Source organism: Moraxella tarda (assembly GCF_035181405.1).
Lineage (GTDB): Bacteria > Pseudomonadota > Gammaproteobacteria > Pseudomonadales > Moraxellaceae > Moraxella.
Genome location: NZ_JAYGGV010000002.1, coordinates 288,358 through 403,700, shown reverse-complemented (window position 1 = coordinate 403,700; position 115,343 = coordinate 288,358). Strand labels below are relative to the sequence as shown.

Genomic DNA, 115,343 nt, shown 5'->3' with positions numbered 1-115,343 from the left:
GACGAAAAAAGAGCCAGTTTAACGGCTTTGGAGGGGTTGATGATAACTTTGGCATCTGTAAGCCTAAGCCTACAAACGCCTTTTGACAACAAGCGTGCTGTCATGCTGGCTAATGCTTGGCTAAAACAGCACAGGCTGGTTGAGTTTGATGATGTGCCTGATGATGTCTTGATGGCAGGAGCACTCATTGCAGAGGCGGTGGCTGATGGTGATATGTATCAAGGACGCTCTGAGGGCGTGGTGGTCTCCAAGTCTGTCAAGGCAGGTGAGGTGTCCACTGCTAAGACTTATGCCAGTGGTGCAGATGGTATGGCAATCAGTGCTAATGAACAAATGGCATTGGCATTGATTAAGCCATACCTTCAAAAATTTGAAACACAGGTCATGGTAAGGCGGTACTGATGCGACAAGAAATCACTGACGAAATTAAAGTCGCTTTTGATACCGACTTAAAAGATGCGGTCAAAGACTTTACAGGCATTCGCAGGCAAATATCAGACGATGATTGGCTGATGAATGGCGAAGGTAGCACCAGCCAAATCAAATATGGCGGTCGTGGTGTGTTCACAGGTTATCATGCTCATGAGATTGATGGCAACACGATTTTACAAAATGATGTGAAGCTCATTTGCTTACAATCAGAAATAGACCGCACGCCCATGCTTGATGATGTCATTAATGATATGCGCGTGATGGCGTTATCTGCCGACCCTGCTGGCGTGTCGTGGGTGATTCAGCTAAGGGGTGTGTCATGAAATGGGATAAAAGCCCAGATGCCATCATAGGTGAGCTAGAAAAGCAACTCAACGAAACATTAAACACGCTGATTGCCACCACCTACAATAATATTGTCGCCCTATCGCCAGTAGATACAGGGCGATACAAAAACGCCCACCACTTCTCGCACGGCAGTCCAAGCCATGCAAAAAGTGGAGCGACAGTGCTACAAATACCTGTGGGGGATTACCGCCCTATTTACATTCAAAACAACCTACCGTATGCCTTACGCATTGAAAATGGCTGGTCAAAACAAGCCCCAAGCGGTGTGTATGGCAATGCGGTGAATAGTGCGTTGGCAAGTTTGGGCTAATCCTTAAAGACAGCATCAAAGACAACATGGGCGATTATGAACAGCTTAGAAATTGAACGGCTCATCATGAGCCATTTTGTCAAGTGGGAACACTTTAACCAAGCACACACAGCAAGGGCAAACCGCAATTTTACACCGCCTAAAAGCGGTATTTGGTATCGCATCAGTATCTTAGGCGGTATCAACCACATTGCCAGTCTGTCTGATACGCCTTGTGTGCGTGAAGTGGGCACGGTCATTGTGCAAATCTTTGATAATGACGGAGGCGGTACAAAGAACATCAAGCAAATGGCGGACAGCTTAGCCAAACATCTAGGCTGTATCATGCTTGATGATTTGGAGCTGTTAGCCCCAAGCATTGTCAATGTGGGGGCGAGCGGTGGATTTTATCAGATGAATGTTAGCGTGCCGTATCGGTATGGTTAAAAAAGATTGGCATTTACTGCCACTTCATAGTCGCTTTGTGGCAACTTACCTTGCTTGTAAAGCCAGCTCGCCACTTCTGCCCACGCATACAACGCTGAACCTGACAAAATGCCATAAACAGGCTTGGGGAAATTGCCAGCACCTCGTTTATTATTGGCATAATTGGTCAGCGTGGTGCGTGATACATTTAGGCGTTTTGCTATTTCTGCCAGAGATGACACCCCTCTTTCTTGTAGGATTAAGTCGCTAAACCCTGCTTGGCGTAGATTATCAAGGGCGGTAGAAATTGCTGTTTTGGCATCTATGGCTTGTCGGTCAAATTCCAAATAAACCATATCATCAAAAGTGCATAGCAAGGCATCATCTAGCCCTGCATTAAACAGCTTATCCTCTAAGTCGTCATCAAAAACAGCGTCTCGTACAACAATGGTAAAGTGATAAGTATTCATTGGTTTACTCCTGTGCATTCGTTTACTTTGCGTATGATTTGCTTGGCGTGATTTTGTGGGTTTCTTGGGGTACTCCACACACTCATTTGGTGGGTGCTATGTCCAAAATTACAACGCAAGCGACAGTAGGCGTGGCTAGATTTACCGCTATCAACTAAATGCCAACCATTGTCTAGGGCATACTGTATGGCATTGCTAATTTCTTTATTGGGGTGGTGTTTTATCATTAGCCCTTGATTTTATTTGTTATAATAATACAGATGATAACATTTGTAAACACTTTTTAACCGCCCAAATGGGCTTTTTTATGGAGTAAATGTTTATGTCTCGTGGTTCAAGAGTTCAAGTTAATTATGCACCGCAAACGACCGATGAAGTGCCAAAAACAGGTTGGAAAGTCCTGCCGTATAAATCCAACGGTTTATCGGTATCTTTTGAAAATACACAAAGCGAAACCATTACCGATGGTCGCATCAGCTCGGCAGGATTGGTAACATCAGGGTCATTATCTGGTGATGTTGAGGTGGAGTTTTCTAAAGATGTTTACGATGAGTTATTGTCGGCGGCAGCTTGTAACAATTGGTCTGACAAGACCCTAAGCTTTGGCGGAGATGTTGTCAAAAAATATGCCATAGAAGTTGCTTTTAAAGATGTTGGTATTTTTCACTATTATGGCGGTGTGCGTGTCAATACTTTTGAGCTGTCGTTATCAGACAGTGGCTATGCAACAGCAAAATTCGGCTTAATGGGTTCTGATTATAAAAACCAAAATGATACAGCATATAGCAAAACGCCAACACCAGCAGGTCAGCTACAGAAAGTTATTTCGCTGTCTGTTGAAGACATCAAGATTGATGGTGTTACTACTAAGGGCGTAGCGTGTGCGACGGCATTTGATTTTAAGCTGGATAACAATATCCAAGAACAACGCTGCCTAGGCGGTGGCATCTTTGCAGGCAATTTGCTTGAAATGATGGCAAAAATGGACGGCAGTTTGACCCTAGCCTATGGTAAAAAAGCCCAAGAAATTGTCAATAAGCAGGTAACAGGTGCGACAGTCGCCATTGAACTTACCTTAAAATTTTCTGATAACTCAAAGTATGTGCTAACCATTCCAAAGGCACAAGTATCAGGCGAGACACCAAGCGGTGGCATGAACGACATCATCAATCAGTCTGTGACTTATACTGTTGTTGAGCAAGCACCAACCATGACAAAAGTTTTGGCAGACTGATGGAGAAAATACGATGAAAATTACAAAACGAGAAAAACAACAATTAAAAACACCCCTTGTGAATGGGTGGATTATGGCAATGGCGTTGCATTTGAGATTTATGGTGCGTCGCATCCGCTTTATCAGCAAGCCAACACCAAGCACCGTGTGCGTGAATTCACCGAAGACCTGTTAAATCTGTCTGATGAAGATGGCTTGGAGACATTCCCAAAAATCGTCGGTCAGTATTTGATTAAAGACTGGCGTGGTGTTACTGATGAAGATGGTGAGGAGTTGCCTTGCAATTGTGATAATTTTGTAGACATGGTGCTTTGTGTTGATGGGCTGTTAAATTTGGTGGTTGGCCAATCTTATGACATTCAGAACAAGCACGCACAGCAGGTAGAAACCACCAAAAAAAAGCCGTCCAAAGGTGGCAATACCAAAGGTTAGAGCTGTCTGACTTTGACATACAAGTCAGGCAGTATTTGGGGCTTGAAGTGCCAAAAGAGCCTGAAAATAGCCATGCCATCAGCATGATTATTCATGTTTTTTATATGGCAAGCCGTGCTAGGCGATATATTGGCATGACAGGCACGCCCCTGCCCTTGACGGTAAAAGACATCAGTGATGTGGTGGATGCACACCCTGCTATGATAGACAGAGAAACCTTAGATGCTGGTGTATTTGCCATTGACGATGCTCGGCTTGTGGCGTGAGTGAAAAAATAGCCAGATAAGTAAAAACCCTTGATATTGGTTGTATCAAGGGTTTTTAAATGAAAGGCGGTCAAAAGACCTTTTTTATTAAATCGCAATCTTATGCCAAATCCGCCATAGCAAGCTGTGCTAAATAGTTAGAACGGCTTTTGTATAAAGACTTATGGGCATTTACCTTATCATCAATTTTGGTGATAAGTAGGCTTGGCAAGGTTACATTGATTTTCTCTGCCTTGCCCATAAAGGCGGATATATCCACTTCTACCACTGCCCATAGCATACCGTCATAGTCGCTATTGCCTTGGTGGTAAAAAATGGGCTTGGCGGTAGGTAGTGTATCGCCGTCTTCTGCCATGCTTTCTAGGTGTAGGCTGATGGCTTCATGGGCATTTTTAATTGCTTCTTCTGGTGTATCACCTGCACTAAAACACCCTGCAATATCAGGCACAATCACGCCATAGCATTCATGTTCATTGGCAGGTTTTTCAATGGCAATGGGAAATAACATAATCTTTACTCCGTTAATGTGGGTTAAAATGCCTGTAAGGGGGTTGGGTTATTCCAACCCTGCTTGTTTGATGATGCTTTTTAGTGTACCTATTGGCAAATGCTCACGGCCGTTTGGAATGGTTACTTTGCCTGCTTTGGTTGGGTGCTTGTAGTGCTTATGAGAGCCTTTTTGTGCCACAAGATACCAACCATCATCGGTCATTCGTTTTATCATCTCATCGCTACTTGGTGGCATTTTTAAACTCCGATTTGCTGAATATAGAGTTATTATAACTCTAAATATAAATTAAGTCAAGAGTTATTGGGGTTATTTTTATAAAATACTTTTGCTTAATAAGACAAATAAATCAGAATGATACAAATGGCAAAAGCCAATAAACCAAGATTTGACTTCAAAACCCTCTAAGTTTGAGCTTGTGGGTTTTTTATTGGGGATTAACATGACTAATTATGGTGTTCGCCTAGAAATTAGCACAGGCAATACAGAACAGCGACTGCAAACCCTAAGACGAGAGCTGGCAAAAGTTGAACAAAGTGGCTTAAAAATGACCAGCAGTCTAAATGGGATGGTCATTAGCCAAAGTGTAAAAATGCTGACCGATACGATTACCAAAATGGGGCGTGGGTCAAGTAGTGCCAGTTTAGATGTGGAAAAATTACAGCGGCAGTCTCGGTAAAGCGTAATAGCTCTTTTTCAGCGATGCCTGCTTGCCGACTTTGCTGATGTTTTTGGTGAATTGAGCGGTGTTTGCCGCCACATGAATCTCAATACCCAATGACATGAATTTCTCCAATGAAAAAGCACTCATTACGAGTGCCTTGTGTTGGTTGTTAAGCGTCATTCGCTCAACGACAAATAGCTGGTGCTTTTGGCGTGGCGTTTGAGTTTTTCGCTGTTCTTGGTGCTGGCTTTGACAAACAAACTGCGTCCATCATCAAAAATAAGCTGCAATAAGTGCATTTTGTTGACACCCAACAGCGAACCCATCATAGCCCCTGCCATGCCAACGACCACACTGTCGGTAGCAACAGCCAACGCACCACCAAGCAACGCACCATCTACAAAAGAAGGTCGGTAATCGCCATCTTGAGTGATGATTTCATTGACTTGGGCAAGGTTTTCTTGACGCAGTACGATATTTTTGCCAGTGTGCAGGCACTTCAAGGAAAAGCCACCCAGCATATAATATAAAGGTTGTTTTTTGTCAAAATCATCAGAAGCAATAAATTGTAGCCGCATGAGAACTCCACATCACAAACGCTCATCTCATCATACCCTAATCCCTACGCCTTTTCAAGCCGATCAAACATACGCATTAAGGCTTCACTTTGCCTTTGTAGCTCCTGCTCTTTTTTGAACTGCTCGTATTCTTCTCGCATCTCATCTATCATCGGATTGGGATCAACGGGCAAAAAGTCAGCAACCGTGCAATTTGTACCGCCCGCTTTGGCATAGAGTAAATAGGCGGTTTGCAAATCCTGCCTAAACCCACCGAACGGATCGATGCGGTCGTAGGCTTGCCATTCGATAAGCTCATCATAAGACAAACCTCTTTCAAGCTCGCTCACCGTCCGCCCCAGAGCAAGAGCGAGTTTAAACAAAAACCGACGCTTAGGGTCGGTTATGAGTTTTTTTCGTATTCGTCCACTTCTTTACCGAAGTTCACACGGCTCACTGCTTCGATGATTTGACCGACCACTTTGGCGTCTAGTGCTAGGATTGTCTTGTCGTCTTTGTCGTCAAAGATTCGCTCGCCATCTTCATCGCACACGCCATATTTGACCATCGCCACAGACAGCTGATCAGGCTGGTCAGCAAGTTTGGCAAAATGTGCCTGCTCGCCAACATTGATACGGCGGACGAATAGGGGCGTGTCAACACCATCAAGGGCTAGGGCGACAGGTTGATTGACCGCTTGGATTTGGCGGATTAGGGTGTCTTTTAAAGAGTTTTTCATAAGGGTTTCCTTTTTAATATTCACTTGATTTAAAATTTCTGCTATAATTTCAAGCATATTCAATCCTTTTCTACGCCAAAAGGATTGAATAAAAACCCCAAAAGTTAGCCGCTTTTGGGGTTTTGTTTTAGGTAGAATCAGCCACCAATCACCGTCACATCGCCTGTGATAGAAATCGTGCCTGTTTTACGCAGTTTTTTCTTGGTGTCTTCGTTATCCAAGGCAAGCTTTGAGATGATCCCCTTAAACTGACGAGATTCGCTTGTGGCTTTAACAAATTCCAGCTTAAAGGTCAGCTCCGCCCCTGATTTAAAGGCGGTGTTGATGATGGTTTGACCTTCGTCTTGGGGTTCATGCACCAGCTCAAACTCAATCTCAGACTCTTCTTTAAAATCAACAACTGCCTTGACCGTGCGTTTATCATCAGTGGCGGTTACCTCGTCCATGACCTTTTCTTCGGTGGGAACACCGCATTTTGTAAATGCTCTACCTTTTTAAATGCCTGCCCATCAGCGGATACAGACAAGGTGTAATAACTGTCTAGCAGGTTTGCAACATTTTTCGCCATAAAAGATTCTCCTATTTGGCTTGGTGGTTAAAAAATACATCAATGCTGGCACGATATAAGCCCTCATCAATACTAAAATGAGTGCCGTCATGCTCACTCATGGGCAGCTCATCAAATCTATCTAAAATCTCGCCATACAAGGCAAGCAGCTCATCATAATCGCTGTGATAAGCGTCCAATTGCACTCGCACCCGTTCGTGTCCTGTGATGCCGTCCAGCGTGGTAATGGGCATTGTGCTGATGATCTGATAAATCACATAAGGTGGCGTGTCGTCTGCCGTCTTTGGGATCAGGTGCGGATAAACACGACCTGCGACCAAAGGCGATAGGGCGGTGTAAAGTAGGGTGCTTGCGTTCATGGGTCTTCCTTGGATAATTTTAGGTAATAAAAAACCCACCAATAAGGGTGGGTTTTGGATTTGGGTGACAATGATCAATCTGCCTTAATTTTGTCCAACTCCGCCAAAAACGGCTTGATGACTTCTGGGGATATTTCGATAACCTTTTCTTGTTTGCCGTACAGTTTTAGTTTAAATCCCTCTGGTTTTTGCGTAGTAGCTCTTCGCTAATGTTAATGCCGACAGTTTCGATGCTGGTACAAGGCAAGCCCATACTTGACAAGCTACAATCTGCATCTGAGTCAATTTTGCTAATGTCGTAAGAGTTTCCATTCGTGTCTCTTGCTGCACTAAAATGCATCCAGCCAGTGACTGACTTATTGATCAGATAAATCTGCAATACTACAAGTTTGCCAGTTCTCTTGCTGTAGTTACCTCTTAGCAAATAGTAATCATTAAATAAATCTGTCGATAAGCTGTACATACCATCAAATTCATCATATTTCGATCTTGCTTTGATGGTAATCGGTGTGAGCGATTTGCCAAAGATATGTAGCACATCTTGGTCTGTCAGCTTACTACCATCAGCTTTGCGAAAATCGACAGACGGCAAGTTGTCTTTATAATAAATGGTTTTACACGATGGCGTGACAAATTCGGTCGTGCCTGCAAGGTTTCTCTTGTACGGCTTGCCACCAATTGCAATGTTCCTAGTTTTCAACTTGTAAAAATCTTGAGTGTATTTTGTTGGTACATTGGTTTTTAATACTTTTAAATCAGTATTAACAAAATCTAAATAATTTTTGTTGCTTAAAGAGTGCGTAAACGTACTTGTTTTCTCAGACAGAACAAAAGAATTGCTCATGTATTTTCCTGTGGTTTCAGTAACTCTATATGCATCTCCAGCAATTTGATCATAATTGCAATTTGCATAGGTGGTGGCGCTCAAACACGCCAAAACGCTGGTTAATAACAGTTTTTTCATCTTGCACTCCTTAAAAATAAGCAAATATACAACATAAAATAACCAATACTCACCCAAAAATCAAGCCTAGTCAGTGTACTTTTTGATGTTTTTGGCAAGTTGAGCCTTAAATCGCTCAACTGCCTCGTCTTTGTTATTGTCAAAGGCAGGGCGGAGAAAGGGTGTGGCTGGCATTTTGGCTGTGCCTTTTTCCAAAAAATGCCAATATCTGGGGTAGATTTTTTGTTTGCTGCCACGCCCCACAAAAATCATCACCGCCGCTCCATGCTGATAATAACGAGCCTTGACACGCTTTCGGCGAATGGCGGATTTTAACAAGCCAGGCATGACGGTGATGGTTTTGCCTTGATATTGCATTTGGTGCGGTTCTTTTGCTTTGGTGGTGTCAGTCAGCCTGCCTAGCAAGTTAAATACATTCCGCAAAAACAAGTTTAATGAGGCCATCAAAGACAAAAGACCAAAACTCTAATAATATTCAAAACAAAACCTCAGTCGTCAAACTGGGGTTTTGGCTATCAAAGTAGCTCTGTGCACATAATAGCACGATATTTGGTTTTGAAGGTGTTGATAAGATTTATGCCGATTTAATCGGTATGACCACTGGCACAGCTGATAATACTGTCTTTTAACTCGCCCGTATCGGCCAAGTTTTGTTCCACCAAAAGTCTTACGCCCCTATATTCGCCCGCCAAAGCCGTTGCAGTTCAAATATGTGCGTGATAGACTAAACTATGCAACTACAGCATACCCACATGAACTGGTTGCTATATCTACCAGTGAGAGTGTAATAAGGCGGGCACTTAAACAACTCAACAAAGAGCTATTGGGGCAAATAGATAGCTTTGCTAAATCAATAATGGAGGTCAAAACCAATGAGCAACATAAGCAGAGCACAAATACTGGAGTTAGCAAAACAAACGATGATGGGCGTATACCATCAAGCACCCAAGCAGCTGCAACAAAAATACCGTCATCTGCCCAAACAAATCAAACAGACTCAAACGACCACAGAGGTCAGTATGGCAGTCAAACCGCTGTGGGAGGAACTAAAACAGCTCAAAGAGCAAAAGGCTTCAAAGATTTAGAAATTGAGCAACAAGAAAATTCTAAGTCAGTTCAGACCACCAAAATCTTTAACACCAAAGACATCAAAAAAGCCATTGATGCTCGTCAAAAAAATTGCACCTGTCAAAGCATTGTTTGATGCTTATATGGGTGTGGTAGAAAAGCACTATCCAAATCTGACATTAAACTTTGTCAAAGAGGGTGGATTTAATGCTTATTATCAAAACAGCCAAATCACTGTCAATGAACAAGTGTGGGAGAGCTTGGCGGATAATGATAAGGTGCGATCTTTGTCTTGGTGATTAATTGTAACCGTTGAGACAACAAAAAACCCCTGAATAATCAGGGGTTTAAAGCAGAATAATGGTGCCCGGAGCCGGACTCGAACCGGCACGCTCGTAAGAGCGAGGGATTTTAAATCCCTTGTGTCTACCAATTTCACCACCCGGGCAGATGGTCTTAAAAAATTATGGAGGCTGGAGTCGGAATCGAACCGGCGTACACGGAGTTGCAGTCCGCTGCATGACCACTCTGCCATCCAGCCTGTTTAATAAGGCGATATTCTAGCATTTTTTTTCAAAAATGCAAGTAGTTTTATTAAAAAAAATTAAAATTCGATACAAATTGCCAAATTTTACCTAAAGCCAATCAAAAAATATCTGTTTTGTACACATTTTGGCTAAAAATACAACATGGATTTTTGGCCAAAAACTAAATAAAATTCAAATTTTGTGTATTTTTTAAAGTATAATAACTAAGGGTTTTGCGTGGTTTTAGGGTTTTGCTTTTCTGCTTACTTACTTGCGGTGATCATTTTGCAACCAATTAAAAACCAAAGTCGTAAAACTATATTAATAAAATTAAAACCAGTTAATTAAGCTTTTTATTAATAAATGTGATGAATGAACTAAAAAATAAGGTGTTTATGAAACAAAACTTGCGTGTAGTAACGATTGTTGCAATATTTGCTGGTATGGCGTTGATGACAGCTTGTGGTCAGTCTGACCAAGCAAAACAGGAGGTGGCTCATCAGCAAATGCCATCAGTGGTTGTTGATGTACAAAAAGTAGCTTTGGGTGTTATTCCTGTTAATAAGACATTTTCTGGTCGAGTGACTGCTGTTGAGACTTCTGAAGTACGCCCGCAGGTTACGGGTATTATTGATGAAGTGTTATTTCATGAAGGCAGTTTTGTGCGTGCAGGCCAGCCACTTTACCGCATCAATACAGACAGTTATGTCAGTGCCATTGAGTCGGGCAGGGCATCGGTTGCCAGTGCTCAGGCAGCCGCTCAAAATGCTCGTGCTGTGTATTCACAAGCACAAGCAACCTTGATGGCACAACAAGCGGTTTTAGCTCAGGCAAAAGCTGATTTGGCAAGGCTTCAAGGGTTGGTGGAGGTGAATGCGATTTCTCAGCAATCTTACGACCAAGCCATAACCTCGTTGCGTACCGCGGAAGCTAATGTTGAGGCGGCAAAAGCGACCGTCGCTCAGGCTAACGCAAGTATTAACAGTGCAGATGCTGCCATTAACAGTGCAAGAGCCAGCCTAGGTGCAAGCGAATTGGATTATAGTCGTACCATTGTTAAGGCACCAATCAGTGGTCGGATTGGCATTTCTGCGGTAACTGGTGGTGCATTAGTTTCTGCCAATCAGAGTAATGCATTGGCAACCATCTCTCGCACCGATTATGTTTATGTGGACATCAGTCAATCATCTTCTGAGTTGCTTCGCCTACGCCAGCAAATCACCGAAGGTAGGGCGGTTGAGGGTGGTCCTGAGGTTCAAATCATCTTAGAAGATGGTCAGGCTTATCCAATCATCGGTCATCTCATACTGTCTGATGTCAGTATTGATGAGGCTACAGGTACGGTTAAAATTCGTGCAGTATTTCCAAATCCAGATGGCGTGCTCATTCCAGGAATGTATGTCAATGCTAACTTAGCACAGTCTGCTGTCAGTAATGCTGCACTATTACCACAAAGTGCCATCATTCGTACGCCAAAAGGCGAAATGCAAGCGTATGTTGTTAATGCCCAAAAGAAAATTGAAGTCCGTGCGATAACAACAGCGGGTACATTTAATGGACAATGGGTTGTTACTGATGGCTTGCAAGACGGAGATACGGTTGTGATTGTTGGTGGGGCAAAAGTTCGTCCAGATCAAGTGGTTGAGACTCGTCCATACCTACCATCTGGACAAAATGCCAACACCCCAACTGCTTTACAAAGTACAATGATGCAAGCAAACCCTCAAGGTCAAAATAGTGTGATGGCACCTACCTTGGATCAAAAAAGACAAACTGACGAACCGATGAAAGACGCTGTTGATGCGCCTAAGAAAAAATAGGAGCATTTATGTCTAAATATTTTATCAAACGACCAATTTTTGCATGGGTGATTGCTATCTTAATCATGCTTGTTGGCGTGCTTACGGTGTTAAAACTGCCAATCTCCCAGTATCCTCAAATTGCACCACCAACTGTAACTGTCAGTGCCATATATCCAGGTGCAGATGCCCAAACAGTAGAAAACTCAGTAACGCAGGTCATCGAACAACAAATGACAGGCTTAGATGGCATGATGTATATGTCATCAAGCTCATCATCACAAGGCTTGGCCTCGGTTCAAATTACTTTTGAAAGCGGTACAGATCCAGATGTTGCTCAGATACAAGTACAAAACAAACTGCAATCAGCGACCGCATCATTACCAGAAGTGGTACAGCGACAGGGTTTGACGGTTAATAAATCGTCGTCATCATTTTTGATGGTTGTGGCGTATGTTTCTGAAGATGGAAGCATGGATAAAACGGACATTGCTGACTATCTTAACTCAAACATTGTTGAGCAAATCAGCCGTGTCAATGGTGTGGGTGGCGTTAATGTTTTTGGTTCTAAGTACGCAATGCGTATCTGGCTTGATCCAGAAAAATTGCGTGCTTATTCATTAATGCCATCTGACATCATTGCTGCTGTTTCTGCGCAAAATGCCCAAGTCTCAGCAGGGCAGTTGGCGACAGTACCATCTGATGAAAAAAGACAGGTGATCAATGCGACAATTACGGTGCAAAGCTATCTGCAAAGTGCCGAGGAGTTTGCAGAAATTCTCATCAAAACTGATGCTGGCGGTGCTCAGGTTCGCCTAAAAGATGTTGCCAATGTTGAATTGGGTTCACAAAGCTACGGCTTTAACTCACTGTATAATGGCAAACAGGCGGCAGGTCTGGCGATCATGCTTGCCTCAGGTGCTAATGCCTTGGAGGTACGCCAAGCGGTGCAAGACAGGCTTGACCAGCTTGCCAAAAACTACCCAAAAGGGCTGACGGCTGTTGTGCCATACGATACCACGCCTTTTGTGCATTTGTCTATCAATCAGGTTGTCAAGACATTGGCAGAGGCGATCATCTTGGTGTTTTTGGTAATGTTCTTATTTTTGCAAAATTGGCGTGCGACCATCATTCCAACACTTGCTGTGCCTGTGGTTATTTTGGGAACATTTGCGGTGCTTTATGCGACGGGTTTTAGCATTAATATTTTAACCATGTTTGCACTTGTGCTTGCTATCGGTCTGTTGGTGGATGATGCGATTGTTGTTGTAGAGAATGTTGAGCGTATTTTAGCACAGAATCCTAACTTGTCGGTCAAGGACGCCACCATTCAATCAATGGGCGAGATCAGCAAAGTATTGATTGGTATTGCCTTGATTTTGTCAGCAGTCTTTGTACCCATGGTGTTTATGGGTGGTTCAACGGGCGTGATTTATCGTCAGTTTGCCGTTACTTTGATTGCAGCGATGAGTTTGTCGGCGATTGTCGCACTCATATTTACCCCTGCGTTATGCGTTACCATTTTAAAACGCCAACCACCCAAAAGCATCAATCAACAAACTGGATTTTTTGGTTGGTTTAATCGTATGTTTGGTATGATGAGTGCTAGGTATGAAAATTTTATTGGCAAAACTTTTAAGGCGAAATGGCTTTTTGGGGTTATTTATGCACTGATCATCGTGGTGCTTGGTTTGTTGTTCATGCGTTTGCCAACATCGTTTGTTCCAGATGAAGACCAAGGCGTGTTATTTACTGTGGTACAAACCCCCGTGGGTTCAACCATCAAAGACACCCAAGCGGTGCTTGATGATGTTGAGGCTTATTTTAACAGTCAAGAAAAAGATAATATTGAGTCTGTGTTTACCATTACTGGATTTAGCTTTATGGGGCAGGGTCAAAATACTGGCATGGCGTTCATTCGTTTAAAAGACTGGGGTGAGCGTAAAGCACCTAACTCTGATGCAAAGAGCGTGGCTGGTAGAGCGATGGGGTATTTTATGACTCAGTACAACAAAGCCAATGTTTATACACTGGCACCCCCATCTATTCAAGGTTTGGGTAATTCTAGCGGTTTTGATTTTCAGCTTCAAGATACAGGGGGTGTGGGTCATGTTGCACTGTTGGAAGCTCGCAATATGCTACTTGGCATGGCATCACAAAAGCCAGAGATTTTGGCGGGCGTGCGTCCAAGTGGTCAAGAAGATGCACCGCAATTAAAAGTGAATGTCAATCATGCCCAAGCGTTGGCTTATGGCTTGTCCATTGGCGATATCAACCGCACCATCTCAACAGCATGGGGTTCGGCCAAGATTGGCGATTTTGTGGATCGTGGCCGTATAAAATCTGTGTATATGCAAGGTGAGCCAAGCTCACGCACCACACCTGAGGACATTGGTAAATGGTATGTGCGTAATAGTAGCGGCAATATGATTGGTTTTGATGCCTTCTCAACAAGTGAATGGACTTATGGTCCGCCAACTTTGAATCGATATAATGGCTTGCCAAGTATGGGCATTCAGGGGTCGTCAGCGATAGGCAAATCTAATGGTGAGGCGGTGGCTGCAATGGAGGAAATTGCCAGTCAGTTGCCTGATGGTATTGGTTTTGAATGGACAGGTTTGACCTTGCAAGAGCAACAATCAGGCTCGCAAGCACTGCTATTGTACGCCATTTCTATTTTTGTGGTGTTCTTGTGTTTGGCAGCATTGTATGAAAGCTGGCTGATTCCGTTTTCGGTGATGCTTGTTGTGCCATTGGGTGTGCTGGGGGCGATTGTCTTTACATGGCTTCGTGGTCTTGATAATGATGTGTATTTACAAGTCGGTCTATTGACGGTGATTGGACTGTCGGCCAAAAACGCCATCTTGATTGTTGAAGTTGCCAAAGAACTGCAAGAAGCAGGGCATGGTTTAAAGCAGGCTGTCATGCAGGCTGCTCGTCAGCGTTTACGCCCAATCATCATGACATCACTTGCCTTTGGTATGGGTGTTGTGCCACTAGCCATCGCTACGGGTGCAGGCTCTGGCAGTCAAAATGCTGTTGGTACAAGCGTACTTGGTGGCGTGATTGCGGCAACTTTCTTGGGTGTGCTATTTATTCCAATGTTTTATATTTGGGTGCGTTCTTTATTCCCAATCAAAACCACCAAAGTTGATGGTCAATAAATAAAGACAAGGAGATTTTATGAAAAAAACTAACACAATTCGCTTATTGGCATTCTCATCGCTGGCATTGGCAGTTTCAGCGTGCAGTACAATGTCTAAGTCAAATCAAATCATGGTTGCCAAGCCAAATGTGGCAATGGATACGGCCTATCGGGTTTTGGATAATGACACTGTCAGTAGCATTGAGACGTCAAGTCTGGCAGCAATGCGTTGGCAAGATTTTTATGTTGATGATAAATTAAAGTCGCTGATTGAGATTGGTCTAAATAACAATAAAGACCTGCAAAAAGCTGTGCTTGCTATCCAAAATGCTCAGGCACAGTACCAAATCAAATCTGCTGACACTATGCCAAGATTGGGAGTGTCTGGCCGAGCAAGTCTTCCTAATCAGGTAAACCGTAATCCAAGTGCTGGTTATAGCGTGGGTCTGGCCATGGCAAGTTATGAGCTGGATTTATGGGGCAAAATTGCTAATGCCAAAGAGGCAGCTTTGCATCAGTATTTGGCGAGCAATGCTGCCAAAGACACGGTACAAATTTCACTCATCGCCAGCATTGCTCAAAGCTATGTTAATCTAAGCTACGCTTTGGCTCAGCGACAGCTTGCCATTGAGACGCTAAAAACTCGTGAACATTCACTTGGCATTACAAAAAAGCGTTTTGAGGCTGGTATTGATGCTATTTTGCCAAGCCTACAAGCCGAAGCGTCATTAGAGGCAACAAAATTGGTGATTTATCAAGCCGATACAGGCATCTTGAAAGCACGCAATGCTTTGCAAGTGCTGTTAGGCATGCCAATTCCCAATGAATTAATGCCAGACATGGCGGTGCATCACATCACCACGCAGGCATTATTTAGTACAGGTCTGCCAAGTGAGCTTTTGTATTACCGACCTGACATCATGCAAGCTGAGCATACTTTAAAAGCAGCAGGGGCAAACATCAATGTCGCTCGTGCTGCCTATTTTCCGTCAATTAGCCTGTCTGGCAATTTAGGTTTTAGCTCATCTAGTCTGACCAATTTACTACAATCTACTGCCTTTGGTTGGTCGGTGGGACCTGCAATTAATTTACCAATTTTTGATGCAGGTGTACGCCGTTCTAACCATGAGATGGCACAAATTGCACAAAAAAATGCACTTGTTTCTTATGAAAAAGCCATTCAAACCGCCTTTAAAGAAGTCAATGATGTGTTGGCATCTCGTGCTACGCTTGGTCAGCAACTAGAATCGCAGTATAAGCTACAACAAAATTATCAGCAAAGCTACCAGATTGCCCATGCACGATTTCGTTCGGGTTTGGACGATTATCTGAATGTGCTTGATGCCGAGCGTTCTTTATTTACCAATCAACAAAGCATTTTGGATTTACAATTGCAAAAAATACTCAGTCAAATTGAGCTGTATCGAGCATTGGGTGGCGGTGCAACTTTGACCACCGAACAAATTGCCAACATCAATCAGCAACGCCAAGCCATGCTTGTTAACAAATTGGCAACCAATGAGCAAAAACAGGCACAAGCGGTTAATGAGACATCATTACCAAAGAATCAAGAGGTACAGCCTGTGCCGAATGTTACTAAGTCTGCCAATCACCCTTAATCATCTCATCATCAAAAAAACGCCCATATTTGTTGGGCGTTTTTTTTATGTTTTTATCATATGTCTTGTTTAAGATAAGTTGGGTGTTTATGGGATTAGACAATGGGTCTTTTGCGATAAAATAAAATCCCTGGAATGGATAAGCCCAGCACCAGTGCAGAAATGACAAAAGTTGCATCAAAAAAATAAGACATCATGGTGGTGAATAGCGTCATATTAAAACCAAAATAACCAATCTGCACCATACTGACCATCGCCTTGTAGGCGGCAATGCCAGGCATGAGACAAATCACGCTAGGTACGATGAGTGCTTTTGGGGGCAAACGAAATCTTTGGGCAAACCATACGCCCAAAAAGCTTGCTAGCATGGCACCAAAAAAAGTCGCCACCGCCAAATGTACGCCATGATTAACCATGAGGGTTTTTGTGCCAAAACCCAGTGATGTCATGATAAGGCAATATATGATATAGCGACTTGGTAGGGCAAACATTAAGCACCAACCAAGCGTAATGACAGAGGATAACAAAACATCGTAAATCAACCACATCACAACCCCCAATGTGGAATTTGTAGTAAAATAAGTGCGGTAACAATGCCTACGCAAGCAGACAGGGTCAGCATGGTGGCAAATACCCAGCGACCCAAACCCATATTGATATACCCTTTAAGAATGTCAGATAAGGCATTGATGATTGGAAAGCTGGGTACAAGTAGTAGCACGCTTGATGCTACTGCAATGTCGGCGGTATCACCCAATGTTACCAGACCATTTAAATCCAAAAAATATGCAGATGCCCCCAAGACTGTTGCGACAAATGCGGTAATAATCACTACCACAAATGGATTAAAATGATGTGTTGATAGATATAAGCGTGTTCGCATGGCACAAAACCCTGCAATCAGCGTAATGATGGCGATGATGAAGTTGCCACCATTTAAGTAGGCAAAACACGCACAAGATAAACCAACAAACAAAGACATCAGATGATTGGAATAAGTGGTACGATTAATGTTGTCAAATTGAATTTCAACTTCATCAATCAGTTGCTCGTTTTTGGCGGTGGTTTCGGCGTGCATGACAATCTGCTGAATCTGCACTAAAATGCTCACATTAATGCCTTGATGAATGGTGTTTCTTACGGTTGTGATGCAGCGTCCATTGTACAGTGTTGTCAAGGTGATGGCATTAAAGGATAAGGCGCATTCAACACCGCTCACACCAAGTGATCTGCCAAGTCGTTTGGTCAAATCAACTACCACCGCTGATTCGCCACCATATTGCATGAACAATAACGCACAACGCACGCACACTCTGGTGATGCGTTGTTGTTCTTCATAAGAAATATAGGGTAAGCGGCGTGTCTTCGCCTGATTTAAGCTTGACATAAAAATGGTCATTCATTTTTGGTTTGGGATAAAGGGAATATTGTAAGGGTAAATCTTGAAAAAGTCATGATAAAAAGTTGAATTTTTTCTAAAAATCATTGCAAAACCTATTAAGGGTAGCTATAATCATCTGACAATATTTTATTTCTTTTATTTTTCTATTTTTGTTTATAATAAACTTTAAGGAATAGCTATGAATATGGCAACCAATCCTGGTAAATTATGGCTAGATGGTACAATCATTGAGCAATCACAAGCCAAAGTTCATGTCTTGACGCACAGCTTGCACTATGGTTTGGCGGTATTTGAGGGGGTGCGTGCTTATGAGACGCCAGATGGTCGCACGGCAATTTTTCGTCTGCATGAGCATACCGAACGCTTATTAAATTCGGCAAAAATTTTTCAATTAAATGTACCTTATGATCACAAGACACTGGTGCAAGCCCAAAAAGATGTGGTGCGTGAAAGTGGCTTGGCATCTGCCTACATTCGTCCGCTCATTTGGGTGGGTTCTGAAAAGCTTGGTATAGCCGCCAAGGATAACACCATTCATGCAGCAGTAGCAGCGTGGCATTGGGGTGCGTATCTTGGCGAAGATGGCATTAAAAATGGTATCCGTGCAAAAACTTCCAGCTATACGCACCACCACCCAAATGTAACGATGTGTAAAGCAAAAGCAGCCGCCAATTACCCTGTATCTATTTTGGCCAATCAAGAGGCCATCAAGGCAGGCTATGATGAAGCCATCTTGATGGACCCGTTGGGCTATGTCTGTCAAGGTTCTGGAGAAAATCTGTTTTTGGTCAAAAATGGTGAATTGCATACCCCAGATTTGGCAGGTGGTGCACTTGATGGCATTACACGCCGTACGATGATTGAGTTTGCCCATGACTTGGGCATTAAGGTGGTTGAGCGTCGCATTACTCGTGATGAATTTTATCTTGCTGACGAGATTTTTATGACAGGTACGGCGGCGGAAGTGACGCCAATCCGTGAATATGATGACCGTGTGATTGGTAATGGCTCTCGTGGTGAAATTACCGAACAGCTTCAAAGTCTTTATTTTGATGTGGTACAAGGTCGTAATGACAAGTATAAGCACTGGTTGTCATTCATTGATGACTGATGAATGGCGGTGTTCAAAAAAAGACGGTAAAAGTGCCGTCTTTTTTGTTGTATGTATGATGCTTTTATGTCAATTAGAAAAACCTCATGATTGAATTTATGATATCATAAGAGATGGTCTAAAACGCAATTAGACAAAATAAATCAACGCAACTTAAGTGTCATTAGATATGATTAAGGTAAAAAATATGAGCAACTTTGACCACAAATTGGATTTAAACTGGCAATCTGACTGCCTAGACCCAAGCCTTGACTTTGCGATGCAAACGCTTGCCGTGCGTGGCGGTTATCATCGCACGGACGAGGGCGAACACAACGAGGCGATTTTTGCCACCAGTAGCTATGTCTATCAAAACGCACAGGACGCTGCCGACCATTTTAATGGCAACAAAAAAGGCAATGTGTACAGTCGTCATACCAACCCCACTGTGCGTGCCTTTGAAAGACGGCTTGCACTGCTTGAACAAGGCGAACGCTGTGTGGCGACCGCAAGCGGTATGGGGGCGATTTTGACGATGTGCTTGGCGTATCTCAAAGCAGGCGACCATATGCTGTGTGCCAAGCAGTTGTTTGGTTCATCGGTGGCGTTGTTTGACACTTACTTTCGTGCGTTTGGCGTGGAAGTCAGCTATGTGGACTGCTTTGACAATACCGCTTGGGCAAATGCGATGACGGACAACACCAAAGTGTGCTACCTAGAAACGCCGTCTAATCCTTTGGCACAAATTGCCGATATTACAGCGATTGCCAAAATCGCCCACGACAAAGGGGCGTTATTGATTGTGGACAACTGTTTTGCCACCCCTGCCATTCAAAAGCCTTTGACGCTTGGGGCGGATATTGTCATTCATTCAGCTTCCAAATACATTGACGGTCAAGGGCGTGTGCTGGGCGGGGCGTTGGTTGGCTCTGACCCCCTTATGGAAAAAGCCTTTGGCGTGGTGCGAACAGGGGGGATTAGCTTGTCGCCCTTTAATGCGTGGGTGCTGTTAAAGGGGCTTGAAACCTTGTCTTTAAGAATGAAAGCCCATTGTGAGAATGCCAATCAAGTTGCCGAGTTTTTACAAAATCACTCAAAAGTCAAAAAAGTGCATTTTTCAGGGCTAACAGAGCACAGAAGCCACGAACTTGCCAAACGCCAGCACAGTCATTTGCCAGTGGCAGGCGGAGCATTTGGGGCGATTATTGGCTTTGAAGTTGCCGACCAAAATAGTGCGTGGCATATTATTGACAATACCAAAATGATTAGTATTACCAATAATTTGGGCGATGCCAAAACCACCATCACCCACCCTGCCACCACCACGCATTTTAGAATGACGCCACAGCAACGAGCAGATGCAGGCGTGAATGACGGACTGATTCGCTTGTCGGTGGGGCTTGAAAATGTGGACGATATTATCAAGGATTTACAGCGTGGTTTGGATAGTTTATAGTTGCTTGATGGTTGTTTTTGGTTTTTGATGAATTATTTTTTATCAATTGTCCAATCAATTTTTCAAGTATAATGATGTCTTTTGAGTGCAAAGCAGAACTAACCCATGGGCTTTTTAGATAAATTATTCAAAACAAAACAAAATGATTCCATTGCAGACATCATCAAACCAACCAAGCATGATGATACCGACTTGCAAAAAGCAAATGCACTGTATGAGCAGGCCACACAACGACACCAAGACGGTGAGCATGAAGCGGCAGTAGCATTATTACTTGAAGCGGCGGTGCTTGGTCTGGCAGATGCACAGCGTAGTTTGGCGGTCATGCACTGCAATGGGCTTGGAGTGCGACAAGACCATCAAAAAGGGCATGAGCTTTTTTTAAAAGCCGCCAATCAAGGCGATGTTAAGGCCTGCCACAACTTGGGTGTCATGTACTATCATGGCTTTGGGGTTATCCAAAACCATCAAGTGGCGTTTGACTGGTACAAAAAAGCCGCTGATCAGGATTATGCTGAATCTTGCCATAACATTGCTTTGATGTATGAACACGGTGTGGGTGTGCCAGCAGATGATCGTTTGGCGGTCGATTGGTATGAGAGAGCGGCTGGTCAGGGTTTTGTTTTGTCGTATTTGAATTTGGGCAATCTTTACCGTATGGGGCGTGGCGTATCTCAAGATGATGCTAAGGCGATGGCTTATTTTGAAAAAGCGGCAACAAGTGGTATTTTGGAAGCTAAGTATCAATTGGCGGTGTGTTATCAGCATGGTGATGGTGTGGCACAGGATTTGGTGAGGGCGTTTTCTTATTTTAAAGAAGCTGCCGATTTGGGCTTTGAGCCTGCCATATACCAATTGGCACTTTGTTATCTAAAAGGTGAGGGGGTTGCAAAGGATGAGAATTTGGCAAAAGATTGGTTGCGACAATCTGCCAAGAACCACGAACCTGCTTTTAAGCTTTTAAATCAGATGGAAGGCGGACATCACTAAAAAACTTACTGAATCCAAAAAGTAGGAAATATGGCTAACAAGGACTGGTTAATTGCAATTGCGGTGATATTGATATGGGGCATTAATTTTATTTTTATGAAGATTGCTCTGTTTGATGTGTCGCCGATGGTGCTGGGCATGCTTAGATTTGCCTTTTTACTTTTGCCTGCCATTTTCTTTTTGGCTCGTCCCCCTTTGCTGTGGCGATGGCTGATACTGTATGGATTGATGATTAGCTTTGGGCAATTTGCTTTTATGTTTTTGGCATTGTCTATGGGTGTGCCAACAGGGCTTGCTGCCCTTGTGCATCAAAGTCAGGTGTTCTTTACGGTGATTTTGGCGGCATTGGTTTTTAAAGAAGGGGTGCGTCGCCATCATTTTTTTGCCATGATGATTGCGGCAGTGGGCCTGTTTTTGATTGGTGTGGGGCAATTTCAAGGCGAAATGGCGGTTATTGGGCTTTTTGTCGTGATGGCAGGGTCGTTTTCGTGGGCACTGGGTAATATTGTCGTCAAGAAATTGGGTAATGTCAATCCAATATCGCTTGTTGTTTGGGGCAATCTATCGACATTTGTGGCGTTTACTGCTGGCTCATTGTGTCTGTATGGTGCTGATGGCGTGGGCGTGCAGATTGCCAATTTAAAACCACTGGGTTGGCTAAGCATACTGTATTTAGCTTATGTTGCAAGCCTTTTGGGTTATGGTGGCTGGGGCTACTTACTGCTACGCTATCCTGCCAGTCAGGTAACGCCCCTTGCACTTTTTGTGCCTGTGGTGGCACTATTGGCGGGTATGTTGTTTATGGCTGAGCAATTAACCGCTTGGCACTGGCTGGGGATTGTGGTGGTCATGGCTTCTTTGCTGATTCATGTCTTTGGTGCAAAGAAAATCCGCTCATGAGTTTATTGAGATTTATTATTAAAAAAACCATGCGAAATTAAAAAAAATATGCTAAAATTATCCGAAATTTAACACTATATAATGTGTAATTAATAAAATAATATACCATATGTTGTTATATTAATTTGCTTCGTCTGAAATCATTTTAAAGTCATTTGGAAACCACTCATGCATTATTCAATTTTTTGCCAAACCAAAAACGATGTTTTAAAAGAACCCATGTTCTTTGGGCAACCTGTCAATGTGTCTCGTTATGACCAACAAAAACACCCAATTTTTGAGCAGTTGATTGAAAAGCAGTTGTCATTTTTTTGGCGACCAGAGGAAATTGATGTGAGTCGTGATCGTATTGACTTTGCTGAATTGTCTGTTCATGAACAGCATATTTTTTTATCAAATCTAAAATATCAAACCCTGCTTGATAGCATTCAAGGTCGTAGCCCAAATGTGGTGCTATTACCCCTAGTTTCTATCCCTGAGCTTGAAACTTGGATTGAAACTTGGAGCTTTTCTGAAACCATTCACTCTCGTAGCTATACGCACATTATCCGTAATGTCGTCAACGACCCTGCTAAGATTTTTGATGACATTATTGATAATGAGCATATCTTAGAGCGTGCCAGCGACATTGCACGCTATTATGATGAGCTACACTGTGCGGCACAGTTGTACGATTTGCATGGAGAAGGGCTTTATACGGTGTGTGGTGAGAGCATACATGTATCGCTAAAAGATTTGAAGAAAAAGTTGTATTTGTGCATTGTGGCGGTCAATGTGTTAGAGGCGATTCGCTTTTATGTGTCTTTTGCTTGTTCATTCGCTTTTGCTGAACGCAAAGTCATGGAGGGTAATGCCAAAATCATAAAGATGATTGCTCGTGATGAGGCACTGCATCTTAATGGCACACAGCACATGATTAATCTGATGCGTACAGGTCGTGATGATCCTGAAATGCTTGAGATTGCCAAAGAGTGTGAGGCAGAGGCGATAGAGATTTTTAAAAGTGCCGCTGACCAAGAAAAGGCATGGGCAGAATATCTATTTAAAGATGGTTCGATGATTGGGTTGAATAAAGACATCTTATGCCAATATGTTGAGTTCATTACCAATACACGCATGGCAGCGATTGGTTTGCCGACAATTTTTGATACCAAATCCAATCCGATTCCTTGGATTAATGCGTGGTTGTCGTCAGATAATGTGCAAGTTGCCCCACAAGAGACAGAAATTACTACCTATTTGGTTGGTCAAATTGACTCCGATTTAGATGATGTGGATTTAGATGATTTTGAGCTATAAAGTGATTGTTAACAATCGCTGTGTATGAATGGTAATGCAACTATCAAATCATTGAACATTGTGCAAAAAGCAGGGTTGATATGGGTTGGGTATTCACTGATGAAATGCGTTTTTATTTGCATGATAATGAGACGCTATTGGAAGGTATGAGGCGTACAGAGCATGAGCTGGTGCGTTTTGAATGTCAGCAGGGGTATTGTGGCTCATGCAAGATGCGAGTTACTGCTAAAACTGGTGCCTTAAAAATGGTGCGTACGCCGATTGCCATGCTTGATGATGATGAGGTGTTGGCGTGTTGTTGTTGCCCTATGGGTACGGTGTGTGTGACTTATGCGTCTAAGACCGATGCCGAGCAACTGGCTTTATTTGAGGATAAAAGCGCAGAGTCATGGCTGACCATTTAAAGTATGGCAAATGTACCATCTGCTAAATACAAGTGATCTAATGCCATCAAAAGAGTGTGTTCATAAATCAAAGTTGATGTGATATGTGATGACTTATTGGGGCTGACCTTTTAAGTATCAAAAAATACCGCCATGAAGCGGTATTTTTGTTAATCATCTGTCTAGATTTGTTGATCTTAGTTGTTTTTGGTTGCCAAGGTGATTCTGGCGGAAGTTACTGACAAATCGGTGCGTTCATCTTTTTCGTACAATGCACCAGCACGACCAACGATCAGAGGGTCAATATTGCCGATTTGACGAGTGTCTTTGTTTTCATAATTGATTTTATTGAGCACATAACGCATGGCATTAAGACGAGCGCGTTTTTTGCAATCGGACTTGATGACAATCCAAGGTGATTCAGCAGTGTCGGTATTAAAAAACATGGCTTCTTTGGCAAGTGTATAATCGTCCCATTTGTTTAATGAGGCCTTATCAACAGGTGAAAGTTTCCACTGTTTGAGTGGGTCGTTCTCACGACTTGCAAAGCGTGCTTTTTGCTCATCTCGTGATACCGAAAACCAAAATTTTACCAGCTGAATGCCAGACTCAATGAGGTGCTTTTCAAACTCAGGAACCTGATGCATGAAAGTTTGATATTCTATATCGGTGCAAAATCCCATGACTCGCTCAACCACTGCACGGTTATACCAAGAGCGGTCAAATAAAACAATCTCGCCTGCGGTAGGTAGGTGCTGTACATAACGCTGAAAATACCACTGTCCTTTTTCCTGTTCTGTTGGTTTTTCTAAGGCAACAACCCTTGCTCCACGAGGATTGAGATGTTCCATAAAACGCTTAATGGTGCCACCTTTGCCCGCCGCATCACGACCTTCAAAGATAATGACCAATCGTTGACCTGTGGTCTTGATGTGATGTTGTAGCTTTAACAGCTCAATTTGTAGCTTATACTTTTGTGCTTCATAATTTTTACGGCTTAGGCGATGCTTGTAAGGATAACCACCTTCACGCCAATTGTCTGAAAGCTGTGTGTCTTTGGATTTATTATTGCGAATTTGGTTGGTGATTTGATGCGTGGCAGTTGTCGGTAGGTATTTGCTCAATAGTTGTTCTACTTCTATCAAATCATCAGGTGTTGCGTGTATTAATAAGTTTTCAAGCTGACTGGCAGTGTCTGGCGTCACTGATTTTTTGGTTTTTGGCTCAGTTTTGGTGGTGCGTTGAGCCTTTGTGGTTTTAATGGTGATATTGCTGTCAGCTGACATGGCATACTCCTGATGAAAATGAAAAAAGTTAAAATTTTATTTCTTTTTCATTTTCATATTATCATTTTCTATGCGGTCTGACAAGGCATTTCATTTGATACATACATCTAAAATTTTGATGAATGATGAAGATTGCTACAAATATTTTTTCAATAGTGTGTTTTATGTAGTGTGTCTATGGTTGATTGAGATAAGGTTTGATTAATGTATTGCTATCGGTGCGTGCATCTAAGGCGACAAGTAAGGCGTATGCACCAATGAACTTGCGGCTGATGAACATCATTTCTTTGGGGGGTAGGCTAAATTCTATTGATGTCATGCCATTTTTGGCACTTGCCATAACACGACCATAAAGCTGGCTATTTGCCCACAAATATAGGTCATTTTCATCAATAAACTGCTTATCAATCAGGGATTTATCAGAAAATGGCTCGCAAGCAAGCAAGAATACATCCGCCATGTCATCTTTAGGTTTACCTGTCAATCTATCAAAAAAATCATAGCCTGTCATGGCGATTTTCATCATTGATTTATCTTGATGATACCCTGCGGTAAGTAAGTTTTTGGCGATGGTTAATAGGTGATTGTCAAAGCGTTTTACCGCACCAAAATCCAGTAGGATAAGCTTGTCTATGCCGTCATCATCAATGCGTACCAAATAATTGCCAAAATTTGGGTCGGTTTGCATCTCTCCCCATTCAAACAACTCACGAATGACAATCTCAATTGCCGCTTGGCCTAGGGCGTTTCGGCGGTTTTGGGGAAGTTGTAGTAGGCGTGCATCATTTAAAGGGGTGCCTTGTTCAAAACTCATACAAATTAGGCGGTCGGTGCTGTAATTATCATAGATGGTCGGCACGATGTAACGCTCATCATTCGCCAAATATTGAGCAAATCGTTTGGTGGTGTCGGCTTCTTTTTGATAGTCTACCTCGGTATGTAACAGCTCCTTTATTTCCAAAAACCAGTCGTCTAGGGCCTTAGTCTGTGGCACGGCATTGGTGATTTTAAGCAGTTGTCTAAAAATCGCAAGATCAGAATCTATGGCGTTGGCAACATTGGGGTATTGCACTTTTAATACCACCGTGCGTCCGCTGAATTTATGCACCGCTTTATGCACTTGGGCTAAACTTGCCGTACCGATTGGTGTACGCTCAATCTCAAAGTCATGCACCTGCTCACCAAGCTCGTTTTTTAAGGTCTCGTAGATGATGTGCCATGACAAAGGAGTGGTGTTGGCATCTAAGGTGTGCAAAGCATTAACAACCTCTTTGGGTAAAAAATGCTCGCCATATAGTGCCAACATTTGTCCGATTTTTACCACCGAACCTTTTAATTTGCCCAACTCACGCACCAGATAATCAGCTTGTTCTTGTAATAAAATGTGTTTTTGAGCTTCTTTTTCTTCTTTACTCAAAAACAAGCCAGACACACCGCTTTTTGCCCAATTTGCCCCCAGATTGAAAGAGGTTTTTGCAATAGAAAGTCGGCGTTGCAAGGGTGAGGTTTTTAGGCTGTTTATTGGCTTGTTCATTGTTTTTGGCTGATTATCGTTGGCGTTTAAAAAGAGCGATAAAATTTATGTTGTGAAAATTTGTGTCATTAGTTTTGGCGGTCAATGGCACGCCAGCCAATATCACGGCGATATTGCTTGCCAGCAAAGTCTATCGTATTACAGACCTGCAACGCCTTGCTTTGGGCATCTTTGATGGTATCTGCCAGAGCGGTTACACATAGCACACGCCCGCCATCGGTGACGATTTGCCCATCTTGAATTTTGACACCTGCATAAAATACTTTGACATCGTCAAAACTTTGGTCAAGACCTGTGATGACATCGCCTTTTGAGCTGCTTTCTGGGTAACCACGGCTTGCCAGCACTATGCCTAGGGCGACTTGCTCATGCCAGTCAGCTTGGCTTGGTAGCTTGCCTTCAAGGCCTGCACAAATCAAATCCACCAAAGAGCTTTTGAGACGCATCATGATTGGCTGAGTTTCAGGGTCGCCAAATCGGCAGTTAAACTCAATCACATAAGGGTCATTTTGCTCATCAATCATTAAGCCTGCATACAAAAAGCCCGTATAAGGCGTGCCATTATCTTTCATGGCGTCTACAACAGGGCGAATGATACGCTCAATGACTTTATCGTGTACTTCTTGGGTAACGACAGGAGCAGGGCTGTATGCCCCCATGCCACCTGTGTTTGCTCCCGTATCACCTTCAAAAATGCGTTTGTGATCTTGGCTGGTCGCCATTGGTAGAATATTGTCGCCATCAATCATGCAGATGAAAGATGCTTCTTCGCCTTGTAAAAATTCCTCAATCACCACACGACTGCCTGCTTCGCCAAACTTATTGTCTGACAACATATCATCAATGGCTGCAAATGCTTCATGTTCGTTCATGGCGACAATCACGCCTTTGCCTGCTGCCAGCCCATCTGCTTTGATGACAATCGGCGTACCTTTTTTCTTGATAAAATCTTTGGCAGAATCTGTGTCGCTAAAAACCGCATAAAAAGCGGTAGGAATACCAACTTTTTGCATAAAGTCTTTGGCAAATGCTTTTGAGCCTTCAAGCTGGGCACAATATTGATTTGGCCCCCATGCTCTGATTCCTGCTTTTTGTAAGTCGTCCACAATACCTGCTACCAATGGTGCTTCTGGACCAATGAGTACAAAGGCAATGTGATTATTTTGGCAAAATTCAATCACGGCCTGATGGTCGGTGATATCCAGATTGATGTTTTGTAATTTTGGTTCGCCTGCTGTACCTGCATTGCCCTTGGCAACAAACACGGTATTTACTTTACTGTCTTTGGCACACGCCCATGCAAGTGCGTGTTCACGACCGCCCGTGCCGAGTACAAGAATGTTCATAAAACTTTCCTAAACTGATCAACTTAAATGAATAAAAGTTTTGAGTGTGAATATTGGATATAAATATAAAAGTCGATGGTGTAAAAACTTTAACAAAACTGATGTAATGTCTATAAAATCATCACTCATATTTTGCAGAATTTAACATAAAATACATCAACAATCAAATAAATAATCAGCCAAATCAAAAACGGGCAAATAAAAAAATAATAATGTGTTTTGGTATTGTTGTCATTATTTGATTATTCTATATTTGATTTATTCTATCAATACTTCAAATGCCTCATCATCAAGACCAATGACAACTTTGTCCCCTTTTTGTAGCTTATCTACGCCTTTGGGTGTGCCTGTCATGATGATATCTCCTGCCGTCAGCCCATATAAATTATCCAAATAATCAATCAGATAGTCAAAAGAATACATCATTTTGTCGGTACTGTCGTCTTGGCGAATATCACCATTAACAGTGAGTGATAGATGGTAGGTTTTATTGATGAATGGCTTAAAATCGCCAAGCCAACACGCACCTTTAAAACCTTTGGCTTTTAGCCACGGCAGTCCTTTTTCTTTGCAAACGCTTTGTACATCACGAGCGGTTAAATCAAGCCCAACTGTCACCCCTATGATGGTTTTATTTTCGCCAATAAGTAATACAAGTTCGGTTTCGTGATGCACATCATTTGAAAAATCTGGCAAAGTGATGGTGTTGCTGGTTGTAATACTGCTATTGGGCTTTAAAAAAACCAATGGCTCTTCAGGCATGGCATTGCCAAGCTCGTTGATATGCTCAACATAGCTACGGCCGATACAATAGATGGTGTTGACAGCATGAAAAGTGTTATTAAATGTGATGGCAGTCATGCAGTTTTCCTTAAAATGAGCTAAAATGAGATGGTGGTATTAAGCTGTTTAAATATAAACTTAAAAACACTGATGGCTGTGCCAGTCCTAACCGTTATGGTGGTCATCATGACAATGTTGGCTGATCACACTCACCAAGTATGGATGGTAGTAAGCTGGAATGTCATGACCCATGCCATCAATGAGTTTGAATGTGGCATTGGTAATGACTTTTGCCAAAAATTTGCCATGACTGGGGGTGAGTAGTCCATCTTTGCTGCCATGCAATATTAAAGTTTTGGCACGGATTTGCTTGGTGAATCGTAAGATTGACCCAGATGCTAAAATAGCGTTAAGTTGTTGTGCCACACCTAGGGGGTGGAAATTGCGTTGATAGCGTTGTTTGGCGATGGCACGAGTGCCTTTGATATCTAGATGCCCAGGACTGCCAACTGCTGTCATGAACCACACACTGTGGCGTACCATGTCTCTTTCAGAATGGCTTTCTGGACGACGGATAAAGGTCATGAATTGCTTAGGGTTGGGTGGACGAAAAAATGCACGGTTGCTACTGGTGAACATCAGCACCAGATGATCAATGTACTTAGGATAGCGTGCGGCAACGATTTGGGCAATCATGCCACCCATAGATGCACCGACCAGATTGACTTGATTAAAATTAAGCGTCTTGATGAGTCTTGCCACATCTTCTGCCATGTCGGTTAAGGTGTAGGCGACGGGTTCTTGGCGGTTTGACAACCCTGCTTGTACCTTTAACATCATTTTTATGGTATTAAGTTTTGGTAAGCCATCAATGCGAATTTTGCTAGAAAGACCAGTGTCTCGATTGTCAAAACGAATGACAAAAAAACCTGCATCCATGAATTGCTTTAAGAGCGTGTCTGGCCAAAACATCATTTGTGAACCAAGTCCTGCGATGAAAATCATGGCAGGATTGTTGGGATTGCCTCCAGCTTCCACGCATAATTCCATGCCTTCGCCGATATCAATGATGGCTTGGTATAGATGGGGGGATAAATCAGACGGTTGCCAATTTATCTTACCAAATCTTTGCCAAGCTTCTGGCAAATCCATGGACTGCGTGCAAAAAGGGGCGTGCATCAGATTTCTACCATTTCAAAATCAATTTTGGTAACACCACATTCTGGGCAAGTCCAATCATCTGGAATGTCCTCCCAGCGAGTACCAGGGGCGAGTCCTTCTTCAGGACAGCCCAACGCTTCATCATAAATCCAGCCACAGACTATGCATTGATACTTTTTCATAAATTACCTTGTTTATTTGGTTGACTTGGTTTAGTTTGGTTTTAGGTTTGCTTGATGGTCATCATGTTCGTTAATGCCAATCAACAATCAACAGCAAAAAGTTGTTTAAAAAACTTTGCTTAGTTTACATATGTAGCTATTTTTTGCAAGTAAAATTTGTAAAAAGATGTGATTATTAAAACAAAACCCTGTATCAACTGATGTTTAAGATACTTTATACATCATATAGTGAGATAACAATAATAAGCGACTCATCTTAATTTTTGGTGGCAAGAGAAGCTTGCAAATTTTTACATTTATCCCCATAATTGGGGTATTTTTTGATAATTGAGCAACCTAAGCCGTGAGAATTCCAGACATCAAAAGCACCAGTAGGCAAGAACGCCATCTAAACCAGCTTGCCAAGCAAATTCAAGAAAAGGCAGAACTGATAGGCGTGAATGTCTCTGGCACACAAATCAGCAGTCAGGCATTTGATTTGGTCAGTGATTATGAGCCAGCAGGCGACCAACCAATGGCCATCAAAGGCTTAGTTGATGGCATCAAATCAGGCAAAAAAGAACAACTATTACTTGGTGTAACAGGCTCTGGCAAGACCTACACAATGGCGAAGGTCATCGCCCAACTTGGGCGACCAGCCATCATCATGGCACACAATAAAACCCTTGCCGCCCAGCTTTATGGCGAATTTAAAGCGTTTTTTCCACACAATGCGGTGGAGTATTTTGTTAGCTATTATGATTATTATCAGCCAGAGGCTTATGTGCCAGCGTCTGATACTTTCATTGAAAAAGACTCTGCCATCAATGACCATATTGACCAAATGCGACTTTCTGCAACCCGAGCCTTATTGGAACGCCGTGATGCGATCATTATAGCAAGTGTGTCTGCCATTTATGGTTTGGGTGACCCAGAAAGCTATTTAAAAATGTTGCTGCATATTGTTGTTGGCGACAGAATAGACCGCACGACCTTAATTAAGCGACTTGTGGCACTGCAATATGAACGCAATGAGTTAGATTTTGGGCGAGGTACTTATCGCATTCGTGGTGAAGTGCTTGACATTTACCCTGCTGAGAGCGAGAGTCTTGCTGTACGCATTATTATGTTTGATGATGAAGTAGAAAAAATCGTCTGGTTTGACCCTTTGACAGGTAATAATGTTCGTACTGCACCACGCATTACCATTTATCCAAAGTCGCATTATGTTACCCCAAAAGACAAGTTGGAATTGGCGAGCCAAACGATTAAGGAGGAGCTTGCCAATCGGCTTGAATATTTCCGTGAAAATGACAAACTCATTGAAGCCCAAAGAATCAAAGAGCGAACGCAATACGACCTTGAAATGATTCAACAACTTGGCTATTGCAATGGCATTGAAAACTATTCACGCCACCTATCAGGACGGCCATCAGGCGTTGCACCGCCCACGCTTTTTGACTATGTCCCTGATGATGCACTGTTGTTTATTGATGAAAGTCATGTTACTGTGCCACAGATTGGAGCGATGTACAAAGGAGACCGCTCTCGTAAAGAAACGCTGGTGAATTATGGATTTCGTCTGCCTTCAGCGATGGATAATCGCCCAATGAAATTTGAAGAATGGGAGCGTTTAAAGCCGTCTACCATTTATGTGTCTGCCACGCCTGCCACTTATGAGCTTGAAAAAAGTGAGCAAGTAGTAGAACAGGTGGTGCGTCCAACAGGCCTTATTGACCCAGTGCTAGAAATCCGACCTGTGCTGACTCAGGTAGATGATGTATTGGGTGAGATTAATATTCGCAAAACTTTGAATGAGCGTGTGCTGATCACGACTTTGACCAAACGCATGGCAGAGGACTTGACCAGCTACCTAAAAGAATATGGTGTCAAAGTTGCCTATTTACACTCAGACATTGATACGGTAGAGCGTATGAAAATCATTCATGAACTGCGTACTGGCGTGCATGATGTGTTGGTTGGCATTAACTTGCTGCGTGAGGGGCTTGATATGCCAGAGGTGAGTTTGGTGGCGATATTTGATGCAGACAAAGAGGGTTTTTTGCGTTCGGAGCGTTCGCTGATTCAGACCATTGGTCGTGCTGCACGCCATATTAATGGTAAGGCGATTTTGTATGCCGACAAGATCACACCAAGTATGCAAAAGGCGATAGAAGAAACTGAACGAAGACGAACCAAGCAAATTGCCTTTAATGAAGCACATGGTATTACGCCAAAATCTGCCCATCGTGCCATCACTGATAAGATTGATACAGGTGAAGAAGAGGTGGTTCAGGTGGTGGGCAGTGTAGCAATTCATCAATCTGCGATTGCAGGTGTAGATGAAGAGATTTTAAGGCGGCCAGAGCTTATTAGTAAGGAAATTGCCCGCCTTGAAAAACAAATGCGAGCGTTGTCTGGTGAGCTCAAATTTGAAGAAGCAGCACGCGTGCGTGATACAGTGTTGGCATTGAAAGATTTTTTGGTGGGCTAGGCTGATTGCAATCTACTAGAATAGTCTGTCTGCTGAAAAAGCCCAAAATAACACCAAGGCGGGGCGTGAAAAGTGGTAATTATTTGATGGTTGTGGCGTTAATTTCATTCCTGAATATGCTACAATAAGAAAATGTAAATTTTTTTGAATTTGGAGAAGTCTGTGAGTAATATTAATAAAAAAATCCCTCATGTGCTGATGATTTTAGACGGTGTGGGGCATCGCACTGACCCACGAGATAATGCGGTTCTGGCAGCAAATACACCAAATCTTGATGAACTGATGGCCACTTGTCCAAACGGTCTGATTTCAGGTTCTGGCATGGATGTGGGCTTGCCTGATGGTCAATTTGGCAACTCAGAAGTTGGCCACATGAACTTGGGTGCTGGCCGTATTTTGTTTCAAGATTCTACTCGCATTATGAACGACATAAAAACAGGCGATTTTTTTAGCAACAAAGCGTTGGTCGGTGCTGTAAAAGCCGCCAATGATGCAGAAGGGGCGGTTCATATTTTGGGACTGCTTTCTGATGGTGGTGTTCATGCACATATTGAGCATATCAAATCAGCGGTACGCATGGCCCTAGAACAAGGTGCATCGCAGGTATTCATACATGGATTTATGGATGGGCGTGATACTCCGCCAAAATCTGCCCAAAGCTATATTGATGATTTTGAAGAGTTTTTGACCCAAATTAATCACCAATTTGAGGGTGAAGCAAAAATAGCCAGTCTTATTGGTCGCTTTTTTTCAATGGATAGAGACAAGCGTTGGGATAGGGTGCAGGCGGCTTATGAATTACTTACCCAAGCCAAAGCCGTGCGAGAAGTATCATCGGCGAGCCAAGCGGTACAGTTGGCTTATGACAACGGTGAAACAGACGAATTTATCCAAGCGACAATCATTGATGATAATGGCATCATCTGTGATAATGATGCTGTGATTTTTATGAATTTTCGTGCTGACCGTGCAAGAGAAATTTCCCAAGCATTCGTGGGTACCGATTTTGATGGTTTTGAGCGTAAAGTTGCACCACAATTATCTGCCTATGTCATGCTGACCAAATACTCAGATGAATTGGAAAATAATACAAAAACCACAATTGCTTATTACCCAACAAGTTTGGTAAATACTTTGGGTGAGTATCTACAAAATCATGGTAAAACTCAATTGCGTATTGCCGAAACTGAAAAATATGCCCATGTAACTTTCTTTTTTAGCGGTGGCAGAGAGGAGTTGTATGATGGCGAAAAGCGTATTTTAGTCAAAAGCCCTGATGTTAAAACTTATGACTTACAGCCACAGATGAGTGCCTATGAGGTTACGGATAATTTAAAAGTTGCCATTGAATCAGGGGAATTTGATGTGCTTATCATCAACTATGCCAATGGCGATATGGTGGGGCATACTGGTGTGTTTGATGCAGCGGTCAAAGCAGTTGAGGCGGTTGATGAGTGCATTGGTATGATTGTTCAGAGTGTGCGTAAAATGGGTGGGCATCTACTCATTACAGCAGACCACGGCAACTGCGAACAAATGCAAGACTATGATAGCGGTCAAGTCCACACTCAGCACACCACAGAGCTTGTGCCATTCATTTATGTGGGCGATCAATCTGTATCTGTGCGTGAAGGTGGGCGATTGTGCGATGTATCACCGACCATTTTGCATCTTATGGGTATGGCCAAGCCTGATGAGATGACGGGTGAAAGCCTATTGGTTGAAGGCTGATTTTAAAACTAAATAGGAACTGTATGAAAAAATTATCCGCTTTAACTGTTTTAATGCTGATGATGGCAAATCCACTGTCAGCACAGGCACAATTACCCAAGCCGATAGTCAAGGTGGTCAATTTTTTTGGCGTTGGTGGCGATACATCTGAAGAGGGGCAAATACAGGGTAATAATGGCGTTGCGCTTGATGTGCTTGATACCAAGCCGAATACTTTGCACGGCATTGATGGACTACATCAAGGCCGTGTGCCATTAAACGCCATTTCACCAAATACACTAAAAACTTTTGTGTCTGTGATTGATCTGGTGCGTCGAGAATACCCAAGAGAAAAAAGCGATGATGAGCTGTTTTACCACGCCATTGATGGTATGTTGCGTAAGGTGGATAGCCATGCTGAGTTTTTGGACGCTGATGCCTTTGCCAATTTACAGTCATTTACTATGGGTAAGATGGCGGATATTGGCATTGGTGTGATGTGGCAGGCTGATGTGGGGCATTGGGTGATTACCAAGGTGGTTGCTGATTCACCTGCCGAAAAGGCAGGGCTGTCAGTGGGTGATTATCTGCACCAAGTTGGTGATGTGCGTCTGTCAGGCGATAAGACAGCCAACGATGTGATACAGCTTTTGAGTGGTATTTTGGGAACAAAAGTCGATGTTACTTTCTCAAAGTCTGGTCGTTCTAAGCTGACCAAGACGCTTGTCCGTACGCATGATGTGCAGTCAAAGATTGAGGCGGTGATGAAAGATGGGATTGTTATTATTAAATTGCCTGTGTTTCAGACCAACACTCGTGAACAGATTTTAAATAAAGTTGCTGGTGCAGGTTTACCGATACAGGGCATGATTATTGATGTGCGTAACAACCCTGGCGGTGTGCTTGAATCAGCGGTTGATGTGGCATCTTTGTTCATGCGTAACCAAGTTGTTACCCAAGTTCAGGGGCGTAGTGGCATTGAGCGTGTCATGAACACCACAGGTTCGCCTTTGCTTGACGAAATCCCACTCATCATTTTGCAAAATCGCTATTCTGCATCAGCAGCAGAGGTTCTGGCAAGCAGTTTACAAACCCAAAAACGCGCGCTCATCGTCGGCGAGACCAGTTATGGTAAAGGTTCAGTGCAGTCGGTAATTCCCATTGGTGATAATCAAGCGGTAAAAATTACCACCGCACACTATCTGACCGCCAATGCTGAGCAAATTGATAAAATTGGCGTTAAGCCTGATGTGAAGTTCAATCTGGCACAAGACACTCTGCAAGACACGCCTGCACCAATGACTGATGCGTGGCTGGAGCAGGCTTTATTCATCATGCAAAAGGGCAAACTTGAAACAGGTATTGAGTTTTCTCCTGTGGGTGGTTTTTAATCGGCTCCCCTATTTTTTGTGTTTTTATTTTGGGGCGGTGGTTATTTTGCCGTCATAAAATTCAATGATGATATCTTTATCAGGTATTACTTTTGATTTTGATGAGATGAATTGACCACCTTGCTGAATGAGTGCATAGCCCTTACCCAGTGTTTTGGCAGGGTGTTGAATCAAAATCATGCTTTGTAAATATCGACAATGCTCACTCATTAGTTGTAGCTGCTTAGTAATTACTTTGTGATGATTAAGAAATTGCGATGTTTTTGTTTTGACTTGGGATAGCTTGGCGGTTGATTGTGCCTTGCTTTGATTGAGCAAGTTGTTTGTGTGTATTTTTTGCTGACCAAGTTGATGGGTGGCTAAAAGTTTGGTGGTTGCCATTTGGTTTTGACTGTCTTTTTTGGCCAATTGAATCAGTTTTGATGCTGAGACTTGACTGCGTTGCATGGCATTATTGCTTATATTTTTGGCCGTTATAAGTTTAGATTGACCAAGTGCTTGAATGTGCTGCATATTAAGCTTGGCATTTTGAGTAATCTCAAGGAGCTGTCTTTCTATTGCACCGATCACCTTTGATGGTGTGTCAAAGCGTGTGTGAGCCACTTCATCAATAAGCACTTTATCTCGTTCATGTCCAATACCTACCCATACAGGTACTTTTTGTTCGGCAATGAGTGCGGCTAACTCATAATCGTTTAAGTATGCCAAGTCGCCCACTGCACCACCACCACGAATGATGACAAGCAAATCTGGCAAATGACCAAATTTTTTGACAAATTTATCCATTGCTTGTGTGATGGCAATTCGAATTTCATTGGGTGCATGATTGCCTTGAAAGGTGGCATGATGATAATGAAAATGGCACGCATTTGCCATTTCTAGTCTGTCTGCTTCACGACGAAAATCGCCCAATCCTGCGGCATTTTCTGGAGAGATGACGATGACATGGCGAATGTCAAATGGTGTAGGTAGATGTTTATTTAGTAGAGTTAGGCCTTCATCGTGTAGGCGTTTTAGCATAGTGTGGTAGGCTGCTGCCAGTTCACCGATGGTGTAAGTTGGGTCTATGTCGCTGATATTGATGCTAAAACCATATTGTGCATGAAAGGTGGCAGAGGCTTTAATGAGTATGCTTGTACCAGCTTCAAGTATGCGTCCTGTGGTGGCATGAAATTTTGCCAGCACGCCAGACGCACGATATCGCCAAAGCGTAGCACGGCAACTTGCGATGATTTGGTCGTTATCATCTTTTTCAGCCAGTTCAAAATAATAATGCCCACCTTTAGATGATATTGCACGCACTTCGGTGCGTATCCATACTTCATGGTCAAAAGTATCGCTGATGACCATTTTTACCGCTTCTAGGTAATCACTGAGAGCAAGATGCGTGTCTTGTAGTGTGCTTTTTGTGTCTTGAAGACCGTCCAAATCATCCATCTGGGCTAAGATTTTGGCATGTAAATCATCGGTATCGCTGTCTGTTGTGCTGATACTTTGGACAAGGTCGGCGATGCGTTTGGCCTGTGTGCTCATAAAATTATCATACATCTCGTTAAATTCTAAGTACTACTATATCACAAGCGATTGATTTATCAACAAGTCTTAATCTTGATTTGGTCTTAATGATGATATTTTGTTCATATTTATCAGGAAATTGGTATAAAAAATTATTATTTATTATTTTTTATGATAACTAAACAATAATTTCCCATTTGCATTTGCATTGATGTTTGGTTAATTTATGCGTTAATTGGCGTGTTTTCATGCCAATTTTTTAAAATAAACAAAAACTGATGGAAGCGTATGAATAGCTTAACAATTGATGATGAACGCATTGCCAATATTATCGGCATCGCTATTGACAAAAGCCATGAAAATCCCAAGCTTTTGAGCAAATTCATTTGTATTTATTATGAGCACCTACACCATGATGTTGCAGGTGTGCTGAGTGATTATGATTTGGCAGGCATGGCATTGCACCATTTTAGCCAGTTGCAAAACCACAACGGTCAAATCCCACGCTTATCTGTCATCAACCCTGTGAGCGATGAGCATTATTTTGCCAGTAAAAACAGTGTGATTCAGATGGTGGTGTTTGACCGCCCATTTCTGACCGATACCGTGTTGATGAGTCTTGAAAAAAAGGGCGTGTCGGTCAAGCGTATTCATAATAGCATCATTAAAGTTGTGCGTGATGCAACAGGCAATATCATTGATATCGCCACGACAGATGAAAGTGGTGCTGATATTGCCCAGCAGTATTCACTGCTTCATTGCGAAATTGCACGCCAAGATGACAAAGTGCTTGATGAAATTCATGAGATATTGCTTGCCAAGATTCACACGTTAGATGTCATTGTTGCAGATTGGGCAATCATGCGTGATAAGCTGACCATCATTCGTGATGAGATGGCAAATGTGTCCATACCAACCAAGTATCATTCTAAAGAAGAAGTGCTAGAATTTTTGGATTGGATTGGTAATGATAACTTTATTTTTATGGGTTTTCGTGAATATCGCTTCGATGAATTGGGTGAGGATGCCAAATTGTATTCGGTGGGTGGTAGTGGTCTTGGTGTATTGCGTGGAGTGTCAACAGATACGCTGTCGCAAAGCTTTCATCGCTTGCCAGGTCAGTTAAAGCATCTACTGAGCTTGCCACGGGTGATTTTATTGTCCAAGTCTCGCCATGAATCACCTGTGCATCGCCCTGTTTATATGGATTTTTTAGGCATTCATAAATATGATGGTAATGGCAGGCTGATTGGTGAATATCGCTTTGTAGGATTATTGACCTCTCGTGCTTATCAGACGAGTGTGAATAATATCCCACTACTTCGTGAAAAAGCTGAGCAAATCCTTGGTATGTCGGGCTTGCCAAAGAATGGCCATAGTTATTTAAAACTGGCTCACATCATCAACACCTTGCCACGAGATGACTTATTTCAAGCAGGCATTGATGAGCTGTATCCAATGGTAAGTGCCATCAGTCAATTACAAGATAAAAACCGCTTGCGTCTTTTTACACGAATTGATCATTATCAACGCTTTGTCTCTTGCCTTGTGTATGTTCCACGCCATAAATTTGATACGCAGTTACGCATTAAAATTCAAAATCTTTTGACCGAAAGCTATGGTGGCCAGTCATCAAATTTCACTACTGAGTTTAATGACTTGCACCATGCACGAGTGCATATTCATGTACGCACCATTCCAGGAAATATCAAGCCTGTGGATACCGCCATGCTTGAAAATAAACTTGCCACACTCATGCAAAATTGGTCTGATGAGTATCTAAAAGTGCTTAGTGAAGACTTGGGTGAAAGCGAAGCCAACCGAATCATGCGTGAGTATGGGGATTTTATTCCTGCGGCCTACAAAGAACGCTATGATGCCAACACCGCCGCTGCCGATACTAAGCGATTGCTTGTCATTAATGAAAATAATCCAATGGTGTGGCGACTGTATCAGCCTGTGGGTGAAGGGGCGGATAGACTGACCTTAAAACTTTATGGGCAAGGCGAACCGTTGATTTTATCGCTCGTATTGCCGATTTTGGAGAACTTTGGTGTATTGGTGTTAAGTGCACAGACTTTCCAATTTGACAATAATCAAAGTGCTTGGCTACAAGAATACAAGCTAAAATTACGCAATGGTATCAGCATTGATCTTGATGTGGTGCGTCGTCAGTTTGAGGACAGCTTGCGTGAGATTTGGCAAGGCAACATTGAGTCGGATAAACTGAACGAACTGATTTTAACGACCAGCCTAGATGCCTATGATGTGCTGATTTTGCGTGCATTGTCTCGTTATATGGTTCAGGCTCGTGCACCATTTTCCAATGATTATATTCACGCAACATTGGTCAAAAACCCCAAGCTGAGTGAAAAATTGGTTGAGCTGTTTCATGCCAAGATGTCGCCTGATGTGATTGAGCGTGAATTTGTGATTGCCACTGTTCAAAAGGACATTGATGTCAAACTGGCCAAAGTTCAAAGCTTGGACGAAGACCGTATCATTCGTTGGTTCTTAGATTTGATTGGTGCACTACTTCGTACCAGTTTTTATCAAGTTGATCCATTGGGTAATCGTAAAGATCGGGTGTCGTTTAAGTTTGCTGCCAGTCAAATTCCTCATCTGCCCAAGCCCAAACCAATGTTTGAAATTTATGTGTATTCAGCACGCACAGAGGGTGTGCATTTGCGTGGTGGTAAGGTTGCGCGTGGTGGTCTTAGATGGTCTGACCGCATGGAGGATTATCGTACCGAGGTGCTGGGGCTTGTTAAGGCTCAAATGGTTAAAAATGCCGTCATTGTTCCTGTGGGTTCAAAAGGTGGCTTTGTTTGCAAAGACCGCACTAAGGCATCAAGCCGTGAAGAATGGCAAGCTGAGGGTGTGGCGTGCTATCAGACTTTCATTCGTGGATTGCTTGATTTGACAGACAATTTGGTTGATGGCAAAGTTGTACCACCTGCCAATACCGTACGTCATGATGAAGATGATCCTTATCTGGTGGTGGCAGCCGATAAAGGTACAGCAACTTTTTCAGACATTGCTAATAAATTGTCGGCAGAGTATGGCTTTTGGTTGCAAGATGCTTTTGCCTCTGGTGGCAGTGCAGGCTATGACCATAAGGGCATGGGTATTACGGCAAGAGGTGCGTGGGAGAGTGTCAAGCGTCATTTTCGCTTAATGGGCAAAGACATTCAAAACAGCGATGAATTTACCGTCGTGGGAATTGGTGATATGTCAGGTGATGTATTTGGCAATGGTATGCTTTTGTCCAAAAATATCCGCTTGCAAGCCGCTTTTAATCATTTGCATATTTTCATTGATCCAAATCCAGATGCAAAGACTTCTTTTGCTGAGCGTCAGCGTCTATTTAATTTGCCTCGTTCAATGTGGACAGATTATGATGTCACTTTGATCAGTGAAGGCGGCGGCATCTTTAATCGCACGGATAAATCCATTGCCATCACGCCACAGATGAAAGAGGCGTTTGGTATTGCAGAAGATACCTTGACACCAAACGAGCTTTTGAATCGTTTGCTAAAAGCACCTGTGGACTTGATTTGGAATGGTGGTATTGGTACTTATATCAAATCATCTGATGAAGAGCACGCTGATGTTGGCGATCGCACCAATGACTGTATCCGTGTTAATGGCAGAGAGGTGAGTGCCAAAGTAGTAGGAGAGGGCGGTAACTTGGGCTGTACTCAAAAAGGTCGTATTGAGTATGCCAAAAATGGTGGTCGTATCTATACTGACGCTATTGACAACTCGGCAGGTGTGAACTGCTCTGACCACGAGGTAAACATTAAGATTTTGTTAGGTGCAGTCGTTGAACAGGATGAGATGACGATTAAACAGCGTAATGTTTTGCTTGAAAGCATGACCGACGAGGTGGCACAGCTTGTTTTACGCCAAAACTATCTGCAACCACAAGCCATTGAATTGTCATCGCGTGAGGCACCATCTAGATTGCCAGAGCATCAAAACTTCATGCAGTTTTTGGAAAATGCAGGTCGTTTGGACCGTGCCATTGAGTATTTGCCAAGCGATGATGAGATAAAAGAGCGTCGGTTGGCAAATTTGGGTCTCACTAATCCAGAATTTGCGATTTTATTGGCATATGGTAAAATGTGGGTCTATGAAGAAATGCTATCAAGTTCATTGGCAGATGATGCGTATTTTTTAAATGAGCTAAGAAAATATTTCCCAAATGCGTTAGACAAACCATATTTTGATGAGATGGTCAAGCATCGTCTGCACCGAGAAATCATCAGTACTTATCTGACCAATGGTCTGGTGAATCGCTTGGGGATAGAAACTGTGTTTGATATTTATAAGCAAACAGGGCGTAGCATTGCTGACATCACACGAGCTTATGCGGTGGTGCGTGATGCTTTTGGTGTGCAAAAGCTTTGGAATGAGATTGGGCTACTTGATAATCAAGTAAGTGCTCAGTTGCAACTTGACATTGAGATTGCCATGCGTCGTGATTTACAGCGTGCCATTTTGGCATTGTTGATGGTAAACGACCAGATTGATGTGGCTAAATTGACAATTACGATCAGTGCTCTGGCGGATTCATCAGATCTGATTGATACTGCCTATGCCAAAATGCTAGAAAGTCAAGGTTTGTCAGCAAAATCAGCAACATTATTTGCCAGACTGCCTGTACAAGTATCTGCCATGACACAATAAACCTTGATGCTTAGCGATAAAAAACCAGAACTTATTTAGGTTCTGGTTTTTTAATGAATACTTTGGGGGGGGGCGAGCTTACTGATTTAAATTCATGCCTGCCAAAATTTGTGGTTTGTATTGTTGAAGCAATGGTAAAAGCGTACCTATTGTCCATGCTTTTCGGTATCCTTGCAAACCAAGTGGCAACTGGTCATCAGATGAGCCCTGTGCGACCATGATGAGTAAATCATTAATCCAGCGTCCACGCAGCAGTATGTTCTCTGGAACATGAATGACATGGCTATAATCGCTGATGGCTTGGTCAAGCAATTTTTTAAAGGGTTTGTCTTTGCTACGATATACAGGGGGTGGTAAAGGAGGTAGGGTATCTGCTGATTGTGATTTTACTGAGTGAATGATCCGCACAATTTCATCGCCATATTTGCGTAGCGAACCACGATTGATGGTGGTTCTGGCCAACAGCTTGATGTTATCAGGCAAAGTTTCAATAATCTCACGCATTGCCTGCTTGCTAATGATGAAAGTTCTTGGTTCGTTAATTGCTCTTGCAAGTGATTCACGCCACAATACAAGCTCTTTTAGCACCCCTATTTGTAGGCGGTTGTACTCAGGTGCACAAAAATCCAAATACAGTATGCCATCGTCCATGTTGGCGGTATCGTGCAGCTCTTTGGCGTATAGATTGCTGTCTTCGTACACATATTCAATGACTTGATTTTGTTGAAGTTTTTCTTTTACAGCTTCATAAAGTGCGAGTAAATAACGCACATCGTTGGCAGCATACACTTCTTGCTCTTGGCTTAGAGGGCGGATAAGCCAATCGGATTGACTTTCGCCTTTGTTCAGATCAATGCCTAAAATTTCGCTTACTGCCTGACCGTAGCCTACTTGCAGTCTGCCTGTCAAATAAGCCACGCCAATTTGTACATCAAAAATATTGGTTAAAGCTGGATTTTTGGCAAGTAAATAAAAAATACCCAAATCCTCACCGCAAGCATACCACACCATCGTTGGTACCTCAATGAGTGCTTGCCAAAATTCAGTTAAATCTAATTTGGGAGCATCTACCAGATAAATTGCACGCCCTGTGTTGACCTGCACCAGTGCTAAAATTGGATAATAAGTAGTGCGTTTAATGAATTCGGTGTCAAGTGCAACGACATCAACCGAGTCAATCTCATCAATGAGTGCGTACAACTCATCTTCGGTGCGTACCCATATGGTGGGTAAATCATTTAAGGCGTGAAAGTCCACATCATGGGCACGAAAAAAATTAAAACGGTCGGTGGTGTCGGTGATATTGGCAGATAAATTGGTCATATTGTACAAATTATATGTTATATAAAGGCACGATTTTGTAGAGCTTGATGCAAGGTTAGGCTATCAACATATTCAAGCTCACCACCGATAGGAATGCCTTGGGCAAGACGAGTGATCTTTTCAACATGGGGGCGAGCGGCTTCATTGATAAAAAAGGCGGTTGTTTGACCTTCGACGGTCGCACCTGTGGCAAGAATCAATTCTTTAATGGTATTGTTTTTTAGGCGAAAGATGAGCTCATCAATATGTAAATCGTCTGCATTGATGCCATCAATGGGGGATAAATGCCCACCTAAGACAAAATACTTACCTCGATATGCACCACTTTGTTCAACCGCCATCACATCTGATGCACTTTCAACAACGCATAGTAAGGTTTCATCACGACGCACATCGCTACAAATCGAGCAAATGTCATCATCGCTAAATGAGTGGCAATGGCGACATTCAACGATATTACGCATGGCGGTATCTAGTGCTTGGGCAAGACTGATGCCTTGTAACCGCTTTTTGGAGAGCAGTTGCAATGCCATGCGCTGAGCTGTTTTTTGTCCAACGCCAGGCAAATGTTGTAGCTCTTTGACCAAGTTCGCAAAATTAGGAGTTAGCACGAAACAGTTACTCAGTTTTAGCCAAACAAACCTTGCATACCTTTTGGCAATCCCATGCCTGTTGTCGCACCAGCCATAACCTCTTCATATAGTTCGTCAGCTTGACGAACGGCATCGTTGATGGCAGCAGCCACCAAGTCTTCAATCATGTCAGGTTCATCATTCATTAGGCTTGGGTCAATGCTAAGACGCTTAACCACATGGCGACCAGTCATGGTTACTTTCACCAAACCATTACCCGCTTCGCCATGAACTTCTTTATTAGCAAGGCTTGCTTTGGCAGCTTCGACATTTTTTTCAACTTGCTTTTGCATGGCTTGAGCTTGTTGCATGAGTGCTTGAATGTTCATGATTTTTTCCCTATATCTGGTTAAAATTAAGCAAAATTTTACTCATTATAGCATAAACTGACATCAAAAAGCTAAGTTGGTAAATTTTACCCACTTAGATTGTATCTATTGATATATTGAAATTACAATGTATTTATGGTGTACTTATAGTTTACATGCACCACCTGCACAACCATCGTCAATGTCGCCTTGTGAATCATCTGCACCATCACGCGTGTTGTGGTAATATAGGGTTTTTACACCAAATTTATAGGCGGTCAAGAGATCTTGAATCAGTACTTTCATTGGCACCTTGCCACCTTCAAATTTTGATGGGTCATAATTGGTATTGGCTGAAATACTTTGGTCAATGAATTTTTGCATGATGCCAACCAAACGCAAATAACCATTATTGTCGGGCATTTGCCACAATAATTCATAGCGGTTTGCCAATTGTTCAATATCAGGCACGACTTGCTTTAAGATGCCATCTTTGGATTGTTTGATGGAAACAAGTCCTCGTGGCGGTTCAATGCCATTGGTGGCGTTGGCAATCTGTGAGCTGGTTTCTGATGGCATCAAAGCGGTCAAAGTTGAATTACGAAGTCCGTGCTTTTGAATATCACCACGCAAGCCCTCCCAATCATAATGCAAAGACTCTTGACAAATGTTATCCAAATCTGCCTTATAAGTGTCAATTGGCAATATGCCTTGACTATAAGTTGTTTGATCAAACCATGGACAAGCACCTTGCTCTTTGGCAAGTTTGTTTGAGGCTTTGAGTAAGTAGTACTGTAGTGCCTCAAAGGTGCGGTGCGTCAAGCCCAATGCGGTACTATCTGAGTAGTTTGTGCCATTTTTTGCAAGATAGTAGGCATAGTTAATGACACCTACGCCCAGTGTGCGACGATTCAAACTGCCTTTTTTAGCAGCAATAACAGGGTAGTCTTGATAATCAAGCAGGGCATCAAGTGCACGCACTATCAGTTCGGCAGGTTCTTCAATATCTGACAACTCATTGATTTTACCCAAATTAATTGCTGATAGTGTACAAAGAGCGATTTCACCATCTTCATCATTGATGTTATCAAGTGGTTTGGTTGGCAGGGCAATTTCCATACATAGGTTTGATTGGCGAATTGGTGCAATACTTGGATCAAATGGACTGTGTGTGTTGCAGTGGTCTACATTTTGTACATAGATACGACCTGTGCTGGCACGCTCTTGAAGCATTAGGCTAAACAGCTCTCGTGCAGCAATTTTGCGTTTTCGGATATTACTATCCGCCTCATATTTGACATATAGGCGTTCAAATTCTGTCTGGTCGGCAAAAAATGCTTCATACAGACCTGGCACATCAGATGGTGAAAATAGCGTGATGTCTTTGTTTTGAATGAGACGGGTGTATAAAGTTTTGTTGATTTGTACACCATAATCCATGTGGCGAACACGGTTATCTTCAACGCCACGGTTATTTTTAAGAACAAGCAAACTTTCAACTTCCAGATGCCACATTGGATAAAACAAAGTTGCGGCCCCGCCACGAACACCGCCTTGTGAGCAGGATTTGACCGCCGCTTGAAACATTTTAAAAAATGGAATACAACCTGTGTGCTGGGCTTCACCATCACGAATGGGTGAGCCTAATGCACGGATTGCACCTGCGTTAACACCAATGCCAGCACGCTGCGAGACATAACGAACGATGGCAGAAGTGGTGGCATTAATACTGTCTAGATTGTCATCGCATTCAATCAGTACACACGAGCTGAATTGGCGTGTTGGTGTACGCACGCCTGCCATGATGGGCGTGGGCAAAGAAATGTAGAAATTGGAAGTTGCATCATAAAAACGCTTGATGTAGCTTAAACGCTCTACTTTATCATAGTTGGCAAACAAGCACATGCCTACTAAAATATATAAAAATTGTGGGCTTTCATAAACTTGCTTGGTTACTCGGTCTTGCACAAGATATTTACCCATCATCTGTTCAACAGCAGCATAAGCAAGGTTCATATCGCGTTCGTGGTCAATGTAGGTGTTTAGTTCATCAAATTCTGCTTTTGAGTAATCTTCTACGATATGTTTGTCGTATTTGCCAGATTGGGTAAGTTTGATGACATGATCATATAGGTGTGGCGGTTCATATTCACCATAGGCAATTTTGCGTAAGTGAAAAATTGCCAAACGCGCAGCCAAATATTGGTAATCAGGTGTCTCTGCTGAAATTAAGTCGGCAGCTGCCTTGATGATGGTTTCGTGAATGTCTTTGGTGCGAATGCCATCATAAAACTGAATGTGCGATTTTAACTCCACTTGCGATACGGAGACATTATTTAAATCTTTGGCTGCCCATGCGATGACTTTGTGGATTTTTTCTAGGTCAATCGACTCCAATCTGCCATCTCTTTTTATCACTTGGATTTTGTCAATGTGTGTCATGAACGCATTTTTCCATATTATGAACGAGTTGAGTGTTAGCATACTGCCTGAATGATAATAAGTTTTATCAATACAAGAGGGCGTGATGTGTTTTAAGCGGTTGGATATGCTACCGAGTATTAAACTGCCACATCGATGAATACTACTTTTAGATATCTGCTACCACATCTAGATGCTTATCTTTGAATAAGCACAATATAGCCTAAAAATTTTTAAAATACTAGCTTGTTTTTTTGGCAATTTTATGGGTGGATTTTTCTTGCTTTATTCACAATAGAGCTGGCAAGGGGTGCAGATTTGTCAATAGGTTAAAAAATTTTTTTAATTGAAATTTTAAAATGATGAGAGAAATTGATTTATTTTATAAAAATACGCACTCAATTGAGTGCGTATTTTTTGCAAACATCAAAACAATCAAGCACTTGCCATTAGGCTGGCATTACCACCTGCGGCAGTGGTATTGTAACTTTGGCTGATTTCATGATATAAGCGTGCGATGTCAAGCCCATGTGTTGCATCAATCACTCGGCGGATTGTACCGTCTAAGCCAGCCAAACGCACCTGTTCTTCGCTTGGCATGGCATCAAGGGCGATGATGATGTCGTTAGCATCGGCACCTGCTTGTTCGGTAACGGTAATGATACCATCAAACTCATTAGCATGCGTGGATAAAACATGCTTGGGCGTGATGGTTGCTTGGATACCATTTGCTGCCAAAATAGCCAAAACATTCAAAGACTGCACCAAATTACCACCATAGATTGTTACTGCATATGGTGCACGCCATGACAAAGTATTTCGCTCACCTGTCGGCCCTGGTAGAGTAATGGTTGCACCATTTAATGATGATGCTTTGGCATGATTGGCGATGTGATTTAGGTTTTGAATTTCACTGTCGGTAATACCCAGTTTTTTGGCAACAGTAATTGTATGACTTAATGCTTGTTCGTCAATTTGTGCCAAATCATCAATGTTTGGCGTGTGCCAAATATTAAGACGGCTTAGGCGTTGCAAGTAGAATGGACCACCTGCTTTTGGCCCTGTGCCACTCATGCCATGACCACCAAATGGTTGTACGCCAACAACTGCACCAACGATGTTGCGGTTAATATAGACATTGCCCGCCTCAATACGACTGGCGATGTGATTGATTGTACCGTCAATACGGCTATGAATGCCATGTGTTAGCGCAAAGCCTTTTTTGTTGATGTCATCAATCAAATCATTAAGTTCATGTGCTGCAAAACGCACGACATGCAAAACTGGACCAAACACTTCTTTTTTTAGTTGCGATAGGTTTTGTAGCTCAAACATGATGGGTGCTACAAATGTTCCTTGACTGTTTGAACGAATCTTGACTTCATGATAGCCAGCGGTCTGTTTTAGAGTGTTGATGTGATTGAGTAGATTTTCTTGGGCCTCTGCATCAATGACAGGGCCTACATCTGTTGATAATAAAGCAGGACTGTTTACTACCAATTCGTCCATTGCACCCTTAATCATCTCAATCATGTGATCGGCAATGTCCTCTTGGATACATAAGATACGAAGAGCCGAGCATCGCTGGCCTGCCGAGTCAAAGGCAGATGCCAAAACATCGGTACATACTTGCTCTGGCAAAGCGGTAGAATCAACAATCATTGCATTCATACCGCCAGTTTCAGCGATCAGCACAGGATTGTCAGTGCGAGCTGCCAAAACACTATTGATGCGTTTGGCAACTTCGGTTGAGCCTGTAAAAATTACCCCATCAATGCGATCGTCTGTTGTTAATGCACCCCCTACATCACCTGCACCTAGCACCAGTTGTAGTGCGTCGGTTGGTACGCCTGCCTCATGCAACCATGTTACTGCCAAATGTGCAATGATTGAGGTTTGCTCAGCAGGTTTGGCGACAACGGTATTGCCAGCAGCCAAAGCGGACACCACTTCACCAACAAAGATGGCAAGTGGAAAATTCCAGGGGCTAATTGCTATTACTGTCCCTAAAGGACTATTTAGATTAAGACGCTCCACTTCATCGGCGTAGTAACGACAAAAATCCACCGCTTCACGCACTTCAGCAATAGCATTTGATAGTGTTTTGCCAGCTTCGCGCATGGCAATCATCATTAGTAGTGCCATATGCTTTGGGGATTCTAGTGTGTCGGCAAAACGACGCAAAACATCAGCACGAGCCTTTGGTGTGGTTGCTTGCCATGCACCCTGAGCGTTGATTGTGGCGGTGATGACATCATGAACACAGATTGGGTTAAGGAATGACACACGGCCAACAATGTCGTTGTTGTCAGCAGGGTTTTTCACATCGTGTGCCATGTTGTGTTGCACAGGAATGCTTGTGATTGAGCTGATGTCAAAATTAATGTCAAGTGCGGCATTCATGTTGGCTTGCAGTTCTGCCAAAATGTGTTCATTGGATAGGTCAATGCCATATGAATTTAGACGCTCGCCATAAATGTGGCGTGGTTTTGGTGTGAGTGGATTGGCAGTAATGTTATTAACATCAATCTCATCTAGTGGCGATATGGTCAGTGCATCAATACTCACTTTTTCATCTACAATGCGATTGACAAATGATGAGTTAGCACCATTTTCAAGCAAGCGACGAACTAAATAGGCAAGTAGGGTTTTGTGCGTGCCAACAGGTGCATAAATACGCACACGACGACCCAGATTTTTTTCACCAACAACTTGATCATACAAGGTCTCACCCATGCCATGTAGGCATTGGAATTCAAAATCTTTACCCTCGCCCATCTTATAAATAGTAGCAAGAGACTGGGCATTATGTGTGGCAAACTGTGGGAAAATGGCATCTTGAGCGGCAAGCAGTTTTTTGGCACATGCCAAATATGACACATCGGTATGAACTTTACGGGTATAAACTGGATATCCGTCCATGCCATCAACCTGTGCCCATTTAATTTCGCTGTCCCAATATGCACCTTTTACAAGGCGAATCATGAGTTTTTGGTTGTTTCGGCGAGCTAGATCAATGAGATAGTCAATCACATAAGGACAGCGTTTTTGATAGGCTTGTACCACAAAGCCAATGCCATTAAAACCTGCCAAATCAGGATCTGATACCAATTTTTCCATCAAATCCAGTGATAATTCTAGGCGATTTGCTTCTTCAGCGTCAATATTTAGACCAATATTATACTCTTTGGCAAGAACAAATAAGGCTTTTAGGCGTGGCAACAGTTCGGTCATCACACGCTCATGCTGTGCACGAAAGTAGCGTGGATGAATGGCAGACAGCTTGACAGAAATGCCATTGCCATCATACACGCCACGACCTTTGGCATCTTTGCCAATGGCATGAATGGCGGTAACATAATCATTGTAATAACGGTCGGCATCTTCGGCGGTCATTGCTGCCTCGCCAAGCATATCAAAACTAAAACGATAGCCTAATTTTTCACGCTCTTTGCCATTGGCAAGTGCTTCATTAATGGTCTGACCAGTGACAAATTGCTGACCTAAGATTTTCATGGCGTGATTAACACCTGCACGAATGAATGGTGCACCACCTTTTTGAATGATTCGAGTCAGTGCAGAGCCTAAACTGTCGTTGGTTGGCTGTGTCAATTTGCCTGTCAGCACCAAACCCCAAGCGGCAGCATTGACAAACATTGACGGACTGTTGCCAACATGACTTTTCCAGTCGCCATCAGATAATTTGTCTTGGATAAGCTTGTCTCGTGTGGCGGTGTCTGGAATGCGTAGCAGTGATTCAGCAAGGCACATCAGTGCCACACCCTCTTCACTAGATAATGAAAACTCTTGCATGAGTGCATCTACACCCGAGGATTTGGAGCGGTCTGCACGAACCTGTGTGATCAGACGATGTGCTAGAGTGCGAATGTCATCTTTTTGAGCGGTGTCAAATTGTAGGGTTGATGCCAGATTTTTGACAGCACTTGGTTCATCTAGGCGATAGGCACTGGTGATGGCATCACGAAGTGGACCTTGGTCATGGGCAAAATGAAACATGATTTTTCCTTAAAACAACAAAATAAGTACAATTTTTACATCATCATGCTTGATACTTGGCATAAAGCATATAGTGCTTTATTATATCATTATCTTAATTAAAAATCCCAATCAAATAAGAGTATTTGTAAACAAAAAAAGCCCAAGAATGACTTGTGGCTTTTTTATTTTCTTAAATTTTTAAATCTTTTTGCTGTGATTAATTTTTTAAGATGATCTTAACGAATCTCAACTGTTGCACCATTTTGAATGTTGGCGTACAGTTCAAGTACATCCCAGTTGGTCAGGCGAACGCAACCAAGTGAGGCTTGGCGACTGATGCCCTCTGGCACTGGCGAACCATGAATGCCATAGCTTGGCTTATTCAGACCCATCCAGACTACGCCTACAGGACTGTTTGGTCCAGGTGGTAGAATGAAGGTTTTTTTATCAGTTTCGCTATCACGGTTTACAGTGGCTTTGTAGTGTGGCATCTTAACTTTATTAACAACCTTGAATTTGCCACTTGGTGTGGCTGTGGCAGTACTACCAATGGTGGTAGGGTAGGTTGCCACCAATTTATCACCATTATAGGCAAGCAATACTTTTTCATTGCGGTCAGCAACCACTCGAGTCACTCGCTCCGATGCTGGCTTGCCTGTATTGATGACGGTGATGGTTTCTCCTTCAACAAATTGTTTGGTTGGGTTGAGTTTTTTTAGGTATTTGACATCCATATGAAAACGCTCGCCAAGCATTTCTTGAATATTTTCATAGCCAAGTGCTTGTAGCTTGGAGCGAGATTCTGCATTGTTTGGCAGGGTTTTGTATGGGTTTTCAACATCTTCTTTGGTGATGGTATAAGAGACCAATACTGGCTGATTGCTGTCAATATCTTTTGTTAATGCCGCCCAAGTTACCTCGTCCATCTTGCCTGTCGGTTCAAGATTGTGCATTTTTTGAAAATTAATCAGTGCTTTTTTGCTGTTCATGCCCCAGCCACCATCAATAGGGCCTGGACTGGCATGATTCCAATCCAACAATACTTGCATCTTGATGGTCATGGCAGTGTTGACTTTCATGTCTGGTGACCAAACAGCTTGATTGACCTGTCTGGCATAGTTGGACAGATTGACCGTGGTAATACGCTTGCCATCTTGCTCAATGCTTTGTATGGCACTGTTGTCTGTGGTTTGGGTGGATTGCAATACCTCCACTTCGCCATCAATAATATCAACAATGTCATCGGTGTTGGTCTCGTTAGCAAAAGCAAGACTGACTGAACTTAGTGATAAGGCAAATAAAATGCTTGTGATTAAGTTGGTTTTGTGATTCATATAAATTCACCAATAATAAGAGATGATGATGTCAAAATGGCGTCATGATAACATGATTTTTTATGTCTTAAAACCTTAAAAGTATAGGTTGATGATTTTTAGAGTATTTTTATTGCTTTTGCCATTTTGATGGTTTAAGCAAAGCTTAAACCTAAACCATTTTTTATTCATTTAATCAGCTCAATCGTACCGCTGACATCATAGCCAATGGTGGTCTTACCGCTTTCAAATTTTGGGTTTTCAATGCCTATGCTGGCGTCCTTTGCCATTGCCATCATTGGTGCTAGGGTGCGTGTGTGATAATTGTTGTCATCACCAAGCTTTACCGAAACGATTTTATAATCTTTTGCACCGAAGGCTTGGCTAATGACAGCGGCTTCTTCTTGAAAGTGTTTGACAGCATCTAAGATCAGTTGTTTTTTGATGGCGTCATTGGCATTTGATGATACATGAAATGATAAATTTTCCAATGCCATCAGTGATTGTAGTTCGGCAATAAGCTGACTGGCCTCTGTTAAATCTTGGCTTTTAATTTCTATAGATGCCAGCCCTGTAAAGCCTGTAATGAGATGATTTGTACCATAGCGTGGATAGGTGTCATGATAGGAGGTTTTAACGGCAACATTGGGGTATTTTTTGGCGATGATGAGTGCATCATTGGTGGTTTTATTTAGATTTTTGGCAATCTCGGCAACAGTTTTTGCTTGAGTTGTCTTGGTAAGAGTGGCTTGAATTTCATCGTTGGCAACTTCTTGTTTGGCGTTGACGCTAAAACTGATGCGGTTATAGTCGCTTTGACTTGCATGGCTAGTTGAAACAATGGCAGATAAAGCAGCGGCAGCAGCAACGGAGATGAATTGAAATGAACGCATATGTATTTTTTAATAAAAGTTAAATGAGGCAGGGTGGGTTTTCCATCAACTTACTTGTCATTTATCAAAGCCCTGTCGTTTGACAAGGCTTTGATAAGCAAAGCAAGAATTGTCATGCCATCAATTTAGCATAAATTTGCTAAAGTAAAAGTGATTTGTTGTGTAGATTTGTAATCATGCGTTAGGTGCATTGGTACGACAAATGACCAGCTGATTCGTTTGGTCTAAATCAGCTTGGCTTGATTTGCTCTTTTAGCAAAAATTCTATCAGAGCTTTTTGGGCGTATAAGCGGTTTTCTGCTTCACTCCAAACCACCGCTCTTGGGTCGTCTAGCAGGTCTTCACTGATTTCTTCGCCACGGTGTGCAGGCAGGCAGTGCATGAATAATACATCTTTATCGGCGGTATCCAAAAGCTTTGGTGTGATTTGAAAGCCAGCAAAATCTGCTTTGCGTTTTTTCTGCTCGGCTTCTTGACCCATGCTGGCCCAAACATCAGTAACAACAAGGTGCGAGCCTTTGACGGCATCTAAGACGCTGTTTGTTAAAGTTAGGCGGTGGGCGTATTGGGCGAGCAAATTACTGTTTGGTTCATAGCCTTTTGGTGTGGCGATATTAAGATGAAAGCCAAATTGCTCAGATGCCAAAATGTATGAGTTGCACATATTGTTGCCATCACCCACCCATGTAACGGTTTTGCCCTTGATATTGCCTTTGTGTTCAAAGTAAGTTTGCATATCAGCAAGCAATTGGCAGGGGTGGTAATCGTCCGTTAGGGCGTTGATGACAGGGACAGAGGAATGCTTGGCAAAGGTTTCTAATCGTTCATGAGCAAAAGTGCGAATCATGATAATATCAGTCATAGAGCTGATGACACGAGCTGAATCTTCAATTGGTTCGCCACGCCCAAGCTGGGTATCATTGGGTGATAAAAATATTGTCTGACCGCCAAATTGACCCATGCCCACCTCAAAAGATACTCGGGTGCGTGTGCTGGATTTTTCAAAAATCATCGCAAGTGTTCGCCCTACAAATGGGCGATAAATCTCACCTGCGTGCTGCAACTTTTTTAGTTCTACTGCTCGAATGATGATGTTTTGCAACTCTTGTTTTGATAAATCCTTTAAGGTAAGAAAATGGCGAATACTCATGATAATACCCTTAACTGAATGGGGAGCGACTGAAGTATAGCAAAGCTGAATTTAAATGACCAATATTTTTAATAAAAACCTATAAAATGATGGATAAACCGATAAATAAAAAATACGCAAGTTGGATAAAATGGCAATACGACACCTTGTATTCTAGTTGCTTTGCGGTTTTGATGCCATCGGTATTTGATATGAATTAAAACTTGACTGCTCGAATGGGGCGTGTGGTAGTGCGACACATCAACTCATAGCCAGTTGTTCCTGCAAAAGTGGCAACCTCATCAATGCTGGGTGCACCATCTGCACCCCATAAAATGACTGGCGTACCAACTTCGGCAGTGATGTTGGTTAAATCTATCATCATGACATCCATTGCTACTCGTCCGATGATTGGCGTGCGTATGACTTTATCTCCCACAACGACACCAACAGAGGCATCTGCCACCACTCTGGGGTAGCCATCGCCATAGCCACAACTGATAATGCCAATCCGACTTGATTTGGTTGCTGTCCATAATCCACCATAGCCAACCATTTCGCCTGTTTTAACTGCCTGTATTGCCATGATTTGTGTGCTAAAAATCATGACAGGTTGTAGCCCAAGTTCATGACTTAAAATGTGTGCAAAGGGACTAGAGCCATATAAAGCAATGCCTGCACGCACCCAGTCGTGATGATTGTCCTTTTGTGTGAATATGCCAGCTGAGTTGCACAACGAGCCTTGAATGTCGTTGCTAACAGCATGGCGAAGTTCGCCTAAAAGTGTATTAAATCTTGTGATTTGCTTGTTGGTCATGGGGTTGTCTTTTTCGTCAGCACAAGCAAAATGACTGGTTAAAATCATTTTGTATCCCAGATCATTTAAAGCATTGGCGGCTTTTATCACACCTTCTTGATCAAAGCCCAGTCGGTTCATACCTGTATTGTATTTTAGCCAAATGGTATGGATAAATCGGTCGTTATCAGCAGGGTGTTTGATGGCAAAGCCAAGCTGTTGTTCATTATGAATGACACAGCCAAAGTCGTGCTTTAACGCCACAAGCCATTCATTTTCATCAAATACACCTTCAATCAGTACGATGGGTTTTTTAATGCCTAGGATATCGCAAGTTTTTTTAACTTCTAAAGCCTCACTTAAACATGCCACACCAAAAGCGTCTGCATCAGCCAATCCTGCGATGACATATGAGACACCATGCCCATAGGCATTGGCTTTGACCATTGTCATAACTTTGGCAGGATAAGTAGCACTGAGCTGATTTTTAATCACAGATAAATTGTGACGCAGAGCAGATTGATTGATGGTTAAAGTGGTATTTCGCATGGTATGATTGGTTGTTGGTTTGGTAGAGTGCTTTGATGTCTTGAATATGGTGGCTTAAAACCTAATGGCTTTAAAAAGCTGATGACTTAAAGATGATTTAGCCTTCTTCATAATCATCAGGCATACCATATCCTGCAATAAAATTACTAAAACGAGTAAATTGCCCTTCAAAGCGTAGTGGCACGGTGCCAATTGGGCCGTTACGCTGTTTGCCAATGATGATCTCAGTAAAGCCTTTGTTGTCTGCTTTGTCTTTATTGTACACCTCATCACGATAGATGAACATGATGAGGTCAGCGTCTTGTTCAATCGCTCCTGATTCACGCAAATCTGACATCACAGGGCGTTTATTGGGCCTGTTTTCAAGGCTACGGTTAAGCTGGGATAACGCCACGACAGGACAATTCATCTCACGGGCTAATGCTTTGATACTGCGGCTAATCTCGCCAATCTCGCCGACACGGTTATTCTCCATGCCAGGCACTTTCATCAGTTGCAAATAGTCAATGATGATCATACCAAGACCGTTTTCGTGGTTTTTAGCGATGCGACGACAAGTTGAGCGAATCTCGGTCGGTGGTAAGTTGGTGCGTGCGTCCACATACAGATGCGTATCTTGGAGCATGGTGATGGCAGTAGACAGCTGAGCCCATTCTTGTTCGCTCATGTTGCCAGAACGCAGGTTGGTTTGGTTGATTTGACCCAAAGATGACAACATACGAGTAACGATAGATTCGGCGGGCATCTCCATCGAAAAGACCACCACGGGCAAGCCTTGCATGAGCACAGATTCTGCCAAATTCATTGCAAAAGTCGTCTTACCCATTGATGGGCGAGCCGCCACGACAATCATGTCGCCTTTTTGTAAACCTTGGGTTTTATTGTTGAGCTCTTCAAAGGGCGTGGCAAGACCAATGATTGAGCCATCTCGTGCTTTTAGTTCAGCAAGCTGATTGGTGACATTTTGCAAAATGTCAGTTACATTTTGTATGCCTTGTTTGCTTGCACCACTGGTGTAGTTTTCATTGATACGAAAAATATCAGCTTCTACTGTGTCAAGAATCTCGCTCACCGTTTGTTTTTTTGGGTGGTAGGCAAGATTGAGCATATTATTGGCGGCTTTGATGAGCTGTCGGTATACCGAAAACTCACGCACTCGCTCGGCATATGGCACAAGATTGAATAAAGTTGCAGGGCTTTGGTTAATCTGCATGAGATATTCTTCACCGCCTGCGGTATTGAGCAGATTTTGGGTGTTTAAATAGTCATAGACCATCAGACTGTCATAAGGCTGATTCACTCTTGATAGATGTGTGATTGCTCGAAAGATGTGCTTGTGCCTTTCGCCATAAAAATCATCATCACTGACGATGTTATCAATCTTTTCAAAAGACTCATCAATGCTCATCAAAGACGCAAGCAAGGCTCTCTCAATCTCTATGTTATGCGGTGGCTGCAGACTTAATAGATCATCTACTTTTGGATCAGTCTTTGTTTGTTTGGCTGTTTTTGCCATCTTGATTAACCATCTTTAAAAAAACTAAAAAGAAAAATTGCTAATTTAAATGCGAATTTTAGCACAAAAACATTATAATAAGTGCTAAATTTTCCCACCACTTATCTTTGTTGATAAACAACCACTCATCAAACAATCCTTTTCATCATTTTTCAAATCATTTTAAGAGTATGTCGTCATGACCATCACGCCCAATTGTATGCAACAAGCCAAAAAGCCATTGCTCATTACCACAGGTGAGCCTGCTGGCATTGGTATGGATATCGTCATTGATGTGCTCTGCCATCATGATGATGTGCTACCAAAACCACTGTTTATTATAGCTGACATTCACGCTTTTAATGAGCGTATCAATGAGCTACAAGCGGTGGGTGCGATTGATAAAGCTCCAAATTTTACCGTGATTAATGGTGACGAAATCATGACTTTTGCCCAAGATAAAAGTTTACCACATGGTGTATTTATCTTGAATACTCATTGTAAAGATAAAGTCATTGCAGGTCAATTAAACGCAAATAACGCCAGTATGGTAGAGCGTCAGTTGAATCTGGCACACACTTTGGCAAATAAAGGCGTGATTGGGGCGATTGTTACCGCACCCATTCAAAAGTCGGTGATGATTGATGGTGGAATTTGCCTTGCTGATGGTGAGATTTTCAGCGGACATACCGAATATTTCATGCACAAAGCAGGCTGTGATAAGGTGGTGATGATGCTTGCTAATGCTAAAATGCGTGTGGCACTTGTTACTACGCACATTCCTTTAAAAGAAGTACCAGATGCTGTTACACCCACAGAAGTCCGCCAAACAGTTGCCATTACTTATGCCCAAATGAAAAACCAATTTGGCATACGAAACCCAAAAATCTTGGTTTGTGGACTGAATCCGCACGCAGGCGAGAGTGGTCATCTGGGCGATGAAGAAATGAGTGTCATCAATCCTGTATTACAAGAATTTCGTGATGAAGGTGTGGATATCAGTCTTGCCATGCCTGCCGATACGATTTTTACTGACAAACATCTGTCCCAAGCAGATGCCATCATCGCCATGTATCATGACCAAGGATTGGCACCGCTCAAATCACATGGTTTTGGTGATACGGTCAATATTACATTGGGTTTGCCTTATGTACGCACCTCGGTAGACCATGGTACAGCACTGGATTTGGCAGGTACTGGGCGTGCAAGTAGTAGCAGTTTGATTCAGGCGATTAAGGTGGCGTGTGAGATGGTGGGTTAATGACTTAAATGACAATTTTTGATGAATTATTTTATGCCTTATTTTCAGCGATGGTTTAGGACATCGCTTTATTTTGCTTTAACAATCCGATAATCTCCCTTAAAGAATCTATTTCATTTTGCTTCTGTGCTAATAAAAGATCTTTATTAGCTAGCAGTTCATCTTTATGTTTTAAAGATAATTTTAACTTTTCATTTTCTTTCATCATATTCTCATCAGAACCGCAATATACCGTGTTATTATCAGCACTATCATTATTCATCAAAAAGTAAATATTTTTATTTGTGCTTTGCATGAATTCAAATACATCCAAATCAAAGACCTGTGCAATTTGCTCAAGTTTGTTTAACGTCAGCTTCGTCTCACCACGTTCTATCTTGGCGTAACCATTAACAGACATATGCAACTTTTGTGCCATTTCTTCTTGAGACCACTGATTAATTTCTCGCATAATCTTAATTTTTTGATTGACATTCTTCATAATACCCACTTTTTGAGTGATTTTAACCATAAATTGTGCATTCTGCAAACATTGTATGTTGGTGGTTAATTGTGCATAGCAACATTTACCGAAACTGCTATGATATTTGGTGAGATATATAGACATAATGCTGAATGGAAATTTCGTGCTATTGGTCAAGGTTTTGCAGGTGGATTAGGGGCATTGGCCAGAAATTATGGTATTAATATTTAACAATCTGTAAGCTTAAAAAATAAAGAATGACCTATTCATTCTTTATTTTTTTAATTAGATAAGGGTATAAAATGGTAATAAATATCACAAAAAAGCCTAAGATTTCTTTAAGTAAAATTGTGTTGGAGAAATCAGGTGATTCAACTAAAATAAACTTATCAAAAAGCAGTGATGAGATTATTATTAATTTAAACTGGTCTAAAAATAAAAGTGATAATCGATTTTATTTAAATTATTTAACACTGTTCGAGATGTTGACTTGGATTTGGGGTGCTACTATCAGTTAAATAGTGGTCATGCAGGTGTAATTGACGGCGTACAATTTTCGCACAATCGTGGTGGCCCAAGGACGCAACAAACCGCTCAGGGGTGCTACACCCAAGCTCCTTGGATTTGGCATTGTGGAGACGACAGAAATGGGGATAGTGTTACAGGTGAAAATATTTTGATAAATCCACGAGGTATTAAAGAGCTTAAGCGGATTATCATCTACTGCTTTATTTATGATGGTGTTGCAAGATGGGCACATTCCGATGCGATCGTAACCATTAAAGTCCCAAGTCAGCCTGATATTGTCGTTGAAATGGGCGAGCAAAATGATAGTAGAGGCTTTTGTGCTATCGCAAGCATTGATTTATAGATAATCAAATGATGGTAAGAAAAGAAATTACTTTTCATAAAGGTCATAAAGAATGTGATGATTATTATAAATGGGGATTTAGTTGGGGTCGAGGCTCTAAATAATTTTTTTGACATAAAAAAACCGCTGATGTGCTAAGCGGTTTTTTTATTTCTTTGTAGAGTGTCTTTTTGATATTTTAAAAAATATTCACTTGTTCAATGCTTCAACCTTGCTTAAAATCTAATAATGCCTTTATTTGTCACTACCATATCCACCCCCAAATCCCAATCATTCACCACCAATCGCTCCACCATCTGAAAGTCATAGCACCAGCCCACTTTTAAACCCCTAAAAGTGGCAAAGGTGCGGTCATAAAATCCGCCACCCATACCCAGCCGATTGCCCAGCTGATCCACCGCCACCAAAGGGCAGATGATGCAGTCTAGCTGGCTGGCTAAGACAGTATTTTTGGCAAATGGTTCTTTCATGCCAAGTGCATGGCGTTTTAGTGGTATTTTTTTTAAATCATAAAATACTGGAGAAAAAGTTAAGGCTGTTTCTTTTTTGGTGATTGGTAAATAGGGCATAAAGCCATGTTTTTGGCAAAATTTGACAATCACGCCAGTAGGCAACTCGCCAAAATTATCCAGATAAAGTCCAATTTTGGCATTTTTTGGTAAAATTTTAGCTAATTTTGGTAGGTGCAAATTTGCTAAAAATGCAAAATTTTTGCGTTGTTTAGTGGTCAAATTTTTGCGTTGCTGACGAATGGTTTTGCGTAAATGACCGCTATCTAAGTGGCTGACCATGATGGCTTTCCAAGTTTATTTAGAAAATATTATCATTTAAAAATGATAATGATTAGTGATTGAAAATTAATTTTAATGATGGTATAGTTAATGATGGTATAGCAATTCAATCATTTTAACAATTTTTGTATTAAAAAAGGAAATATTTTATGACCGACATTCGCATTGAAAAAGACACCATGGGTGAGGTGCAAGTCCCTGCCCAAGCCTACTTTGGTGCCCAAACCCAGCGTAGCCGTGATAATTTTAAAATCGGTGGCGAAACCTTGCCCACGCCCTTGATTCAAGCGATGGCAACGGTCAAAAAAGCCGCCGCCATCACCAATGCCTCTTTGGGTCGGATTGAAGACAGCCAAAAACAGCTGATTGTACAAGCCTGCGACAAGATTTTGGCAGGCGAGCATTTGGACCAATTTCCGCTTGTGGTGTGGCAGACAGGCTCAGGCACCCAGTCCAATATGAATATGAACGAAGTGCTTGCCAACATCGCCAACGAACTATCAGGCAACCCCAAAGGCACCTACAAGCCCATTCACCCCAACGACCATGTAAACCACGCCCAATCCACCAACGACAGCTTCCCCACCGCCATTCGGGTGGCAAGTGCGGTGCAAATCAACCAAGCACTCATTCCTGCGGTCAAGGCACTGCGTGATACTTTGTCCAAAAAATCAGACGATTTTGCCGACATTGTCAAAATCGGACGCACCCACCTACAAGACGCCACGCCACTCACTTTGGGGCAAGAGTTTAGTGCCTATGTGGCACAGCTGGATTTGGCACTTGTACGCCTTGACAACGCCTTGCAAGGCTTGTATCAGTTGCCTTTGGGTGGCACGGCGGTCGGTACAGGACTCAACAGCCACCCAGACTATGCCGTCAAATCCGCCGAGCAAATCGCAAGCTTGACAGGTTTGCCTTTTGTCAGTGCGCCCAATAAATTTGAAGCACTGGCGGCACGAGACGCTGAAGTGTTTGCCTCAGGGGCATTAAAAACTTTGGCGGCAAGTCTTAATAAAATCGCCAATGATGTGCGCTGGCTGGCGTCTGGTCCTCGCTGTGGCTTGGGCGAGTTGTCCATTCCTGAAAATGAGCCAGGCAGCTCTATTATGCCTGGTAAAGTCAATCCCACCCAGTCGGAGGCGATGACGATGGTGGTGGCACAAGTGATGGGCAACGATGTGACCATCAATTTGGCGGGGGCGTCTGGCAATTTTGAACTCAATGTCTTTATGCCTGTGATTGGCTACAATCTATTGCAGTCCATTCGCTTGCTTGCCGATGCGTGCAATAGCTTTAATGACAACTGTGCGGTGGGCATTGAGCCAAACCGTGAAAAAATTGACCACTTTTTGCACAATTCTTTGATGCTGGTGACCGCCCTAAACCGCAAAATCGGCTACGAAAACGCCGCCAAAGTCGCCAAAACCGCCTTTAAAGAAAACAAAACCTTAAAGCAAGTGGCGGTAGAGCTAAATCTTTTGAGTGAAAGCGAATTTGACGAGTGGGTCAAACCGCACGAGATGGTTGCTCCCAAATAAGCAAAAATCAAAAAAAGATTAAAAAAATTGAATAAAATAAGAGCAAATTCTTTTTTGGATTTGCTCTTATTTTTGGCGTCAATTTCTGTCAAATTTTTAAAATTTGCGTATGCGTGCTGGCATCATACAAAAAAGCAAACAATGATTGGCAAATTAATCTTTTTCGTCCGACTGCTCGGTAAAGGTTTTTTTGATGGGCTTGGCAAATTGAAAAATTAAATAAGTAAAAACGCTGACCACCACCGCAATTTCAAGCCGACCCATTGCCACAGCAAGACCGATACAACCTGCCGACCAGATGGCTGCTGCTGTTGATGTGCCTTCAACCATGCCTTTTTCTTTTAAAATTGCACCACCGCCAATAAAACCAATGCCACCAATAATGCCTGCCATCAATTCGCCCATGCCACCATCATCTCCAATGATTTCAATGGCAAGTAGCATAAAGCCACAACTGGCAAGGCTGACAATCGGAAAGGTACGCAGACCAATATTTTCTTTGCTATTTTCACGATGATAACCAATAGGCATTACCAGACCAAATGCCACAACCATCTGTATGACATGGGTCAAAACAATGTCCAAATCAAAATCAAACAATGTGGAAAGTACATGATTCATGCTTAGCATACAAAATTCAAATTGGCTAGATAGGTGTCTATTATAGCAGAAGTTTTTGTCATAATTGCCAAATGGTTGTTAGTGTGATGAACTGTATTTTTAAATAAAAATGAATTTTTATGCTTTTGCCTTGAAAAATTGGGCAAATTTAGCGATAATTAAACATTTATTTTGCCTTCAAAAGCTGTCATCATGACCACACAAGATTCCAGTGTCAGTTCCCTTGCCACATCGCCAACAACCAAAGCAACCAAAGCAACCAAAGTTAAAGAACAAAATGGCTCTCAAGATAAGATGACCACTGCTTTTTTAAAAGCAACCTTTAAACCTGTTAAAAAATCCATGATATTAGCATGGTTATTAGATGTGGTAAGTACCATACTGTTGGTGGGGCAGGCGTATGTTTTGGCATGGCTGTTTGATGCTTGGTTATCAGCTTTCATAAAAAATACACCTTTGCCCAATGGGGCGGTTGGTGATGGGTTGGTATTGAGGATAAGCTTAGGCTTGCTTTTTGCTTGTTTAATTGGGCGTATTGTCATTGCTTATGGGCGTGATGTGATTTTAACAAATGCTGGCCTGATGGTTGCTAAGTCTGTGAGAAAAAGGCTGTTTGATCAACTCGCTAGACTTGGTCAGGCTCGGCGTTATTTTGGGTCAGATGGTGCGTTGGCAAGCAAAATCATTGATGAGCCTGATCATCTAGTTGGTTATGCTCGCTTTGAGGTTCAAAAAATAACGGCCATAACCACACCTCTTATTTTGGCGGGGTGTGTGGCATTTTATAGTATGACCTCGGCTTTGATTTTATTGCTGACCGCACCACTTGTGCCAATTTTTATGATATGTATTGGCATTGCCACAGCTCGCAAAAGCCGTGAGCAGATGGACGCTTTGGCACAGCTTGGTGGGCGTTTTTTAGACTGGATTCGTGGTGTGAATACGCTATCACGGCTAGGAGCGGTGGACATGGCAGTATCAGACATTGCAAAAAGCTCTGAAAATTACCGCAAACGCACAATGAGCGTATTAAAAATAGCTTTTTTAAATAGCACGGCATTAGAGTTTTTGACTGCTTTGTCAATTGCTTTGGTGGCGGTATATCTAGGCTTTGATTTAATGGGTGTACTGCCTTGGAGAACAGAACAAACACACACAACTTATGGTATCGCTTTATTTATTTTATTGCTTGTGCCTGAATTTTATGCACCACTTCGCCGACTTGGGGCAGAATACCACATCAAAGGACAAGCCGTGGCGTGTGCCAAAGCAATTACCCCAATGCTAGATTTTAAGGCCAAACAACAAGGCTCTATGATGCCAAATTTAAGCTTAGCTCCTGGTTTTGAGCTCAAAAATATTGCTGCCTTTGGTGATGATGGGCGGATTCGCCTAAGACCAACAAGCTTGTCTTTTGAAGCTGGCAAACGCACCGCCCTAATGGGGGAGAGCGGCATGGGTAAATCCACAATTTTACAAATCCTACTTGGCTTTGGTGATTGTGAGGGTGATGTTATCATTCATACAAATGATGGCTCTATACGCTACGATGAAATTGATGTGGCACAATTACGCACTCAATTTGGCTATTTATCGCAGACAGCTCCGTTGTTGCCGATGACGATTGCGGATAATTTGCGACTTGCCAAACCAGATGCTAGCGATGCCAAACTTGTACAAGTCCTAAAAGAAGTGGGGTTGTGGAATTTGGTTGAAACACTGCCTGATGGCATTAATACCATGCTTTTTGAGCGTGGCGGTGGGCTGTCTGGCGGTCAGGGGCAACGCCTTGCTATTGCTCAATTGCTATTACAAGATGCCAAAGTATGGCTATTAGACGAACCAACCGAGCATTTAGATGGTCAAACAGCAGGGTGGATTAAAGAGCTGTTGTGTCGTGTGAGTGTGGGCAAAACCGTGATTTGGGTAACTCATGATGGTGTGGGTGTGGATTTTGATAGGGTTCATGATTTAAATGCCTTGCATAAAAACATGAGCGATAAGGCGGTGCAACATGAGTGATGATGGCATGGACGGTGGCGTGATGAGTAACAGTAAAAATAACAATCACCAATTTCGTTTAAGAGAGTTGTTATCGAGCCAAAAGTTATTGTGGAGCATTGCGTGGATATTGAGTATTGCGACGATGTTGTCGGCACTGGGTTTGGCCATGCTTGCAGGTTGGTTCATTACGATGGCAGGCGTGGTCGGAGTGTTAGGGCTAGCCTCTTATGCTTTTAATTATTTTTTACCATCTTTGATCATTCGTGGTTTTGCCATGACAAGAACGCTTGCTCGTTATGGTGATTTAATGGTTTCGCACCATGCGGTATTTGGCCTACTTAAAGATTTGCGAGTCAAATTTTTTGCTCATTGGGCAAAGCTACCTTTAACCATGCGGGTACAAAAGGGTGGTAGTAGTGAAACCATGCAAAGACTTGTGCATGATATTGATACGCTAGATGAGTTTCCTTTGCGTGTGATCTCACCTTTTGTAGTAGCAATAGTTGCAGTGGTGGTGTTGTCGCTGATGGTGCTATTAATGATACCAAATGCCATCATGGTCGTGGCGTGTGTGGCATTGTCATTTGTCATTGCACTAATGACTTTAAAAAGAGGCATTGGCTTGGCAAGCTCTGAAAGTAGGCTCATTACTTTGCGTAAAAGCAAACTGTTAAATACATTGCCTGCCTTGACAGCACTACTGACATGGAACCGTTGGGGTGATGGTATGCATGAGCTGGCTGAGTATGATGAGCAATATCATCAGTTTAGCATGCAAGTGCTAAAAAATAAACGCATTGCCCAATTGTTGATTCAGATGAGTTTGGCGGTGGCTGTTATTGCTTTACTTATGATGGCAGGGCGTCTGTTTGAGCAAGGAATTGTCCCATTGACACTTAAAAATTTGGGTGATTATACTACTTTAAACCCTGCCATCATACTTGCTTTGACACTTGGGATATTTGGCTTGATGGAAATCATGTCGGTGTTGGTGAATGAACCACTTGCTTTTGGTCGCAGTGTGAATGCTAAAAAACGCATCAATGACTTATTAGGGACTCGATTAACTAATAATAAACAGCCCATTGAAGGTGATTTTACCATTACCTTAAAAAATCTTTCGGTTAAAATGCCATCCGCCATACTCAAAACGGATTGTATTAATGCTACTTTGACACCGCATAAACCCATGCTGATAATCGGTGCATCTGGAGCGGGCAAATCTACACTGCTGGCAACATTGGCAGGGGAAGTGCCACGCATGAGTGGTGAAATTTGGATTGACGGTTTGAATGCTGATGGAACCAAAACCACCAAACTTGACATTGAGCAGGTTGATTTTGGTCAAACATTGGGGTTTTTGGGACAAAATGTTGATATTTTTGATCAAACTTTAGCAGATAATTTAAGGCTTGGTAAACCATCTGCCAGTGATGATGAGTTGTGGGCGGTGCTGAAGAAGGTTAATTTGTCTGATTGGGCAAATTCTCAGCCAAAAGGGCTAGATACGCCACTTGGTGAGTATGGCATGGCGATTTCTGGTGGTCAAGGACGGCGTGTGGCTTTGGCTCGCTTGCTACTTACGCCTAAAAAAGTACTTTTATTAGACGAACCATTTGCAGGCTTGGACGGTACCACTCGCCAAATTGTATGGAATGCTTTGATTGATATGCAAAAAGATGGCAAGATTGGTATACTTGCCATCTCTACTCATCAAAGATGCGGTCAGATGTGTGAAGCTGATGTGATGAAAGTGGGCTGACAGCAAAAGATTGACCCTAACTTTTTGATGATGCTTGTTTTGGGTTGTCCTTTTCGGTAATGATGGGTGTGTTTGGGTCGCCTAAGCTTAAAATTTCTGAAAAATTAGGTGCGGCTTTTAAAATCAATTGCTCTCGTTCCAAGATACCTTGATTGATTTGTATTTTTTTGATGGTATTTATGATGATATCAACTTTACCAAGCCAGCGTCCAAGTTCAAGATAGACAATACTTCCTTTGTGTTCGGTGAATGGCACGCCTTTGATTTCAATTTGGCTTAAAATCAGGGGCAAGGGGTCTTTGCGAAAAATGACATGATAAGCACGCAGAGCAAACTTTGCCAAAGGTGCTTGCCACCAGGATTTGGTATGCAGTTCAAGCACATCGGTATCGCTGATTTGGCGTAGCACCAATCGCTGAGTGTGTCCATCAAGCTGTAAATGCACCAGCTCAAAATTGCTGGTGACACTGGCAAAGATGCCCTTGATATTTATGGTGGCATATAATCTGAGCCACCCATCATGAATGTCTAATCGCAAATGATGTAGCATGTCAACATTTTTTACCACAAAATTATCCAGTGAGTCATTGATGATTTTTTGACTGACAGGTACGCTGATTTCATCAATCAAATGGCTGGTAGCATTGGCATAGCTGTGTTTTAAGTTGCCAAGCGTTTGTTGCCAGTTGAAAAATAAGTCTTCAAGCAATCGGTCGCCATCAAGACCGCTGATTTGGGCAAAGTTACCTAAGATTCCTTGGGACTCTTGGGTGTCTGAGTAAAAATGTGAATGGTTGGTCATAAGAAAGGTGTATTTAAAGTTTTGTTCATTGTAGCAAATTTTAGTGTTTTTGAGCAACTAAATTCACCAAAAACCAACAATGCCAAAATGATTGATCATGTCATATCAAAGACCTAAAAAGATCAAAGACCTAAAAAGTCCACCACAAATTCGCTGTTGGGCTTAATAAATAATTCATCAGCCTTTCCTATTTGTTCTATCATGCCATGATTCATGACAACGATGGTGTCTGAGATGGTAATCGCCTCTTCTTGGTCGTGTGTTACCATAATGCTGGTGATGCCAATGTCTTTTTGTATTTGTCGCAGCGATGAACGAAGCTCTTTGCGTACTTTGGCATCTAAGGCTCCAAACGGCTCATCTAAAAGTAGTAATTTGGGATTGGTGGCAATGGCTCTTGCTAAGGCAATGCGTTGGCGTTGTCCGCCTGACAGTTCGTGTGGGTAGCGGTCTTTGATGTGAGGCAATTGCACAAGATCAAGAAGCTCTGTTACTCGAGCGTCAATTTCTTTTTGGCTGGGGCGTTCTTTTAATAAGGTTAGGCCAAAGGCAATGTTATCGGCAACGGTTTTGTGGCGAAATAAGGCGTAGTTTTGAAAGACAAAGCCAATACCTCGCTTTTGTACGGGTGTATCTGTTACATCAATGCCATCAAAAAAAATCCTTCCTGTATCTGAGGTTTCTAGCCCTGCAATGATTCGCAAAAGTGTTGTTTTGCCACAGCCAGAAGGACCAAGCAGTGTAGTCAGCTCACCAGAATTGACCGTAAAACTGATGTCGTTGAGAGCGGTAAAATCGCCAAAGTGCTTATGAATGTTTTTAATCTCAATGCTCATATTCATTCCAGTTTTAAATTTTTTGGTTTAAATTCATTTTGGGTACAAATTTGTACAGTTGGGCGTATATTAAAAATAACTATATGCCATTTGGGTTTTTTATTTAGGTTAATGCCTGCCTTTGTATTGTCTGCTTAATATATTTTGTGCAGCAAGTGTCAGCAAAGCAAGCAGGGCAAGTAGGCTAGACATGGCAAAGGCAGTAGTAAAAGCATACTCATTATAAGCAATTTCAATCATGAGTGGCATGGTATTGGTCTCACCACGGATATGCCCAGACACCACTGACACCGCACCAAATTCACCCATTGCTCGTGCATTGGTTAGAATAATGCCATAAAATAATGCCCATTTGATGTTTGGTAGTGTAATATGCCAAAACATCTGCCAGCCGCTTGCACCAAGTGTCAGTCCAGCCTCTTCTTCAGCATCACCTTGTGATTGCATGAGCGGTATGAGCTCTCGTGCGATGAAAGGGAAGGTAACAAAAAGTGTGGCAAGTACAATGCCTGTCGTAGCAAAGATGATTTTGATACCCATGCTTTCAAAAAACCCACCAATCATTGTATTCGCCCCAAATAACAGCACAAACATCAATCCTGCCACTACTGGCGATACTGCAAAGGGTAAATCCAGCAAAGTGGTGATGATGAATTTACCTCTAAATTTATGGCGTGTAATCAAATAAGCAAGTGCCACGCCAATGATGGTGTTAATTGGCAATACGATGGCTGTTGTCATCAAGGTTAATTTAATGGCGTGTAAAGCATCAGGGTCTGACAAGGCGGAAATGTACGCCTCTTGCCCCTCTTTGAGTGCTTCATAAAATACGGCAATCAGCGGTACGGCCAGCATGATGGCCATAAAACTGACCGCCAGTAGAATGAGCGACCACTTTATCCATATGGGATCTTTGGTCGCAGGGTGATTTTGATAATCGTAGGTAGATTGGGTTGTCATTTTTTGTTTCAACTATTTGATATTCTTTGTAAATCAACAATGTACTTTTTTAGTTAAAATTAATTTGTTTTTGCACCAAGTCTTGCTGATAATTTCCATTGGGCAAAGTTGATCGCAAATAACACCAACAATGATACAATCAGCATGAATAACGCCACACAGCTTGCCCCTGCCACATCAAATTGTTCTAATTTTGACACAATGATCAATGGCAATATTTCAGATTTCATTGGGATGTTGCCTGCAATAAAAATCACCGAGCCGTATTCGCCTGTAGCTCTGGCAAACATCATGCCTGCACCAATCAGCATGGCAGGAGCAATCTCTGGCAAGATGACTTTGATAAAAGTTGTTCTGCGATTAGCTCCCATCACAGCAGATGCTTCTTCAAACTCTACAGATAATTCTGCAAGGACAGGCTGTACTGCACGCACGATAAAAGGAAAAGATACCACAACAAGGGCGAGCCAAATCCCAATAGGAGTAAAAGCAATGTGTATGGGCTCTTTTGTCAGGGCGGTGCCAAGTTTGGCAAATATTTGCCCAAATAAGCCGTTGGGTGCGTATAGTGTCGCAAGTGCAATGCCTGTAACGGCAGTCGGTAGGGCAAAGGGTAAGTCCACCAGAGCATTGATGAATGACTTACCCCAAAAATCATAACGCACCAATACCCAAGCAATCAGCGTGCCAAAAATAAGATTGGTCAAAGTGGCAAGCGCTGCCATGGACAAAGACAGCTTAATGGCGTGAAATACCTGTGGTTCTTTGATGGTGCTAATGATATCGTCCATGCCCATTTGTAAGGTGGTTAAAATCATCATCACAAAGGGCAAAACCACCAAAAGAGATAGAGCAAATATGCTGATGCCCATGGACAAACCAAAAAAAGGCATGATGCGTCTTTGTTTGTTTTTAGGCCAGTGCTTGGTCGGGCCTGTGATTAAATCATCTGGGCTATGAGTGCTTGTCATGGTTTTGTTTGTCTTGTGGGTTTTGTAAAATTTTGACTATTTTAAAAAGATTGACAAAATTATAGTATTGTTAAAATGGAATATGTATTTGAAATTTTGGAATTTAAACAATTGATTGATGTCGTCAATCGATACAAAACAGCAAAAAAGCTGAGTATTGTCTCAGCTTTTTTGCTGTTTTGAGCTGGTGTTTGTTTATTTGCTCACTACTTCGCCAGTGGCACTGACCGCCAGTTTGTCGTACACACCACCTTCTTTAAAGTAAGTTTGCATGATAGATTTCCAATCACCAAAGACATCATTTGGAAAGAAAGTCTGGATTTGAGGAAAGCGGTCTTTGTATTTATCTAGGATATCAGGATTGCTTGGACGCAAGAAGTATTTGACCGCTAATTCCTGACCTTCATCGCTATAAAGATGGTTTAGGTATGACTTGGCAATGTCGGTAGTGCCTTTCTTGCTGGCTATCGTATCCACGACCGCTATGGGGTTTTCAGCATTGACGGTATAGCTTGGGTAGATGATTTGAGTGCCTTGAAATTTTTCTTTGATGATGTTGGCTTCGTTTTCAAAGGTGATTAGCACATCGCCAAGCTGTCTTTGGGCAAAAGTTGTGGTTGCTGCTCGTCCGCCATTTTCAAAGACTTTGACATTGGCAAGTAGATTAGTGATGAATTCATGTGTTTTTTGTTTATCTTGATTAAATGTGTGCAGGCCGTAACCATACGCCCCTAAGAATGCGTAACGACCGTTACCTGTGGTTTTTGGGTTGGCAATGATGATTTGTACATCTTTATTAACAAGGTCTGCCCAATCTTTGATGCCCTTTGGATTGCCTTCACGCACCACAAATACAATCGTACTGGTGAAAGGAATGGCATTATTTGGAAAATTTTGTCGCCATTGACTGTCCACAAGCTGGCTGTCGGCAAGTAGCTCAATGTCTGAGCTTTGATTCATGGTAACAATGTCTGCTTCTAAGCCATTTTTTACTGACAAAGCCTGCTTGCTGGAACCACCGTGTGACTGCTTAATGTTGACTTTGACATCAGGATTGATGCTTTGATAATGTTTAACAAAAATAGGGTTATAGTCTTTATAAAAGTCTCTGGCTACATCGTAAGAGACATTGAGTAGCTCTACTTGATGATTGGCATGGTCTTTATTTTCAGCGTTTTTGGCAGTGTCATTTTGGCTGTTGCCACCACAAGCAGTCAATGCAAAAGCGAATAAGGCAATGGCGGAGGGCGTGAGAATTTTTTTCATGGTCATTTTTCCAAATAAAAATAAAAAAAGTTAAGATTAAAAAAGTGAAGGTATTGTAAAGCAGAACCTTTCAAAAGGTTAGGTAAAAAAAGGGAAATCGTTATTCTGTTTTGGAATTTTCATCATTTGCTATGGCTTGTGTTGTAACTGAGTAAAAAACCTTTCATATTTTTGTATTTACACTCTAAAAGCTTTTATGCCATAAAAGTCACAAAAAACTTCGCCTAAAATCCACCCATAACACCACGAAAATACGCCATATGTGTTATAATAGAAAAATTTAAACAAAGAATAATGAGCAATGATTCACGAAACAATATTGATTGATGCACCACATGGTGTATTAGAGGTTGATGCGATTTGGCAAGATGGCAACAGACAGCCTACCGATATGCTTGCCATCATTTGCCACCCAAATCCACTTGGTGGTGGTAACATGACCAATAAAGTGGTCAGTACCATGTATAGATTTTGTCGAGATGCTGGCATAGATGTGGTTCGCTTTAATTACCGTGGCGTAGGTCGCTCATCGGGTGTGTCTGAATATGGCGATGGTGAATTTATGGACACACAGACGGTGTTAAAATGGGCAATGACCAAGACAAACGCACGCAAACTTTGGCTTGGCGGATTTTCGTTTGGCGGTTTTGTGGCGTGTCGTATGGCGGATTTAATCAGCCATCACCACAAAATGGGCGGTGATTTTTCTGGTCTGCATTTGGCAAATTTGGCACTGATTGCTCCGTCTGTTGCGCGTAATGATACAAACAACCTGATACTACAAGCGGATAATGCTTTTGTGATTTATGGTGATAAAGATGAGCTGGTTGCACCAAAGGCATTAAAACAGTTTGCTGATGAACGCAAGTTTGGGCAAGTAGTCATGGCAGATGCTGGGCATTTTTTTCATGGTAGGTTGACGGATTTAAAACAGGCCTTAATCGCTAATACGATTTAGTGTACATGTAATCATTTAACAAAATTAACAAATTTTAAGGACAATCATGGTCATTCAAACGCCCATTGAGCGTTATCAAGCAGCTTTAGCGTCAGGTAATTTTAGTAAAGACCCTGTACAGCTACAAGCGATGACTTATTTAGATGAGCTACATCATAAAATCATTGCGATGAATGATGGTGCCAAGCAAGGATTTTTTGCCAGTTTGTTTAAGTCAAAGCCTAAGCCACCCAAAGGGCTGTATATGTGGGGCGGTGTTGGGCGTGGTAAGACTTGGATGATGGATATGTTTTATGAAAGCCTGCCAATCAAACGCAAAATGCGTATGCATTTTCATCATTTTATGCAGCGTGTGCAGTTTGAATTGGTTAAGTTGCAGGGGCAATCAGATCCATTGCAAAAGGTCGCTGACATCATTCATGATGAAGCTTTGGTCATTTGTTTTGATGAGTTTTTTGTGTCAAATGTATCTGATGCAATGATTTTGGGCGACTTATTTACCATGCTGTTTGAGCGAGGCATCACTCTTGTGGCAACTTCAAATATTGAGCCATCAGGACTTTATAAAAATGGCATTCATCGCAATCGTTTTTTGCCTGCCATTACTCAAGTTGAAAAAAATACCACTGTCATGAATATTGATATTGGTGTGGATTATCGTCTCAGGTTGTTAAAGCAGGCTAAATTGTACAGCTCCCCACTGCTTGATGAGACAGCAAATTGGCTGTCTGAGCGGTTTGATACACTGTCGGCAGGGCAGATGGTGAGCACCAAACCTATCAGCATTGGTGGACGAGAGATTGAAATCATTAAGCGTACCGAGACCATGTTGCTTGCTGATTTTCGTATGTTGTGTATGCAGCCGCGTTCGGCAGCAGATTTTATTGAAATTGCCAATGATTTTGATACAGTGATGGTAGATAATGTCCCTGCCTTGACTGATACGCTGATGGATCCTGTGCGTAGATTTATCTATTTGGTGGATGAGTTTTATGATCGCCGTGTCAAGTTGCTGGTGCGTGCAGAACAATCAATTTTGGATTTATATCAAGGCGAAAAGCTTGCTTTTGAGATTGAAAGAACTCGTTCAAGACTGTTAGAAATGCAATCAGAAGATTATTTGGCAGAGCAACATCGTGTAGAATGAATACAAGGAGTGAGTCATGACTGTTCAAATAAATCCTATGATTGACACCATACAGGCTCGTCGCAGTATTGGTAATTTGGTCTTGCCCATGCCAACAGATGATGAATTAAGCATTGCCTTGCGTGCTGCAATGTCTGCACCTGATCATAAGCAATTAAAGCCATGGCGATTTACTGTATTAACCAACAATGCACTGATTGAATTTGGCAAGGTTTTATTAAAAGCACAGCAAGCAAGTAGTAGCAAACCACTTGATGACATGACTTGTCAAAAGCTACTAAATATGCCGCAGCGTGCACCAATGATTATTGCTGTTGCTACTGACATCAAAGAGCATGAAAAAGTACCATCGTTTGAGCAGATACTCAGTGTTGGTGCAGCAATACAAAACTTATTACTCGCCTTTGAATCGTTGGGTTATCACACGGTTTGGCGCACTGGTCTTTTAAGTAATACGCCGCCAGTGAAGACATATTTTAAGGTGGCAGATAAGGACATGATTTGTGGTTTTGTTTATGTGGGTTCAAGTAGTGTGAATATGCCTGCTCGTTGTGAGATGGATTTAAATGAGTTTGTTAAGTATTATCGCTAAATATTGCCACCATTCATCATTCTTAAAGCTCTTTTTTAAATATGCTAAATTAAAATACAAAAGGCTAATTTATGAAATTACCTAAGTCAATCAATCATTCAAAGGTCAAAAAAATTGTTGATGTGGCAAGTGGTGGTATTGATGTGATGCAAACCATCAAAAGCTCTGGTGAGCAAGGCTCTATCATTGCAAGCATTGCCAAACTTGCTCGCTTAAAAAAGAAAAAAAATTCCCTTAAGTCATCGGATACAAAAACCAAAGATGAAGCAGATAATATTCCATTGAAGTTAGTGTTTGTTGGTGGTGGTAGCTTTGGCACAGCGATGGCAAATATGGCAGCTAAAAATGGCTGTGATGCAACACTTTGGGTGCGAGATAAGTCAGCTGTTAGGTCAATGAAAAAAAACCTCATCAACAAAAAATACCTACCAAATCATAAGCTGTCAGAGCATCTAAAATTTAGCCATGATTTAAAGTCTGCCGTACAGGGCAAGGACATCATTTTTGTGGCCGTGCCAAGCTCAGCATTTCGAGAGATGCTCAAACAGATCAAACCGTTTATTACCCATCAGGCGGTGGTGTCTTTAACCAAGGGTATGGAAAAGGCGACTTTTGCCATGATGAGCGACATCATCAAGGAGGTTTTGCCTCAGGTGAATTTTGGTGTGATGAGTGGTCCAAATTTGGCGGTTGAAATCATGGATAACATGCCCTCTGCCACCGTTATTGCATCATCATCAGAGCCACTGCGTACCGCTGTTCAAGAGGCTTTACATGGTGCATTTTTTCGTGTGTTCTCTTCTGACGATATTAAGGGCGTTGAGCTTGGTGGCACCTTGAAAAATATTTATGCCATTGCCATGGGTATGGCGGCAGCTTATGATGTTGGGGATAATACCAAGGCCATGCTATTGACTCGTGCTTTGGCAGAAATGAGCCGATTTGGTGTAGCAACAGGGGCAAATCCCTTAACTTTTTTAGGTTTATCTGGGGTGGGGGATTTGTATGCCACTTGCAATTCGGTGCTAAGTCGTAATTATCGCATCGGCAATATGCTGGGCAAGGGCATGACTCTTGAAAATGCCATCAAAAAACTAGGACAAACTGCAGAGGGCGTCAATACCATTTTGCAGGTCCATGAGCGTGCCAAAGAGCTTGGCGTGTATATGCCCATTACGCACGCCTTACATGCTGTGCTGTACGAAAACAAATCACCACTGGGCGTGGCATTAAATTTGATGGAGACAGGTTTTCGTAGTGATGTTGAATTTGTCATGCCACATGATGAGAGTAATGCACGCCTAAGTCAAGAATTTGATGAGGTATTGCAGGCGAGCAAGAATGCCAAATCTAAACCTATTGATTGGGAATGATGATGAAATTGATTTTAGTAAGGCATGGGCAAGCTGAGCCTTATTGTGATGATGATGCGGGGCGTCGCTTAACCCATGTTGGTAAGATGCAGGCAAGCCAAACGGCAGATTTTTTGGTAAATTTCACCAAAAACAATCCTGTTGATGTTGTCATCACCAGCCCATATCATCGTGCTAATCAGACAGCCAGCATCATTTTAAATGAGCTTATTTGTGCAGGGCAAAATCCCGCTTTTATGACAGTTAAAAACATCACACCTGATGATAATCCTGCCGTCGGTCTTGATGGTATTGACCATGCTGTTTGTCATCAATTTGGCACAGCGATAGATGATTTGACCGTAGTTATTGTATCCCATATGCCCATCATTGCTCATTTGGCAGCCACGCTAGACGGTACATCGCCTGTGTTTTTTGAACTGGCAGAATGTCGTGTGTTTGACACACCTGTGATTGCAGAGGGTTTGGCAACGCAAATCGCCCAATTTACGCCAATTCAGACATGAACACATTACCAAAAAATCTTATAAAACCCTTGCATATTTAAAATTATCAAGTATAATACAAACTTGGCTTCATCGGTAGCTTCGCAACCATATACTATGAACCCCGCCAGGACCGGAAGGTAGCAACGGTAGTAGATATAAGGTGTGCCGAAGATGTGCTGATGAAGTCATTTTTTTGTCTTATATTTATATAAGCTATTGATTTTATTAAATATTTTATTTTTGGTGCAAAATTTTTCTACTAATTTTTAACCAATTGCAGTACAATAATCATTATTTAAACCATCATTTGTTAATTTAGGTGTGATATGACAACCATTGACCCAAAACTTAGCCAAAAACAAGCTGCTGCGAATGCCGCCCTAAGCCACATTGAAGATGGTATGATTTTGGGTGTGGGAACGGGCAGTACCGTAAACTGCTTGATTGAGCTATTGCCAAAAGTAAATCTCAAAGGTGCTGTGTCATCATCAAAGGTTACCGAAGATAAGCTGCGTGCCTTAGGTATTGAAATTTTTGATTTAAATAGCGTGGGTGAGTTGGATCTGTATATTGATGGTGCGGATGAGATTGATGCTGCTGGTAACATGATTAAAGGTGGTGGCGGTGCTTTGACACGAGAAAAAATTGTGGCAGCAGCGTCCAAGTCTTTTATTTGTATGGTTGATGACTCAAAAATTGTCAGTCAGTTGGGTAGGTTTCCTGTGGCGGTGGAGGTATTGCCACAGGCTCGTTCTTATGTGGCTCGTGAGCTGGTAAAACTAGGCGGCGAACCTGTGTATCGTGAGGGTTTTGTTACCGATTATGGTAATATCATCTTAGACACTTACGATTTAGACATTGTCAATCCAAAGCAAGTTGAAGAGGTATTGAATAATATCGTTGGTGTGGTGTGTCACGGTGTTTTTTCTCGGCAGTCGGCAACGCTCATGCTAAAAGCAAGCGATGATGGTGTTGAGACTGTCAGATTTTGATTGCCGATGACCCAAAAATACCCCACATTCATGATGGGGTATTTTTATGACATTGTGGAATATCCACCAAAAGCAATGCTTATCTATTCAAATCTCGTTCAGATCGTGGCGTATAATACATAAAGAAACTTAAAAAGATTGCCAACATACCCACAACTGCCAAATATAGTGCAGGAGCGAATGAGAAATAAAAGCTGGCATAACCCAATACAAATGGCAAAATGCCACCAATGACAGCAATGGTGGTATTATAACAGATGCCCAAACCTGTCATGCGTACTTTGGCGGGAAATATCCGTGTCATGATAGATGGTAATGCACCAATTAAGCCATTGGATAGCCCAAGTAAGGCAAAGCAAAGTAGAATCAATGAACCGCCATCTTGTAGGTGATGAAAGAAAATCATCACTTGGGTAATTAAGAGTAATCCGCCAAATGCCAGCACACGACCTGCCCCAAATCTGTCGGTTAAATAGCCAAACATGATAGAGCCAAGCATGAGAAAAATCAGACCAATCACGCTGCCAAAATATAAATACTCATTAGAAATTTGATAATGGCTTGCTAATAGTGGCATGATCAATGCGGGTAAATATATTGCCGAACTACCAATGATGAATGATATCAGCACCGAGATGATGACACTGAGCTTATGACGCACAACGATGGATTTTAAAATAACCAGCAAACCTGCATGATGCAAGGAAAATTGTTCAGAAGGCATTAAAGTAGCGGAGTTGGGCTGTTCTTGTAAATGAATGCTGTCAATATAAGATTTAAGAGAGGCTATGGGTTTGGTGATATTGTCAAAAACAGTGGTTTCTGGCAGATTTTTGAGTAAAAAAGCTGCCACTAGGCCCAAAGTGCCACCAATAAGAAATGGTATTCGCCAGCCGTAGCTGAGCATCTGAGTCGAAGTGAGTGTGTCTTGTAAAAATCCAACAAGACCAATCACCATCAAATACGATAACATGCTACTGGCACAAACAAGACCACAACCCAAGCCGATGTTTTTGATGGGCAGATGTTCAACAATGAAAGTCCATGCAGCTGGCAATGCACCACCAATGGCAACACCTTGTCCAAACCTAGCAACCATAAGCAGTAGCGGTGCAATGATACCAATTTGTTGATAAGTGGGCAAAAGTGCAACCAACAGTGTTGTTATCATCACGCCCAGTATGCTAAGCATAAAGGCGGGTTTTCTGCCATGAGTATCGCCATATTTGCCAAAAATCAATCCACCGACAGGTCTTGCCAGATAGCCTGTGATTAATAGAAAAAAGGTTTGTAGATATCCTATCCGCACATCATCTTGATTACCAAAAAAAATCAACGAAAATAGGTCTGCCAAATAAACAAATGAAATAAAATCAAAAAACGCCACCGTTGAGCACAACACAGTGATGGCCATGATAGAATAATGTTTGGAGTTTAATAGCTCTGTCGTGTTTAGCTGCATGAAGTTATCCGTCGTCGCCTTGCTGATGATATGTGCTTGGCTAAACTAAAAAATGATGGCTTGGTAAGGCTTATGATGATTGGCTACAAAAAATGATTATATCAGAAATTTGGTAATATTAGTTAAAGTGCTTTTTAGTTATCAAAAAATAGTTGTTTATTTTTTGATCAAAACAGCCAATCAATTGGCATCAAACTTAGTATTGCCACGCCAGCACGATGCCCAAGCTTCATGTCAGGTTCATTTTGATGAATGGTGTATTTACCGTGTTCAAGTGTGTGCCATTCAAGGGTATTTTGTTTGGTGAGTATAACTTTATAAGCTTGGTTTAAGATTTTTTGGCTATCTAGAGCGTTATGCAGTTGTCCAGCAAGCCGTTCATCATGAATGATTACGCCAAGTTCGGTGTTAAAATTGGCGGAGCGAGGGTCAATATTATAAGAACCAATAAATACTTTTTCATTATCCACCGCAAAAGCTTTAGCGTGCAGGCTTGTTGTGGTTGTTTGTTTGTTTCTCCACAGTTTATTGATATCGGCATTTGTGTTTGTGGCGGTGGATTTAAGTTCATACAGATGAACCCCAGCATCTAGCAAATCATGACGCCAATGCCCATAACCTATATGGACAGCACCGACATCAGTAGCGTCATAAGAGTTGGTCAAAATTCTCACCTTTACGCCACTTTTGGCAAGTCGCCTTAACAAACGCACGCCTTTTTTGGTTGGTACAAAATATGATGAAATGATGCTAAGATTTTTTATAGGGCGTCCTAGTCTTGATTGTAAAAGGCTGACAAGGTGCGTGTCCAAATCAGCGTTATTTGTTAATTTATCAACATCATCTGCTAAAAATTCAATGGTTGCCCAGCGAAATGGCACTTGCTTGTTCAGCAAATCTTTGCCAATTTTTGAATGTTTAAGTGCATGCCAGTAAGTATTTAGAGATTTTTTTTGGTTATTGATGGCATCATTGCTATTTAAGAGTGTCTGATTGATTAATTCTGGCAATGTTTTTGAGGTGGGTTTGGCGATGGTTTCAATGTCATAGCTGGTGCCAGATGACCAGTAATCTTCAAAGCTTGCCCCCACATCACTAACCACATCGCCAATGAGTAGTACATCCATGTCAGAAAAATTATTGTGCTTGGTGTTGTTAAGATATTCATTGCCGATATTGCGACCACCAATAATGCTTAATTGCCCATCAAAAGTCATGCTTTTATTGTGCATTCTTCGGTTGATTCTGATGGGTTCGGTGAAAAAACTTATTGCCCGAAAACGACGATAAGTAAAAGGGTTGGATAGGCGTACAGCGACATTTGGGTGTTTGGCAAAGGCAAGCAAAAGCTCGTCTAGCTTGGGAGAGCTATTAAAGTCATCAAGCAAAAGGCGTACCAGCACACCACGCTCTGCTGCTTGCCACAAGTCATAAATCATCATCTGGCCTGCTTCGTCATTATGCCAAATATAGTATTGAATATCGATGGTTTTTGTTGCTGTATCAACCAAAACCTTGCGAGCAGCAAAGGCATTTATCCCTGTAGCGATTGGATAATAGCCTGATAAATTGACCTTGTCCTGCTGTTGCATATCAAGCAGATAGCCTGACAAGATTGAAGGATTTTTGGATTTTTGTTGTTTAAGTTGAGCTTTTTGAGTAAGTGTTTGACTCTTTGGTAGATGTGCAGTCGTTGGCAAACTTTGGCATGACACCAAGGCAGTCAAAGTCAATAAGGCAAAAGTTGGTCTACAATAAGACATGGGTTTGGTGAATATCATTGGTATAAAATACAATTTTTAACAATTTTAACAAATTTTTGCCAATATGATTTTAATCAAGTTGGTTGTCATTAAGCGTGTTGATTTCATCACTAAATGGCGTGTCTAAACTTGCTATTTTGTAGTTTTCAGATGCCCATTCACCAAGGTCAATCAACTGACAACGCTTAGAGCAAAAGGGTTTGGTTGGATTGTCTTGCCATATGGTTAGGGTTTTGCAAGTGGGACAGGGGTAGGTATGAGAGCCAATCTTGTGCATTGTATTTAAAATTGTATTTAAAAAATTAGATTTATTCTACCATAAAGCATCAAATTTTATCGTATTATGTTTTGTTTTTTGTGCAAGAAACAGTAGGTAAATTTTTGCCGTGTGTTTTGATGTGCTTTTTAAATGTATTGAAGCCATATCGTAGATGTCTTTAAAAATCTACGAAAAACACACATAAATACTTGAAAATTTTATGAATATTGTTATAATCTACAACCTATTTTTCATCACATTTTACAGACAAAAAGGGCAAACTATGGCAATGCACGGCGAGCAAACCACATTTAATATGCGTGTTGATAAAAATTTGGTTGAGCAATTTAAACAAGCGGCAAGAGATAACAACCGTACAGCAAGCCAACTATTGCGTGATTGCATGATTGAGTATGTGAAGAAAAACCGTCAAGGTGATATGTTTAAGCGTTGATTTGAACCGTTTTTTTATAAAAAAAGCACTAATTACTAGTGCTTTTTTTGTCGTCAAATGACATTTTGAGTTTTATTGCCAAGCGTCTTTAATCCAATCGCTGGGTAAAACATGGCGATACCACTTGCCACCACCACCTGTGATGGCATCTGGCGGATTAATTTCCCCATGAAATACGATGATTTTGGCATCTTTTGGCTTAATGGGCGGTTTAAAATATGAAAAAGGAATTTTTTGTAAGCAATGATATTTGTAGCTGACACACCACGATGCGTCCCAATATTCTAAATGATGATGTTCGCGAAGATAATTGGACAAAAACGCCTGTTCATGCCGAAACTCAGAGCGTACTTTTTCAAAATTATTCTCAAAGTATTGAAGCAGGTTTGGATAAGTGTGGTAACCAACTTTGAAGCGATATACTGATGAGTTACCGACCATTCGCCATGGTTTCTTCCAATCACGAATGATCATCACGCTGTCTTCGTGTTGTGCTTGATGTGTAAAAAAACAATCAATATTATCAACGATGACGATGTCAATATCTAAAAATAGTGCTGTACCTTTTAAGTCATAAAGCTTGAGCTTGAAAGTGGTGAGTTTTTTCCACCCACGCTCAGGAATATTGCTCGGTAGGTTTAATTCTGGTATCGGGTAACAAACAACCTCTTTTCTAATACCTAGAGCATCATCTGTCAGGCATACAAAAGTAAAGGGTAGGGTCATATTACGCTGAACCATGTTGTACAGACGATTGACATATTCTGCACCGTACTTTGTGCCCCATTTCATGCAAATGATGTAGTTGGTGTCAGGTGAATTGTCAGTCATGGACTTCTCTTGTGGTAATTAAAGGGCAAGATTGGATTTTCTTAATGAGCTCTTGTTCGGGTAATAAGTAGGGATTTTGGCCAAATGGTGTGAATTTGAAACGACGATAACCCCACATATAGTGGTTAAAGTGTTTGTCAATCATTGATTGTATGGCATCATTCAGTGCACTGGTTGCAACAACAATGTCTTTGTCATAAAGTACAGAGCTGTTAAAGTCGTAACAAAAAACCTCAAAGCCGTCATCATTATCACAGCGTATGCAACTAAGGCCAACTAAGGCACAACCTGTTTTTTGTGCCAGTTTTGGTGCAAGAGTGCTGGTTAGGGTTGGTATGCCAAAAAATGGCACAATAGTACCGCCAGACAAATCAGGAACATGATCGGGTAAAACGATGCTAAACCCGCCTTCTTTTAGGGTTTTAAAAATGGCCTTAACACCTTTGGTGTCAGTGGGGACAAGTGTGGCATTGAGCCTTTGACGACCTTGTAAAATAAATTGGTCCATCGCTACTGATTTGGCAGGCTTATACATGATGACGGGCTTACCAAATTGATTGAGCCATGCGTTCATCATCTCCCAAGTACCGATATGCGGTACGATGGCAAGCATACCATTGGGGTGTGACAACCCACGCTGCAAGATTTCTAAATCATGCACATTTTTGATTTGGTTGATAGACCACTCTGGAGGCATCGCCCAACTTTTTAAGCTATCAACACTACTGATGAGCTGATTGTTTAGAGCCTGTAATGACAGTTGTTTTCGCTCCTCACCTGATAGATGAGGGTGTACCATTATAAGGTTTTTGCGAATACTTCGATAAATGCTGGCATCTGTCATGCGTGCCAAATTGGCACCAACTCGTGCCAAAATACGCAGTAGCGATAATGGCACGAACCTGATGAGTCTAAACATTAATAAACCCAACCACACTTAAAACCAATTCATCATTAGGCTTTTTCTTTTTCACGAATGCGTAGCCCCAATTCACGCAGTTGCTTGGCATCTACTGATGCAGGTGCTTGGGTTAATGGGCATTCTGCAGTTTTGGTTTTTGGAAAAGCGATCACATCACGGATTGACGATGAACCTGTCATCAACATCACCAAACGGTCAAGACCAAATGCCAGTCCGCCATGTGGTGGTGCACCATATTTAAGGGCGTTAAGTAAGAAGCTAAATTTCTCCTCCGCTTCTTCTTCACTAATACCTAATGCTTCAAAGATGGCTTTTTGCATTTCTAGTGTATAGATACGCAATGAACCACCGCCAATCTCCGTGCCGTTTAACACCATGTCATAAGCGACAGACAGTGCCTGACCTGGGTTTGATTTGACTTCTTCTACGCTAGATTTTGGCAGGGTGAATGGGTGGTGAACAGAAGTCCATTTACCATCATCGGTTTCTTCAAACATTGGGAAATCAACAACCCATAGCGGTGCCCATTGCTGAGTCAGTAGATTTAAATCATGGCCAAGTTTTACACGCAATGCACCCATCGCATCATTTACTACCTTGGCTTTGTCTGCACCAAAGAAAATGATGTCGCCAGATTCTGCACCAGTACGCTTAATGAGTTCAACCAACACCTCATCAGTCATATTTTTAATGATTGGCGATTGTAGGCCTGATTCTTGATCCACGCCGTTATTGATGTTATTAGTATCATTGACTTTGATATAAGCAAGACCTTTGGCACCATATATACCAACAAATTTGGTATACTCGTCAATTTGTTTGCGACTTATTTCTGCGCCATTTGGTACACGCAGGGCGACAACACGACCCTTGGGGTCTTGGGCGGGGGCTGAAAATACCTTAAATTCAACATCTTTCATGATGTCTGCCACATCAACCAGTTTTAAAGGAATACGCAAGTCTGGTTTGTCTGATGCGTAATCACGCATGGCTTCTGAGTACGGCATGCGGATAAATTTATCAAATTTCACGCCAAGCAATTCATCAAACAGCTTAACGGTCATACCTTCCATTAAGTCCATGATGCTATCATCATCTAAGAATGAAGTTTCGATGTCAATTTGTGTAAATTCTGGTTGGCGGTCAGCACGCAAATCCTCATCACGAAAGCATTTGGCAATTTGGTAGTAGCGGTCAATACCACCGATCATCAATAGTTGTTTAAATAACTGTGGCGATTGTGGTAGGGCGTAAAAATCACCATTAGACACACGACTTGGCACCAAATAATCTCTTGCACCTTCTGGGGTGGCACGAGTTAGGATTGGCGTTTCAACATCTAAAAATCCGTGTTCATCTAAATAGTTACGAATCAGACTGGTTACTTTTGAGCGAAAACGCAAACGGTCCAACATTTCTGGACGGCGAATGTCTAAGAAGCGATATTTTAGACGCAATTCTTCTGATACATTGATGTTGTCATCATTGAGTGGAAAAGGCGGAGTGTCAGCCTTGGCAAGCAGTTCAATTTCTTTGCCAAGCAGTTCAACCTGACCGCTTGTCATGTTGTTATTCTCGGTGCCTTCGTAGCGACGACGCACACGACCTGTGATTTTTAGTAGGTATTCAGAGCGAGCAGCATCGGCAGTGGCAAATGCTACGGGTGTGTCTGGATCGATGACGACTTGCAACAGACCTTCACGATCACGCATGTCTAAAAAAATCACACCGCCATGATCACGACGACGGTGAACCCAGCCTGCGATGGTGATGGTTTGGTCGATAAGCTCTTCGGTCACAAGACCACAATAATGACTACGCATCATAAAACAATTGCCTTAATGAATTAAGTTTGAAGTGTATTTAAGAAATTAAATAGATTTTTAGATCTAGATTGTAGCAAAAATATACCAGAATGTTAATAAAAATTTGACAAATTTTTATTAAAAAATAAAAAAGCTTGCATCAAAGCAAAGAAATCTTAGAGTAAAATTGAATTGATGAATGAACTGGACGGATTGTTTTTTTAATATATTTGTTTTTTCATAAAAAATAAACTATTTAATTTAGATGATCTAATATTTTTCATGATTGTTTATCTTATATGAAAAAATGGTAAAAGCCTGCTAAATAAATGAATTTATTATAGAAATTTGAGTGCTTGTGTGTTAGAATCAGGCTTGATTTTTGTGTATATATCTTGTGTCAATTTCTCATTTTTCTAAGATTTTAAGGAGATAAATTAAGCCGATGGAGACTTTAAATATCATCTACCTTGTGGCATCAATGTTGATTTTTATAAGCATTATGACCAGTACGCTGTCGGCGCGTCTGGGTGTGCCATTATTGCTGTTCTTTTTGGGTGTGGGCATGCTTGCTGGTGAAGAAGGGTTGCTTGGCATTCATTTTGAAGAATACTCAATGGCAAACTTCATTGGGCAGGCGGCATTGGCGTGTATTTTGCTTGATGGTGGTTTACGCACTTCTTTTAAGTCGTTTCGAGTGGGGCTAAAACCTGCTGTTGTATTGGCTACTTGGGGGGTGGTTGCAACAGTAGCGACGCTGGGCGTATTTGTTACTTGGCTACTTGGTGTTGATTGGCGTTTGGGTTTACTGATGGCGGCGATTGTTGGCTCAACGGACGCTGCGGCGGTTTTTAGTTTATTGCGTAATGGCGGTGTCAAGCTCAATGATCGTGTGCAAGCAACACTTGAACTAGAATCTGGTGCGAACGACCCAATGGCAATTTTGCTTGTAACGGTCATGATTTCCTTAAATCTTGACTCTGATAGTCAAAGCATTTTAGGTATTTTGTTAATGCTGGTTCAGCAGATTGGTGTGGGCTTGGTAAGTGGTGTTGCGGCAGGCTGGGTATTGTCTCGACTATTACCAAAGGTGCATCTGGCAGAAGGTATGTACGCCATCTTAATCATGTCAGCAGGTATGGCGGTATTTGGTGCCACCAACCTACTTGGCGGTAGTGGATTTTTAGCGGTTTATCTGGCAGGCATCGCAATTGGCAATACCAAGGTACGAGCCACGGAGCATGTCTTGCGTGTGATGGACAGCTTTGCTTGGCTATCGCAGGCGGTATTGTTTGTGGTACTTGGGCTTTTGGTATCACCATCACGAATGCTTGAAGAATGGCACTATTCATTGATTATTTTCTTATTTTTACTCTTTATTGCTCGACCCATCGCTGTAGCAACAAGTTTATTGCCATTTCGTTTTCGCCCAAGAGAAGTTGGATTTATTTCATGGGTGGGGTTGCGTGGTGCTGTACCGATTACGCTGGCACTTATTCCTGTAATGAGTGGCGTAAGTGGGGCAAATCTGGCCTTTAATATCGTCTTTGGTGTGGTGATTTTTTCGTTATTAGCACAAGGAGCAACCATTCCGTTCATGTCTCGGGCATTTCGTGTGTGGGTGCCTACCGATGCCGAACCTAAGGCTGAACATGAGATTTGGGTTGGCGACCAAGCCAATATCACACTGTATGAATTTGAAGTTAAAGCAGGGGCATTTGCGATTGGTCGCCATCCACAGAGCATCTCAACCAAAGTAAATTCTCAGGAGATTGCTGTATTTGCTGTAGTGCGTGATGGCTATTTGATGAGCGTGCATGAAGATACCACGCTAAAAGTTGGTGATATTGTTTGGTATGCGTTGTCTGGCGATTGGGCGGCAAATATTGCCAAAGTTTTTAATAATTCTGCTACCCAGTACCAAAAAACCAGTGAGTTTTATGGTGATTGGCTGTTATCACCGCATGCACGCATTCGAGATTTGCCATTTTATAATCTTGCCACTCGTTCATTGATGCAAAATCGATTTGCCAAAAAAATTGCACCTGTTGCCAATGCGTTAGATGATATTTTTACACCATCTCTTGATTCGCTTGGTTTGTCAGGAATTGATGATGGACTCATTGAAATGCTGAGCAAGGCGAGTCATCAGACGATCGAGGAATTTATGCTGTCTCATTTTAAGGCAGAGCCTGTAAAAGGAGATGAGGTGCGTCTTAATGATGCTTGGTCGCTCATTGTGCGTGATGTTGATGGGCATGGTCGATTGCGTGGCGTTGGTTTAAAAAAACTTGACTGATGATTAAGGTTTTAATCCGACCGATTTAACCGCATATTTTTTTTATGATATTTTTGGCCAAATCGTTCTTATTTTTAGTAAAATTTTCACAATCACTTTAACAACAAGAGGTAGTCATGCTATTTCATTCATCAAAAAAACCAGTTGAATTACAAATCATCCACTTAAACAAAGTCAAACAAAAACGCCAAGAGCAATTTGAAAAAATTAAAAACAGTGAAGATGGGAAAAAATTCTGCCTGTCAAAACTGCCTTTTGGTAAGTCTAATGACAAAAAATCAGAAAAATTATCAAACGATAAAAGTGTTTATGTGCTTGATTTTGATGGAGATATCAAAGCAAGTGCCGTTGAGAATTTGCGTGAAGAAATCAGTACCATCATTGGTACAGCAAAAGCTGGAGATGAGGTGGTACTACGCTTGGAATCTGGCGGAGGTCAAGTTAATAGTTATGGTTTGGCAGCAGCCCAGCTTAAACGCATTAAAACAGCAGGGCTTAGCTTGACAGTTTGCGTTGATAAAATTGCTGCCAGTGGTGGTTATATGATGGCATCTGTCTCAGACAAAGTGATTGCTTCAGACTTTGCCATCATTGGTTCGGTGGGTGTGGTGAGCCAATTGCCCAATTTTCATGAATTAATGAAAAAGCACAACATTGGCTATGAGATGTTTACCGCAGGTGAATACAAGCGTACGGTAACGATGTTTGGGGAGAACACCGACGAAGACCGTAGTAAATACCAAGCTGAAATTGACCGTATTCATCAGCTGTTTAAGCAGTTTGTCAAAAAGCACCGCCCAAATCTTGATGTTGATAAAATTGCTACTGGTGAATTTTGGTTTGCCACAGATGCACTTGAATTAAATTTGATCGATGAAATTGGCACATCGGATTCATATCTGCTGTCACTGATGAAGCATTACAATGTATTTTCTTTGCAATCACGAAGTAAGCCTAATTTGATGGAAAAATTGGGCTTGACCGAACAAATGAACGCATCAATAAAGGCTGCAGCAGAATCAGCGACCGTATCTGTTGCTAAACTCATCAGCCAATTTCAACGCCCTTAACGAGGTTATGTATGATTTAATGCAATTTGTCAATTGCATTAAATCATTAGAATTTTGGCAAAAAATGCGTTAGAATAGCAAAAATTTCTTTGCTATTTTTTGTTTAAACATGGCCTGAATAAGGCAATCGTGTTACTGGCTGTATTTTAATTTACTTTGGAAAGTTTGTATGAAAAAACTTGAAGAGCTGTTTATAAAAGCTGATAAATTTGGTCGTGTCGTTGCTAATAAGTTTAATAAAATTAAAGATTTGAATGATATTCGTGGTATCGGACAAGGCAAAACAGTGCTAATCACAGGTGCAAGTAGTGGACTTGGTGCGATGATGGCTCGTAAGTTTGCTTTCTTGGGTTATGATTTGGCTATTTGTGCCAGAAGGCTTGATCGTCTTAATGATTTAAAAGAAACACTTGAAAAAGAATTTGGCGTTCAAGTCCATGCACAAAACCTTGATGTAACGGTTTATGACGATGTATTTACAGTATTTGAAACCTTTAATGATGCAGTCAAAGATAAAGGCGGTAAAATTGATAAAATCATCGTTAATGCAGGGGTGGGCGACAGTCGTGTCATTGGTCATGGTCGCTTTGCTATAAATCGGGCAACAGCCGAGACTAATTTCATATCGGCTCTTGCTCAATGCGAGGCGGCAATGCAGATTTTTCGTCGACAAAATAGCGGACATTTAGTAGTGATTTCTAGTATGTCGGCAGTGCGTGGCTTGCCACGCCATCTGACAACTTATGCTGCTGCTAAGGCGGGACTTGCAGCACTTGCTGAGGGCATACGAGCTGATACCATTAAAGAAAAATTACCAATTATAGTATCAACCATCTATCCAGGCTATGTGCGTACGGATTTGAATATTGGAGCAAAATATTTACCGTTTGAAATTGAAGAAGATGAGGGTGCAGATGTCATCATCAAAGCGATTGAAGCTAAAGTTGATGAAGCCTATGTGCCAGCATGGCCTTGGCTGCCCATCGGTTTGGGCATGAAGTATTTACCGCTAAGATTGATTACAAAATTTTTGTGATTGTGATAAAGTCAGGTAAAAAAGAGCAAGCATGGATTTGAAGTAGAGATAAGATTATGACCACTTTTGTCAGTTTTAATATCAATGGACTGCGAGCCAGACCTCATCAGCTTATTGCGGTACGAGACATTTTGAATGCAGACATTATCGGTTTGCAAGAAACTAAGGTTCATGATGATGCTTTCCCACTCACTGATATTGAAAATCTGGGCTATCATGTGGAATTTTTTGGACAAAAATCACACTATGGAGTAGCAATTTTGTCTAAATTTAAGCCTATTTTTGTACAAAAAGGCTTTCCCTTCGCCAATCTTGACGCTCAAAAACGACTGATTCATGCCAGATTTGACATAAATGGCCGTGAGATTGATGTTATTAACGGCTACTTCCCACAAGGGGAAAATCGCTCGCATGAGATCAAATTCCCCATGAAAAAAGCCTTTTATGCTGATTTAAACTGTTATATTGATGAACTAAAAGAACAAGGTAGAGAGTTGATAGTTATGGGTGATATGAATATTTCACCACATGACAATGATGTTGGTATTGGTGAAGCAAATGCCAAACGCTGGCTAAAAAAAGGTACTTGTTCATTTTTACCTGAAGAGCGACTCTGGTATGCCAACCTGATGAGTCGTAAGTTGCATGACACTTATCGCAAATTTAAACCCAATCATGCGGATGAATTTAGCTGGTTTGATTATCGCTCCAAAGGTTTTGATGACGAGCCAAAAAGAGGCTTGCGTATTGATCATATTTTATGCACGGATGGGCTGATTGATGACTGCACTGGTGCTGGTATCAGTTATGAGATTCGTAGTTTTGATAAACCATCTGACCATGCACCAATTTGGGCGAAGTTTGTGATTTAATTCAAAATTCAATGAAATAAAAGCCTTATTTAAGTGCGACAGTTAATTAAGATTGTCGCACTTATTATTATTTTAAAAAAATCGCATTAACCTTACCGATACCATTACAAATTCTAGAGCAGGGTGATTTTCACTGAGTGCATATTTGCCATTATTGATAAGCACCTCAAGATTTTCACGACTACCAGCAAGGTCACTAATAACCCTGATTTCCTTTTGAAAAGGCAAGCTGTTTTTTGATAATGGATTTTCATAACCCATTCCCACCCTTGGCGGCTCAAAATCCTGTAAAACGCTTGTGAGTTGATTATTATCACCCATGATGCGTTTAGGTGGATCAACTGCCACTCTAAATATTTCATCTGCGACTTGGAATTGCATAGTTTCTCGCCTGCTTATTTTTTGTGCATTTTAAATACTTCATTTGCGTATGACATAGGGTAATAATCTCCACCCAACATGTCAATATTACGCTCATGAAGCACATTTTTAAATCGACCATCTCTTTCTGGTGGGTTGCTTTTATCGACCTTCAAACCAAGCTCTCCAACTTCACCAAGCCCAGTAATCAAAGGGTTTGTGCTTACTGTTGCTTTGCTCTCTCTGGTTGCGTAAGAACAACCGCCTTTAACAATTGTTTGATTATCGTATGCTGTAGCAGCGACATAATCATCTTTTGTGTCAAAGCAAATAACAAAGCTGTCTTTTCTAGTATGTAAAGATCCAATAGAACCCTCATCTACAACATATACCCTATCATCCGGTTTGATGGTTTTTTTCTTTTCGTCCACAAAAACAACCATTGCAGTATCTTTTTCTTTAAAAGGATGCACCTTGATTGCTTTCAGGCCTCCGCCAAAATTAGGTTTTGTTTTTGCGGCTGTATCCAGAATAAGTCTTGTATTGTCTGGTTTGCATAAATCAAAGGTTTTTTCAGACACAAATGATTGACCTTCTGAGAAGCAACCAACCGTATAACCGTTTACTTGTTTTGTTAAACCGAGAGCAGGCTCGCCGGCTACAGCGCTGGCAGGCACCAATACAGAAATAAGAATAAAGCTAAGCAAAGATGTTACCTTGTTCATTGAATATCAACCTCAATCTATTTAATCACTTTGTTTTATTTTCTTTTATCAACTGATCCATTTTGGCCATAATAGTCCAAACTTTCACAGTATGGGAATATTGCGCCTTATCTTTGGAACCTGAATAAGGCAAACATAATGATGGCGTACATTTATTTGGATGTCCTATAGATCGCCATTCTGCTGCTGTTTTGAATTTATTTTTTTTCTTATTTTGAATAGAAGCCAAAGACTCCATCATAATCATGCTTATACAAAGAAAAGCAGTTCGCTCTCTCATCAGGAAGTATTTCATTATCATAAGAATAAGACCAATGGTTTCCTACATTTGACATGATTACATCATCATTTAGAAGGCAAATTTTATTGCTTTTTTCATTAAAAGACCAGCTAGGAACTTCGCCTTTTGGCAGAATAACGGTGTAAGGCAGTACATAAGTTTGCTTTGTTTTTAGGTTAATTGCCACTTGGTTATAACCAGTTCTGTTTGAACCATCTTTAATCGTATACTTGATTCGCCCAAAAACATAGTCTTTGTTAAAATTAGGCTTTTTAACCTGAGATACAATAGTATCAAGCAACGAGCGAGCTTCTTGAGAGCATAAATTATAACCAGACTCTTTATAAGGTTCTAATTCCCCTTCTTCAGCGTAGCATCTATCCAGCTTATAAGGACCGTTTCTGTTTTCAGCATGAGCAATGGTTGCGATACTTGCCAAACCAAGAGCTGCGATTAAAAATAATGGCTTCATACTATTTACCCTTGTTTTTTGTTTTCGTGATACTGTTTAATTCTCAACAATGCGTTAATAATCATCTTATTAGAAGTCGCATTTGATTGATTGCCTGAGCCATAATAGCTTTGATTGCCATTTGATATGGTGCCATTGGCTCTTGGCAAACCTTTTGGTACAGCTACTGATGCCCAAATCTTAGATACATCGTAAACAGCTCTATCAATAGGTACATCTTTACCAGCAAGCCAAGCGTTAATATGCTTTCTTTCCTTCATTAGTTGAAGAGCCATTTCTTTTTGCACCGCAGGCGTGAATTTTGAGTTTCTTAAATGAGGTAAAGAGATCAACAACCCTTTTAGAGTGTCAGGTATAATTTGATACATACCTGCAGCAAAAATCTTTGTACTACAAGGCGCATTAGCCCTTGCTTTTAACTGAGCCATTGTCATTTCAGTCAGCTTAGTTACCCCATCACCTTTTGGTTTGGACTTATTAAGACTACCACCACAAGGACCATCAATAGAACCGTTGTTATAAGCTTCGTAAGATTTTGCCTCACTATGCGCAATACCTTCTAGCAATTCGTTTAGCAAAGGTGCTAAGTCTGCTGGTATATTGGTTAAATCAGCATCCGCGACGCTCATACTATCATCAAAACCACCAGTCTCAATGAACTCATCACCTTTCTTCTCAAGATGAGCGGCAATGATATCTGGTATTGCATTTGCTATAATACCATCATACATAGCCTGATTCAACATTTCTTGGCTCTTATTTTTGATACTTAAATAAGCCGCCAATTGTTTTTCAACTGCTCTTTCAGCCATAATCAATTCCTTTTCAAGAATTTTCTTTTCGGCTTGCATGGCGATTAATTCTGTTTGTAAACCGCGCATGTTCATTTTTGCCATGTCTACAAACCATTGTGAGTCACCATAACGTCTTGTGGCTATATACTCTATAAGCTCTTCTGGTGTCATGTCGCTGACTTTTGCAGGTGGCGCGATACGTTCTGCGATGTCCCAAGACGCACCATCTTCTGTGCTAAAAATTGATGCCAAAATACGATGAGATACCATGCGGCCAGAAATATCATAACCCATGTCATCAGCCATCATTGCTGCATTAGCAAGGTTCATATTTTCTCTTGCGATTTCATCAGGGGTTAGGCTTTCTTGTGTGTTAGCAAAGCGCGGTACTGTTGGTAGTTTCTTTGTAGGTTTCTTGATATTGGCAGCAACTGGTAAATTTGCACCATACAGCGCATTAAACTGTGTTCTGGCCGAACCACCAAGATAGTCATTACCATAGCTCAACTCAAAAACAAAATCTTGGGCATAGTAAGGGGTTGGGTCTGTTCTCAGCAATATTCATCATATCAACAACCACACCTATAGAAACCCAAGATTATCCACCATGACGCAAGTATCACAGGCGCTTGAGTGTAATCTATTTGAGTATCTATTTTTGGTGTCGCCTGAAGCAGACTTGGTGTGCTTGGGAATGTCGCCGGCGGAAATTGAAGATATTAAATCAATACTGATGGAAAGGGGTACTCGTAAACATCAGCAACACGAATTAGAGCAAGCACAAGCAGAAATAAAAGCCTTAAAAGAACAATTAGCCAAAGAAAAGCAAGATGAGAAGGGCGGCGTCTATTCTGCGCCCACCGAAGGAAAATCCTTGTTTCGAATGGCGTTAGGCATTGCGGCGGATAGTAACAAATAGACCTAAAAAAAACCACCTATGATTTTCAGGTAGTTTTTTTTATTGGGGAGGGTTTATTACATATGGTTTGTCTTGTATGTATATTTTTTTTTGCTATAATAGCATGACTATATTAAATAGTTTATTTAATTGATTTATTATTGAATATATTATTTAATATAAGATACTTATGCAAAGTTCTATTTGAACATATCTAAACCACAAAGAAGTGAAAAAAAATGCACATCAAAACCAAATTTAAGTCATTAGCATCCAGACGAAAACTCACCATCACCAATATAGCTCTAGCAACCATGTTGGTTGTGGCTACAACTGCATGTAGCGCAGAAGATAAAAACGGTCAGTTGAAAAATAATACTGCTATCACACAAGAAAACCTCAATGCCAATACCATTCGAGATTACAGCACCATCCTATACCACGCTGATAACCTGAAAAAGACCAAATACAACCTGCTTAAATTTTATACAACCAATCCAATCAGTTATATCAGCGATGATGAACGCGTAGAATTAATGTCGCCTGAAAGACGCAACATCAACATAGTGCTGTTTGACTTAAAAAACTACCCTGTTGCCTACGCCCATGCTGACGAACATGAAAAAAACCAATACTTTGCATTAAATATTGGTTCTCAAACCAGTGCGAAAATTAACCAATTGTCCGCGGAGCAATTTATCGCATTAGATAAGCATTTTTTTAGCCCTTGTTTTGTTGATAATATCACAGATGAGCATGTGCCAAAATACAATATGGGGCTAAACCTGTATCATTACGGCGACATCAGCAAAGATGTCATGAGAGAATACTTAAGCTATCCTGCTGAACCAAATGAATTTGTACCACAAGAAGTACCAGATATTGCTATTGTTGTTGGCACACTGAACCAAAAAGTAAATGATTTTACCTTTGAAAATAGACATTTTCAGACATTTTATCAGCAGCAATGCAGCAATTCAGAAGCTAAAAACAAACTCAGTAAGCGATTTGATATGCTTTCAAAAGACGGTCATTTAAGTCTTGAGGAGTTTTACGAGTTGGACGAACAACGTGCCAAAGACATGGTAGAAATCAAACAAGCATTCCAAGAATATGCAAAAAAACCCGCTTCTCGCCCAATGCTTCCGGCGAAAACAAAGTGAGTTATACACCCCCTTACTAATAAAAAAGAAGGGGGCTTGCATCTTTTGGGTGCGTTAAAATGAACATCTTGAATTTTAGGGGGGTATAGTGATGTTAAGGGCTGCACACTTTTATGTCATAGCAAAAAAAACTTGAAACTGTCAGCAGCTAATTTACCTTCTCTAATTTCTTATTTAACATAATATACATTATGCGAAGTATAACTAGTCGGATTTATGATTTATGAATAAATCAGCTCTTGAATATCTTGACTGTTAAAGTTATCTAAGCCAAACTGGTCGCAATCAATCAGCAAATCAGGATTTTTGTTATGATGGATAGTGAGTTTGATCTTCTCATATGTGTAAAAAAAGGCGGTACACGACCACCTTTTTTTTAAATGATATAAAAATAAAGTTAGCTTACAACAAGATCTTGCGTGGATCAGCAAGTAGCTTGGCAATATAACGAGTAAATACTGCCGCATCAGCACCGTTGATTGTGCGATGGTCATAAGACAATGATAATGGCAACATCAATCTGGGTTCAAATTCTTTACCGTTCCAGCGTGGCTGGTAAGTTGATTCAGAAATGCCCAAAATTGCAACTTGCGGATGATTGACAAGAGGCGTAAAGTAAGTGCCACCCATATTACCCTGACTAGATATAGTGAACGATGCACCTTGTAGTTCTTTGGCAGAAAGCTTCTTATCACGCGCTTTTTTAGCAAGTTCACCAATCTCAACAGCAAGTTGGCCAATACCTTTGTCCTGTGCATTGCGAATCACAGGAACAATCAGCCCATCATCAGTTGCCACTGCAATACCCATATGTACAGACTTGCGGATAATCATTTGAGTATTATCATCAGATACATGGCTATTGAATTTTGGGTGCTGAGTCAGTGCATATGCCACCGCTTTAACGATGAATGCCAAGATGGTCAAACCGATACCCTTTGCCTTAAACTCAGCTTTGAGTTCATTGCGTAAATTTTCAGTATCGGTAATGTCCGCTAAATCAAATTGGGTAACTTGTGGTAGCAAGGTATTTAGATTAAGTTGTGGGATTGATACTTTTTGTAGTCGTGTCAAATCTTGAACTTCAATCTCACCCCAAATCTCTTTATTAGACATATCAGGCAATGGAGGTAAGCTAATTGCTGGGCTGGTTGCTATGGTTGTGGCACCTTTTTGTGCGGTTTGTGCACCTGTCATTACCGATTTAATATACCCAAATAAGTCTTCTTTTAGAATGCGACCATGAGCTGCTGTACCTGTAACAACACTGATGTCCACACCTAATTCTCGTGCTAATTTGCGCACCGCAGGACCTGCATGAGCATGACGAGCTTTTTCATTTACTTGGTCTTCTGATAATTTTTGATTTGATGTAGAAGTATTGGCAGATGATGACTTGGCAGGCTCAGCCTTTGTGTCGCTCTGCACTTGGGGTGCTGGTGCCGTTTTTGTCTGTGCGGTATCAACCTTAGAGGCTGATGGTGCGTCTGCCGATTTTATGGTAATAAATGCCTGACCATTGGATACGCTTTCACCCACCGCTACCAAAATTGCCTCAACGACACCACTGGTAGGTGCAGGCACTTCTACCGATGCTTTGTCAGATTCCACCAGTAATAATGGTTGATTTTCTTCAATACTATCACCTATTGCCACCATTATTTCAGCGATTTCAGCACTTTCTACACCCAAATCTGGCAAATTATGTGTTTGGCTGGTTGTGGTGGATGCAGTTGCTGTCTCCACTTCTGCTATAATGGTTGTTTCTTCATTTGTTTCTGTGGCAGCGGTTGATTGCAAACCGATTGTACTGGCATCGTCTGATGCCTCAGTATTTTCTGACGCCTCAATGCTAAGTAATACACTACCTTCACTGACGCTATCACCCACATTAATAGCAATGGCGGTTATTTTACCTGAGGTAGGCGACGGTATTTCTACCGATGCTTTGTCAGATTCCACCAAAACAATGTTGTCATTCTCGTTAATGATATCGCCAACTTTCACCAAAATCTCGGCAACTTCGGCACTTTCTACACCCAAATCAGGGGCTTTAATTTCCATTGTCGTCTCCTTATTTTGGCTCTACCACATTGTGGCTATTTAAAATTTGGGCATCAGCACTATCTTCGGCACGCCCTTCTGTACTGATGGCTTCGTCTGATTCTTCAACAAAATCAGGTACAGGTGTCGGATTGGTGTTCACAGATGTGGCTGGCGCATCAGGGAAATGATCGTAATGTGGTTGTGGTTGCCATGCTGGTGCTTGGTCCACATCAATATCAAAGCTGTTAATTGCATCTTGAACCAAGCGTACATCAATCTCACCTTCGTCCGCCAGTTTCTTTAAGGTTGCAATGACAATGTGCTCAGCATTCACATGGAAAAAGTTGCGTAGTTGCTGACGACTGTCTGAACGACCAAAGCCATCTGTACCTAGGGTGCTGTATGGGCGAGAGTCTGGTAACCAACCACGAATTTGCTCTGAATAATTGCGCATATAGTCAGTTGCTGCTACAACGATACCTTTGTGTGGTGCAAGCTGAGTTGTTACCCAAGGAGTTTTCGCTTCTTGGGTTGGATGTAGACGATTGTAGTCATCACAGGCCATGCCATCACGAGTCAATTCATTAAAACTGGTTACGCTCCATACATTAGCTTTGATGCCAAAGTCATCATTAAGAATGCGAGCTGCTTTTTGCACTTCACGCAAAATCACGCCAGATCCTAGCAACTGAACTTGACTAGAGCCGTTGTCTTCTAGCAGATACATACCACGCTTAATACCCTCTTCAACACCTTGTGGCATGGCGTGATGTTCGTAGTTTTCATTCATTAAAGTAATGTAATAATAAACACGCTCGCCCTCACCATACATTCGTTTTAGACCGTCGTGCATGATGACAGCAAGTTCGTAACCAAAACATGGGTCATAGGTAACGCAGTTTGGTACGGTACCAAATAAGATATGGCTATGACCATCTTGGTGTTGTAAACCCTCGCCATTTAGGGTTGTGCGACCTGCTGTTGCCCCCAGCAAGAAGCCTTGTGCTTGCATATCACCTGCCAGCCACGCCAAGTCACCTATACGCTGAAAACCAAACATTGAGTAGTAAATATACATTGGAATCATTGGCAGGGCATTGGTTGAATAGCTGGTTGCCAATGCAATCCATGCACTCATTGCCCCTGCTTCATTGATACCCTCTTCTAGCATATGCCCATCTTTGGCTTCTTTATAGCCCATCAAAGCATCAGCATCTTCTGCAATATAGTTTTGACCTGCGGCAGAATAAATACCCAATTGACGGAACATACCCTCAAGACCAAAGGTACGCGCCTCATCTGGTACAATTGGCACAACATATTTGTTCAGTGCTTTGTCTTTTAATAGTGCTGACAACAGGCGTACAAAGACCATCGTTGTGGATTGCTCTTTGCCTTTTGAGCCTTGCAATACTTGATCAAAAATGGACAAATCTGGAATGTCTAACGGAGTATGCCCACTACGACGCGCTGGCAGATGCCCACCCAATGCTTGACGGCGACCCATCAGATATTTGTATTCTGCTGAATCTTCTGATGGGCGATAAAATGGCAATGTTTTTAAATCTTCGTCATTAAACGGCAAATCAAAACGATCACGGAAATATTTTAGACCTGACTCGTCAAGTTTTTTGATTTGGTGTGCTTTGTTGACCGATTGGATTTGGTTGGATAGGCCATAACCTTTTACGGTTTTTACCAAAATTACAGTTGGCTGACCTTTGGTCTTCATGGCTTCTGCATAAGCAGCATAGACTTTTTTCGGATCATGCCCGCCACGGTTTAGATGAATCAAGTCTTCATCTGACATATCTTTAACCATTTCGGCAAGTTCTGGGTATTTACCAAAAAACTCTTTACGAATGAATGCACCATCTCGTGCTTCGTACAACTGATAATCGCCATCAACTGCCTCTTCCATGCGATGTTTAAGTACACCTGTATGGTCTTTGGCGAGCAGGCTGTCCCATCGATCACCCCAGACAACCTTAATCACACGCCAACCAGCACCACGAAAGACAGATTCTAATTCTTGAATGATTTTACCATTACCACGCACAGGGCCATCAAGACGCTGTAAGTTACAGTTAATAACCCAAATTAAGTTATCAAGTTTTTCACGCCCAGCCAAACTGATTGCACCTAGGCTTTCTGGCTCGTCCGTCTCACCATCGCCCAAAAACGCCCAGATTTTACGATTTTCATCTTTGATTAATTTGCGATTGGTTAAGTATTTTTGAATATGTGCTTGATAGATTGAAGTAATCGGACCTAAGCCCATTGATACAGTTGGAAACTGCCAATAATCAGGCATTAAATATGGGTGTGGATAGCTTGATAGACCCTTACCGCCCACTTCACGACGGAAGTTTTTTAGCTGTTCTTCGTCCAAACGACCCTCTAAGAATGAACGAGCATACATTCCTGGTGCCCCATGGCCTTGGTAATAAATCATATCACCGCCAAAATTTTCATCAGGAGCACGCCAAAAATGGTTAAAACCAGTTTCATACAAGGTGGCACTTGATGCAAAAGTTGCCAAATGTCCACCAAGCTCATCATCATTCAAATTGGCACGCATTACCATCGCCAAAGCATTGTAGCGAATCAGCGCACGCAATTTGCGTTCCATATGCAAATCACCAGGATAAGTCGGCTCATCTTCAGCAGAGATGGTGTTGATATAGGCGGTGTCTAAGCGGTTAAATGGCAAGCCTTCTTGTACCGCCATGTTATATAGGGCTTTTAGTAGAAATTGTGCCCGTTCTTTATCTGCGTTTTTAATGACCGATGAAAATGCGTCTAGCCACTCTTGTGTCTCGACATGGTCGGTATCTTTATAATAAGTTGTCATAAAGTTGTCCTAGTTGAAGTTTTGCCAGATTTGGCGGTGAAAATTGCGATCATCGTTATGTCATCATATGATTATTTAAATGGTTATCTAAATGGGTGTTTAAAGATTTGTTAAACAATATAAAATCACCATTTAAATCATGGTTGCTAATGAATGTAGCAACGGTGATAAAATCGCACGCTTTTAATTGATCTTTGGTATTATAAAGGCTTTTTAATAAAAAGTTTATTGCTTTTAGAAAATGAAAAAATCATCATTATTTTTAAAAGAAATAGTGATTAAAAATCAGTTTATTATAACATATTTTTTAGTTAGTAGACAAGAATAATAATTATTTATTAAATTTTGAATAAAAAACCGATGAAACATCAGCTCATCGGTTTTTGGCTCATAAAAAACTAATTTTTGTCGTTTTAAGTAGATTGTGTTTGAATGTAGTTTTGAATACCAATACTTTCAATCTTTTCATGCTGAGTTTCTAACCAATCTTCGTATTCTTCATTACCATCTTTTAGATGAATCAACAATTCACGAGAAACGAAGTCGCGTTTTTCGGTGCATACGCTAATGGCATCAAGCAATACATCGTGTTTGCGTTTTTCTAGGCGTAAATCACAAGCAAGTATTTCAGTAACATTTTCACCGATAAGCAATTTGCCAAGCTCTTGTAAATTTGGCAAACCCTCAAGTAGCAAAATACGCTCAATCAGCCTATCAGACCATTTCATTTCTTGGATAGACTGCCGATAAAATGCGTCATTAAGTTCTTCAATGCCCCAATTTTTTACAATGCGTGCATGAAGAAAATACTGGTTAATTGCAATTAAAGATTGCCCAAGTACATTGTTCAGTGCACGAATTACCTCTTTATCACCTTTCATGTATGTTCCTTATTTTATTGATGATTTTGTTGAGCTTAGTTGAGCTTTTGGGCAATTTAGGCATTGCCCTGTACACTCACACGCCCATACATTCATAAAAATGTAAATCAATGCCCTACATTAACCATATTAGGCTCAGCTGTTTGACTTTGTAGGTAATTTTGCAGTCCCATCATGTCAACCAGGCGTAGTTGTTTTTCTAACCAATGTGCATGGTCCTCTTCAGTATCTTCTAATTGGCGTACCAACATATCACGAGTAACATAATCACGCTCTTGTTCACATAAGGCGATACCTTCTTTTAGGTGTTCTTGCACACTGTATTCAAGCTCCAAATCATTTTTTAGCATTGCAGGTACATCGGCACCAATATTAATTTCACCCACTTGCATATTTGGCGTACCGCCCAACATGATGATGCGGTTGATGATCAGACGCGCATGCAAGGTCTCATCTTCCATTTCATGGTAAATGCGGTCGTGCAACTTGCCCAATTCCCACTCAGCGTATATTTGTGAGTGAATGAAGTATTGGTCGCGTGCACCGAGCTCTCCTGAAAGTAAAAAGTTTAAATAATCAATGACTTTTTGTGATGATTTCATCAGATAATTCCTATTAAATAAATTAAAAAATATTCACTCAAAGGGTTTAAAAACCTTTTTAAGTACAAATTTATCTTAACATAAATACCTAAAAATTATGCTTAATATTTGTATAGCTAATGAACTGAAAACGAAGTACAACCTGCGAATGGCTCTCACATTGAGAATAAATTTAACTTAATTTTTATGAGAATTTTAAATTAAAATCATTCCTAATTTTAATTTATAAATAGTTGATTTTGCTGATAAAAATAAAAAATAATGGCTATCAAAGACAAGCCATTATCATTTCTTAGAAATTAAGCACACCAAATCAAAAAAAGAATGATTGATTAAGTTAATCAATCAATGAGAATGAATATCGTATCAATACAATAAAAACCATATACAGAAATAATTTAGAAATATTATCAAGCAACTGCATTCATATGAGAACGCTCAACGGCAGGAAAATTGGCTTCGTGTTCATCAATTAAGTCTTGTACCATAGGTAAACAGCAACCGCAACAAGTACCCACTTGTAGTGCGTCTTGCAATCCACACATGGTGGTGATGCCTTGTGTCATGGCGGTGTTAATTTGTGAGTCTTTCACATCATGGCAGATGCATACATACATATTCACTCTCCTTTTTAGATGACCAAAGCTTTTGTGATTTCATACACAGGAACATAATATAACAAGAAGAATTCTTATTTTCAATAGTTTTTAAGAATTTTTCTTATTTGATAAAGAAAATAAATCACATCCATATTTGTGATTAAAAAAATAAAACATATCTGAGTAAAATACTTGGTTTTAATTAAGCTGCTTGAAAAAAATTCTCAATAATTTTTTGTGTGATAATTTTTTTTTGTGATAAGAATGGTTGAAATTTATGGCAAAATAAAAGATGTAAGAATATAATAGTAAGCAAGAATATGAAATAAAAAAGGAATGGTCGTGATTAGTGTGTTTGATTTATTTAAAATTGGTATTGGTCCTTCAAGCTCGCATACAGTAGGTCCGATGATGGCGGCAAGCCGTTTTTTGGCACTGCTTGATAAACGCATTGATGATGTGGTTCAAATACGCATAGAACTGTATGGTTCGCTATCAGCGACAGGCAAGGGTCATGCAACAGATACTGCCACAATCTTGGGTTTGCTTGGTCATATGCCACGCACCATTGACACCACAAAAACAGATGACTATCTACAGCCTGTCTTAGCGGATCATTGTATGAATCTAGGTGGTATCAAAGAGATTGAATTTGATTATCATCGAGACATTGTGTGGTATGACCATATCACCCTGCCTTATCACCCTAACGGCATGATATTAAATGCCTTGCTAGATAATGGTGAGTGTATCAGCCAGACCTACTATTCGGTGGGCGGCGGTTTTGTGATGGACAGCAACGAGATTAACAGCGATACCATCATTGGTGGTACTGATGATTTTCCTTATCCATTTACCTTGGCATCTGAGTTATCTGCGATTTGTGAGGCAAAAGAGATTAACATTGCAGAGCTGATGTACATCAACGAAACGGCCATTCGCTCAGAAGATGAAGTTCGTGAATATCTCACTGAGATTTGGGAGGTCATGCAATCATGCGTAACCCAAGGCTGTAAAAAAGATGGTATTTTGCCAGGCGGCTTAAATGTCAAACGCCGTGCCAAATCCTTATATGACCAGCTTTCCAAAGAATATGGCAAATCGGCAGATGGAGGGCTTTTGGCAATGGACTGGGTGGATTTGTATGCTTTGGCTGTCAATGAAGAAAATGCTGCTGGTGGCAAGGTTGTTACCGCTCCAACCAATGGTGCAGCTGGCATCATTCCTGCAGTATTGCATTATTATCGTGGCTTTATTTCTAATTTTAGTTATCAGGGTGTGCGTGAGTTTTTACTTGTCGCAGCAGCGATTGGTGCATTGATTAAGCAAAATGCGTCCATCTCGGGTGCAGAAGTTGGCTGTCAAGGAGAGGTTGGCTCGGCGTGTGCGATGGCAGCGGCTGGCCTTGCTCATGTCATGGGTGGTACAGTAGCACAATGTCTTAATGCTGCTGAAATCGGTCTTGAGCATAATTTGGGTTTAACTTGCGACCCAATCGCAGGTCTGGTACAAGTACCATGTATTGAGCGTAATGCGATGGCCTCAGTAAAGGCGATAAATGCCGCTCGCTTAGCTTTGCGTGGTGATGGTTCGCATCATGTATCGCTAGATAAAGCAATATTAACCATGAAAGAGACTGGCAAGGACATGATGGACAAATATAAGGAAACAGCTCGTGGTGGGCTTGCCATTTATGCAGATAATCGCATTCCAACCGCCAGCGTGGGTGTGATGATTGGATTTAGTCAGTGCTGATAAGCCCTTAAACCCGTTACCAATAAAAACAAGCGTTTTATCATCGCCTGACTTTTTATAAGTCTTTGATTTTATTGATGGATTATTTTGGTTCGATTGTCAGCATCACGCCCATCTTTTCAATCAATCTTTATCATCTTTTTTGTCATTGGATGTGGCTGCACGCACGACTTTTGCTGTACCTTTAACCACACCTTTTGTGGTTTTGTAAGCAACTTTAACAGGTACAGTAACGATTTTGTGCACACAGCCAGCTGAGGCGGTGCCACTTAATGCAATGGCTAAAATCAATGCAAATTTTTTCATGACTATTTTTGTCTCATGTCAATTGATGATAAAAATTTTACTGCCAGTTTGATTGCTTTTTATTCACTGATAAAAAGCAATGCTGGCAAAAACCAATATTCATAAAAGCTAACTTCGATAATCAGCATTAATGCTGACATACTCATGGGATAAATCACAAGTATAAACAGTATCTGTACATTCGCCTTGCCCCAAATCAATCATGACCGTGATTTCAGGGCGACTCATGACCTGTTGTCCGTGCAATTCAGTATAATCATCAGCCAGCCCACCACGCTGACAAATAAGCACTTCATCAAGCCAAACACTGACACGGTCTTGCTTAATTGTAACGCCAGCATGACCTACTGCGGCTAAAATACGACCCCAGTTTGGATCAGATGCAAAAAATGCTGTCTTTACCAATGGTGAATGTGCCACTGCATAAGCAATTTTGGCACAGTCTTCTGCGCTTTGACCACCAACTACCTTGACAGTGATGAATTTGCTTGCACCTTCGCCATCTCGGACGATGAGCCAAGCAATGGTCAGCATGACTTCTTTGATTGCATCATAAATGGCTTGATAGTGCGGATGTTTTTCATCATCAATAACCTTCCCAACCTTATTTGTTGCGATGAGTGTGCAGCAGTCATTGGTAGAGGTATCGCCATCAATGGTGATGCGGTTGAAAGTCTGATTGGTTAAATCAACCAAAATTTTTTGCAATAATGCTGGTTTGATGTTAGCGTCGGTTGCTACAAAACCAAGCATGGTTGCCATGTTTGGTCTAATCATGCCAGCACCTTTACTGATGCCCGTAACGGTATAAGTCGTGCCATCAATCGTGGTCTGTACACTATGACCTTTGGGTGTGGTGTCGGTGGTCATGATGGCATGGGCAGCATTTAACCAATTGTCGGCTTGTAAGTCATTGAAGGCATCATCTAAACCGTCAATGATGCGTTCGCTTGGCAGGGTTTCGCCAATCACCCCAGTTGAATACGGCAAAACCTCACCCAATACGACGCCTGCTTTTTTAGCAAGTGCTTGGCAAGTAGCATTTGCTCTGTCTATACCATCTTGACCTGTAGCAGCATTTGCATTTCCTGTGTTGATCAGCAAATAGCGTGGTGTGTGCGACTGAATATGCTTACGCACAATTTGTACAGGAGCAGCAGCAAAGCCGTTTTGTGTGGTAACAACGGCGGTATTTGCACCTTTGTCAATCTCAAAAACCGTCAAATCACGCCGATTTTTATAACGAATGGCAGCCTGTGTGATGCCAATTTTAATGCCGTCAATGGGCAATAATGGCACAAGATTTACATTACCAACTGGCATAAAACACCTTTTTTTTGTTTGTTTATTTATTTTGTGTGATTGGTTGATGATTGGCTAAGACTATCATAAATTTGCATAAAAAGCAGTGTTTTTTTATTAAAAAATGCCTAGCTTTTTGGCAATTGTTAGTGATTGTTAGCGACATACATAATCATAACATTTAGTTTAAAACTTATGAATAAAATTCATCATTTAAATCATGGTATTTATTTCGCTATTGTTCTAGTATATGTCGTTTTATTACTTTTTTGTATTTGATGGTAAGCAATTATGAATGATTCATCTAGCATTGGCAACAGCCGTAAACTTGATTGGCGAGCTTTTGGACCTGGTATTTTAATGGCATCTGCTGCTATTGGTGGTTCGCACTTAGTTTCATCAACGCAGGCAGGTGCGTTGTACGGCTGGCAACTTGCGATCATGATTGTCTTGGCAAATCTTTTTAAATACCCTTTTTATCGTTTTGGTACAGAATATGCGTACAGCACAGGCGACAGCTTGATTGTCGGATATGCAAAAAAATCCCCTATTTATTTGTGGGTGTTTTTTATTTTGTGTGTCATTTCGGGGGTGATCAGTACAGGTGCGGTTGCTCTTTTATGTGCAGTAATTTTAGGGTATATGTTACCATTTGAGATAAACACTCTTGCTTTGTCGGCGGTTGTGATGACTTTATCATGGGTAATGCTCATCGCAGGTCATTATAAGTTGCTGGATAATCTCACCAAGTGGATCATCATGGCTCTAACCATTGCCACCGTCATGGCAGTGATAGTGGCTGGCAGCAAACCATCAGTCATTGCCCCTGATTTTATCGAAGCATCGCCTTGGAATTTGGCGACACTTGGGTTCATCATCGCACTTATGGGCTGGATGCCTGCACCAATGGAGTTTTCTGTCCTAACCTCAGTTTGGACTGCCAAAAAAATTCATACCGACCACACCAGCCGTTTTCAGGGTTTGGTGGATTTTAATGTAGGCTACCTAACCTCTGCAATTTTGGCATTATTCTTCTTGGCGTTGGGTGTATTTGTGCAGTATGGCTCAGCAGAAGAGATCATCATGCAAGGCGGTGCTTATGTCGGTCAGCTGATACAAATGTATACACAGACAATAGGCGAATGGTCAAGATTGTTTGTAACATTCATCGCTTTTTTATGTATGTTTGGTACAGTCATTACTTGTATGGATGGTTATGGGCGTGCCAATGCAGAAAGCCAATCGCTCATCAAAACTGGCAATACCCAGTTGACCGAAAAATATGTCAAATTTTGGACAACCTTCACAGGGGTGGCGGCGTATATTTTAATTACATTCTTCTTGGGACAAATGGCAACACTGCTCAAATTTGCAATGATCAGCTCTTTTGTTACCGCACCGATTTTTGCTTATCTTAATTATTCGCTCATCAAGTCAGCAGGCCAGCTGACCCCTTTTATGAAATGGTTTGCGATTGTCAGCATTGTTTTTTTATCTGGCTTTGCTGTACTATTTTTATTGCAATTTTTTAAATTTATTGGCTGATGATTTGTTTGGCGTGTTTTATTTGATTAAAAAACCTGCTGTGTTGGCAGGTTTTTTTATTTTTAGTTTTATTAATGGGTAACATGGCCAATCGCTTAATTATTGCTGGGTCGCTCACCAAGTGTTATGGTCAGCGTCATTGGCTTGTCATTTCTTAAAATCTTAGCAACAAGCTTGGTGTTTGGTGGGTGTTTGGCAACGATACCTGTTAGCGTATTGACGCTGTTGGTGGCAATGCCATCTAAACTGACGATGATATCGCCTGTGCGTATGCCTGCTTGAGCAGCGGGCGTATTTTCCCAAACTTGCGAGACCATCACACCTTTGGTGGATTCTAGGTTGATCGGATTATCTAAGACCTGAGCAATGCCCACACCCAGCCAACCACGGCTGACTTTGCCATGAGTGATGAGTGCATTCATGACCTGTTCAATAATGCTTGTTGGAATGGCAAAGCCAATACCCATTGAACCACCAGAGCGTGAATAGATGACCGTATTAATACCAATTAACGCCCCATCGCTATCCACCAACGCTCCACCAGAATTACCAGGATTGATTGCGGCATCTGTTTGAATAAAATCCTCAAAACTGCTGATACCAAGCCCTGCACGCCCTGTGGCAGAGATGATGCCCTGAGTAACGGTCTGACCCACACCAAAAGGATTGCCAATCGCCAACGCTACATCACCAACATTGATCGGCTGATTGCGAAAAACAAGTGGCTCAAGATTATCAAGATTTACCTTAATGACTGCCAAATCACTGTCTTGATCACTGCCTATGACGGTTGCACGAGTTTTTCTGCCGTCATTAAGTGCAACGATGATTTCATCAGCCTGAGCAACAACATGGGCATTGGTAACAATATAACCATCTTTTGAGATAATCACACCAGAACCTAAGTTTGCTCCTTGCTGATTGCCCTGTCCGCCATAGTAATGATCAAACAACTCTCTTAACATAGGGTCATTCACATAAGGGTGTTTGATGGTCTGTGTGGTATAGATGTTTACCACAGACTTGGCGGCACGATTGACCGCATCTTTATATGAGCTGACCGCTGGCGTGGGCAATCTAGGAGTATCATCAGCAGGTGGTGTCCACACCTGCTCTCTATGTCTGGCAGGCTCAATTGGTGGTTTAGCAGGCGTATGATGAAAGAGCATCCAACACAAAGCCACTGCCAATACCGATGCAATCAACCAAGGCAAAATGGCCCAAAAACTTGCCCCCTGTTGACTTTTTAGCGTAAATTTAGCTGGTTTGGTCATTAATATTCCTTGTAAATAATCATGATGATATAAAGGTATGATACACAACAAATATTGGGGCAATTTTACCAAGATAAAGCAGTATGTAGGATTTTTTATGATAAATTATGTCGGATTTTTATCAAAATTTGCCTAAGGTGATGACGGTTTGCATAAATCACACAAAATCGTTAAAATGCCAATTTTTAGCAAAGCAAAGGTAAAAAATGGTCAAAATTTCTGCAAACCAATTGGTGAAATTTTGTGATGATTATCTGCACGCAAGCGAGTTTAGTGACTACTGTCCTAATGGCCTGCAAGTCGATGCTGATATCCCCATCACAAAAATCATCACAGGCGTTACAGCCTGTCAGGCACTCATTGATGCTGCAATTGCTCACAACGCACAAGCGATGGTTGTGCATCATGGCTATTTTTGGAAAGGTGAACCAGCACCACTGATTGGCATGAAAGGCAAACGCATTCGCACCCTCATGCAATCAGGCATTTCCCTCATCGCTTATCACCTGCCATTAGATGCCCACCCTAAGATTGGCAATAACGCCTTACTTGCCAAAGATTTAGATCTACAAATCACTGGGGCGTTACATCCACATGAAAAGCACCCGATTGGCAATATTGCCACCTGCACACCCATCAGCCCTGAGGATTTTGGTCATAAAATTACCCACAAACTAAGGCGTCCACCCTTGCACATCAAAAGCGGTAAGCAAACACTGCATAAAATTGCCTTATGTTCAGGTGGAGCCCAAGACATGATAGAGCAGGCAGCTAAGATGGGCTGTGATGCCTTTATTTCTGGTGAAATTTCTGAGCGTACGACCCATATTGCACGCGAGCTGGGCTTGGATTATTTTGCCGCAGGCCATCATGCCACCGAAAGATTTGGTGTGCAAGCACTTGGTGAGGTTATCGCTGATGAATTTGGCATTGAGGCGATATTTGTTGATATAAATAATCCTGCTTAATACTTTATATACCAAAAACCATAAAAAACCACACCAAAAGGCGTGGTTTTTTATGGTCGTTTGTCTTGATGTCTATTTGTTTGGCACAGTCAAGGTTTGACCAATACGAAGACTTGCATTATTTGCAAGGTTGTTTAACTGGGCAAGCTCTTCGGTGGTGATGCCATAACGACGCGCCAAAGAAATGAGATTATCACCAGATTTGACCTTATAGGTAGTGGTGAGTTTTGGCACTTTGATGGTTTCACCAATACGAAGACTTGCGTTATTTGCAAGATTATTTAATTTAGCAAGTTCTGGCAACGATACGCCATATCTTTTAGCCAATTGAGTTAGATTATCACCACTTTGTACAGTGTAACTCTCAGTAGCACCTGCATTTTGATTGGCAGAGTTTTTTGAGTTGCTACGATTGGTTTTTGGTGTAGACTCAACGGTTTTGGTCGGTTGTGATTGTGGTTTTGTACCAGCCATAGGAATGGTAATGGTTGTACCAAGTATTAAACCAGATGTGCGACTCAGATTATTTGCCGCTGCCAGCTCATCAATACTAATGTCATGCTTGGCTGCAACCGATGTTAGGCTGTCCCCTGATTGAACAGTATACTCAATAGGTTTATTGTTTAACTTGCGAGTAACAGCTACGCCAGACACTGGGACTTTGATGATCTGTCCCGCCATCAATCCAGAATCTGCTGAAAAATCATTCAATGCAGCGATGTCAGCATTGCTGACACCCAAACTGTTGGCAATGCCTGTCAAAGTATCGCCAGCTTTGACGGTGTAATTTGACTGGTTTGAGCTGACATTGTCATTTTTTCGTAAATTCTTTGTGCGTACATTTGTATTTGAGTCTGCAGATGCTGTCTTTGCAGTAGCTGGCACTTTAAGACTCTGACCGATATATAAGCCTTGCGTTGGTTCAAGATCATTTAAAGCCGCCAAATCCTGCACACTCATTTCGTATTTACGAGCCAGCACCGCCAAACTTTCTCCTGCTTGAACCTTGTGTATCATGGTTTTTATGGCAGGTGTGCTGACGGCTGATTTGGTAGGCTGTGGCTTGACTTTATCTGGGACGAGCCATAGCTGTTGGCCACGCTGAACATAGGCATTGGCAGCGATATTATTATAGCTTGCCAACTGGCTGACGCTCAGATTGTTCGTCTCTGCAATGCCTGTCAGCGTATCGCCTGCTTTAACAACATAGCTTTCAACAGGTGTGGGTGCAGGTTTACGCTTGACTGGCTTTGGTTGATTTTGAGATGTTGTCTGCTGTGGACGGCTTGACTGCTGGGGTGCTGTCGTCATTGACACAACTGGGATGGGTGTTGGTGCAGTATAATCAATGACTGGGGCAACAGGTCTAGCCGATTGCTGGGTATTGGTTGTTACTAATTTTTTGGGCACTGCTGTTTTTGCAGTGCTGGTCATAGCTGGTGCAGAATAGCTTAATGCCTTGGTCTGACCACGAGACTCTAGAACCGACTGAGCGGTTTGTAGTGCATCTAATTGAATATTTCCATCATTTGGGTTGACCGCTTGCACCGATTCGATGGTGCTAGATTGAATCTGTGCAGCAATAAAATCACGCTCTTCTTGGGTGATGGCTGGCTCTTGAACAATCGTGTTATAAGGGGTGACTTGTGCAATGGTGGTTGGTAGCGTATTAGACTGCATCAATTGCTTTTGTGAGTTGGTATTGGCTTGAACCCCTGTTTTTGGCAACACATACTGGGTGGTTTGTGCTGGTGCAGTAGCAACAACGCCATATTCACTACCATACCCTGTAAGTGCAGAGATTTTTTCATCAAATGAACCGCTTAAACTGTCAGGGATAACGATGCGATTTGGACCCGCAGTATCAATAATGAAGTTGCTCAATGCAGGGTTTAGTAGACGCAGTTCGTCAAATGACACACCAGTAACTGATGCAATTTCTTGTAAACTGACCCCATAATTGGTGGGTACGGTTCTAAAATGTGAGTGATTGGCAATGGCAGGTAAATTAACACCATAGCTTGACGGTGATGCAACAATCTGAGAAACAGCAATAAAGCGTGGTACATAGTTCATCGTCTCAGCAGGCAGTCTAAGAGACCAATAATCAGTTGGCAATCCCGCCAACTGATTGGCCTTGATTGCACGAGACACACGACCTGGACCTGCGTTATATGCCGCCAAAGCCAGCTCCCATGAACCAAATTGATTATACAGACTGGTTAAAAAATCATAAGCTGCACGAGTTGATTCAATGACATCTCTACGGCCGTCATAACCTGCACTTTGATTAAGACCGTAAATACGCCCTGTACTCGGAATGAATTGCCAAAGACCTGCGGCGGCGGCATTAGATGTAGCCGAAGGATCATATGAGCTTTCAATGATGGGCAATAATGCAAGCTCAGTTGGGATACCACGGCGTTCGGCCTCTGTAACCGTATGATGAAGATAGCGAGATGCCCGAGCGGTCAGACGGTTTAAATAGCTTTGGCGGCTATAAAACCATGATTTTTGCGCTTCAATGCGAGCGTTGTAGGTATCTCCCATACGATAACCCTGACGAACTCTGTCCCATAGGTTGCCATAGCGTTGCACCGTCAAAGCATCGCCCTCAACCATGCTCATGTCAGTTGCTTGAAGCAAACTTTCTAGTTCGTCAAGCATGGCTTCATCAAGTACACCAGCATAGCTAGATGTCTGAACAACAGGTGCGGTGCGTTGAACTTTGTTATTGACTGTGGGTGTAGATATAGATGTGGGTGTCGTACCTGTACTGCTACACGCTGCTAAAAAAGCTGACATGGACAATACCAGCGGTTTTATCAATCCGATTTTTATGGTATTTTTTGGGTTCTTTGTGTTGATTATATTGATTTTGGTGTCGCTGTTTGGTGTGAGTGGTAAATTTGGCATGATAAAACCTTTATTCTGTATTGTCATGTATGTTAATTGTTAAGAGTCAATGCCGATTGTCAATAATTAAAAAAATGCATAAACAAGCATATAGGCATTTAATAAATAGTGCCTTAATAATGCCTTATTTTTCAAACATTATCAACCATTGAATTTAAAATTTGGTTGTTAATTTTTTTAGTCGTTAATGATGCCGTCAATCATATTTATTCATATTCATTGACAAAATCGGCCAAAGATCAACACGGTGTTCATCGGAAAGCTATCTATCTATAATATCATAAAAAATATCATAAAAAATTTTTATCAATGAAAAGGGTTGGACCAAAAGTTAATCATCTTAACAATCAATTGATCACAACTTGCGATGATGAACGCAATAATATGGCATTTGACCCAGATTCTGATAGTGTTATCTTTGATGTGGTAATCAGTTTGACAGCCACTCCGTCTTCTGTCCAAGATTCGGTAGTTACTACCTGAGCACTGGCTCGATTACCCATAACAACGATATCGCTGATGCGAATGTCATAATGGTAGCCAGTCGCCTTCGCCCAGCTTTTTTGTAAGTGTTGTAAATAGGCTGTTTTACCCAAATCAGCAGAAACGCCATTTCTGGTCATCTTGATGATGGCATCATCAGCAATGAGGCGTGAGATTTGTCCAATATTTTGACTGTTGGCTGCTTGGTTCATGGCGACAACATATGCCTGCACGGACGATTCACTCATGGCATGAGCAGACACACTGGTGAAAGCCAGTCCGCCCAAAGCCAAGCCAAACCCCAGTGCATAGTACCACCTTTGGTGAGATGGTGCTATGGTATGAATAACGGCATTTAAGGTATTGATAACAATGCCTTTTTTAATGAAGGTTTTAAGATTGTTGTGTTGTGTCATTGATAAATCCCTAGCGATTTTATGATGGTTTTGATATTAAGATATTGATTATCTTTTTTAGTGTGGGCATTTGCTTTGGCTGACCCAATAAATGCAAGATTAAACAATCATGGCTAAATTCAATAAAGCTTACTATTTTAAACCGATGATTTCAAGCCATACCTTACAATGCATAAAAACATAACTTTTACACGCCTTAAATCTTAGCCCTAACCTCAATTGGTTTTTGGCTTAAAGTGTCTTATCTTCTTTTAAAGATTCGACCTGTTCAAGTTTTGCACCGATACGATTCATTCGTCTGTCCATGAGTTGTCTTGCTAATGCCTGCATATCATCAACACGGTCAAATTCATCGACAATTTCAAGACCAAGCAAGGTTTCAAGCACATCTTCTAGGCTTACCAGACCTTTAACTTCACCAAACTCACCCACTGCCAATGCGATGTGTATCCGCTCTTTTAACATCATGTTGAGTAAATCAAACAACTTCATTTTGGCAAAAATAAATGGAATATCACGGCGAAAAGTACTTAAAGGCGTATGAATTTCTTGGTTTGCCCGAGCAATCAGCAAATCAGATTTTAGCACAAAGCCTGTCGCATTATCCAAATCCTCATTAAAAATTGGAAAGCGGGAAAATGGCAACTTAGGTAAATTGGCAAACACATCGCCTACCGTCATCGTCTCATCAAATGCAATCATGACCGAGCGTGGTGTAACAATATCTTCAACATTAATCATGCTCAGTGCTAATGAATTCTTGATGATGCGAGTTTCCAGTTCACTCATTTGACCCAAACTTTCACCTTGATTGGCAAGAGCAATAAACTCATGGCGGCTAAAAGTTGATTCGGTATTTCCCTGAGTAAGCAGGCGAGAAATCTTTTCTGCCACCCATACAATCGGCATCAACACAATATTAATAAAACGCACATAATACGCCACAGGCATGGCAAAGCGTCGCCAGTAAGTAGTGCCAAGCGTCTTTGGGATAATTTCTGTGCCAATCAAAATGACCAATGTCATCACCGCACTGAATATACCAAACCACGCACTACCAAAAACAATTGTTGCCTGTGCTCCCGCCCCCAAAGAGCCTAGTGTGTGTGCAATGGTGTTCAGCGTTAAAATTGACGAAATGGACTTTTCAATATTATTAATCTTCACATCTTCTAATAATGCTGCCGCCTTTGGGTGATCATCTTGTAATGTATCAACATAAGACGGTGTCATTGTCAACAGTGTGGCTTCCGACACAGAGCAAATGAATGAAAATACAAGCGATAAGCAGATAAAAAAGATGAGTAACGCAACATTAGTTGCTGTTGGTGATATGTCATTGCTATTGGCTAGGGCTGGTGTAGTTAAGAAAAGCAACCCAAGGAAAGTGAAAGATTTAATGTTGATCAAGCGTACTCGGTGTCGGGACATAAATGCAAATCAATAAAAATATTACCGAATATATTAAGTCAAAACAACACAGACTGCAAGTGATAAAATGTTCGTTTTGGTTAATCACTCCAAAACGCCATCTTTAAGGATTTTTAAAAAAGCATTTTAAAAATTTAGTTCATGAATACAAAGCGAATAAAATTACATGGCATGATGGCATATTTTTGTGTTATGATATGTGTTATTTTTGCCCTTTTTCTATGGCAAATATCTTATTATTTTTAATGCTTTTTTGATTAAAACTTAGTGGCTTATTCATAAGTTGCAAGTTAATCACTTAAACTTAAAGGAGTTTTTATGTTGGAATTATTGATTACTAATGCACACGCCGCCCCTACTGCCAGTGCAGAACCTAATATGTTTTTACAATTTTTGCCCATGATTGCCATCTTTGCCATTTTTTACTTTTTGGTCATTCGTCCGCAATCTAAGCAAAGAAAACAGCATCGTGCGATGGTTGATGGCCTAGCGGTTGGTAACGAAATTTTATTTGCTGGTGGATTGATGGGTAAAATCACCAAGATTGATGGTGATTATGTGGTTGTCGCTTTAAACCCAACTAACCTAATTAAAATTCAGCGTACCAGCGTCATCAGTGTTTTACCTACTGGCACAATTGATAACATATAATTTGTAGTAATAACTTTTTAGACATCAGCAAAACTTGTCTTAATTTGACAAATCTTCTGCTTTTTTCATGTTTTACTTTTTGCACAAATACAAGCTATTTATACTCTTTTTTTAATGCTCGTTTTGTGCCTTAACCATAAGAATAACCTATGCAATACCCTGCTTGGAAATACATACTCATCGCTGTGGTGTTGGTCGTTTCTGGTTTGTATGCTCTGCCCAATCTCTACCCAGATGAACCTGCGGTGCAGATTACAGGTGCATCAGCTGGCGTGCAACTGACCGAAGATGTCTTAACGCAATCAGAAGCTTTGTTAGATAAGGCAAAGCTTGCACACCATGATGGTAGCTTTGCCAATAACAGTGCTTTGGTACGCCTAAAAACCGCCGAAGACCAATTAAAAGCTCAAGAAGTTTTACGCCGTGAACTTGGCGATAACTATGTCGTGGCTTTAAATCTTGCCCAAACCACCCCAGAGTGGCTAAGAAACATCGGTGCAAAACCGATGAAATTAGGTCTTGATTTGCGTGGTGGCGTCAGATTTGTGCTTGAAGTAGACATGGCAAAAGCACTAGAACAACGCCTTGCGACCGCCAGTCAAGATGTGCGTCGAGCGTTGCGTGGCGAGAAAATCGCCATCAAAAGCTTGCGTACAACCGAAAATGGCATGATGCTCATTTTTGATGGTAGCGAAACTCGTAACCGTGCACAAAATACTTTGCAAGCCAATCTGGCAAATGAATTTGTCTTGCGTCCTTTGGCGGATATTGAAGGCGATGCACTTGAATTAACTTATACAGAAGCACGCCTAAAAGAGATTAATGAATATGCTGTCGGTCAAAACCTAACCACCCTGCGTAACCGCATTAATGAGCTTGGGGTAGCAGAAGCTTTGGTGCAATCTCAAGGTAATAACCGTATCGTGGTTGAGCTACCAGGTGTGCAAGATACCGCTGAAGCCAAGCGTGTACTTGGTAGAACCGCAAATCTTGAATTTCGCATGGTGAGCGAAGTGGCTGATTATGCAGGTGGCATTGCCCCTGCTGGCACAGAAGCCTTTCCTTTTGGTGATTTAAATGGCCCGCCCATACTATTAAACCGCCAAGCCATTGTTACAGGCGAAAAGGTGCAAGGTGCACAAGCAGGTCTTGATGAAAATGGTCAACCTCAGGTGGCCATCAATCTTGATACCGCTGGTGGTCGCTTAATGCAAAACGCCACCCGCACCAGTGTTGGCAAGCAAATGGCAGTGCTTTTTATTGAGAACAAGCAAAAAATCAGTTA

109 protein-coding genes, 2 tRNA genes, 1 other RNA gene and 1 pseudogene (2 of these 113 only partly in view) are annotated in these 115,343 nt (G+C 41.6%); 49 read left to right on the top strand and 64 right to left on the bottom strand.

All coding sequences use genetic code 11. The annotated features are described in order from the left end of the window. The 5 genes in view from U9670_RS04430 to U9670_RS04410 are tightly spaced (at most 36 nt apart) and all read left to right on the top strand, a layout consistent with a single transcriptional unit that may run on beyond the window. A protein-coding gene (locus U9670_RS04430) for a hypothetical protein (protein ID WP_323841587.1) crosses the window boundary here: on the top strand, positions 1 to 22 show its 3' end. The gene continues 260 nt to the left of window position 1, outside the view; only the last 22 of its 282 coding nucleotides appear in the window; its start codon lies off the left edge, out of view; it ends in the stop codon at positions 20 to 22. Between the two features lie 17 nt (positions 23 to 39). Beyond that, positions 40 to 402: a hypothetical protein gene (locus U9670_RS04425; RefSeq protein ID WP_323841586.1), complete on the top strand. Its 363-nt coding sequence runs from the start codon at positions 40 to 42 to the stop codon at positions 400 to 402. Continuing rightward, entirely contained in the window at positions 402 to 755 is a 354-nt protein-coding gene (locus U9670_RS04420) for a glutamate 5-kinase (protein WP_323841585.1), read from the top strand. Before U9670_RS04425 ends, U9670_RS04420 begins: the two co-directional genes overlap by 1 nt. Beyond that, positions 752 to 1,090: an HK97 gp10 family phage protein gene (locus U9670_RS04415; protein WP_323841584.1), complete on the top strand. Its 339-nt coding sequence runs from the start codon at positions 752 to 754 to the stop codon at positions 1,088 to 1,090. The genes U9670_RS04420 and U9670_RS04415 overlap by 4 nt, the downstream gene beginning before the upstream one ends. Positions 1,091 to 1,126: 36 nt before the next feature. Further along, complete coding sequence (locus U9670_RS04410; RefSeq protein WP_323841583.1) at positions 1,127 to 1,516, top strand: phage tail terminator-like protein; 390 nt, start codon at positions 1,127 to 1,129, stop codon at positions 1,514 to 1,516. Here U9670_RS04410 and U9670_RS04405 read toward each other — a convergent pair. Both U9670_RS04405 and U9670_RS04400 read right to left on the bottom strand, forming a co-directional pair. Beyond that, positions 1,513 to 1,965: a helix-turn-helix transcriptional regulator gene (locus tag U9670_RS04405; protein ID WP_323841582.1), complete on the bottom strand. Its 453-nt coding sequence runs from the start codon at positions 1,963 to 1,965 to the stop codon at positions 1,513 to 1,515. The genes U9670_RS04410 and U9670_RS04405 overlap by 4 nt on opposite strands. Next, positions 1,962 to 2,192, bottom strand: a complete 231-nt coding sequence (locus tag U9670_RS04400; RefSeq protein ID WP_323841581.1) for a hypothetical protein — start codon at positions 2,190 to 2,192, stop codon at positions 1,962 to 1,964. The genes U9670_RS04405 and U9670_RS04400 overlap by 4 nt, the downstream gene beginning before the upstream one ends. A gap of 95 nt (positions 2,193 to 2,287) precedes the next feature. Here U9670_RS04400 and U9670_RS04395 point away from each other — a divergent pair, with 95 nt between their 5' ends. The 3 genes from U9670_RS04395 (at position 2,288) to U9670_RS04385 (ending at position 3,897) form a co-directional block, all read left to right on the top strand. Further along, positions 2,288 to 3,199, top strand: a complete 912-nt coding sequence (locus U9670_RS04395; protein WP_323841580.1) for a phage tail tube protein — start codon at positions 2,288 to 2,290, stop codon at positions 3,197 to 3,199. Positions 3,200 to 3,265: 66 nt separating this feature from the next. After that, positions 3,266 to 3,631 carry a phage-derived protein YdaY family protein gene (locus tag U9670_RS04390; RefSeq protein WP_323841579.1) on the top strand — a complete coding sequence of 122 codons (366 nt, stop codon included), beginning with the start codon at positions 3,266 to 3,268 and terminating at the stop codon, positions 3,629 to 3,631. Positions 3,632 to 3,678: 47 nt separating this feature from the next. Beyond that, positions 3,679 to 3,897 carry a hypothetical protein gene (locus tag U9670_RS04385; protein WP_323841578.1) on the top strand — a complete coding sequence of 73 codons (219 nt, stop codon included), beginning with the start codon at positions 3,679 to 3,681 and terminating at the stop codon, positions 3,895 to 3,897. A 100-nt stretch (positions 3,898 to 3,997) separates the two neighbouring features. Here the strand turns inward: U9670_RS04385 and U9670_RS04380 are convergent, their stop codons facing one another. Next, complete coding sequence (locus U9670_RS04380) at positions 3,998 to 4,405, bottom strand: type II toxin-antitoxin system HicB family antitoxin (protein WP_323841577.1); 408 nt, start codon at positions 4,403 to 4,405, stop codon at positions 3,998 to 4,000. 48 nt (positions 4,406 to 4,453) lie between these two features. Then, the gene (locus U9670_RS04375; RefSeq protein ID WP_323841576.1) at positions 4,454 to 4,642 is read right to left on the bottom strand and encodes a type II toxin-antitoxin system HicA family toxin; all 189 of its coding nucleotides are present in this window, start codon (positions 4,640 to 4,642) and stop codon (positions 4,454 to 4,456) included. A gap of 205 nt (positions 4,643 to 4,847) precedes the next feature. On the opposite strand from U9670_RS04375, the gene U9670_RS04370 reads away from it, so the two are divergent. Continuing rightward, positions 4,848 to 5,084 (top strand): hypothetical protein, encoded by a 237-nt coding sequence (locus U9670_RS04370; RefSeq protein WP_323841575.1) that lies wholly within the window; start codon positions 4,848 to 4,850, stop codon positions 5,082 to 5,084. Here U9670_RS04370 and U9670_RS04365 read toward each other — a convergent pair. The 9 genes from U9670_RS04365 to U9670_RS04325 form a co-directional block, all read right to left on the bottom strand. Continuing rightward, positions 5,064 to 5,216, bottom strand: coding sequence for a hypothetical protein (locus tag U9670_RS04365; protein ID WP_323841574.1), 153 nt, complete (start codon positions 5,214 to 5,216; stop codon positions 5,064 to 5,066). The genes U9670_RS04370 and U9670_RS04365 overlap by 21 nt on opposite strands. A 29-nt stretch (positions 5,217 to 5,245) precedes the next feature. Then, a complete protein-coding gene (locus U9670_RS04360; RefSeq protein ID WP_323841573.1) occupies positions 5,246 to 5,647 on the bottom strand; it encodes a hypothetical protein in 402 nt (133 codons plus the stop codon). A gap of 44 nt (positions 5,648 to 5,691) precedes the next feature. Further along, positions 5,692 to 6,009, bottom strand: a complete 318-nt coding sequence (locus tag U9670_RS04355; RefSeq protein ID WP_323841572.1) for a phage tail assembly protein T — start codon at positions 6,007 to 6,009, stop codon at positions 5,692 to 5,694. Between the two features lie 20 nt (positions 6,010 to 6,029). Beyond that, positions 6,030 to 6,365, bottom strand: a complete 336-nt coding sequence (locus U9670_RS04350; RefSeq protein WP_323841571.1) for a phage tail assembly chaperone family protein, TAC — start codon at positions 6,363 to 6,365, stop codon at positions 6,030 to 6,032. Between the two features lie 137 nt (positions 6,366 to 6,502). Continuing rightward, the gene (locus U9670_RS04345; protein WP_323841570.1) at positions 6,503 to 6,811 is read right to left on the bottom strand and encodes a hypothetical protein; all 309 of its coding nucleotides are present in this window, start codon (positions 6,809 to 6,811) and stop codon (positions 6,503 to 6,505) included. Beyond that, positions 6,799 to 6,933 carry a hypothetical protein gene (locus U9670_RS04340; protein WP_323841569.1) on the bottom strand — a complete coding sequence of 45 codons (135 nt, stop codon included), beginning with the start codon at positions 6,931 to 6,933 and terminating at the stop codon, positions 6,799 to 6,801. The genes U9670_RS04345 and U9670_RS04340 overlap by 13 nt, the downstream gene beginning before the upstream one ends. Before the next feature lie 11 nt (positions 6,934 to 6,944). Next, positions 6,945 to 7,292 (bottom strand): gp17 family tail completion protein, encoded by a 348-nt coding sequence (locus tag U9670_RS04335; protein ID WP_323841568.1) that lies wholly within the window; start codon positions 7,290 to 7,292, stop codon positions 6,945 to 6,947. 166 nt (positions 7,293 to 7,458) lie between these two features. Then, the gene (locus tag U9670_RS04330) at positions 7,459 to 8,256 is read right to left on the bottom strand and encodes a hypothetical protein (protein ID WP_323841567.1); all 798 of its coding nucleotides are present in this window, start codon (positions 8,254 to 8,256) and stop codon (positions 7,459 to 7,461) included. A 66-nt stretch (positions 8,257 to 8,322) separates the two neighbouring features. Beyond that, on the bottom strand, positions 8,323 to 8,700 hold the full coding sequence (locus U9670_RS04325; protein ID WP_323841566.1) for an HK97-gp10 family putative phage morphogenesis protein: 378 nt from the start codon (positions 8,698 to 8,700) through the stop codon (positions 8,323 to 8,325). Positions 8,701 to 9,128: 428 nt separating this feature from the next. On the opposite strand from U9670_RS04325, the gene U9670_RS04320 reads away from it, so the two are divergent. Continuing rightward, the gene (locus U9670_RS04320; RefSeq protein ID WP_323841565.1) at positions 9,129 to 9,341 is read left to right on the top strand and encodes a hypothetical protein; all 213 of its coding nucleotides are present in this window, start codon (positions 9,129 to 9,131) and stop codon (positions 9,339 to 9,341) included. A gap of 78 nt (positions 9,342 to 9,419) precedes the next feature. Continuing rightward, on the top strand, positions 9,420 to 9,623 hold the full coding sequence (locus tag U9670_RS04315; RefSeq protein WP_323841564.1) for a hypothetical protein: 204 nt from the start codon (positions 9,420 to 9,422) through the stop codon (positions 9,621 to 9,623). A 62-nt stretch (positions 9,624 to 9,685) separates the two neighbouring features. Here U9670_RS04315 and U9670_RS04310 read toward each other — a convergent pair. Then, a tRNA-Leu gene (locus U9670_RS04310) sits at positions 9,686 to 9,772 on the bottom strand. Between the two features lie 19 nt (positions 9,773 to 9,791). Next, positions 9,792 to 9,865 (bottom strand) — tRNA-Cys (locus tag U9670_RS04305). Between the two features lie 381 nt (positions 9,866 to 10,246). Between U9670_RS04305 and U9670_RS04300 the strand changes: the two genes are divergently transcribed. From U9670_RS04300 to U9670_RS04290, 3 genes are read left to right on the top strand one after another with little or no spacing between them, the layout of a single operon-like run. Further along, positions 10,247 to 11,671 carry an efflux RND transporter periplasmic adaptor subunit gene (locus tag U9670_RS04300; protein WP_323841563.1) on the top strand — a complete coding sequence of 475 codons (1,425 nt, stop codon included), beginning with the start codon at positions 10,247 to 10,249 and terminating at the stop codon, positions 11,669 to 11,671. An 8-nt stretch (positions 11,672 to 11,679) separates the two neighbouring features. Further along, the gene (locus U9670_RS04295) at positions 11,680 to 14,814 is read left to right on the top strand and encodes an efflux RND transporter permease subunit (RefSeq protein WP_323841562.1); all 3,135 of its coding nucleotides are present in this window, start codon (positions 11,680 to 11,682) and stop codon (positions 14,812 to 14,814) included. 19 nt (positions 14,815 to 14,833) lie between these two features. Next, entirely contained in the window at positions 14,834 to 16,414 is a 1,581-nt protein-coding gene (locus tag U9670_RS04290; RefSeq protein ID WP_323841561.1) for an efflux transporter outer membrane subunit, read from the top strand. A gap of 95 nt (positions 16,415 to 16,509) precedes the next feature. Here U9670_RS04290 and U9670_RS04285 read toward each other — a convergent pair whose 3' ends face one another. Both U9670_RS04285 and U9670_RS04280 read right to left on the bottom strand, forming a co-directional pair. Continuing rightward, positions 16,510 to 16,962: a threonine/serine exporter family protein gene (locus U9670_RS04285; RefSeq protein ID WP_323841560.1), complete on the bottom strand. Its 453-nt coding sequence runs from the start codon at positions 16,960 to 16,962 to the stop codon at positions 16,510 to 16,512. Further along, entirely contained in the window at positions 16,962 to 17,801 is an 840-nt protein-coding gene (locus tag U9670_RS04280; protein ID WP_323841559.1) for a threonine/serine exporter family protein, read from the bottom strand. Before U9670_RS04280 ends, U9670_RS04285 begins: the two co-directional genes overlap by 1 nt. Positions 17,802 to 17,994: 193 nt before the next feature. On the opposite strand from U9670_RS04280, the gene U9670_RS04275 reads away from it, so the two are divergent. The 6 genes from U9670_RS04275 to U9670_RS04250 all read left to right on the top strand — a co-directional run bounded on the left by U9670_RS04275 (position 17,995) and on the right by U9670_RS04250 (position 23,955). Then, on the top strand, positions 17,995 to 18,927 hold the full coding sequence (locus U9670_RS04275) for a branched-chain amino acid transaminase (protein ID WP_323841558.1): 933 nt from the start codon (positions 17,995 to 17,997) through the stop codon (positions 18,925 to 18,927). A 187-nt stretch (positions 18,928 to 19,114) separates the two neighbouring features. Then, positions 19,115 to 20,362 (top strand): O-succinylhomoserine sulfhydrylase, encoded by a 1,248-nt coding sequence (locus U9670_RS04270; RefSeq protein ID WP_323841557.1) that lies wholly within the window; start codon positions 19,115 to 19,117, stop codon positions 20,360 to 20,362. Between the two features lie 105 nt (positions 20,363 to 20,467). Further along, a complete protein-coding gene (locus U9670_RS04265; protein WP_323841556.1) occupies positions 20,468 to 21,352 on the top strand; it encodes a tetratricopeptide repeat protein in 885 nt (294 codons plus the stop codon). A 30-nt stretch (positions 21,353 to 21,382) separates the two neighbouring features. Then, positions 21,383 to 22,252, top strand: a complete 870-nt coding sequence (locus U9670_RS04260; protein ID WP_323841555.1) for an EamA family transporter — start codon at positions 21,383 to 21,385, stop codon at positions 22,250 to 22,252. A gap of 168 nt (positions 22,253 to 22,420) precedes the next feature. Continuing rightward, the gene (gene nrdB, locus U9670_RS04255; protein WP_323841554.1) at positions 22,421 to 23,551 is read left to right on the top strand and encodes a class Ia ribonucleoside-diphosphate reductase subunit beta; all 1,131 of its coding nucleotides are present in this window, start codon (positions 22,421 to 22,423) and stop codon (positions 23,549 to 23,551) included. 80 nt (positions 23,552 to 23,631) lie between these two features. Then, the gene (locus U9670_RS04250; RefSeq protein ID WP_323841553.1) at positions 23,632 to 23,955 is read left to right on the top strand and encodes a 2Fe-2S iron-sulfur cluster-binding protein; all 324 of its coding nucleotides are present in this window, start codon (positions 23,632 to 23,634) and stop codon (positions 23,953 to 23,955) included. Between the two features lie 176 nt (positions 23,956 to 24,131). Here U9670_RS04250 and ppk2 read toward each other — a convergent pair whose 3' ends face one another. The 6 genes from ppk2 to U9670_RS04220 all read right to left on the bottom strand — a co-directional run bounded on the left by ppk2 (position 24,132) and on the right by U9670_RS04220 (position 30,226). Further along, positions 24,132 to 25,220, bottom strand: a complete 1,089-nt coding sequence (gene ppk2, locus U9670_RS04245; protein ID WP_323841552.1) for a polyphosphate kinase 2 — start codon at positions 25,218 to 25,220, stop codon at positions 24,132 to 24,134. Positions 25,221 to 25,395: 175 nt separating this feature from the next. Next, positions 25,396 to 26,754 carry an ABC1 kinase family protein gene (locus U9670_RS04240; RefSeq protein WP_323841551.1) on the bottom strand — a complete coding sequence of 453 codons (1,359 nt, stop codon included), beginning with the start codon at positions 26,752 to 26,754 and terminating at the stop codon, positions 25,396 to 25,398. A gap of 68 nt (positions 26,755 to 26,822) precedes the next feature. After that, positions 26,823 to 28,100 carry a phosphoribosylamine--glycine ligase gene (gene purD, locus U9670_RS04235; RefSeq protein WP_323841550.1) on the bottom strand — a complete coding sequence of 426 codons (1,278 nt, stop codon included), beginning with the start codon at positions 28,098 to 28,100 and terminating at the stop codon, positions 26,823 to 26,825. A gap of 258 nt (positions 28,101 to 28,358) precedes the next feature. Continuing rightward, the gene (locus tag U9670_RS04230) at positions 28,359 to 28,961 is read right to left on the bottom strand and encodes a fumarylacetoacetate hydrolase family protein (RefSeq protein WP_323841549.1); all 603 of its coding nucleotides are present in this window, start codon (positions 28,959 to 28,961) and stop codon (positions 28,359 to 28,361) included. Between the two features lie 87 nt (positions 28,962 to 29,048). Next, positions 29,049 to 30,035, bottom strand: a complete 987-nt coding sequence (locus U9670_RS04225) for an alpha/beta fold hydrolase (RefSeq protein ID WP_416381482.1) — start codon at positions 30,033 to 30,035, stop codon at positions 29,049 to 29,051. A 26-nt stretch (positions 30,036 to 30,061) separates the two neighbouring features. Then, entirely contained in the window at positions 30,062 to 30,226 is a 165-nt protein-coding gene (locus tag U9670_RS04220) for a rubredoxin (protein WP_323841547.1), read from the bottom strand. Between the two features lie 514 nt (positions 30,227 to 30,740). On the opposite strand from U9670_RS04220, the gene uvrB reads away from it, so the two are divergent. The 3 genes from uvrB to U9670_RS04205 all read left to right on the top strand — a co-directional run bounded on the left by uvrB (position 30,741) and on the right by U9670_RS04205 (position 35,800). Continuing rightward, on the top strand, positions 30,741 to 32,699 hold the full coding sequence (gene uvrB / locus U9670_RS04215) for an excinuclease ABC subunit UvrB (protein WP_416381481.1): 1,959 nt from the start codon (positions 30,741 to 30,743) through the stop codon (positions 32,697 to 32,699). Between the two features lie 198 nt (positions 32,700 to 32,897). Next, entirely contained in the window at positions 32,898 to 34,430 is a 1,533-nt protein-coding gene (gene gpmI / locus U9670_RS04210) for a 2,3-bisphosphoglycerate-independent phosphoglycerate mutase (protein ID WP_416381480.1), read from the top strand. 23 nt (positions 34,431 to 34,453) lie between these two features. Then, entirely contained in the window at positions 34,454 to 35,800 is a 1,347-nt protein-coding gene (locus tag U9670_RS04205) for a S41 family peptidase (RefSeq protein WP_323841545.1), read from the top strand. 24 nt (positions 35,801 to 35,824) lie between these two features. Here the strand turns inward: U9670_RS04205 and xseA are convergent, their stop codons facing one another. Continuing rightward, a complete protein-coding gene (gene xseA, locus U9670_RS04200) occupies positions 35,825 to 37,333 on the bottom strand; it encodes an exodeoxyribonuclease VII large subunit (RefSeq protein WP_323841544.1) in 1,509 nt (502 codons plus the stop codon). A 270-nt stretch (positions 37,334 to 37,603) separates the two neighbouring features. Between xseA and U9670_RS04195 the strand changes: the two genes are divergently transcribed. Further along, positions 37,604 to 42,007: an NAD-glutamate dehydrogenase gene (locus tag U9670_RS04195; RefSeq protein WP_323841543.1), complete on the top strand. Its 4,404-nt coding sequence runs from the start codon at positions 37,604 to 37,606 to the stop codon at positions 42,005 to 42,007. A gap of 78 nt (positions 42,008 to 42,085) precedes the next feature. Here the strand turns inward: U9670_RS04195 and U9670_RS04190 are convergent, their stop codons facing one another. The 10 genes from U9670_RS04190 to dnaB all read right to left on the bottom strand — a co-directional run bounded on the left by U9670_RS04190 (position 42,086) and on the right by dnaB (position 56,886). Further along, complete coding sequence (locus tag U9670_RS04190; RefSeq protein ID WP_323841542.1) at positions 42,086 to 43,330, bottom strand: ribonuclease D; 1,245 nt, start codon at positions 43,328 to 43,330, stop codon at positions 42,086 to 42,088. A 17-nt stretch (positions 43,331 to 43,347) separates the two neighbouring features. Continuing rightward, positions 43,348 to 43,941: a recombination mediator RecR gene (gene recR / locus U9670_RS04185; protein ID WP_323841541.1), complete on the bottom strand. Its 594-nt coding sequence runs from the start codon at positions 43,939 to 43,941 to the stop codon at positions 43,348 to 43,350. Between the two features lie 17 nt (positions 43,942 to 43,958). Further along, a complete protein-coding gene (locus U9670_RS04180; protein ID WP_323841540.1) occupies positions 43,959 to 44,291 on the bottom strand; it encodes a YbaB/EbfC family nucleoid-associated protein in 333 nt (110 codons plus the stop codon). 144 nt (positions 44,292 to 44,435) lie between these two features. After that, positions 44,436 to 46,712, bottom strand: a complete 2,277-nt coding sequence (nrdA, locus tag U9670_RS04175; protein WP_323841539.1) for a class 1a ribonucleoside-diphosphate reductase subunit alpha — start codon at positions 46,710 to 46,712, stop codon at positions 44,436 to 44,438. A 414-nt stretch (positions 46,713 to 47,126) separates the two neighbouring features. After that, positions 47,127 to 50,708 (bottom strand): bifunctional proline dehydrogenase/L-glutamate gamma-semialdehyde dehydrogenase PutA, encoded by a 3,582-nt coding sequence (gene putA, locus U9670_RS04170; protein ID WP_323841538.1) that lies wholly within the window; start codon positions 50,706 to 50,708, stop codon positions 47,127 to 47,129. A 218-nt stretch (positions 50,709 to 50,926) separates the two neighbouring features. Continuing rightward, the gene (locus tag U9670_RS04165; protein ID WP_323841537.1) at positions 50,927 to 52,024 is read right to left on the bottom strand and encodes a L,D-transpeptidase family protein; all 1,098 of its coding nucleotides are present in this window, start codon (positions 52,022 to 52,024) and stop codon (positions 50,927 to 50,929) included. A gap of 167 nt (positions 52,025 to 52,191) precedes the next feature. Beyond that, complete coding sequence (locus U9670_RS04160) at positions 52,192 to 52,896, bottom strand: SIMPL domain-containing protein (RefSeq protein ID WP_323841536.1); 705 nt, start codon at positions 52,894 to 52,896, stop codon at positions 52,192 to 52,194. 229 nt (positions 52,897 to 53,125) lie between these two features. Continuing rightward, entirely contained in the window at positions 53,126 to 54,046 is a 921-nt protein-coding gene (gene argF, locus U9670_RS04155) for an ornithine carbamoyltransferase (protein ID WP_323841535.1), read from the bottom strand. A 196-nt stretch (positions 54,047 to 54,242) separates the two neighbouring features. Next, positions 54,243 to 55,370 (bottom strand): alanine racemase, encoded by a 1,128-nt coding sequence (alr, locus tag U9670_RS04150; protein ID WP_323841534.1) that lies wholly within the window; start codon positions 55,368 to 55,370, stop codon positions 54,243 to 54,245. 97 nt (positions 55,371 to 55,467) lie between these two features. Further along, positions 55,468 to 56,886 carry a replicative DNA helicase gene (dnaB, locus tag U9670_RS04145; protein ID WP_323841533.1) on the bottom strand — a complete coding sequence of 473 codons (1,419 nt, stop codon included), beginning with the start codon at positions 56,884 to 56,886 and terminating at the stop codon, positions 55,468 to 55,470. A gap of 178 nt (positions 56,887 to 57,064) precedes the next feature. Between dnaB and pdxA the strand changes: the two genes are divergently transcribed. After that, positions 57,065 to 58,126, top strand: a complete 1,062-nt coding sequence (pdxA, locus tag U9670_RS04140; protein WP_323841532.1) for a 4-hydroxythreonine-4-phosphate dehydrogenase PdxA — start codon at positions 57,065 to 57,067, stop codon at positions 58,124 to 58,126. 55 nt (positions 58,127 to 58,181) lie between these two features. Here the strand turns inward: pdxA and U9670_RS04135 are convergent, their stop codons facing one another. Continuing rightward, a complete protein-coding gene (locus U9670_RS04135) occupies positions 58,182 to 58,637 on the bottom strand; it encodes a helix-turn-helix domain-containing protein (RefSeq protein ID WP_323841531.1) in 456 nt (151 codons plus the stop codon). A gap of 57 nt (positions 58,638 to 58,694) precedes the next feature. On the opposite strand from U9670_RS04135, the pseudogene U9670_RS04130 reads away from it, so the two are divergent. After that, positions 58,695 to 58,820, top strand: a pseudogene (locus tag U9670_RS04130) (TerD family protein); the annotation flags it as partial. A 265-nt stretch (positions 58,821 to 59,085) separates the two neighbouring features. After that, a complete protein-coding gene (locus U9670_RS04125; RefSeq protein ID WP_323841530.1) occupies positions 59,086 to 59,460 on the top strand; it encodes a hypothetical protein in 375 nt (124 codons plus the stop codon). 215 nt (positions 59,461 to 59,675) lie between these two features. Here U9670_RS04125 and U9670_RS04120 read toward each other — a convergent pair whose 3' ends face one another. After that, positions 59,676 to 60,251 (bottom strand): 5-formyltetrahydrofolate cyclo-ligase, encoded by a 576-nt coding sequence (locus tag U9670_RS04120; RefSeq protein WP_323841529.1) that lies wholly within the window; start codon positions 60,249 to 60,251, stop codon positions 59,676 to 59,678. A 149-nt stretch (positions 60,252 to 60,400) separates the two neighbouring features. Here U9670_RS04120 and fumC point away from each other — a divergent pair, with 149 nt between their 5' ends. Further along, positions 60,401 to 61,792: a class II fumarate hydratase gene (gene fumC, locus U9670_RS04115; protein ID WP_323841528.1), complete on the top strand. Its 1,392-nt coding sequence runs from the start codon at positions 60,401 to 60,403 to the stop codon at positions 61,790 to 61,792. A gap of 153 nt (positions 61,793 to 61,945) precedes the next feature. On the opposite strand, the gene U9670_RS04110 is transcribed toward fumC, so the two are convergent. After that, positions 61,946 to 62,422: an MgtC/SapB family protein gene (locus tag U9670_RS04110; RefSeq protein WP_323841527.1), complete on the bottom strand. Its 477-nt coding sequence runs from the start codon at positions 62,420 to 62,422 to the stop codon at positions 61,946 to 61,948. A 183-nt stretch (positions 62,423 to 62,605) separates the two neighbouring features. Here U9670_RS04110 and cydD point away from each other — a divergent pair, with 183 nt between their 5' ends. Both cydD and U9670_RS04100 read left to right on the top strand, forming a co-directional pair. Next, complete coding sequence (gene cydD, locus U9670_RS04105) at positions 62,606 to 64,435, top strand: thiol reductant ABC exporter subunit CydD (protein ID WP_323841526.1); 1,830 nt, start codon at positions 62,606 to 62,608, stop codon at positions 64,433 to 64,435. Beyond that, positions 64,428 to 66,179, top strand: a complete 1,752-nt coding sequence (locus tag U9670_RS04100; protein ID WP_323841525.1) for an amino acid ABC transporter ATP-binding/permease protein — start codon at positions 64,428 to 64,430, stop codon at positions 66,177 to 66,179. Before cydD ends, U9670_RS04100 begins: the two co-directional genes overlap by 8 nt. Positions 66,180 to 66,195: 16 nt before the next feature. Here U9670_RS04100 and U9670_RS04095 read toward each other — a convergent pair whose 3' ends face one another. The 5 genes from U9670_RS04095 to U9670_RS04075 all read right to left on the bottom strand — a co-directional run bounded on the left by U9670_RS04095 (position 66,196) and on the right by U9670_RS04075 (position 71,014). Continuing rightward, complete coding sequence (locus U9670_RS04095; RefSeq protein ID WP_323841524.1) at positions 66,196 to 66,981, bottom strand: hypothetical protein; 786 nt, start codon at positions 66,979 to 66,981, stop codon at positions 66,196 to 66,198. A gap of 122 nt (positions 66,982 to 67,103) precedes the next feature. Further along, positions 67,104 to 67,817 (bottom strand): sulfate/molybdate ABC transporter ATP-binding protein, encoded by a 714-nt coding sequence (locus U9670_RS04090; RefSeq protein ID WP_323841523.1) that lies wholly within the window; start codon positions 67,815 to 67,817, stop codon positions 67,104 to 67,106. A gap of 108 nt (positions 67,818 to 67,925) precedes the next feature. Beyond that, positions 67,926 to 68,777, bottom strand: a complete 852-nt coding sequence (gene cysW, locus U9670_RS04085) for a sulfate ABC transporter permease subunit CysW (RefSeq protein ID WP_323841522.1) — start codon at positions 68,775 to 68,777, stop codon at positions 67,926 to 67,928. A 59-nt stretch (positions 68,778 to 68,836) separates the two neighbouring features. Next, the gene (cysT, locus tag U9670_RS04080; RefSeq protein WP_323841521.1) at positions 68,837 to 69,748 is read right to left on the bottom strand and encodes a sulfate ABC transporter permease subunit CysT; all 912 of its coding nucleotides are present in this window, start codon (positions 69,746 to 69,748) and stop codon (positions 68,837 to 68,839) included. A 195-nt stretch (positions 69,749 to 69,943) separates the two neighbouring features. Then, positions 69,944 to 71,014 (bottom strand): sulfate ABC transporter substrate-binding protein, encoded by a 1,071-nt coding sequence (locus U9670_RS04075; protein ID WP_323841520.1) that lies wholly within the window; start codon positions 71,012 to 71,014, stop codon positions 69,944 to 69,946. A gap of 301 nt (positions 71,015 to 71,315) precedes the next feature. Between U9670_RS04075 and U9670_RS04070 the strand changes: the two genes are divergently transcribed. The 7 genes from U9670_RS04070 to rpiA all read left to right on the top strand — a co-directional run bounded on the left by U9670_RS04070 (position 71,316) and on the right by rpiA (position 76,564). Then, the gene (locus tag U9670_RS04070) at positions 71,316 to 71,972 is read left to right on the top strand and encodes an alpha/beta hydrolase (RefSeq protein WP_323841519.1); all 657 of its coding nucleotides are present in this window, start codon (positions 71,316 to 71,318) and stop codon (positions 71,970 to 71,972) included. Between the two features lie 46 nt (positions 71,973 to 72,018). Then, entirely contained in the window at positions 72,019 to 73,119 is a 1,101-nt protein-coding gene (gene zapE / locus U9670_RS04065; RefSeq protein WP_323841518.1) for a cell division protein ZapE, read from the top strand. A gap of 16 nt (positions 73,120 to 73,135) precedes the next feature. Then, positions 73,136 to 73,711 carry a nitroreductase family protein gene (locus U9670_RS04060; protein WP_323841517.1) on the top strand — a complete coding sequence of 192 codons (576 nt, stop codon included), beginning with the start codon at positions 73,136 to 73,138 and terminating at the stop codon, positions 73,709 to 73,711. A 71-nt stretch (positions 73,712 to 73,782) separates the two neighbouring features. Further along, positions 73,783 to 75,084: an NAD(P)H-dependent glycerol-3-phosphate dehydrogenase gene (locus U9670_RS04055; RefSeq protein ID WP_323841516.1), complete on the top strand. Its 1,302-nt coding sequence runs from the start codon at positions 73,783 to 73,785 to the stop codon at positions 75,082 to 75,084. A 2-nt stretch (positions 75,085 to 75,086) separates the two neighbouring features. Next, positions 75,087 to 75,590, top strand: a complete 504-nt coding sequence (locus U9670_RS04050) for a SixA phosphatase family protein (RefSeq protein WP_323841515.1) — start codon at positions 75,087 to 75,089, stop codon at positions 75,588 to 75,590. A 70-nt stretch (positions 75,591 to 75,660) separates the two neighbouring features. Then, an RNA gene (gene ffs, locus U9670_RS04045) (signal recognition particle sRNA small type) lies at positions 75,661 to 75,757 on the top strand. Positions 75,758 to 75,898: 141 nt separating this feature from the next. Then, positions 75,899 to 76,564, top strand: a complete 666-nt coding sequence (gene rpiA / locus U9670_RS04040) for a ribose-5-phosphate isomerase RpiA (RefSeq protein WP_323842629.1) — start codon at positions 75,899 to 75,901, stop codon at positions 76,562 to 76,564. Positions 76,565 to 76,643: 79 nt separating this feature from the next. Here rpiA and U9670_RS04035 read toward each other — a convergent pair whose 3' ends face one another. The 3 genes from U9670_RS04035 to U9670_RS04025 all read right to left on the bottom strand — a co-directional run bounded on the left by U9670_RS04035 (position 76,644) and on the right by U9670_RS04025 (position 80,066). Beyond that, a complete protein-coding gene (locus U9670_RS04035; RefSeq protein ID WP_323841513.1) occupies positions 76,644 to 78,026 on the bottom strand; it encodes an MFS transporter in 1,383 nt (460 codons plus the stop codon). A gap of 167 nt (positions 78,027 to 78,193) precedes the next feature. Next, complete coding sequence (locus U9670_RS04030) at positions 78,194 to 79,789, bottom strand: phospholipase D-like domain-containing protein (RefSeq protein WP_323841512.1); 1,596 nt, start codon at positions 79,787 to 79,789, stop codon at positions 78,194 to 78,196. Between the two features lie 70 nt (positions 79,790 to 79,859). After that, on the bottom strand, positions 79,860 to 80,066 hold the full coding sequence (locus tag U9670_RS04025; RefSeq protein WP_416381475.1) for a DNA gyrase inhibitor YacG: 207 nt from the start codon (positions 80,064 to 80,066) through the stop codon (positions 79,860 to 79,862). 265 nt (positions 80,067 to 80,331) lie between these two features. On the opposite strand from U9670_RS04025, the gene U9670_RS04020 reads away from it, so the two are divergent. Further along, positions 80,332 to 80,502, top strand: coding sequence for a hypothetical protein (locus tag U9670_RS04020; protein ID WP_323841511.1), 171 nt, complete (start codon positions 80,332 to 80,334; stop codon positions 80,500 to 80,502). 72 nt (positions 80,503 to 80,574) lie between these two features. On the opposite strand, the gene U9670_RS04015 is transcribed toward U9670_RS04020, so the two are convergent. The 3 genes from U9670_RS04015 to aspS are packed head-to-tail and all read right to left on the bottom strand — an operon-like array spanning position 80,575 to position 84,081. Next, positions 80,575 to 81,333 carry a glycosyltransferase gene (locus U9670_RS04015; RefSeq protein WP_323841510.1) on the bottom strand — a complete coding sequence of 253 codons (759 nt, stop codon included), beginning with the start codon at positions 81,331 to 81,333 and terminating at the stop codon, positions 80,575 to 80,577. After that, on the bottom strand, positions 81,326 to 82,264 hold the full coding sequence (locus U9670_RS04010) for a lysophospholipid acyltransferase family protein (RefSeq protein WP_323841596.1): 939 nt from the start codon (positions 82,262 to 82,264) through the stop codon (positions 81,326 to 81,328). Before U9670_RS04010 ends, U9670_RS04015 begins: the two co-directional genes overlap by 8 nt. 23 nt (positions 82,265 to 82,287) lie before the next feature. After that, a complete protein-coding gene (aspS, locus tag U9670_RS04005; protein WP_323841509.1) occupies positions 82,288 to 84,081 on the bottom strand; it encodes an aspartate--tRNA ligase in 1,794 nt (597 codons plus the stop codon). Between the two features lie 424 nt (positions 84,082 to 84,505). On the opposite strand from aspS, the gene U9670_RS04000 reads away from it, so the two are divergent. The 4 genes from U9670_RS04000 to xthA all read left to right on the top strand — a co-directional run bounded on the left by U9670_RS04000 (position 84,506) and on the right by xthA (position 89,337). Next, complete coding sequence (locus U9670_RS04000) at positions 84,506 to 86,359, top strand: potassium/proton antiporter (protein WP_323841508.1); 1,854 nt, start codon at positions 84,506 to 84,508, stop codon at positions 86,357 to 86,359. Positions 86,360 to 86,475: 116 nt separating this feature from the next. Then, positions 86,476 to 87,429: a protease SohB gene (gene sohB / locus U9670_RS03995; protein ID WP_323841507.1), complete on the top strand. Its 954-nt coding sequence runs from the start codon at positions 86,476 to 86,478 to the stop codon at positions 87,427 to 87,429. 169 nt (positions 87,430 to 87,598) lie between these two features. Beyond that, a complete protein-coding gene (locus U9670_RS03990; RefSeq protein ID WP_323841506.1) occupies positions 87,599 to 88,465 on the top strand; it encodes an SDR family oxidoreductase in 867 nt (288 codons plus the stop codon). Between the two features lie 56 nt (positions 88,466 to 88,521). Beyond that, entirely contained in the window at positions 88,522 to 89,337 is an 816-nt protein-coding gene (gene xthA / locus U9670_RS03985) for an exodeoxyribonuclease III (RefSeq protein ID WP_323841505.1), read from the top strand. Positions 89,338 to 89,409: 72 nt separating this feature from the next. On the opposite strand, the gene U9670_RS03980 is transcribed toward xthA, so the two are convergent. The 5 genes from U9670_RS03980 to U9670_RS03960 are packed head-to-tail and all read right to left on the bottom strand — an operon-like array spanning position 89,410 to position 92,526. Further along, entirely contained in the window at positions 89,410 to 89,718 is a 309-nt protein-coding gene (locus tag U9670_RS03980; RefSeq protein WP_323841504.1) for a hypothetical protein, read from the bottom strand. A gap of 14 nt (positions 89,719 to 89,732) precedes the next feature. Beyond that, positions 89,733 to 90,422, bottom strand: a complete 690-nt coding sequence (locus U9670_RS03975) for a hypothetical protein (RefSeq protein WP_323841503.1) — start codon at positions 90,420 to 90,422, stop codon at positions 89,733 to 89,735. Between the two features lie 25 nt (positions 90,423 to 90,447). Then, positions 90,448 to 90,663 (bottom strand): hypothetical protein, encoded by a 216-nt coding sequence (locus tag U9670_RS03970; RefSeq protein WP_323841502.1) that lies wholly within the window; start codon positions 90,661 to 90,663, stop codon positions 90,448 to 90,450. Further along, positions 90,632 to 91,174 (bottom strand): hypothetical protein, encoded by a 543-nt coding sequence (locus U9670_RS03965; RefSeq protein ID WP_323841501.1) that lies wholly within the window; start codon positions 91,172 to 91,174, stop codon positions 90,632 to 90,634. The genes U9670_RS03970 and U9670_RS03965 overlap by 32 nt, the downstream gene beginning before the upstream one ends. A gap of 5 nt (positions 91,175 to 91,179) precedes the next feature. Continuing rightward, the gene (locus U9670_RS03960; RefSeq protein ID WP_323841500.1) at positions 91,180 to 92,526 is read right to left on the bottom strand and encodes a lysozyme family protein; all 1,347 of its coding nucleotides are present in this window, start codon (positions 92,524 to 92,526) and stop codon (positions 91,180 to 91,182) included. 49 nt (positions 92,527 to 92,575) lie between these two features. Between U9670_RS03960 and U9670_RS03955 the strand changes: the two genes are divergently transcribed. Further along, a complete protein-coding gene (locus tag U9670_RS03955; RefSeq protein ID WP_323841499.1) occupies positions 92,576 to 92,887 on the top strand; it encodes a hypothetical protein in 312 nt (103 codons plus the stop codon). A 218-nt stretch (positions 92,888 to 93,105) separates the two neighbouring features. Continuing rightward, a complete protein-coding gene (locus U9670_RS03950) occupies positions 93,106 to 94,029 on the top strand; it encodes a hypothetical protein (RefSeq protein ID WP_323841498.1) in 924 nt (307 codons plus the stop codon). A gap of 402 nt (positions 94,030 to 94,431) precedes the next feature. Here the strand turns inward: U9670_RS03950 and U9670_RS03945 are convergent, their stop codons facing one another. The 5 genes from U9670_RS03945 to U9670_RS03925 all read right to left on the bottom strand — a co-directional run bounded on the left by U9670_RS03945 (position 94,432) and on the right by U9670_RS03925 (position 101,029). Then, positions 94,432 to 96,093: a 2-oxo acid dehydrogenase subunit E2 gene (locus U9670_RS03945; protein WP_323841497.1), complete on the bottom strand. Its 1,662-nt coding sequence runs from the start codon at positions 96,091 to 96,093 to the stop codon at positions 94,432 to 94,434. Between the two features lie 10 nt (positions 96,094 to 96,103). After that, the gene (gene aceE, locus U9670_RS03940) at positions 96,104 to 98,929 is read right to left on the bottom strand and encodes a pyruvate dehydrogenase (acetyl-transferring), homodimeric type (protein ID WP_323841496.1); all 2,826 of its coding nucleotides are present in this window, start codon (positions 98,927 to 98,929) and stop codon (positions 96,104 to 96,106) included. A gap of 413 nt (positions 98,930 to 99,342) precedes the next feature. After that, complete coding sequence (gene bfr, locus U9670_RS03935; protein ID WP_323841495.1) at positions 99,343 to 99,810, bottom strand: bacterioferritin; 468 nt, start codon at positions 99,808 to 99,810, stop codon at positions 99,343 to 99,345. A 107-nt stretch (positions 99,811 to 99,917) separates the two neighbouring features. Further along, positions 99,918 to 100,412 (bottom strand): bacterioferritin, encoded by a 495-nt coding sequence (gene bfr / locus U9670_RS03930; RefSeq protein WP_323841494.1) that lies wholly within the window; start codon positions 100,410 to 100,412, stop codon positions 99,918 to 99,920. Between the two features lie 410 nt (positions 100,413 to 100,822). Then, positions 100,823 to 101,029 carry a (2Fe-2S)-binding protein gene (locus U9670_RS03925; protein WP_323841493.1) on the bottom strand — a complete coding sequence of 69 codons (207 nt, stop codon included), beginning with the start codon at positions 101,027 to 101,029 and terminating at the stop codon, positions 100,823 to 100,825. Positions 101,030 to 101,353: 324 nt separating this feature from the next. Between U9670_RS03925 and U9670_RS03920 the strand changes: the two genes are divergently transcribed. Then, on the top strand, positions 101,354 to 102,766 hold the full coding sequence (locus U9670_RS03920; RefSeq protein WP_323841492.1) for an L-serine ammonia-lyase: 1,413 nt from the start codon (positions 101,354 to 101,356) through the stop codon (positions 102,764 to 102,766). A 123-nt stretch (positions 102,767 to 102,889) separates the two neighbouring features. Here the strand turns inward: U9670_RS03920 and U9670_RS03915 are convergent, their stop codons facing one another. Both U9670_RS03915 and argJ read right to left on the bottom strand, forming a co-directional pair. Next, positions 102,890 to 103,072, bottom strand: coding sequence for an NF038104 family lipoprotein (locus U9670_RS03915; protein WP_323841491.1), 183 nt, complete (start codon positions 103,070 to 103,072; stop codon positions 102,890 to 102,892). A gap of 108 nt (positions 103,073 to 103,180) precedes the next feature. After that, a complete protein-coding gene (gene argJ / locus U9670_RS03910; RefSeq protein WP_323841490.1) occupies positions 103,181 to 104,395 on the bottom strand; it encodes a bifunctional glutamate N-acetyltransferase/amino-acid acetyltransferase ArgJ in 1,215 nt (404 codons plus the stop codon). A gap of 270 nt (positions 104,396 to 104,665) precedes the next feature. Here argJ and U9670_RS03905 point away from each other — a divergent pair, with 270 nt between their 5' ends. Further along, the gene (locus tag U9670_RS03905) at positions 104,666 to 105,919 is read left to right on the top strand and encodes an NRAMP family divalent metal transporter (protein ID WP_323841489.1); all 1,254 of its coding nucleotides are present in this window, start codon (positions 104,666 to 104,668) and stop codon (positions 105,917 to 105,919) included. 95 nt (positions 105,920 to 106,014) lie between these two features. On the opposite strand, the gene U9670_RS03900 is transcribed toward U9670_RS03905, so the two are convergent. Next, positions 106,015 to 107,193: a S1C family serine protease gene (locus U9670_RS03900; RefSeq protein ID WP_323841488.1), complete on the bottom strand. Its 1,179-nt coding sequence runs from the start codon at positions 107,191 to 107,193 to the stop codon at positions 106,015 to 106,017. Between the two features lie 206 nt (positions 107,194 to 107,399). On the opposite strand from U9670_RS03900, the gene U9670_RS03895 reads away from it, so the two are divergent. Then, complete coding sequence (locus U9670_RS03895; RefSeq protein ID WP_323841487.1) at positions 107,400 to 108,161, top strand: Nif3-like dinuclear metal center hexameric protein; 762 nt, start codon at positions 107,400 to 107,402, stop codon at positions 108,159 to 108,161. A 72-nt stretch (positions 108,162 to 108,233) separates the two neighbouring features. On the opposite strand, the gene U9670_RS03890 is transcribed toward U9670_RS03895, so the two are convergent. The 3 genes from U9670_RS03890 to U9670_RS03880 form a co-directional block, all read right to left on the bottom strand. Further along, positions 108,234 to 110,966 carry a LysM peptidoglycan-binding domain-containing protein gene (locus tag U9670_RS03890; protein WP_323841486.1) on the bottom strand — a complete coding sequence of 911 codons (2,733 nt, stop codon included), beginning with the start codon at positions 110,964 to 110,966 and terminating at the stop codon, positions 108,234 to 108,236. Positions 110,967 to 111,424: 458 nt separating this feature from the next. Then, positions 111,425 to 111,976, bottom strand: coding sequence for a nuclear transport factor 2 family protein (locus tag U9670_RS03885; RefSeq protein ID WP_323841485.1), 552 nt, complete (start codon positions 111,974 to 111,976; stop codon positions 111,425 to 111,427). A 231-nt stretch (positions 111,977 to 112,207) separates the two neighbouring features. Then, a complete protein-coding gene (locus tag U9670_RS03880; protein WP_323841484.1) occupies positions 112,208 to 113,407 on the bottom strand; it encodes a CNNM domain-containing protein in 1,200 nt (399 codons plus the stop codon). Between the two features lie 321 nt (positions 113,408 to 113,728). Here U9670_RS03880 and yajC point away from each other — a divergent pair, with 321 nt between their 5' ends. Together yajC and secD are read left to right on the top strand one after the other, a co-directional pair. Beyond that, a complete protein-coding gene (gene yajC, locus U9670_RS03875; protein ID WP_323841595.1) occupies positions 113,729 to 114,058 on the top strand; it encodes a preprotein translocase subunit YajC in 330 nt (109 codons plus the stop codon). Between the two features lie 149 nt (positions 114,059 to 114,207). Further along, on the top strand, positions 114,208 to 115,343 hold the 5' portion of the coding sequence (gene secD, locus U9670_RS03870; protein WP_323841483.1) for a protein translocase subunit SecD. The gene runs 739 nt beyond the window's last position; the window shows 1,136 of its 1,875 coding nt (coding positions 1-1,136); it begins with the start codon at positions 114,208 to 114,210; its stop codon lies off the right edge, out of view.

Excerpts from the sequence above, each read along its gene's own strand:
- U9670_RS04050 (WP_323841515.1), top strand. The coding sequence starts at position 75,087 with ATGAAATTGATTTTAGTAAGGCATGGGCAAGCTGAGCCTTATTGTGAT.
- U9670_RS03915 (WP_323841491.1), bottom strand. The coding sequence starts at position 103,072 with ATGAAAAAATTTGCATTGATTTTAGCCATTGCATTAAGTGGCACCGCC.
- U9670_RS03975 (WP_323841503.1), bottom strand. The coding sequence starts at position 90,422 with ATGAACAAGGTAACATCTTTGCTTAGCTTTATTCTTATTTCTGTATTG.
- ppk2 (WP_323841552.1), bottom strand. The coding sequence starts at position 25,220 with ATGTCAGCTGACAGCAATATCACCATTAAAACCACAAAGGCTCAACGC.
- zapE (WP_323841518.1), top strand. The coding sequence starts at position 72,019 with ATGGTCATTCAAACGCCCATTGAGCGTTATCAAGCAGCTTTAGCGTCA.
- nrdB (WP_323841554.1), top strand. The coding sequence starts at position 22,421 with ATGCATTATTCAATTTTTTGCCAAACCAAAAACGATGTTTTAAAAGAA.
- U9670_RS03980 (WP_323841504.1), bottom strand. The coding sequence starts at position 89,718 with ATGCAATTCCAAGTCGCAGATGAAATATTTAGAGTGGCAGTTGATCCA.
- U9670_RS04280 (WP_323841559.1), bottom strand. The coding sequence starts at position 17,801 with ATGTCAAGCTTAAATCAGGCGAAGACACGCCGCTTACCCTATATTTCT.
- U9670_RS03890 (WP_323841486.1), bottom strand. The coding sequence starts at position 110,966 with ATGTCAGCTTTTTTAGCAGCGTGTAGCAGTACAGGTACGACACCCACA.
- U9670_RS03885 (WP_323841485.1), bottom strand. The coding sequence starts at position 111,976 with ATGACACAACACAACAATCTTAAAACCTTCATTAAAAAAGGCATTGTT.
- U9670_RS04180 (WP_323841540.1), bottom strand. The coding sequence starts at position 44,291 with ATGAACATTCAAGCACTCATGCAACAAGCTCAAGCCATGCAAAAGCAA.
- U9670_RS04225 (WP_416381482.1), bottom strand. The coding sequence starts at position 30,035 with ATGGATTTGCCAGAAGCTTGGCAAAGATTTGGTAAGATAAATTGGCAA.
- U9670_RS04270 (WP_323841557.1), top strand. The coding sequence starts at position 19,115 with ATGAGCAACTTTGACCACAAATTGGATTTAAACTGGCAATCTGACTGC.
- U9670_RS04190 (WP_323841542.1), bottom strand. The coding sequence starts at position 43,330 with ATGACCAATTTATCTGCCAATATCACCGACACCACCGACCGTTTTAAT.
- cysT (WP_323841521.1), bottom strand. The coding sequence starts at position 69,748 with ATGACAAGCACTCATAGCCCAGATGATTTAATCACAGGCCCGACCAAG.
- U9670_RS04350 (WP_323841571.1), bottom strand. The coding sequence starts at position 6,365 with ATGAAAAACTCTTTAAAAGACACCCTAATCCGCCAAATCCAAGCGGTC.
- U9670_RS04195 (WP_323841543.1), top strand. The coding sequence starts at position 37,604 with ATGAATAGCTTAACAATTGATGATGAACGCATTGCCAATATTATCGGC.
- U9670_RS04290 (WP_323841561.1), top strand. The coding sequence starts at position 14,834 with ATGAAAAAAACTAACACAATTCGCTTATTGGCATTCTCATCGCTGGCA.
- U9670_RS04240 (WP_323841551.1), bottom strand. The coding sequence starts at position 26,754 with ATGAACAAGCCAATAAACAGCCTAAAAACCTCACCCTTGCAACGCCGA.
- U9670_RS04265 (WP_323841556.1), top strand. The coding sequence starts at position 20,468 with ATGGGCTTTTTAGATAAATTATTCAAAACAAAACAAAATGATTCCATT.
- U9670_RS04405 (WP_323841582.1), bottom strand. The coding sequence starts at position 1,965 with ATGAATACTTATCACTTTACCATTGTTGTACGAGACGCTGTTTTTGAT.
- U9670_RS04020 (WP_323841511.1), top strand. The coding sequence starts at position 80,332 with ATGGCAATGCACGGCGAGCAAACCACATTTAATATGCGTGTTGATAAA.
- sohB (WP_323841507.1), top strand. The coding sequence starts at position 86,476 with ATGCTATTTCATTCATCAAAAAAACCAGTTGAATTACAAATCATCCAC.
- putA (WP_323841538.1), bottom strand. The coding sequence starts at position 50,708 with ATGTTTCATTTTGCCCATGACCAAGGTCCACTTCGTGATGCCATCACC.
- U9670_RS04205 (WP_323841545.1), top strand. The coding sequence starts at position 34,454 with ATGAAAAAATTATCCGCTTTAACTGTTTTAATGCTGATGATGGCAAAT.
- U9670_RS03895 (WP_323841487.1), top strand. The coding sequence starts at position 107,400 with ATGGTCAAAATTTCTGCAAACCAATTGGTGAAATTTTGTGATGATTAT.
- U9670_RS04060 (WP_323841517.1), top strand. The coding sequence starts at position 73,136 with ATGACTGTTCAAATAAATCCTATGATTGACACCATACAGGCTCGTCGC.
- U9670_RS04345 (WP_323841570.1), bottom strand. The coding sequence starts at position 6,811 with ATGGACGAGGTAACCGCCACTGATGATAAACGCACGGTCAAGGCAGTT.
- U9670_RS03945 (WP_323841497.1), bottom strand. The coding sequence starts at position 96,093 with ATGGAAATTAAAGCCCCTGATTTGGGTGTAGAAAGTGCCGAAGTTGCC.
- U9670_RS04425 (WP_323841586.1), top strand. The coding sequence starts at position 40 with ATGATAACTTTGGCATCTGTAAGCCTAAGCCTACAAACGCCTTTTGAC.
- U9670_RS04035 (WP_323841513.1), bottom strand. The coding sequence starts at position 78,026 with ATGCAGCTAAACACGACAGAGCTATTAAACTCCAAACATTATTCTATC.
- U9670_RS04000 (WP_323841508.1), top strand. The coding sequence starts at position 84,506 with ATGGAGACTTTAAATATCATCTACCTTGTGGCATCAATGTTGATTTTT.
- U9670_RS04025 (WP_416381475.1), bottom strand. The coding sequence starts at position 80,066 with ATGCACAAGATTGGCTCTCATACCTACCCCTGTCCCACTTGCAAAACC.
- U9670_RS04375 (WP_323841576.1), bottom strand. The coding sequence starts at position 4,642 with ATGCCACCAAGTAGCGATGAGATGATAAAACGAATGACCGATGATGGT.
- U9670_RS03965 (WP_323841501.1), bottom strand. The coding sequence starts at position 91,174 with ATGAAGCCATTATTTTTAATCGCAGCTCTTGGTTTGGCAAGTATCGCA.
- U9670_RS04030 (WP_323841512.1), bottom strand. The coding sequence starts at position 79,789 with ATGTCTTATTGTAGACCAACTTTTGCCTTATTGACTTTGACTGCCTTG.
- U9670_RS03905 (WP_323841489.1), top strand. The coding sequence starts at position 104,666 with ATGAATGATTCATCTAGCATTGGCAACAGCCGTAAACTTGATTGGCGA.
- bfr (WP_323841494.1), bottom strand. The coding sequence starts at position 100,412 with ATGAAATCATCACAAAAAGTCATTGATTATTTAAACTTTTTACTTTCA.
- pdxA (WP_323841532.1), top strand. The coding sequence starts at position 57,065 with ATGACCATCACGCCCAATTGTATGCAACAAGCCAAAAAGCCATTGCTC.
- uvrB (WP_416381481.1), top strand. The coding sequence starts at position 30,741 with ATGGCCATCAAAGGCTTAGTTGATGGCATCAAATCAGGCAAAAAAGAA.
- gpmI (WP_416381480.1), top strand. The coding sequence starts at position 32,898 with ATGATTTTAGACGGTGTGGGGCATCGCACTGACCCACGAGATAATGCG.
- U9670_RS04110 (WP_323841527.1), bottom strand. The coding sequence starts at position 62,422 with ATGCTAAGCATGAATCATGTACTTTCCACATTGTTTGATTTTGATTTG.
- purD (WP_323841550.1), bottom strand. The coding sequence starts at position 28,100 with ATGAACATTCTTGTACTCGGCACGGGCGGTCGTGAACACGCACTTGCA.
- U9670_RS04100 (WP_323841525.1), top strand. The coding sequence starts at position 64,428 with ATGAGTGATGATGGCATGGACGGTGGCGTGATGAGTAACAGTAAAAAT.
- U9670_RS04420 (WP_323841585.1), top strand. The coding sequence starts at position 402 with ATGCGACAAGAAATCACTGACGAAATTAAAGTCGCTTTTGATACCGAC.
- aspS (WP_323841509.1), bottom strand. The coding sequence starts at position 84,081 with ATGATGCGTAGTCATTATTGTGGTCTTGTGACCGAAGAGCTTATCGAC.
- U9670_RS04015 (WP_323841510.1), bottom strand. The coding sequence starts at position 81,333 with ATGACTGACAATTCACCTGACACCAACTACATCATTTGCATGAAATGG.
- U9670_RS04250 (WP_323841553.1), top strand. The coding sequence starts at position 23,632 with ATGGGTTGGGTATTCACTGATGAAATGCGTTTTTATTTGCATGATAAT.
- U9670_RS04330 (WP_323841567.1), bottom strand. The coding sequence starts at position 8,256 with ATGAAAAAACTGTTATTAACCAGCGTTTTGGCGTGTTTGAGCGCCACC.
- U9670_RS04340 (WP_323841569.1), bottom strand. The coding sequence starts at position 6,933 with ATGGCGAAAAATGTTGCAAACCTGCTAGACAGTTATTACACCTTGTCT.
- rpiA (WP_323842629.1), top strand. The coding sequence starts at position 75,899 with ATGACAACCATTGACCCAAAACTTAGCCAAAAACAAGCTGCTGCGAAT.
- U9670_RS04120 (WP_323841529.1), bottom strand. The coding sequence starts at position 60,251 with ATGGTCAGCCACTTAGATAGCGGTCATTTACGCAAAACCATTCGTCAG.
- dnaB (WP_323841533.1), bottom strand. The coding sequence starts at position 56,886 with ATGGCAAAAACAGCCAAACAAACAAAGACTGATCCAAAAGTAGATGAT.
- U9670_RS04395 (WP_323841580.1), top strand. The coding sequence starts at position 2,288 with ATGTCTCGTGGTTCAAGAGTTCAAGTTAATTATGCACCGCAAACGACC.
- U9670_RS04075 (WP_323841520.1), bottom strand. The coding sequence starts at position 71,014 with ATGAAAAAAATTCTCACGCCCTCCGCCATTGCCTTATTCGCTTTTGCA.
- U9670_RS04320 (WP_323841565.1), top strand. The coding sequence starts at position 9,129 with ATGAGCAACATAAGCAGAGCACAAATACTGGAGTTAGCAAAACAAACG.
- U9670_RS04230 (WP_323841549.1), bottom strand. The coding sequence starts at position 28,961 with ATGACTGCCATCACATTTAATAACACTTTTCATGCTGTCAACACCATC.
- cysW (WP_323841522.1), bottom strand. The coding sequence starts at position 68,777 with ATGACAACCCAATCTACCTACGATTATCAAAATCACCCTGCGACCAAA.
- U9670_RS03970 (WP_323841502.1), bottom strand. The coding sequence starts at position 90,663 with ATGATGGAGTCTTTGGCTTCTATTCAAAATAAGAAAAAAAATAAATTC.
- bfr (WP_323841495.1), bottom strand. The coding sequence starts at position 99,810 with ATGAAAGGTGATAAAGAGGTAATTCGTGCACTGAACAATGTACTTGGG.
- U9670_RS04335 (WP_323841568.1), bottom strand. The coding sequence starts at position 7,292 with ATGAACGCAAGCACCCTACTTTACACCGCCCTATCGCCTTTGGTCGCA.
- U9670_RS04055 (WP_323841516.1), top strand. The coding sequence starts at position 73,783 with ATGAAATTACCTAAGTCAATCAATCATTCAAAGGTCAAAAAAATTGTT.
- argF (WP_323841535.1), bottom strand. The coding sequence starts at position 54,046 with ATGAGTATTCGCCATTTTCTTACCTTAAAGGATTTATCAAAACAAGAG.
- xseA (WP_323841544.1), bottom strand. The coding sequence starts at position 37,333 with ATGAGCACACAGGCCAAACGCATCGCCGACCTTGTCCAAAGTATCAGC.
- U9670_RS03900 (WP_323841488.1), bottom strand. The coding sequence starts at position 107,193 with ATGACCAAACCAGCTAAATTTACGCTAAAAAGTCAACAGGGGGCAAGT.
- xthA (WP_323841505.1), top strand. The coding sequence starts at position 88,522 with ATGACCACTTTTGTCAGTTTTAATATCAATGGACTGCGAGCCAGACCT.
- U9670_RS04415 (WP_323841584.1), top strand. The coding sequence starts at position 752 with ATGAAATGGGATAAAAGCCCAGATGCCATCATAGGTGAGCTAGAAAAG.
- U9670_RS03990 (WP_323841506.1), top strand. The coding sequence starts at position 87,599 with ATGAAAAAACTTGAAGAGCTGTTTATAAAAGCTGATAAATTTGGTCGT.
- argJ (WP_323841490.1), bottom strand. The coding sequence starts at position 104,395 with ATGCCAGTTGGTAATGTAAATCTTGTGCCATTATTGCCCATTGACGGC.
- U9670_RS04295 (WP_323841562.1), top strand. The coding sequence starts at position 11,680 with ATGTCTAAATATTTTATCAAACGACCAATTTTTGCATGGGTGATTGCT.
- U9670_RS04380 (WP_323841577.1), bottom strand. The coding sequence starts at position 4,405 with ATGTTATTTCCCATTGCCATTGAAAAACCTGCCAATGAACATGAATGC.
- U9670_RS04325 (WP_323841566.1), bottom strand. The coding sequence starts at position 8,700 with ATGGCCTCATTAAACTTGTTTTTGCGGAATGTATTTAACTTGCTAGGC.
- U9670_RS04315 (WP_323841564.1), top strand. The coding sequence starts at position 9,420 with ATGCTCGTCAAAAAAATTGCACCTGTCAAAGCATTGTTTGATGCTTAT.
- U9670_RS04260 (WP_323841555.1), top strand. The coding sequence starts at position 21,383 with ATGGCTAACAAGGACTGGTTAATTGCAATTGCGGTGATATTGATATGG.
- U9670_RS04370 (WP_323841575.1), top strand. The coding sequence starts at position 4,848 with ATGACTAATTATGGTGTTCGCCTAGAAATTAGCACAGGCAATACAGAA.
- U9670_RS04090 (WP_323841523.1), bottom strand. The coding sequence starts at position 67,817 with ATGAGCATTGAGATTAAAAACATTCATAAGCACTTTGGCGATTTTACC.
- U9670_RS04400 (WP_323841581.1), bottom strand. The coding sequence starts at position 2,192 with ATGATAAAACACCACCCCAATAAAGAAATTAGCAATGCCATACAGTAT.
- cydD (WP_323841526.1), top strand. The coding sequence starts at position 62,606 with ATGACCACACAAGATTCCAGTGTCAGTTCCCTTGCCACATCGCCAACA.
- nrdA (WP_323841539.1), bottom strand. The coding sequence starts at position 46,712 with ATGACACACATTGACAAAATCCAAGTGATAAAAAGAGATGGCAGATTG.
- U9670_RS04360 (WP_323841573.1), bottom strand. The coding sequence starts at position 5,647 with ATGCGGCTACAATTTATTGCTTCTGATGATTTTGACAAAAAACAACCT.
- U9670_RS04165 (WP_323841537.1), bottom strand. The coding sequence starts at position 52,024 with ATGAATCACAAAACCAACTTAATCACAAGCATTTTATTTGCCTTATCA.
- U9670_RS04410 (WP_323841583.1), top strand. The coding sequence starts at position 1,127 with ATGAACAGCTTAGAAATTGAACGGCTCATCATGAGCCATTTTGTCAAG.
- U9670_RS04220 (WP_323841547.1), bottom strand. The coding sequence starts at position 30,226 with ATGAAAAAGTATCAATGCATAGTCTGTGGCTGGATTTATGATGAAGCG.
- U9670_RS04300 (WP_323841563.1), top strand. The coding sequence starts at position 10,247 with ATGAAACAAAACTTGCGTGTAGTAACGATTGTTGCAATATTTGCTGGT.
- U9670_RS04365 (WP_323841574.1), bottom strand. The coding sequence starts at position 5,216 with ATGAGTGCTTTTTCATTGGAGAAATTCATGTCATTGGGTATTGAGATT.
- U9670_RS04160 (WP_323841536.1), bottom strand. The coding sequence starts at position 52,896 with ATGCGTTCATTTCAATTCATCTCCGTTGCTGCTGCCGCTGCTTTATCT.
- U9670_RS03950 (WP_323841498.1), top strand. The coding sequence starts at position 93,106 with ATGCACATCAAAACCAAATTTAAGTCATTAGCATCCAGACGAAAACTC.
- U9670_RS04070 (WP_323841519.1), top strand. The coding sequence starts at position 71,316 with ATGATTCACGAAACAATATTGATTGATGCACCACATGGTGTATTAGAG.
- U9670_RS03925 (WP_323841493.1), bottom strand. The coding sequence starts at position 101,029 with ATGTATGTATGCATCTGCCATGATGTGAAAGACTCACAAATTAACACC.
- U9670_RS04285 (WP_323841560.1), bottom strand. The coding sequence starts at position 16,962 with ATGTGGTTGATTTACGATGTTTTGTTATCCTCTGTCATTACGCTTGGT.
- U9670_RS04135 (WP_323841531.1), bottom strand. The coding sequence starts at position 58,637 with ATGGTTAAAATCACTCAAAAAGTGGGTATTATGAAGAATGTCAATCAA.
- aceE (WP_323841496.1), bottom strand. The coding sequence starts at position 98,929 with ATGACAACTTATTATAAAGATACCGACCATGTCGAGACACAAGAGTGG.
- U9670_RS03880 (WP_323841484.1), bottom strand. The coding sequence starts at position 113,407 with ATGTCCCGACACCGAGTACGCTTGATCAACATTAAATCTTTCACTTTC.
- U9670_RS03955 (WP_323841499.1), top strand. The coding sequence starts at position 92,576 with ATGACGCAAGTATCACAGGCGCTTGAGTGTAATCTATTTGAGTATCTA.
- U9670_RS04275 (WP_323841558.1), top strand. The coding sequence starts at position 17,995 with ATGAATATGGCAACCAATCCTGGTAAATTATGGCTAGATGGTACAATC.
- fumC (WP_323841528.1), top strand. The coding sequence starts at position 60,401 with ATGACCGACATTCGCATTGAAAAAGACACCATGGGTGAGGTGCAAGTC.
- U9670_RS04095 (WP_323841524.1), bottom strand. The coding sequence starts at position 66,981 with ATGACCAACCATTCACATTTTTACTCAGACACCCAAGAGTCCCAAGGA.
- alr (WP_323841534.1), bottom strand. The coding sequence starts at position 55,370 with ATGCGAAATACCACTTTAACCATCAATCAATCTGCTCTGCGTCACAAT.